The sequence below is a fragment of the Muricoprocola aceti genome (assembly GCF_025567005.1).
Lineage (GTDB): Bacteria > Bacillota > Clostridia > Lachnospirales > Lachnospiraceae > Marvinbryantia > Marvinbryantia aceti.
In genome coordinates this window covers 173015-288357 of sequence record NZ_JAOQKE010000001.1, presented here as the reverse complement: position 1 = coordinate 288357, position 115343 = coordinate 173015, and the positions used below count along the sequence as shown (strand labels likewise).

Sequence of the window (115343 nt, the reverse complement as noted above, 5' to 3'; positions counted from 1 at the left end):
TTTGACATTGAAATTTGGAATAGAATAGGATATGATTGAGATATTGAAAAAGTCCATGGTCGTTTAAGCGATGATGGATTTTTTTATCATAAAACAGCTTACAGACAGAGGTTTAAAAGAATGGATTGCAGAACAGTACAGCAGAAGATTATGCCTTATATAGAACGGAAGCTGTCGGATGCGGAACTGGAAGCTTTTCTGGATCATGTACAGCATTGTAAGTCCTGTAGCGAGGAATTAGAGGTATATTTTACAATTTACTATGCGCTGCAGAAGCTGGATTCCGATGATACAGAGTCTTTTGATATGCAGGAGATTTTGAAAAAAGATATGGAAAAGATGCAGATGCATCTACAGAAGAATGAATCTGTCCGTTTTTTGAAAAAGTTTTTTTATGTGATTGTAGGAATGGTGCTTGGAATTGCAGCATTTGTGGGAGTGGATGCATTGCTTCATGGAGGACTTCCCAACACACTGGTTTATCAGTGGATTACACCGGAGGAAGAACAGTCGCAGACAGAGTCTGGCAGAATGCCTCCGTTACAGCTACAATCGACAGAAGAACTGGAACCGGAGACGAATCATAAGCGGCAGATTATTGTGACGGTGCCGGAGACGGAGATGAATGTGGAGCCGGGACCGATACCGGATTAAGGATCCAAGTAAGAACAGGAGTATAACAGAAAATATGGAAAAAATTGTGTTAATCGATGGACATAGTATATTGAACAGGGCTTATTATGGTGTGCCGGATCTGACTAATTCAGAGGGATTGCATACCAATGCCGTATATGGGTTTTTGAATATTATGTTCAAGATTCTGGATGAGGAAAAGCCAGATTATTTTGCAGTAGCATTCGACCTGAAGGCACCGACATTCCGTCACAAACTGTATGAGCAGTATAAGGGAACCAGAAAACCGATGCAGGAGGAGCTGCGTCAGCAGGTGCCGGTGATCAAAGAGATGCTCACGGCCATGAAAGTGCCATTGATGATGCTGGAGGGATATGAAGCAGATGATCTGCTGGGAACAGTGGCTAAGAAAGCAGAAGCAGATGGCCTGGAGGCAGTTGTGGTATCAGGAGACCGAGATCTGCTGCAGCTGGCTGCCGATCATATTATGATCCGGATTCCGAAGACGAAAAAGGGTGGTACCGAGATCGAGAATTATCGCACGGAAGATGTGATGGAAAAGTACCAGGTGACACCGATCCAGATCATAGAATTAAAAGCACTGATGGGAGATTCTTCTGATAATATTCCGGGTATCCCTGGGGTGGGAGAAAAAACAGCAACAAAGCTGATCGTGGAATATGGATGCATTGAGAATGCTTACGCGCATGTGGAAGAGATTAAGCCGAATAAAGCCCGGGAATCTCTGAGAGACCATTATGATATGGCGCAGATGAGCAAGGAACTGGCAACGATCAATATTCACAGTCCCTTTGAACTGGATATGGAGCAGGCCCGTATGACAGATCTGTATACAAAAGAAGCGTTTGAACTTTGCAAAAGACTGGAATTCAAGAATATGCTTTCTAGATTTGAGATTGATCAAAGTGAGCAGAATCAGGTGGCGGAGAGCTTCCATGTAACATCAGATCTGCAACAGGCAGGAGAGTGGCTGGGACAGCTAAAAGAAGAAAAGCAAATCGGTTTCTTTTTGCTTTCTGACGAAGAAAAAGCATTTCGCGGAATGGCAGTCAGTGGAGCAAATGATACTTTTTTCTTCTGCAAGCAGGGCTTTTTGACAGAGGGCTATCTGACTTCGGCACTGGATGAATTGCTGCAGACGGCAGAACAGGCGGTGACCATTCAGTTAAAAGAACAGATGCATTTCTGGAAACCGGCAGAATCTGTTCGCAAAAAGATTCGGGATGCAGCAATTGCAGCCTATCTTCTGAATCCGTTAAAAGGAGAATATCCTTATGAGGATATGGCGAAGGATTATCTGGCAACTATGCTTCCTGGAAAAACAGAATTGCTGGGAAAGAGTAAGATAAAAGATCTGGATGAGGAGGATAAGATCCTGTCCGCTGTCGGCTGCTATCAGAGTTATACGGCTTTGCATGCAATGCCGGTTATGCTGGAAAAATTAAAAGCAGAAGAGATGGACTCTCTTTTTGAAGAAATGGAAATGCCTCTGGTATATGCGTTATCCGCTATGGAAAAAGCAGGTATCCGGGCTGATGCGGGTATTTTGAAAGAATACGCCGGAGAACTGTCAGAGAAAATCCATCAGCTGGAACAGGAAATTTACACTGATGCAGGGGAAGAGTTTAATATTAATTCTCCGAAGCAGCTTGGCTTGATTCTTTTTGAAAAACTGCAGATTCCTGGAAGCAAAAAAACAAAGAGCGGGTATTCTACGGCTGCGGATATTTTGGAGAACCTGGCACCGGAGTATCCAATTATTCAAAAAGTATTGGATTATCGGCAGGTGGCAAAACTGAAGTCAACCTATGCGGATGGATTGGCGTCTTTTATTGGTGAAGATGGAAGAATTCATGGAACATTCCATCAGACAGTGACGGCCACAGGGAGAATCAGCAGCACAGATCCGAATCTGCAGAACATTCCGATCCGCACCGAAATGGGGCGACTGTTTCGAAAGGTATTTTTGCCAAAAGAGAATTGGATCTTTATTGATGCAGATTATTCCCAGATCGAACTGCGCGTTCTGGCAGCATTATCAGGAGACGAAGCGTTGATCCATGCATTCCAGAATGGAATTGATATTCATACGCTGACAGCTTCGCAGGTATTCCATACTCCACTGGATCAGGTGACGCCACTTCAGAGAAGAAATGCCAAGGCAGTAAATTTTGGCATTGTTTATGGAATCAGCGCCTTTGGTCTGAGTCAGGACCTGAAAATTTCCAGGAAAGAGGCATCGGAGTACATTGACAGTTATTTTGCAAGCTATCCGAAGATTAAGGAATTCCTGGACAGGGCAGTGGCAGATGCAAAAGAAAAGGGTTATATTGCCACGTATTATCACCGAAGAAGACCGGTACCGGAACTGGCATCCAGTAATTTCATGCAGCGTTCTTTTGGAGAACGAATTGCCATGAATTCACCGATTCAGGGAACTGCAGCAGACATCATTAAGCTGGCTATGATTCGGGTAGATCAGCGACTTCGGGAAGAACAGCTGCAGGCACGTCTGGTGTTGCAGGTACATGATGAACTTCTCATTGAAGCGCCAAAGGAAGAAGAAGCAAGAGTGCGTGAAATTCTGCATCAGGAGATGCTGGGAGTAACCGATTTTGCCGTATCTATGGAGATTGATATACAGAGTGGAAGTGACTGGTATGAAGCACATTAAGATATTAGGAATTACAGGCGGGGTTGGTGCCGGAAAGAGTACCATCCTGTCTTATCTCGCACAGCAATATGGAGCCAGAGTGATCGAACTGGATAAAGCAGCACATCTTTGTATGCAGCCTGGGACATCCTGCTATGAACAGATCGTTGACCGATTTGGAAAAAAGATTCTGAAAGAGGATGGAAGTATTGACAGGCCGGTTTTGTCCAGGATTGTTTTTGCAGACCGTCAGGAAGTAGAAGCACTGAATCATATGGTGCATCCGGCGGTAAAAGCCTATATTCGAAAAGAGATTCGGAAAGAACGGGAAAGTGGAAAAGTGCCTTTTGTGGTGCTGGAGGCTGCACTGCTTCTGGAAGATCATTATGATGAGATCTGTGACGAGATCTGGTATGTGTATGTGGAGGAGGAAACAAGGATCAGGCGCCTTCAGAGTTCCAGAGGCTATACACCGGAGAAGACAAGAGCAGTTCTGAAGAATCAGAAAAGTGATGAAGAATTTCGCAGATTCTGTCAATTTATGATTGACAACAGCAGTGATAATGTAGAAAATACATATAAGCAAATAGATAGAGGGTTAATGACACATGGATTTTTGTAGTATAGCAAGCGGCAGCAGCGGAAACTGTACCTATACCGGTACAGATCATACCGCACTTCTGGTAGATGCAGGGGTCAGCGCCAGACAGATTGAAAAGGGGCTGAAGAGCATTGACCGGGCCGCAACAGATATAGATGGGATTCTGGTTACCCATGAGCATTCTGACCACATAAAGGGTCTGGGTGTTCTTTCCAGAAGATATGGGATTCCTATATATGGCACGAAGGGAACCTTGAATGCCATAGCTAATTGCAGCAGCTTAGGCACGATTGATGCAGGACTGTATCGGGAGATTCACGTAGATGAGGATTTTCAGGTAGGAGATGTGACAGTGCATCCCTTTGAGATTCCCCATGATGCAGCCCAGCCATCTGCTTACCGCATCAGTCACGAAGAGACTTCTGTTGCAGTGGTGACGGATCTGGGAGTATTCAGTGATTACATTATTGAGAATATGAAAGATCTGGATGCAGTGCTTCTGGAAGCCAATCATGACATTCGTATGTTACAGGCAGGCCCGTATCCTTATTATTTAAAGCAACGGATTCTCGGCACACACGGACACCTTTCCAATGAGAATGCAGGAAGACTTTTGTGCCGGGTATTGCATGACAATCTGAAACATATATTTCTCGGGCATTTGAGCAAGGAAAACAATTATGATGCGCTTGCTTATGAGACAGTTTGTATGGAGGTCACAATGGGTGAGAACCCTTATAAGGCATCGGATTTTCAGATCCGTGTCGCAGAACGCAGCGAAGTTTCACAGCTGGTGACAGTATAGAGAAAAGAGGAGGACATTATGAAGAAGACAATCATCACAGTAGTAGGAAAAGATACCGTAGGTATTATCGCCAGGGTATGTACTTATCTGGCAGAGAACAACGTGAATATTCTGGATATTTCACAGACCATTGTAGATGGTTTTTTTAACATGATGATGGTAACAGATGCAACCGCTTCAGAAAAAGATATTGCAGCTCTTGCAGGCGATCTGAAAGCTCTGGGAGAAGAGATTGGTGTGGTTATTATGTGCCAGCATGAAGAGATCTTCAATAAAATGCACAGAATTTAAGCGGGGTAGATGATTATGATTAATATATTTGAGGTCAATGAGACCAATAAAATGATATCTGAAGAGAACCTGGATGTCCGTACCATTACCCTTGGTATCAGTCTTCTGGACTGCATTGACACAGATCTGGAAAAATTAAATGACAATATTTACAGGAAGATTACCACACTGGCAGAGAATCTGGTAGCAACTGGCCAGGATATTGAGAATGAATATGGTATTCCGATTGTAAATAAGAGAATTTCTGTGACGCCGATCGCTTTGGTGGGAGCCAGTGCATGTAAAACGCCGGAAGATTATGTGACTATTGCCAGAACGCTGGATCGTGCTGCAAAAAAAGTGGGTGTGAACTTTATTGGCGGGTATTCTGCATTAGTCAGCAAAGGTATGACCAGAAGCGATGAAAATCTGATCCGTTCGATTCCACAGGCGCTGGCAGAAACTGAACGGGTATGCAGTTCTGTAAATGTGGGTTCTACTAAGACTGGTATTGACATGGATGCAGTTCGAATTCTTGGGGATATGATTCTGGAAACAGCGGAACTGACAAAAGAGAATGACTCTCTTGGATGCGCGAAGCTTGTGGTATTTTGCAATGCTCCGGACGACAACCCATTCATGGCTGGAGCATTCCATGGTGTTACCGAAGGTGATGCGGTGATCAATGTAGGTGTCAGCGGTCCTGGTGTAGTAAAACGTGCTCTGGAAAAAGTAAGAGGCGAGAACTTTGAGGTACTGTGCGAGACGATTAAAAAGACTGCGTTTAAAGTAACCCGTGTAGGACAGCTGGTAGCGCAGGAAGCATCCAGAAGGATGAATATTCCGTTTGGTATCATTGACCTGTCTCTTGCACCGACGCCTGCTATTGGAGACAGTGTGGCAGATATCCTTTGCGAAATTGGTCTGGAGTATGCAGGAGCACCAGGTACGACAGCTGCACTGGCACTGTTAAATGATCAGGTAAAGAAGGGTGGTGTAATGGCTTCTTCTTATGTAGGAGGCTTGAGTGGTGCCTTTATTCCGGTCAGTGAAGATCAGGGAATGATCGATGCAGTACAGGCAGGAGCTTTGAGCATTGAGAAGCTGGAAGCTATGACCTGCGTCTGCTCTGTAGGTCTGGATATGATCGCCATTCCTGGAGATACACCGGCCACTACGATTTCCGGTATCATTGCTGATGAGATGGCGATTGGTATGGTGAATCAAAAAACCACAGCAGTCAGAGTAATTCCGGTAATTGGAAAAGGGGTAGGCGAAATTGTACAGTTTGGCGGTTTGCTTGGCTATGCACCGATCATGTCGGTAAATCAGTTCTCCTGTGCAGATTTTGTAAACAGAGGCGGAAGAATTCCGGCACCAATTCACAGTTTTAAGAACTAAGAAAATGAAAAAAACCCGTCAGACCAGATCAGAGGATCACAATCTGACGGGTATTTTCATGCCGAAATGGCTGGTGGTATTTTTGAGAAAGTACGGATTCATAAATGTGAGAGGAAAGTGTCGTTTGCTGTAATTGGCAAATGGCAGTTTTTTTCCTCTCTTCATCATGAAAAGGAAAATCCAGGATATTTTTGGGGGCGTCTGCCATCTTGGTCAGAACCGGGATGTCAGAATGTGACTTGACCATCCTTAAAATCTGTGAAGATTTTCGGCGCATACCAAGAATCCTGGTGTACTGAGGGAGAAAAAGTGCAGGAGCAGCAGGATCCTGAATATCCAGAAGCAGGTGGAACAGTGCTCTCTGGATATGACCTCTGGTCTGATTCCTGGAGGTCAGCAGTTCGGTAAAATCAGCAAAATTTTGAAACAAAAAGCGATTCTGAAAGATTCTGTTTGCCAGAAAAGCATCAATATCAAAATAATCCTGAAGTTCTTCCGGTGTGCGAGCCAGCATCAGTCGATACTGTATCATAGAAGCAAAATCTTCAGCCTCTATGGGACCGTAGTTTTTGGCATAAGCCTGAAGAAGAATCCAGGCGGAAGCAGGCATATATTCCTGCAATGTAGCATCTTCTGCCAGGTAACGGGATGAATCTTCAGAAATACGTGCGCATTTGTGCAGAAGTGTGTTCCGGATTGCGGTAGCAGATGAAAAATGCCCGGTCAGATCAGGACTGTGATAACCAGACCCCACTCTTTGGATTGCATGTGGTGCAATGGGGCTTTGAAACCTTTTTAAAACACACAGATATTCCAGCGCCAGAATATTATTCGGAAGACGCAGAAAAGAAACATCTGTATGTAGATAATCAGAAAGCGCAGCAGAACGGGCAGCAGGATATCCCATTCCCTTTTTCAGATAAGAAAGAAGCAACTGCTGAAAGTCGACAGGCTCCCGGGACAGAAGTGAAGCAACCTGTTCAAAGTCTGAAAGACATTCCTGCTCAGTGCCAAAACAAAGAGTGTCGATACAGCCAAGACTGTTCAAAATGGAGACGCCGCCTCTGGCAAAATATTCGGCTCCGGCGCAGGCAAATGCCACAGGAAGTTCCAGCACCAGATCAGCGCCATTTTCCAAAGCCATGTGTGCGCGCACATATTTATCCAGTACAGCCGGTTCCCCCCGCTGCACAAAATCACCGCTCATGACAATCACCACATAATCAGAACCAGTTTCCTGGCGTACTTTTTCGATCTGATAGGCGTGGCCGTTGTGAAATGGATTATATTCAGTAATAATGCCGGCTATTTTCATAAACCCTCCGTTTTTTTAAAAATATAAGAAAAAGTGTAGCATTATTTGCAGGCAGATGCAAGGCAGAATGTCCTGTTTTGCGTGCAATAGAAAAAAAGGAAAAGAAATTGCAAAAAAAGAAAGAATCTTATTGATAATTTTGAAAAAAATCTTATAATAGACGGTGAGGACTGTTTCAAAACAAATACAATGGGATACAGTCAAATACAAAAAAAGGAGACAAAGATTATGCCATTAGTTACTACGACCGAGATGTTCAAAAAAGCATACAATGGTGGATATGCAATCGGAGCATTCAATGTTAACAACATGGAAATTGTACAGGGTATCACAGAAGCAGCAGGAGAACTGAAGAGTCCGGTTATTCTTCAGGTTTCCAAAGGAGCTCGTGCTTATGCAAACCATACATACCTTGTAAAATTAGTAGAAGCAGCAGTTATTGAGAACCCAGAGATCCCAATCGCTCTTCACCTGGATCACGGTGACAGCTTTGAACTTTGCAAGAGCTGTATTGATGGAGGATTTACATCAGTTATGATCGATGCTTCTTCCAAATCTTTTAAAGAAAATATCGAACTGACTAAAAAGGTAGTAGAATATGCACACGCTCATGGTGTTGTTGTAGAAGCAGAGCTTGGTACTCTGGCAGGTATTGAAGACGAAGTCGTTGTAGAAGCTGGTCATGAAAGCTATACACGTCCAGAAGAAGTAGAAGAATTCGTTGACAAGACAGGATGTGACTCTCTTGCAATCGCAATCGGAACAAGCCACGGTGCTTACAAGTTCACAGCTGATCAGTGTACACGTAACGAGGAAGGTATCCTTGTTCCACCTCCACTTCGTTTTGACGTTCTGGAAGAATGTGCTAAGAGACTGCCGGGATTCCCTATCGTACTTCACGGATCATCTTCTGTACCACAGGAATTTGTTAAGATGGTAAATCAGTACGGCGGAAATATGCCGGATGCAGTAGGTATTCCAGAAGAACAGTTAAGAAAAGCTGCTACAATGGCTGTATGCAAGATCAACATCGACTCCGATATCCGTCTTGCTATGACAGGTAACATCCGTAAATACTTTGCAGAACATCCAGATCACTTTGACCCACGTCAGTATCTGAAACCAGCTCGTCAGGCTGTAAAAGATATGGTTGCTCATAAGATCGTTAACGTTCTTGGAAGTAACGACAAGATCTGATCCTAAGAAACAAAAGGCGGGAAATCTTCTGATTTCCTGCCTTTTTTCGTGTGGAGTTATAAGACAGAAAGACTTTATATGAAAAGAAAAATAAAGTGTTTGGAAAAAAATTCATGAAAACACAGATTCCTGGTTGAAAAATCAATTTGTGAATAATATAATGAGATTTATGAGAGACTGTATACAGTCTGCTGTCAGAATATGGCAGTGTTATGGCATCAAAGTGCCGCCTGAGAGATCAGGAACATATCATACGAAAGGAGTCAAAGAATCATGGGATTTATTGACGTTATCAAAGAAAGAGCAAGAAACAATAAGAAGACAATTGTACTTCCGGAGACAGAAGACCGCAGAACTTACGAAGCTACGGCACAGATCTTAAAAGAAGGCGTTGCAAACGTTATTCTGGTCGGCAGCGAAGAAGCAGTTAAGAAGGGCAGCGAAGGACTGGATATTTCCGGAGCTGTAGTTGTAGATCCTGCTACATCTGAGAAGACACAGGGATATATTGATAAACTGGTTGAATTAAGAAGCAAAAAAGGTATGACACCAGAACAGGCTAAAGAGATTCTTCTGAATCAGTATCTGTACTATGGTGTTATGATGGTTAAGATGGGCGATGCAGATGGTATGGTATCTGGAGCATGCCACTCAACAGCAGATACTTTAAGACCATGTCTGCAGATTTTGAAAACAAAACCAGGTACAAAACTGGTATCTGCATTCTTCTTGATGGTAGTGCCAGACTGCGAATATGGTGCTAATGGTGCATTCGTATTTGGTGACAGCGGACTGGTTCAGGATCCAAATCCGGAAGAACTGGCAGCTATCGCAGCTTCTTCCGCAGAATCCTTCCAGTTACTGGTACAGGAAGAGCCAATCGTTGCTATGCTTTCTCATTCTACAAAGGGAAGTGCGAAACATGCACTGGTTGACAAAGTAGTAGAAGCTACCAAGATCGCAAAAGAAGAAAATCCGAACCTCAAACTGGACGGAGAATTACAGCTGGATGCTGCTATCGTACCAAGCGTTGGAGCATCTAAAGCACCAGGCAGCGATGTTGCAGGTAAAGCAAATGTTCTGATTTTCCCTAACCTGGATGCAGGTAATATCGGATACAAGCTGGCTCAGAGACTTGCAAAGGCAGAAGCATACGGACCTATCACACAGGGTATTGCAAAACCTGTAAATGACCTGTCCCGTGGATGCTCAGCAGAAGATATCGTAGGTGTTGTTGCGATTACAGCAGTTCAGTGCCAGGCTGAATAATATAATAATTTGGAGGATAGATTTCAATGAACGTATTAGTAATTAACTGCGGAAGTTCATCTCTGAAATATCAGCTGATCAACTCCGATACAGAAGCAGTACTTGCAAAAGGACTTTGTGAAAGAATCGGTATCGACGGAAGACTTACCTATCAGAAAGCAGGCGGAGAAAAAGAAGTAACAGAAGCTGCTATGCCTACCCATAAAGAAGCAATCCAGCTGGTACTGAATGCACTGACAAACGAAAAGACAGGTGCAGTAAAGAGCCTTGCTGAAGTAAATGCAGTAGGTCACAGAGTCGTACATGGCGGAGAAAAATTCGCAAGCTCCGTAGTCATCAATGACGAAGTATTAAAAGCAATCGAAGAATGCAACGATCTTGCACCTCTTCATAACCCGGCAAACCTGATCGGTATCAATGCATGCCGTGAACTGATGCCAGGAGTACCGATGGTAGCTGTATTTGATACTGCTTTCCATCAGACCATGCCAGAAAAAGCATATCTGTATGGTCTTCCATACGAATATTATGAAAAATATGCAGTACGTCGTTATGGTTTCCACGGAACATCTCACAGCTTCGTATCTAAGCATGCAGCAGAGTTCCTGGGACTGGATCTGGACAACTCAAAGATCATCGTTGCTCATCTTGGTAACGGTGCATCCATCAGTGCAGTACTGAATGGAAAATGCGTAGATACTTCTATGGGTCTGACTCCACTGGAAGGTCTGGTAATGGGAACACGTTCTGGTGATATTGATCCAGCTATTATGGAATTTATCGCAAAGAAAGAAAACCTGGATATCGCAGGTGTTATGAACGTACTGAACAAGAAGTCTGGTGTACAGGGTATCTCCAAAGTATCCAGTGACTTCCGTGATCTGGAAAGCGGAATGGAAGCAGGCAACAAGCTTTGTGCAGCAGCACTGGAAGTATTCTGCTACAGAGTAGCAAAATACATCGGATCTTATGTAGCAGCTATGAACGGTGTAGATGCAATCGCATTTACAGCTGGTATCGGTGAGAATGCTCCTTTGGTACGCGAAAAGGTTCTGGCTTACTTAGGATATCTTGGAATTTCTCTTGATGCAGAAGCAAACGGAAAACGTGGAGATGACTGTGTGATCTCTACTGCTGATTCTAAGGTAAAAGTTGCAGTAATTCCTACAAACGAAGAACTTGCAATCTGCCGCGAGACAGTAGCTTTAGTATAAAATCAGTTGGAACATTTAGAGCGTGGCAGATTGTTGCCACGCTCATTTTGCAAATTATGTAAATTTGTGATTGACAAATGAAAGACTGATAGTTATAATATACAGGTATGGATAGGATAGGAGGGCATTATGCAGGTTGATTTACATGATATTTTGAAAATCGACGGGAAAAAGATGCAGGTAAATGCTGAACTGGAGATGGATCAGTTCCATGGAACGTTTGGTGATTATCCTATCGTTCGTAAGAGTCCGGTATCTCTGGAGATTGTGAACAAAGGAGATCGGAACTTACAGATAAAGGGAAGTTCAGAAGTTGTTCTGGCTATTCCCTGTGACCGGTGTCTGGAAGAAGTTGATACGCGGATTCCGCTTGATTTCGAGAAAGAAGTTGATATGAAGCTGGATGAAGAAGAACGGGTTCAGGCATTGGATGAACAGTATTTTATAGAAGGATACAATCTGGATGTGGATAAGCTTGTCTGTTCAGAGATGCTGGTAAGTTGGCCATCAAAGGTATTATGTAAGGAGAACTGCAAAGGACTCTGCAATACCTGCGGGACCAATTTGAATCTGAAGACTTGCGATTGTGAGCCTACAGATTTGGATCCCAGGATGGCACAGATCCAGGAAATCTTTAACAAATTTAAGGAGGTGTAAACCATGTCAATCTGTCCAAAGAATAAATCTTCTAAAGGTAGAAGAGACAAGAGAAGAGCTAACTGGAAGATGGTAGCTCCAAACCTTGTAAAATGCAGCAAGTGCGGCGAACTGATGATGTCTCACAGAGTATGCAAGAACTGCGGTACTTACAACAAAAAAGAGATCATTGCTCAGGACTAATTTGAAAAGAGATAGAATCAAGGGTTAAGTCAGTATGACTTAGCCCTTTTCTATTTTTTCCTTGTTTTGATTGAGTTCACAGACAACATAGGCTATAATGATTCTAGCCTATTTATATGGGAAGAATAGTTTAAAAGATAAGACAGGAGAAAAAATGCTGACAGATGAACGGTTATATGAGCGTTATTTTCTTGGTGAAAAAGAAGCTGCGGAGCAATTGGTGAAACGATATGGAGATTCACTGATTCGTTATATCAGTGGGTATATTTCTGATTATCATGAGTCGGAGGATCTGATGATTGAGGCGTTTGCCCAGATGTTTGCGAAAAAACGACCGGTTACAGAGGGCCATTGCTTTAAAGCCTACCTTTATAAAACATCGCGAAATCTGGCGCTGCGTCATAATAAGAGAAAGAGATTTCCATTACTGGAACTGCATCAGACAGGATTTGAGATGTCCGGAGTCATGAGTGCGGATGCAGATCTGCTAAGGAAGGAACAGAACCGCCAGCTGTTCCAGGCATTAGAACAGGTGAAAAAGGAGTATCGGGAAGTTCTGTACCTGCTGTATTTTGAAGAGATGAAATATGAAGAGGCAGGAAGGGTTATGGGCAAAAGTGTACCACAGATTACCAATCTTGCTCACAGAGCGAAAAAAAGTATAAAGAAAATTCTGGAAAGGGAGGGATTTACCTATGCGCACCAATGAAGAACGAATGAATCTGATCTTTAGCAGGGCAGAAGAGATTCAGAAAGAACAGCAAAAAAGAAAACAGCGTTGGATAGAAGTTGGATGTGTAGCTGTCTGTATGGTGCTGATCATCGCACTTGGTATTGGTATGCCAGGAATCATGGGACATGCAGTATCCGGATCTGTAACGCATAATTCAGGTGCCGCCAGCCTGATTGCCAGTCAGTCTCAGCTGGGGTACATTGTAGTTGGAATCTTTTCCTTTGCTTTGGGCTGTATTACGACGATTTTATTATATCGTATCAAAGAACGCAGAAAAGATCAGGCGGAGCGAAAGTTATGAGTTTTGAAGTGATAGATAATGGTATTCAGGTTGGCCTGTTTCTGTTGTTTGCTCTGTTTTCTCTGATTCATGGAATACGTAAGCAGGATCGCAGATTCTGGATTCTGTCCGGATGTTATGCCTGTTTTTCTATGGGGACCTTATATTATCTGATTTATCTGGTAATTATGGGAAAAGTGCCGCAGGTCTTCTACGTGTCAGAGATTGCCTGGATGGCATCATATCTGTTCTTGTTGGCACTGTGTCTGATGGTAACGGGAAAATGTCAGAAGCGGCATTCTATAGTAGCCTGTGTATTAACTGCAACAGAGGTGGCAGTTGTCATAGGAAAGCGGATTTTTGGTCCATCGTATCCTTTTTCCATTATTTTTGCTATGGTAATCGGTGTAATCTTTTATCACGCGGTACTTGATGTGCAAGAGAACAGGAGGGGAATCAGTTTTTCTATGATTGGATTGATTGTATGGCAGCTGCTCCTTTATATTGTGTCAGAACATATAAGAGATTATACACCGTTCAACCTTTATTTTGTAGTAGACTTCCTTCTGATGGCAACCGTGTGTAGTTTGTTTTTCTGGCTGAAAAAGGAGGAACGTGAATGAGTTATCTGGAGAATATTCTGGTCTGTATTGGTGTGCCATTTCTGCTTGCGCTTCTTTTTGTGAAGGGAAAACAGAAAGAATATTTGGGATTTATTCTTTGTGGGATGTGCTGCTGTCTCCTGGCCGCTTATGTAACCAGTTTTTTTATGGCAAGCTATGTGCTGACGCACTAGTTACATCGGTGGAGATTACGCCAGTTTGTGAAGAAATTCTGAAGTTCCTGCCATTTTTGCTGTGGCTTTTGATCTTTGAACCGCAGCAGGAAGAAATCTTATCTGCGGCAATGTTCATAGCGATAGGATTTGCTACTTTTGAAAATATCTGCTATCTTGCAGAAAATGGTGCTCAGAATTTTTACTTTCTCTTTCTTCGCGGAATTGCTGCCAGAGCCATGCATCTGTGTGGTGGAATTGCTGCCGGATATGGTATAGGTTTTGTATTTCAAAGGTTATGGCTTCGGGTAATTGGAACCATCGGCATTCTTGGATTTTGCATTGTCTTTCATGGCATCTATAATCTGCTGGTGACAGCCGGAGGGACATGGCAGAAATGCGGATACCTGTTTCCTGTCATCTGTATTATGCTTGTATATATCATACGTCTGTTACGAAATCACTTACAGAGAAATCCGTAAGTGATTTTTTGTTTTTATTAAATAAAATCATCTATCAGGTGAAAGGTTTTTCTTTTTTGGGACTTTCTATAAGTATAGAACAACTATGTCTGCGCATGAGAGAGTGAACGGGAGGAAAGGAAATGAAGAGAAAACGAAGACAACGCTGGATCGCTATGCTGATGGCAGTGGTCATGCTGGCCAGCACAATGGGGAGCACCGGGCTGGCACAGTCTCTGCAAAATGAGACAGCTGACAGTGAAACGATCCAAAAGCAGGAAGAACCCAGAGAATTTTTGCTTCCAGATCAGGTAAAAACATGGAAGGATGTGCCAGAATATTTTTGCAGACTTCTGGGTTATCTTCCAGAAGATGGTGCAAATCTGGAATTAGATGAGGAGAGTGATCGGTATCAGGAAATACTGATCAGCGAAGGGATCTTTGCGGCGAAAGATTTTTCGGAAAAAACAACAGACCCAATAACGGAAGAAGAGTGGGAGACCCTTTGCCGGAAAGCTTTCTCGGAGACGGTAAAAACAGAGGAAGAAGCACAGAACCTTTCAGGAACAGCGGAGTCAGACAGATGCCTGATCACGGCAGATACCTCTGAGCTTACAGGACTCACAGCCGGTCATGTGTCATCTGTAAATGGCAGCTGCCTTTCCTTATATGATTCAGAGATAGAAAAATTAAGTATTTGTGATACCAGGGAACTGAAATTAAAGAATGTAAAAACAAAAAGACTCTATATCAGCATGGCAGACGGAGAAAGCTGTCGTATTCAATCAGATGAAGAGACTGAGATCCCGGAACTGGTAATAACCGGAGAGGGCAGTGTGTCTATAGAGGGCAGCGGCTCCTTTGGTGTAGTACGGGTGATGGATACCATTCAGGAGCTTGAAGTAAGAGCAACCTGTTCAGTCATCAATGAATCCGATGCAGATATTTCCCTAGAAGACACAGAAGGAAATGTGGAGCAGCTTCAGCCAACAGAGCAGAGAGAACTGACTCTTTCTGGATATCTGATTCAGTTTGTTGCAGAAGATACTACGATTGATACCGAAGTAGTAACACCTGGTTCTGCGATCGTATTTCCGGAAACAGTACCGGAAAAAGAAGGCTGCATTTTTACATCCTGGTATAAGGATGAAGCCTTTACAGAACCGGCATCTCAGTTTGAAACAGCAGAAGGTCAGATGGTCTACTATGCGAGATATGTGACAGAAGATGATGCTGTGACAGTAACCTTTGATACGATGGGTGGAGCATCTTTGTCACCGGTAACGCTGGCAAAAGGAGAAAGCCTTCTTACCAGACCGGTTTCAGAGATCTATACCAGCCAGGAAGGTTATACCTTTGGAGGATGGTGTCTGGATAAAGCTTGCACAGAAGGATTTTCTTATTCGCAGCCAGTGGAAGGAGACCTGACACTTTATGCATTCTGAAGTACAGTCAGAAGAAAAAGAAGGCAATACAGCAGAATGGAAAGACTTTGAGTGGAATGGAAAAATCGGCCTGAGTGCACCGGAAGATATGTCTCTAACGGAAGTACAGGCAGCGGTAGCCGTACAGGCAGGATCTGGTGAAAATGATCCTGAGATTGCAGTTGCAGAACAGGATGGGAAATATGTGCTCTCAGGAACCGGATATGAAAAAGATGGGGAAAAGGGATTTGAACCGGGTTCTACCTTTAGTTTAACCGTGACGGGTGACGTACACTTTGCTGATTATGCAGAAGAAATCACAACACTGGTTGTGTCAGTATATAAAGAACAGATAGAAACGGTTGCATTTGCAGATGACATGCATTATGTGCTTTGGGATGATGTGATCAGCTACATCCCTGCAAAAGAGCAGACGGAAGACGATCTGACTGCAGATGCAGAAAAACTGCTGGAATCGGAAGAAACAGAATTGGCAGATACGGAATCGGAAACAGAAAGTTTACAGGAGGAAACCGCAGATACAGAGCTGACCTCGGAAACAGAGACAGAAACAGAAACCGAAAGTGAGACATCTGTCACGGGAGAAGAAAACGGTTCTGAGTGGGAAATGCCGGCCTATATTCCAGGTGAGATCGTGGTAAAAGGAGACACGGATTATCAGGAAGGAGAACTGGTTGCATTTTACGACGGTGACATTGGCTGTGATGAAAAAACAATGGATTCTTATGTAGAAGGATCCTATGATGGCTATGTGCTTTATGCAAAGGTGCAGGCTACAGAAAAGACCGATCAGGGAACACAGATTACATTCCAGTATGCAAGCCCGGAAGAGTATCTGGCTGACTTTGATGTACATATGACCGAAGAAGCAAATCTGGAACAGGAATTGTCTCAGGAAGATCTGGCCCTTTTAAGTTCCAGACTAAGTAGGCAGGTAGAGGAAAATGATGAATTGAAAGCTCAGATGCTGGTAGCAGTGATGAGTTCAAAGGAAACCCAGGAGCTGTTGAATGAGAAATACGGAGAAGGTGCTTATTCTCTTGCGGCTATGAGTGCAAACTTGAGATTGAATAAACCATCGGTCTCCCTGACAGCTTCCGGAAGTCAGGTGACAGCAGATATTTCCGTATCCGCAACGGCAACGATTTCCAAGGACCGAAGAGTCATTCTCACCATAGAACCAAAGCTTTCCTTTACTCAGGTTCTGGAAGTGAAGATGAATGTCAATGGTGGAAAATTCTGGATTGATATGTCGGTATCCTTCCTGTCCACAACGAAAATAGCTCTTACCATATCAGCCACATCCGGTGGAGATGTGTCTGTTTTTGAAGATGCAAAAGATACTTTTGCCGAACTGGTAAAACCGGAAGGCATCCAGGGAACCTATGAAGAATATGACAAATCTGTGCAGGATCTGATGGAGACGATGAATTCCATTGTACAGACCTCTCTGAATTACAGTCAGTTGTTTGACAGCCTTCTGCTCCGGTTACAGTATTCTTTCTATGGAATCATTACGATTGGATTTGAAGTGCATCTGGTAGGCCAGGTGGGAATTCTTGCTACTTTCGGAATAGAGATTATTGCAAAAAGCGGTGAACGCATTGGTTTTAATTATAATTTCCTGAAATTTAAAGGAAGCTCTTATACAGAAAAACTGGACAGTAGCGTTACCAATAATATCTATCTGATCGGTAAAGTGGGGGTCCGGGTCGGCATTCGGATGGTACTATCCATCACGATCTGTGGTATTGTAAAGACCAGTATTATAGGTGATCTGTTTGCTTATGCGGAGTTGTCTGGTATGTATTTCTTCACGGCAAATCTGCTATCTGGCGCCAACAGTAATTTTGGAGCAGTAAAATTTGAAGTGGGAATTGATGTGATTGTCACGCTATCGCTTCAGGTGCGACTGATTATCAAGACCATCCGCAAAAACTGGAAGGTATATGAAGGCAGATGGCCATTGTGGTCCAAATCTTTATCCAGTAAGCTGAGTTACATGAATGAAGAGGAGATAGAGAAAGCATGGGAAGCACAGACACAGTATGCCGATAACAAAACGGTATTTGGACTGACAACCATACCAATGAAGACCTGGGATCTGTTGGGAGGAAAGTGCCTGAATACACAGACGCTACCTGGAAAAGATTCCCATATTACACTGGAAATTGAAAATCTGGTGGTAAATGATGAGGCAGTTCCGGATGGAGACCCGAAAAACGATCTGTTTGCAGTAGGCGATACAGCCAAAGGACAGAGCCCATTCTGTATTTATATGGATGAGAATGTGGCAGCAGAGCAGATCTGTGAAAAGGCAGAACTGGATCTGGTGATTACCTATGAAAACAATGCATCTTCCGCATTGGTGAAAAAACAGGTAAAACGGCTGCATCTGAATAAAAAGTGTGCACTTGCAACTACAAGCCAGCATGTAAAAGTGGCGCTGTTTGACTGGTGCACTGAGAAATGGGGAATTCCGGCAGCTGACTGGGACAATGCGGTTGTTTATGAAACTACATTTACATCCTCACACATGCTGGGAGGATTTTACGAACCGACCGATACCGGAATATTGAGCCTGGGAGAAATCGTATCAGAAGCACAGACCAGGTATCCAGAGCTGGCGACTCTGAATTATAGCTGGTCAGAACCAATGCGGGATGATTCGGCATCGGTGGTACAGTACAGTGTTCCACGCATCAGTGATTTTTGTTATATGACACCGAATACCGGAACGGTTTGTTACGATGTGAAACCACAGACGGAGGAATCAGAAGTAACCTATTATCTGTATGTGCGGAGATTCGAAGGATACGAAGACAAAGTGCGTTACCATGTGCGTCTTACCGGTGCGGATCCTAAGGATACTTACGAATTCAGTGCCAGAGCAGCAAAAGAGGGAGAAGTATTTACTTTTACAGAAGAAAAAGAGCATACATATTTGCTGCCAATGAGAAGAAGTCAGTTTGATGGATCGGATCAGCCACTGATGATGTCTGTCAATGGACAGGAAGCGTTTAAAACTGGATTTGTCATCAACGGGCAGGAGACACAGGAGGATGTTTACTTTGATCTGTCAGCTGGAACTGCCATGCTGGGTATCCAGCTGGGAGAAGGGGTAGAAGGATATGAATTCACAGATCCTTCTATTGTAACTGAAGATGGAATCAAACCAGGAACCAAAGTCGAACTGAAGGTGCAGTTGAAGGATGGCTATGGCGGACTGGAAGCGTTATGTGATAAGGAAAGCATTGACATTACCGTAGAAGATACGACTGTTCGTTTTACCATGCCGGTCAATGGAATTTCATTGACGCTTCAGGCCTATAAGCTGCACAGTATTACGTATATGTATCATTACAAAGGAAATGGTGTATACAAAAAAGAGTATTTTGCGGAAAATGAAAGAACAGAAAAAGTGAAGAATCCAAGTCTGGATGGTCTGACCTTCCGTGGATGGTACACTTCACCAGAATATAAAGGAAGCGAGTACCAGTTTGGCGAGAAACTGACCACAGATGTGATTCTGTATGCGGACTGGACCTGTGATGTGACGGTACATTTTTCACCGGCAAAAGGAAAAGCAGCTTACCGTCTGGCAGATGGCACACAGCAGGCATTTTTCAAACAGACCGAAAAGACGTACTATACCTACACCTATTCCACCCAGAGACCTGGAGAGAAACTGCCAGATCTGGTGATACCGGAGTATGACGGCTATCAGTTTATGGACTGATATCTGAATGCAGAATTTGCAGGAAATCCAGTGAATACTGAAAATTATAAACTGACAGGTGGAATCGATCTGTATGCGCGCTGGGCAAGAGAACTGGTTATTATATTTGACAGAAATGACGGTTCTTCTGATCAGGAACATGCGAAAGTGACCGGATACAACGGATATCCATTGCCGGTTGTACCGGATGATCCGGAACGATTATATTATACATTCACCGGATGGTATCATGACAGGGCAGCAACAGATCCATTTGACTTGAAGAATGAAATCCTGAACTGGAATACGATCATTTATGCAGGCTGGAAAGCCAATGTCTATCAGATCACCTATGATCTGGGAGGAGGCACAAATGCAGCAGGCAATCCGGATACCTACACCACAGAGGACACCGTGACTCTTCAGGCTCCATCCAGAACAGGATATACCTTCAAAGGATGGACGGGCACAGGATTAAAAGCAGCTTCTGCCACTGTACAGATTCCGGCAGGAAACGGCGGAGACCGAAGCTATACAGCTATCTGGGAACCAATTACCTACCAGATCAGTTATAAACGTACTTTTGGTACTGCAACGGATAATCCAAATGAATACACCATTGAAAGTCCGGAAATTGTACTGATACAGCCGACCAGAGAAAAATATCAGTTTGAAGGATGGATCGGAACGGATCTGGAAGAACCAACACTGGAAGTACATATTCCAAACGGTTCTATAGGAGAACGTGCTTATACCGCCACCTGGTCCATCACAGATCCGGTACTTTCCATTCTGGATCGCATTCAGGAGCTCGCAGCAGAGAATCCATATGAAGGAAATCTGTCTGATTATCTGCAGACAGAGGACTTTATGAAAGATACCAGAGATTATGATAGAATCGAGAAACAGCTTTTGGAAATTGTGAAGGCACATCTGGAGGAACTGGTCAAAGCAGATAAGAAAATCGGTGCCTACAGTGATCAGATTCAGATTGACCTGGTATTAAATACAGATGTAACAAACAGGGAACTTCCTGACCGACAACAGTATCGTTTTTCTGTGACAGCGGCTTATACAGATGACGATGGCAATACTACATCAGAAGAACCGTTTGAACAGGAAGCAGTACTTCAGAAAATCATACCAACCCCTGTTGTTCAGGAAACATCCCGTCTGAATTATGGAAAACCGGTGGGAGAAAGTGTATTTTCGGATGACGGAAAAGGTGTGGCTCAGTATGTCAATAAAGATCTGGGACTGGAAATTCCGGTATCTGGTGCCTTTTCCTGGAAAGAAACGGAAAAAGGCAAGGTTCCATTTGGACGGAATAATGGCATGGAAAAATCACAGTACACCGCAATCTTTACACCGGATGAGACAATGGCAGATGTATTTGCTCCGGCAGAGTGTCTGCTGGATGTGAAGACACAGGTAGGACTGTATCTGACAGGAACGGCAGACGACCGGGTATACCATTATGATGAAGGAAAAGGCTCCGCCGATATCAGCTGCACAGGCACGGTAACACTGGTATATGCGAAGGAAGATGGCAGTGCAGATACAGAAAAATTTACAGAAGTGTCCGAACTGTTAAGTGCAGGAACCTGGACACTGGATAATGGAAATATCGGAAAACGGAAGGCAACCTATCAGGGATTTGCACTGGATACGGATAAAAACAGCGATGGTATGTATTATCTGATCAATCAGAAAATAACCTATCAGATAACCGTTACACCACAAAATAAAGTTATCCAGACCAGTCCGTTGACGACAGAGCAGACTTCCTATGAGTATGGAACAAAGCTGAATAATATCGGACTGAATCAGACGGATGTCAAGCTCCAGTATGCGGATGGAAACTGGGTAAGCGGAACCAGCAGCTGGGCTGGTAGCGTGGATACCAATACTGTCCCGAATGCGGGAACCAGTAATTATCCGATTACATTTACACCGGATACAAAATATCAGGGAGGCTATGGAACTTATACCCATGCATCCTATACGGCAGCGGTTGTTATTGATAAAAAGAAAGTGGAAATTCCAACCGTATCAGATAAGACCTACAATGGTGCCACACAGACATCTGGTTTATCTGAGACAGAAACTTATACCATCCTTCAGGATGTCGGAGGTAAAAATGCGACGGATCAGCCATATGTTACCCTGCAGTTAAGGGATAAAGAAAACTATGTATGGGCAAGCAAAAATGCAGATGGAACCTACACAGAACAGGGATCGGAAAATTACAAAATCACCTACCAGATTCAAAAGGCAGATCTGCAGCTGAAAAAGTCAGAGAATGCCAGCATATTGCCGCTTCTGTATGGCCAGTATCTAACGGATGAGAAGAATCCGGGACAGGAGAACGTACAGGGGAATTGGGTTCAGAAGAACCTGTCAGCCGAACAGATGTTGAAAGGGTATAGAGTTGCCTATAAAGGAATATCTGGTTTGCAAGGTGCAAATAGAATCTGGAAATGGGAAAAAATTGGCGATCTTGTTTCCAGTCAAAACGGGGATTTACAACAGCCCCTTAGTGTGGGAAAGTATCAGATTAAGATATCATTCAGACCGGAAGACAGTGATAATCTAAATGAATATGTGACGTATTTGCCGGTTAATGTTGAAAAGTCCTTACCTTTGGTAAAGGGAAAAGAAAATCTTAAAGCTAATTCCATGTATCAGGCAAAGGATGTGGAGAAGAATTCTTTAAAAAGTGGGGGCGCTGTGCTTATTACCAATGAAGTAACGGTTTACAACCGTTATACAGGAGGTCGCATTTATGGAACCTGGAACTGGTCAGAACCAGATGCCATACCACAGTGGAAAAATGTAGACAGTAATAATGAAGTAACGCAATCTGTAACATTTTATCCATCAAGTTATGCAAACAATTATTCAAATGTAAGTGGCATTACCTGTAAGGTACCGTTGAGAACCACGCTTAATGTCAGAAAAACTTTGGTGTATAAGGGAAAAGAGTCAACATTGCTATACCCGGCTTCTTCTATGACTAACGGTCTGACAAATGTGCTGGAAACAGTTAATCATGAGAACTGAATGATTATGAAGGTAGAGGTTATATGGCAAACTCCAGATGGAGAAAAAAGGGCCACAGCAAAATGCAAAAATCCGGATAATGTTGTAAGTGTTTATGATCCAGAGAACTTTATGAGTGTAGAAAGAAAAAAGGAAAATGGTTTATGGGGAGTTTATATAACCTTTACAGGTGTATACACAAGGCCGAGAAATGATGTCAGAGTGATATTTACAATGGGAGACAGCAGTGATTTTACATCTTCACAAAAGTCAAAGAAAATCACAATGGAGGCACAAACTGAGACAGAAATGGAAAATACAGAAACAGAGCTGCAGATTTCAGTCCCGGAGACTACAATGTCTGACTCAGAAAGCATAACATCTAAACCTTCTGTACCAGAGACAACCATGCCAGAGAGTCAGACCACAGAAACAACAGCACCGGAGAGTCAGATCCCAGAAACGGAGCCGCCTCAGACACAGGCTATTGAAAGTGTGGAATCGGTACAAAATAGTGGTGATTCATGAGAAGAATATACTTTTATGTAGGGATTCTGTTTGGCATCTTTCTAACGATGCCCCTCACAGTGGGGCATCGGCAGAAATGGAAGCATTAGAAGAAGCATCCAATGCGGTAACCGTCTGTATTCTGGATTCTGGCTGCAATCTGCCAGATGTGCATGGAAAGAATTACCTGGAGGGTACAGAGGATCTGACGGATCAGGAAGGACATGGAACTTGTGTATATGAAATTCTAAAAGAAACGGCACCAGATGTAGATATTTATATGTTGAAATGCTTTGACAGTAGTATGGCGTTGACTCAAAATACGCAGGAAGCTAGTGGTGAGCACTCGAATGTCACAGATATAGGTTCGGCTATTATTCAGGCTATTTATGATGCGGTGGACATATATGATGCTGATATCATCAATATGAGCTGGACTTTAAATCAGGATAATGAAGAACTGCATGAAGCCATTGCATATGCGGCTGGACGGAATGTACTGCTGGTAGAGGCAGCGGGAAATTTGTCACTGTCTACACCGCTTGGCAGCGAGGTCTACCCGGCTGCATGGAAAGAGGTGATAGGGGTGTTCGGTGCAGATCTGAATGAACAGGGAGAGCCAGTTAGCTCTCTCTGGTATCTGCAAAGTGATGCTGTATTTGTATCCGCAGATGGTAATTATCAGGGAGAGAAGGGCTCTTCTTATGCTGCACCCAGAATTAGTGGCATATTAGCAAAGTATCTGTCTGAAGTGCCAAATGAGAATCATACAAAAGGAAAAGCAGAAGAATATCTGAAAGAAATAGCAACAGATGCAGGGGATCCGGGATATGACACTACATTTGGATGGGGATATGTGGAAACAAGCTGAATTTGCGGTCAGAACATGCAAAAGAGCCCTCTCCATCTTCATACAGCAGCACAAAAAATGCCAGAATATTCTGGCATTTTTTGATGTTGACAGAAGCTGCTGGCATTCTTATTACTGCAGAATAAAAACTGTTGATTTTTATATGGATGTCTTGTATGATGATAGTTGTGAAACAGGAGGTAGATGATGCAGGAAAAAATTAAGGTGGCAGTTGATGCAATGGGCGGAGACAATGCCCCTGTAGAGCCTATTAAAGCAGCAGTAGAAGCTGTGAATGAGAATCCGGATATCAGAGTTGTTCTGGTTGGAAAAGAGGAAGTTATTCAGAGCGAGTTGAAAAAATATACTTATGACCAACAGCGTATTGAGATTACAAATGCATCAGAAGTAATCGAGACGGGTGAGCCTCCGGTGAATGCGATCCGTAAGAAGAAGGATTCATCCATTGTAGTTGGAATGAATATGGTAAAGCATGGGGAGGTCGATGCGATTATATCCTCGGGAAGTACCGGTGCTGTTCTGGTTGGAGGACAGCTGATCGTTGGAAGAATCAGAGGAATTGAGAGACCGCCACTGGCACCGCTGATTCCGACAGAAAAGGGAGTAGCTCTTCTGATTGACTGTGGAGCTAATGTAGATGCCAGATCTTCTCATCTGGTACAGTTTGCAAAGATGGGATCCATTTACATGGAGAATGTAGTTGGCATTAAGAACCCGAGAGTCGGATTGGTGAATATCGGAGCAGAAGAAGAGAAGGGAAATGCGCTGGTAAAAGAGACATACACATTATTGAAGGAATGTAAGGATATTAATTATATTGGGAATGTGGAAGCAAGAGACATTCCGGCCGGTGTCTGTGATGTGATTGTCTGTGAAGCATTTGTGGGAAATGTCATTCTTAAATTATATGAAGGCACGTCATCCGCATTAGTACGCCAGATAAAAAAGGGCATGATGAGTACCCTTCGTTCCAAGATCGGAGCACTTCTGGTGAAGCCGGCGTTAAAGAATACATTGAAGACGTTTGATGCGTCCCAGTATGGTGGGGCACCGATGCTTGGATTAAAGGGACTGGTCATAAAGACTCATGGAAGTGCAACAAGCAAAGAAATCAAACATGCAATTTTCCAGTGTACGCAATTCAGCAAAGAGCGTATTAACGAGAAAATAAAAGAACATATTCTTGAAGAGACAAATTAGGAGGTACAATTATGGAACTTGAAAAACTTCAGAAAATCATTGCAGAGGTTATGAATGTGGACGAGGAAGAGATCACAATGGATACCACGTTTGTGGATGATCTGGGAGCTGACTCTCTGGATGTATATCAGATCATCATGGGCATTGAAGAAGAGTTTGATATTGAGATCCCGAATGAAGAAGCTGAAAAGATCGTTTCTGTAGGAGATGCGGTAGAAGCTATCAAGAACGCAATTGATGCGTAAGTTTGATCTTTGAGGGTGCCGTTTTTGTGCACCCTCTTTTTTGAATTATGAGGTGAAACATGAACAGAGATTTAAAAGAACTGGAAGGAAAGATTGGCTATACTTTTCAGAATAAGGAACTGATGGAAAATGCGATGCGACACAGTTCCTATGCCAATGAAACCAGAAAAAAATTAAAAGACAATGAACGTCTGGAGTTCCTGGGAGATGCAGTGTTGGAACTGTCCAGCAGCGAATTTATTTTTGAAAATTATCCGGCTATGCCAGAAGGGGACATGACCAAGCTACGCGCCAGTATTGTGTGCGAACCGACCTTGGCTCAGTGTGCGGCAGTGATTGAACTGGGATCTTTCCTGCGTCTCGGAAAGGGAGAAGAACTGACCGGCGGACGATTCCGTGATTCCATTGTTTCTGATGCCATGGAGGCATTGATCGGTGCCATTTATTTGGATGGTGGTTTTGCTAGTGCAAAAGAATTTGTATATGAATTTATTTTAAATGATATAGAGAATAAAAAACTCTTTTATGATAGCAAAACTATCCTGCAGGAGATTGTACAGAGTTCCTTTAAAGGACAGCCGATGTCATATCATCTGGTGAGAGAGGAAGGCCCGGATCACGATAAAACATTTGTCATGCAGTTATTTATCGGAGACAGGGGCTTTGAAGAAGGAAGTGGCAGGACGAAAAAAAGCGCAGAGCAGCAGGCAGCTTATCGAACGATCATCACCCTGAAAGGACAAGAAAAATAGATGTATTTAAAAAGCATAGAAGTGCATGGATTCAAATCCTTTGCGAATAAGCTGAAGTTCCAGTTTCATAATGGAATTACCGGTATTGTAGGACCAAATGGAAGTGGAAAGAGCAATGTGGGTGATGCTGTCAGATGGGTGCTTGGCGAACAGAGCGTGAAGCAGCTGCGTGGTTCCAACATGCAGGATGTTATTTTTTCCGGTACAGAGAATCGAAAGCCGCTGGGATCCGCCATGGTATCCATTACGCTGGATAATTCAGATCATCAGCTTCCGGTAGATTACAACGAGGTTACAGTAACCAGAAGGCTGTATCGTTCCGGTGAAAGCGAATATCTGATCAATGGTACAGCATGCCGTCTTCGTGACGTGAAAGAACTTTTTTATGATACTGGTATCGGTAAGGAAGGATATTCCATTATCGGTCAGGGACAGATCGATAAGATCTTAAACGGTAAACCGGAAGAGAGACGAGAGCTGTTTGATGAGGCAGCCGGAATCGTGAAGTTCAAACGGCGCAAGCTGTCTGCACAGAAAAAACTGGAAGATGAGAATAACAATCTTACCCGTATCAATGATATTTTGTCGGAACTTACCCGTCAGGTGGGACCTCTGGAGCGTCAGGCGGAAAAGGCAAAAATCTACCTGAAAAAAAGAGATGAATTAAAACAGCTGGACATTAATATGTTTTTACTGGAAAAGGAACGAATGTCTGGCCAGCTGAAGGATGTAGAGAATAAAATCCTGATTTCCGATCATGATATGGAGACGGTGAAGAACAAGCTGGAACAGATCCGTGCCGAGTACGAGAAGATTGAACAGGAACTGGAAACTCTGGATCAGACAATTGAAGAAAAGAAAAATGAGCTGAATCAGGGGCGTATGGTGAAACAGCAGCTGGAGAATCAGATTGAGCTGTTGAAGGAACAGATCCGGTCTGCGTCCATGAATGATGAGCATTTTCAGAGCCGTATGGCTGGAATTGAAGAATCTTTGAAAAGTTGTCAGCAGGAACTGACAACGGAAGAAAAGAACAATGAAGGCCTGAAAAAAGAACTGGAAGAAGCGGCGGAAAAAGAACAGAGATGCACAAAGCAGCTTCAGGAAATCACAGAACAGGCAGAGCAGTTGGAGAAACAGATTGCTGCGGGTCGAAACGAGCTGATTACGTTACTGAATGAACGGTCTAATACAAAGGCCAGAATGCAGCGTTTTGAGACCATGAAAGAACAGATCCAGATCCGGAATTCCCAGCTGACTCAGCGGATGCTGTCGGCAAAGACAGAGCAGAATCAGCGTGAGACAGTACGAGCCGGCTATCAGAAAGAATATGAAGCTATCACAGCGAAGATCCATGAACTGACGGAAGAGAATACCCGTATTGAAGAGGGCATCAATGAGATACAAAAAGAACTGATTGCCAGTTCCAGAGAACTGGAAGCGACCAAAGAAGACTATAGCAGAAATGTATCCCGTCTGGAAGCACTGCGGAACATGACGGAACGCTATGACGGTTATGGCAACAGTATCCGCCGTGTTATGGAGAAAAAGGACAGTGTATCCGGTATCTATGGAGTGGTTGCAGATCTGGTCAAGACAGAAAAGAAGTATGAGGCGGCTATAGAGACTGCTCTTGGCGGCAGTATCCAGAATATTGTTACAGATAATGAGAATACAGCCAAGGCTATGATCGAATATCTGAAGAAAAATAAGTTTGGGCGTGCTACATTCCTTCCGTTAAGTGCAATTCGAAAAAAAGGTGGTCTTGGCAATGATCAGGCATTATATGAACCGGGAGCCATTGGTGTGGCCAGTACGCTGGTGGATACCGATGACCGGTATGAAACCCTGGTGGAATATCTGCTGGGTAAGACTCTGATCGTGGATCACATTGATCATGCGATTGCGATTGCCAGAAAGTATCGTCAGTCTCTGCGCATTGTTACGCTGGAGGGGGATCTGTTAAGCCCGGGTGGTTCCATGTCTGGTGGTGCTTTTAAGAATTCCAGTAATTTGCTGGGCCGAAGAAGAGAAATGGAAGACCTGGAGGAGAAAGTCCGGTCATCAAAAGAGCGTGTTTTGCAGCTTCAGAAACAGATTGAAGAGATCCGGCAGAAGCGTACCAGGGAACGGGAAGAACTGGTGAAGCGGACGGAGCAGATGCAGGCAGAGTATCTGAATCAGAATACATTGAAACTGAAGCTGCAGGAGATCCAGACACAGAATGCCAAAATGCTCTCGGATCATAAGTCTCTGCAGAATGAGGTGAATGAGATTCAACAGCAGATGGCAGAGATTGAAGAAGAACATGTGCAGATTGAAAAGGAAATGGATCTTTCCAGAGAACAGGAAGCACATCTGGAGACACAGATCAAGGTATGGCAGTCCAAACTGGAGGAGAAAAAGGCAGATCAGGAAGAACAGAATCGGGTTTGCAATGAAGTACATACACAGACCATGGCTCTTCACCAAAAGGAAGAGTTCATTTGTCAGAATCTGCAGCGTATTCACAGCGAAGAAGAGCATTTGCTGGAAGAAAAGAAAAGTCTTCAGGAGAATCTGTCCGGTTCCAGAGAAGATATAGAAAAAAAAGAAGCGCAGATTCAGGAAATTCAGGAATCCATTCTTCATGCACAGCATGCAGAAACAGATACGGAAAAAGTGCTGAGTCAGTTTACGGAAGAACGAAATGAAAAGAATCGTTCCCATAAAGAATTTTTCCAGGTGAGAGAAGATCTTAGTAATCAGCTCAGCGATCTGGATAAAGAACATTTCCGACTGGATAACCAGAAAGAACGACTCAGTGATTATCTGGAGCGTCAGATTAACTACATGTGGGAAGAATATGAACTGACAGCCAGTGAGGCAGAAAAATTCCGGGATGAAGAACTGGAGCATTCCCCGCAGCTGAAGAAGATGATTTCACAGTTAAAGGGAGAAATCAAGGCACTTGGTCCCGTCAATGTCAATGCCATTGAAGAATATAAAGAACTTCATGAACGGCATGAATTCCTGTCGGCACAGCATGCAGATCTGGTGAAGGCCGGTGAAGACCTGAAGAAGATCATTACCGAGTTGGATGAGGGAATGCGCCGCCAGTTTAAAGAAAAATTTGCTATTATGCAGCAGGAATTTGAAAAGGCGTTTAAAGAATTGTTTGGCGGCGGAAAAGGAAGCCTGGAATTGGTAGAAGACGAGGATATTCTGGAAGCAGGTATCAGGATTATCGCTCAGCCGCCTGGAAAGAAGCTGGTCAACATGATGCAGATGTCCGGTGGAGAAAAGGCACTGACAGCCATTGCACTGCTCTTTGCCATTCAGAATATGAAGCCGTCACCGTTCTGTCTTCTGGATGAGATTGAGGCGGCGCTGGATGAGAATAATGTATCCAGATATGCAAATTATCTTCACAAGTTGACAAAAAATACGCAGTTTATTATTATAACACATAGGCGTGGAACAATGGCTGTAGCAGACCGCCTGTATGGTATCACCATGCAGGAAAAGGGCGTGTCTACTCAGGTTTCCGTCAATATGGTGGAAGACGAATTAGATCAGTAGGGAGGAATCTTTCATGGAAGAAAAAAAAGGCTTTTTTAAGCGGCTGGCAGAGGGCCTGACAAAAACGAGAGACAATATTGTGGCCGGAATTGATAATATATTCAGTGGTTTTTCCAGTATTGATGATGATTTTTACGATGAGATCGAAGAGACTCTGGTGATGGGAGATCTTGGTATCAATGCCACCACAGCAATTATTGAAAAATTAAAAGAGGCAGTCAAAGAGAATAATATCAAAGAGCCGGAGGAGTGCAAGCGGTATCTGATCGAAAGTATCAAGGAACAGATGGACGTGGGCGAGACAGCTTATGAATTTGAAAACCGGAAGTCTGTTGTGCTGGTGATCGGTGTCAACGGCGTGGGAAAGACCACCAGCGTTGGCAAGCTGGCCGGCAAGTTGAAGGATCAGGGGAAAAAGGTCGTTCTTGCAGCAGCAGATACGTTCCGTGCGGCAGCGGGAGAACAGTTGACAGAATGGGCGAATCGTGCAGGTGTGGAGATTATCAGTGGACAGGAAGGATCAGATCCGGCGGCTGTTGTCTATGATGCGGTTGCGGCGGCCAAGGCCAGAAATGCGGATGTACTGCTTTGCGATACTGCTGGAAGGCTGCATAACAAAAAGAATCTGATGAGCGAGCTGGCCAAGATCAACCGAATTCTGGAAAAAGAATATCCGGAAGCCTATCGTGAGACTCTGGTGGTACTGGACGGCACAACCGGACAGAATGCGCTGGTACAGGCGAGGGAATTCTCAGAAGCAGCCAATATCACCGGTATTATTCTGACAAAGCTGGATGGTACTGCCAAAGGTGGTATTGCCATTGCCATTCATTCAGAACTGGGTATCCCGGTTAAATATATTGGTGTAGGAGAAAGCATCGATGATCTGCAGAAGTTTGATGCAGATGAATTTGTAAACGCATTATTTTTAAATGAAAAGGACGCAGAATAGAGATGGAATTTACAGAATTAACATTAGAGAATTTTGAAGAAGCGGCGGAAGTTGTCAAAAGAGTCACACAGGAGACCAAGCTGGTATACAGCAAGTATTTCAGTGAACAGACCGGGAATAAAGTCTATCTGAAGCCAGAGAATATGCAGGTCACAGGAGCGTACAAGATCCGTGGCGCTTATTATCGCATATCTAAGCTGGCAAAAGAGGATCAGGAAAAAGGTCTGATTACAGCCTCTGCCGGAAACCATGCACAGGGCGTGGCTTATGCGGCAAAGGAACTGGGAGTAAAGGCTGTTGTCGTTATGCCAACTACGACTCCATTGATGAAAGTGAATCGTACCAAGAGCTATGGCGCAGAAGTAGTTCTTCATGGCAATGTCTATGACGAAGCGTGTGAACACGCTTATAAGCTGGCAGAAGAAAATGGATATACCTTTATTCATCCATTTGACGATCTGGGCGTGGCAACCGGACAGGGAACCATTGCCATGGAGATTGTGAAGGAACTTCCTCTGGTAGATTATATTCTGGTACCAGTAGGAGGAGGAGGACTGGCTACCGGTGTTTCTACTCTGGCGAAGATGCTGAACCCAAATATTAAAGTAATCGGTGTAGAACCGGCAGGTGCCAACTGTCTTCAGAAATCACTGAAGAATGGGGAAGTGACAACACTGCCATCTATTAATACGATAGCAGATGGTACTGCTGTTAAGACTCCTGGAAGTAAAATATTCCCATATCTTCAGAAAAACCTGGATGATGTGATTACCGTCACAGATGATGAACTGATCGTTGCATTCCTGGATATGGTAGAAAATCACAAAATGATCGTAGAAAATTCAGGATTACTTACAGTAGCAGCACTGAAACATCTGGATGTGAAAAATAAGAAGATTGTATCGGTACTTAGCGGTGGTAACATGGATGTCATTACCATGTCTTCTGTGGTACAGTTTGGTCTGATTCAGCGAGACCGTATTTTTACAGTATCCGTACTGCTGCCAGATTCTCCTGGTGAACTGACAAAAGTATCTGCGGTCATTGCAAAGATGCAGGGAAATGTCATCAAGCTGGAACATAATCAGTTTATCAGTACCAACCGTTCCAAAGCAGTGGAACTGAAGATTACCATGGAAGCATTTGGAACAGAACATAAGAATCAGATCGTGAAAGCTCTGGAAGAAGCAGGGTACAAGCCACGCCTGATCAGAGCCAATCCATAAGAAAATAAAATTGTCAAGAAAAAATACTTGACATTGCGAAGCAATTAGTTTATGATGTCAAAGGTGATAGAAATGGAACGATTTGTGGAGCAGACTTTATTATATGATTTTTATGGTGAGTTGCTGACAGAGCATCAGCGCCAGGTATATGAAGATGTGGTATTGAATGATTATTCCTGCACAGAAGTTGCAAGGGAGTACGACATCAGCAGACAAGGCGTACATGATTTAATCAAGCGCTGCAACAAGATATTAGCTCATTATGAAGAACAGTTGCATCTGGTTGAGAAGTTTCTTTCTATTAAAGAAAAAGTAGCACAGATTCATGAACTGGCTAAGGGTCAGCAGGACATTGAGCAAATATGCAGTGAGATACTGGAGGAATTATAATAATGGCATTTGAAAGCCTTTCCGACAAACTACAAAATGTGTTTAAGAACCTGCGAAGCAAAGGTAAGCTGACAGAGAGCGATGTCAAGACTGCATTGAAGGAAGTCAAGATGGCACTTCTGGAAGCAGACGTCAGCTTCAAAGTAGTAAAGCAGTTTATGAAATCCGTTCAGGAGCGTGCTGTTGGCGCAGAGGTTATGAATGGGCTGAATCCTGGACAGATGGTGATCAAGATTGTCAACGAAGAACTGGTTTCCCTGATGGGATCCGAGACAAAGGAGATTGCCTTAAAGCCTGGTAATGAGATTACCGTCATCATGATGGCTGGTCTTCAGGGTGCAGGTAAGACAACGACCACGGCTAAGCTTGCAGCGAAGCTGAAGTCAAAGGGACGTGTGCCACTTCTGGCAGCCTGCGATGTATATCGTCCGGCAGCGATCCAGCAGTTACAGATCAATGGTGAGAAGGTCGGCGTGGAAGTATTCTCCATGGGAGATAAGCAGAACCCGGTGAACATTGCGAAAGCAGCCATTGAGCATGCAAAGTCCCATAATATGAATGTGGTATTTTTGGATACTGCAGGACGTCTTCATGTGGATGAAGATATGATGAACGAACTGGTACAGATCAAAGAAGCCGTTCATGTAGATCAGACTCTTCTGGTTGTAGATGCTATGACCGGACAGGATGCAGTGAATGTATCCCAGATGTTCAATGACAAGATTGGCATTGACGGAGTGATTTTGACAAAGCTGGATGGTGACACCAGAGGCGGTGCGGCACTTTCTATTAAGGCCACCTGTGGAAAGCCGATTCTGTATGCAGGTATGGGTGAAAAATTATCTGATCTGGAACAGTTTTATCCAGATCGTATGGCATCACGAATCCTTGGTATGGGTGATGTGATGACTCTGATTGAGAAAGCACAGGCGAATCTCGATGAAAGCAAAGCCAGAGAGATGGAACAGAAGCTGAAAAAAGCAAGCTTTGGTTTTGATGATTATCTGGAAAGTATGAACCAGATGAAGAATATGGGAGGAATTTCCAGTGTCCTGAGTATGATGCCTGGATTTGGTGGCAGTAAGATGAAGGATATCGAGGGAATGATTGATGAGTCAGCGCTTGCTAAGACGGAAGCTATCATTCTTTCCATGACACCGAAGGAACGATCCAATCCAGATCTTCTGAATCCATCCCGGAAGAAGCGAATTGCAGCCGGTGCAGGTGTGGATATCAGCGAAGTAAACCGTCTGGTGAAGCAGTTCGAACAGTCCAGAAAGATGATGAAACAGCTCCCTGGAATGATGGGAGGTAAAATGGGTAAAAGAGGCAAGTTTAAACTTCCCTTTTAACATATAAATAATCCGGCAGTTGTATATACAATGCTGGTCATAATTTCCTGAAAAACAGGTTCAAAAAAATACGGAGGTAAAATAAAATGGCAGTAAAAATCAGATTAAGAAGAATGGGACAGAAGAAAGCACCTTTCTACAGAATCGTAGTTGCTGATTCCAGATCCCCTAGAGATGGAAGATGTATCGAAGAAATCGGTACTTACAATCCAAATACTGATCCAAGCGAGTTCCATGTAAATGAAGAACTGGCTAAAAAATGGCTTGCTAATGGCGCTCAGCCTACAGAAGTTGTTGGAAAACTGTTCAAGTTAGCTGGCATCGAAAAATAAGAATTGAGGTGCGGTGATGAAAGAGTTAGTGGAAGTAATTGCCAAGTCTCTTGTGGAACATCCGGAAGAGGTTGTCGTGACCGAGAAAGAAAGCGGGAAATCCACAGTCATTGAGTTGAAAGTTGCTCAATCAGATATGGGCAAAGTGATTGGTAAGCAGGGAAGAATTGCAAAAGCAATCCGTTCCGTAGTAAAAGCTGCTGCATCCAAGAGCGACAAAAAAGTCATTGTAGATATTGTACAATAATAATAAGCTGTCTCATTTTGAGGCGGCTTATCTTTTATTCTATTATAAATCGGAGGGAACATGGAACAGTTTTTACAGGTAGGGGTGATTACTTCTCCTCATGGTGTGAGGGGTGAAGTGAAAGTATTCCCGACAACAGATGATGTTACAAGATTCAAGAAATTAAAAGAAGTAATTCTGGAAGAGAAACGGGGACAGCGTACTCTGGCAATCGAACAGGTAAAGTTTTTTAAGAACATGGTGATCCTGAAATTAAAGGGTGTGGACTCTATGAACGATGCAGAACTTTTGAGAAATGTACCGCTTTTGGTGTCCAGGGAAAATGCGGTGAAATTAAAACCAGGTGAATATTTCATCTGTGATCTGATCGGGCTTCAGGTATCGGATGAAGAAGGAAAATTCTTAGGTACACTGACAGAAGTGATTCAGACTGGTGCCAATGATGTGTATGTAGTAAAGATGGAAAATGAAAAAGAAGTCTTGATACCAAATATAAAAGAATGTATTATAAAGGTATCATTGGAAGAAAATTCCATGACAGTTCACTTACTGGAGGGCCTGCTTTGAGATTTCATGTTTTGACATTATTCCCTGAGATGATTGAACAGGGGTTTCATACCAGCATTACAGGACGGGCAATGGAAAAAGGGTTGCTGTCTCTGAATGCGGTGAATATCAGAGATTTTGCCGGAAACAAGCATATGAAAGTGGATGATTATCCATACGGTGGAGGCGCCGGGATGGTGATGCAGGCAGAACCGGTATATGCAGCGCATCAGTCACTGGAGAACCAGGCAGGACGAAAATTGCGCACCATATATCTTACCCCACAGGGACATACCTTTAACCAGAAAATGGCAGAGGAATTCGCACAGGAAGAGGAGCTGATTTTCCTCTGTGGTCACTATGAGGGGATTGATGAGCGTGTCCTGGAAGAAGTAGTAACGGACTACGTGTCCATCGGAGATTATGTGCTGACAGGCGGAGAACTTCCGGCTCTGGTCATGATGGATACCATATCCAGACTGGTTCCGGGAGTGCTGAATAATGATGTATCAGCGGAGACAGAGTCCTTTCAGGATTCTCTTCTGGAATATCCGCAGTACAGCCGGCCGGAAGAATGGCGTGGGAAAAAAGTGCCGTCGGTACTGTTATCCGGTCATCATGCCAATGTGGAAAAATGGCGCAGAGAACAGTCCATTATCCGGACTGCGAAGTGGCGTCCGGATTTACTGGAAAAAGCGCAGCTTACAAAAAAAGAACAGGAATTTCTGAAAGGAGAAATGAAAGATGTTTGAAGATTTTGGTAAAAAGTTATCCGTTTTTGGTCAGCAGATGGTAAAAAAGACAGGGGAAGTGGCAGAGATCGCATCTTTAAAGACCAAGACCCTGGCAAAGAAGAAAAAGATTCAGGATGAGCTGCTGGCCCTTGGAAAAGCATATTACGAAGAACACAAGGATGAGATCACGGAATATGAGGATAAGATCACAGCGATCAATACCATGTATACAGAGCTGGAATGTCTGGAAGAAGAGATGAAAGCGTTAAAAGAAAAGCTTCCGGAAGGTATGGACACTGAAGAAGATATCTTTGAAGATGAAGAAGGTACTGTTGCGGAAGAGACAGTTCCAGAAGAGAGCAGTGAAGAAGCAGCACCTGCAGAAGAAGCGGTTTCAGGAGAGCGCAGTGAAGAAACAGCACCTGCAGAAGAGGCAGCTACAGAAGAAAGCAACGAAGAATAAAAAATTTTCCTTGCATTTTCTTTCCTTGCATGATATCATGATATACGTTGTGAGAAAGAGATGGTCCTCTGTTACAGATTTGTATTATGAACATCCAAAAATATAAGGAGGAACAACAAATGCAGGAAATTATCAAAAATATCGAAGCAGCTCAGTTAAAAGAGAATGTGCCACAGTTCAACGTAGGTGATACGGTAAGAGTTTACGGAAAGATCAAAGAAGGAAACCGCGAACGTATCCAGGTTTTCGAAGGAACGGTTCTTAAGAAACAGGGTGGAAGCACTCGTGCTACATTCACTGTAAGAAAGAATTCCAACGGAATCGGTGTTGAAAAGACATGGCCATTACACTCCCCGAACGTTGAAAAAGTAGAAGTAATCAGAAGAGGTAAAGTAAGACGTGCGAAACTGAATTACTTAAGAGAACGCAGCGGAAAGAGCGCAAAGGTAAAAGAACTTGTAAAATAAGAATTGTAAAAGGGCTGTCTTCGGACAGCCTTTTTGTCACTTAAGGGAAAAGCTCCTAAGTGACAAAAACGCTCCGCGGGGACGCACATTGTCCAGTGGACAATGGTTTTGCGCTGACCGAAACGAAGAGAAGACGCACTCGCGCAAAGAGAAAGATGTCGCAAGCGACTGCGCTTGGCGCGAGAATGTGCCGAGGCACAGTCTATAAGCAGGAGGGTATGATGAGAAGAGAGAAGCGTGCCACAAGAAAACGACAAAAAGAAAAAAAATCTATGCTGGAACAGGTGAAAGGAATTCTGATCTGGATCTTTGAGATTGCAGTGGTAGTGTTGATTGCTTTTGTGCTGGTGTTATTTTTCGGACAAATGAGGTCGAATACCGGTCAGTCCATGGAGACCACTCTTTCAGATGGAGATCATGTGCTGATAGATACTTTTTCTTATCGTATAGGGACACCGAAGAGAAATGATATCATTGCCTTTAAACCGAATGGAAGCAGTACTTCTCATTCGTATATTAAGAGAGTGATTGGCTTACCCGGAGAGACTGTACAGATCAAAGATGGTATGATTTATATTAACGGAAAGGTATATCTGGAAAAAACAGATTATCCGGCGATTACCAATCCGGGACTGGCAGCCGAGGAGATTACCCTTGGTGTAACAGAATATTTTGTTCTGGGAGATAACAGAAATAACAGTGAAGACAGCCGATATGCAGATATCGGACTGGTAGATGCGGATTATATAGAAGGCCGTGTATGGCTGCGCATTTTGCCGTCAGATAGCTTCGACCTTATCAAATAGGGGGAATATATGAATTATCAGTGGTATCCTGGTCATATGACAAAAGCAAGACGTATGATGCAGGAAGATATAAAGTTAATTGATCTGGTAATAGAGCTGGTAGATGCCCGTGTGCCATTATCCAGTCGTAATCCAGATATTGATGAACTGGGAAAAAATAAATCCAGACTGATTCTGCTGAACAAAGCAGATCTGGCAGATAAGTCTGCCAACAAAAAATGGACAGAATTTTTTCAACAAAAGGGATATTATGTACAGGAAGTGGATTCCAGAAGCGGAGCAGGTATGAAAGCAATCTCTGCGATCATTCAGGAAGCATGTAAGGAAAAAATCGAGAGAGACCGGAAGCGGGGAATAAAGAATCGCCCGGTGCGTGCTATGGTAGTAGGAATCCCGAATGTTGGAAAATCAACTTTTATCAATACTTATGCTGGAAAAGCCTGTGCTAAGACAGGAAATAAGCCAGGCGTGACGAAAGGAAAACAGTGGATTCGCCTGAACAAGAATGTGGAACTGCTGGATACACCGGGAATCTTGTGGCCTAAATTCGAAGATCAGGCGGTTGGTATGCGACTGGCTATGATTGGATCTATCAATGATGAGATCCTGAATATCGATGAACTGGCATTGGAATTGATTCAATATTTGCGAAATGCATATCCTGGAACTCTGGAAAAACGATATCAGTGCGAAGAGGCAGCTGAAAAAGAGGCGCTGCAGATTCTGGAAGAGGTAGCGAAGCTGAGAGGATGCCTGATAAAAGGCGGAGAACTGGATTATGGAAAAGCTTCCAGACTGCTGATGGATGATTTCAGAAGTGGAAAACTGGGCAGAATCACACTGGAGATGCCAGAGGAGGCATAAGATGGGAAAATCGATTTCTGAGATCAAAAAAGAACTGGAACAGATACCGTTAGAGGAACTCTCTGCCTGCATGGTACAGTATGAAAGTGATGAGAGAAAGGGAGTACAGGCGATACTGGCTTCCTGTCAGAAAAAGCTGGAGAAAGAAGAAAAAGAACAGCTCCGGCTGGATACAATGCTAAAGTATGAAAGATCCTATGCTGCCTATCAGCATATCTGTGGAATAGATGAAGCCGGACGGGGACCTCTGGCGGGACCCGTTGTAGCAGGTGCTGTGATTCTTCCTGTGGACTGTAAAATCCGTTATCTGAATGACTCTAAAAAGCTTTCAGCTGCCAGAAGGGAAGAGTTGTTTGATGAGATCATGGATAAGGCAGTAGCAGCTGCTGTGGGCATTGTATCTCCGGCACGCATTGATGAGATTAATATTTTACAGGCGACTTATGAAGCTATGAGACAGGCTATTGGCAAGCTGTCTGTGACACCGGATCTTTTGCTGAATGATGCTGTGACAATTCCACAGGTGGATATTTCACAGGTGCCGATTATAAAGGGAGATGCCAAAAGTATGTCTATTGCAGCGGCCAGCATTCTGGCGAAGGTAACCAGGGATCGACTGATGGTAGAATATGATAAGGTTATGCCGGAGTATGGTTTTGCCGGACACAAAGGATATGGATCGGCAGCGCATATTGAAGCTCTGAAAAAATACGGTCCGTCACCGATTCACAGAAAGACATTTATCGGTCATTTTGTAGAGGTATAAAAGATAATAATATTCAGAAGAGGCAGAAGTTGAATCGAAGAGAAACGGGAACCCAATATGAAGAAAGAGCAGCAGAGTATCTGATTGCTCAGAATTATCAGATACTGGAACGCAATTATCGGATTCGGTCTGGTGAGATTGATATCATTGCCAGAGATGGAACTGTTCTGGTATTTATGGAGGTTAAGTATCGGAAAAATGATGAAAGCGGGAATCCTCTGGAAGCGGTAGATATTCGAAAGCAAAGGAAAATAATAAAAGTGGCACGTTATTATCTGTATCAGAAGAAATACGGAGATGTGCCCTGTCGATTTGATGTGATCGGTATCTGCGGCAGTCATATTGAGCATATAAAAGATGCATTTTGGGCCTGAGAGATTGCTGCGGCTGCCAATATCGGAAGCAGGAGAAAAAATGGAATATATACAGGATCAGAATCAGAAAATCAGCATAAAGAGAGTTGGAGAAGATCCGGTTCTTGGCGTACATCAGAAGGGAGGAGTGTACTGGCTTTCTTTTCCCCAGTTGGATGCCAGACAAGAGTTTTTGCATGGCTTTTCTACCCGTCTTGGCGGTGTGAGTAAGGAACATCTTTACAGTATGAACCTCAGCTTCAGCCGTGGCGATTCAGAAGAAAATGTAAGAGAAAACTTCAGACGTATGGGAGCAGCCATAGGATTTGAACCGGAAAAGATGGTATTTTCGCATCAGACACATACCACAAATATTCGGAAAGTAACCCGGGAAGACTGCGGAAAAGGATTTTCCAGAGAACGGGACTATCAGGATATTGACGGATTGATTACCAATGAACCGGGAGTGGTCCTGACTACTTTTTATGCGGACTGTGTGCCGATTTTTCTGGTTGATCCGGTGAAAAAAGCGATTGGCTTGTCTCATTCCGGATGGAGAGGCACCGTAGGGAAGATCAGCCGGGAAACGATTCACTGTATGCAGGAATCATATGGCAGCCGGCCGGAAGACTTGCTGGCTGCAGTAGGTCCATCTATTTGCCAGGACTGCTATGAGGTCAGCAAAGATGTGATAGACCGTTTTAAAGATGGTTTTGCACGTAAGTACTGGCCAGAATTATTTTATGAGAAATCAAATGGAAAATATCAACTGAACTTATGGAAGGCGAATGAAATCCTGTTTTGTGAGGCTGGAATACCAAAAGATCAGATATCGGTAACCGATCTCTGTACCTGCTGCAATCCACGGCTGTTATATTCTCACAGAGCTTCACAGGGACGGCGTGGAAATCTGGCAGCATTTCTGATGATTCGATGAAAATTGATATAGATGATAGAAAAGACTGGCTGTGATAAGCCAGTCTTTTTGATGTTTATATTATTTTTGAATCTTTTTCAGAAGCTTCTGAATCTTTCCGGTTGGGCTGATAATCGGTTCAATAGAGATATCATGATTCAGACTATCCATGATACTTGCTGTGAATTTTGTCATATCAGCTTCTACATAATATGGCTTTGTGAGAAGCTCTGGATCACGATAATTCAGATTCGTGGTAATTACCTTATAGATGTATTCTTTCTCATAGAATTCATCGAATTTCTCAAATCCATCGGTGAAGAGACCGAATGTCGTGCAGACAAATACTCGTCTGGCCTTGCGATCCTTCAGCTGTTTGGCAACATCCAGCATACTTTCTCCGGAAGAAATCATATCGTCAACAATTACTACGTCTTTGCCTTCTACAGAGGAGCCAAGGAATTCATGAGCTACAATCGGATTCTTTCCATTGACGATGACAGAATAGTCACGTCGTTTGTAGAACATTCCCATATCGACACCCAGAATTGTTGAGAAGTAAACAGCACGTCCCATTGCACCTTCATCCGGGCTGATAATCATCAGATGATCGCTGTCAATACGAAAGTCTGGTGTGGTGTCAATGATGGCTTTCAGGAACTGATAAGTCGGCATAAAAGTATCAAATCCAATCAGTGGAATGGCATTCTGAACACGAGGGTCATGGGCATCAAAGGTAATGATGTTGCTGACACCCAGATCAGCCAGTTCCTGAAGAGCAAGAGCACAGTCCAGAGACTCACGGCCGGAACGTTTATGCTGACGGCCTTCATAAAGAAATGGCATAATAACATTCAGTCGTTTGGCTTTTCCGTCTGTGGCAGAAATAATACGCTTCAGATCCTGAAAATGATTGTCTGGAGACATATGGTTTTCCTGTCCAAATAATTTATAGGTCAGACTATAGTTGGTCACGTCTGCGAAGATATATAAGTCACTTCCACGAACAGAAGCATTAATCATACCCTTTCCTTCTCCGGTTCCGAATCTCGGGCAGATACTGTCTACCATATAGGAATCTTCGGAATAGCCTCTGTAGTGTATATTCTGAAGGTCCTGAGTTGGATTGGTGTGACGGTACTCAACAAGATGTTCGTTCACCTTAGTGGCAAAGTCCTTACAGCCTTCCAAAGTTGCAATTTTTATTGGCGCAATCGGTAATGCATTTCGTAATGTATCAAACTGATCAGTCATACATGCCTCCACAATCTTATAGTAATCTAATTCACTTGACAGTATAGTGGTTCTTTAGAATTCCGTCAAGAAAATTGTCGCAATTTGGTTTAAAAAATATAAGATTGCAATTTAGAACCAATTTTAGTATGATATGAATGGACATTTTTGATCAGCATTAAAATGTCAAAATAAATCAATGTAATTAAGATAACAGGAGCAGTTTCCATAATGAAAAAACAAAAAAAACATATTGTCGTCCGTGTGCTCAGCGGCAGCATTGCAGAAGAGATGGAGATTGAGCCGGGAGATGAGCTGATATCCATCAATGATCAGCCGGTTGGAGATATACTGGACTACCACTATCTTTGCAATGAAGAATATCTTACTGTTGTGATTCGGAAGCCAGATGGAGAAGAGTGGGAGCTGGAGATAGAAAAGGAATTTGAGGAAGACCTGGGAATGGAATTTGAGAATGGTATGATGGATGAATATCATTCCTGCCATAACAAGTGTATTTTCTGTTTTATTGATCAGATGCCTCCAGGAATGAGAAATACACTGTATTTTAAGGATGATGATTCCCGTCTTTCCTTTTTACAGGGTAACTATATTACGCTGACCAATCTGAAGGAAGAGGATATTCAGCAGATTATCCGCTACCATCTTTCTCCCATTAATATCTCATTTCAGACGATGAATCCACAGCTGCGGTGCCAGATGCTGAATAATCGTTTTGCGGGTGAATCACTGAAAAAGGTAGATCGTTTCGTTGAAGCAGGAATTGAGCTGAATGGTCAGATCGTCCTTTGCAAAGGCGTAAATGACGGGGCAGAACTGGAATATACCATTGAACAGCTGACCCGTTATCTGCCAAATCTGGTCAGCGTCTCCGTGGTACCGGTGGGACTGACCAGGTACCGGGACGGGCTATATCCACTGGAACCATTTGAAAAGGAAGATGCGATAGAAGTTCTGGACATCATTCATAAATGGCAGGAACGAATCATGGAAAAGTATCATACGCATATGATTCATGCATCGGATGAGTGGTATCTTCTGGCTGGACGTGAGCTTCCGGAGGAAGACAATTATGACGGCTATCCGCAGCTGGAAAATGGTGTTGGTATGATTCGTCTTTTCATGAATGAGGTGAAAGAAGAACTGGCACATCGAAAAGGAGATGACCGCTGCCATATGGTATCGATAGCAACCGGTCTTCTGGCCTGCGATTATATCCGGTGGGCGGCAGAAGAAGTGCGGACTTTGTATCCTAATGTGACGGTACGTGTTTATCCAATCAAGAACGATTTCTTTGGAGAAAAGATTACAGTAGCCGGCCTGCTTACCGGACAGGATCTGGAGGCACAGTTAAAAGGCAAAGAGCTCGGTGAGCGGCTGTTTCTAAGCAGTAATGTTCTGAGAGATGGGGAGAATGTCTTCCTGGATGATATGACAGTGGAAGATCTGGAACTGTCTCTGCAGACGAAAACAGGTATTGTAAAATCAGACGGAAAGGATTTTGTGCATGCAATTCTCCTGGAAGATATTTCTTCCGGACGGGAGAAGCAGCCATATGAGGTGAAAGATTATGAGTAAACCGATTGTAGCAATTGTTGGGCGGCCAAATGTAGGGAAATCCACCCTTTTTAATGCGCTTGCCGGAGAGAACATTTCGATTGTAAAAGATACACCGGGTGTGACCAGAGACCGTATCTACGCAGACGTAGAATGGCTGAATCATACCTTTACACTGATTGATACCGGTGGTATCGAACCGGACAGTAATGACATCATTCTGTCCCAGATGAGAGAACAGGCTCAGATCGCCATTGATACCGCAGATGTGATTCTGTTCATGGTAGATGTGAAGCAGGGCCTGGTGGATTCTGATTCCAAGGTAGCAGATATGCTGCGCCGTTCCCATAAGCCGGTGGTGCTGACAGTAAATAAAGTTGACCACCATGAGAAGTTCCTGGCGGATGTATATGAATTTTATAATCTGGGAATCGGTGATCCATTCCCGATCTCTTCTGTGAATAAGCAGGGACTTGGAGATCTTCTGGATCAGGTGATTTCTCTGTTCCCGGAATCGGTGACAGAAGAGGAAGAGGATGACAGACCGAAGATCGCTGTAGTCGGAAAGCCAAATGTCGGAAAGTCTTCCATTATCAATAAGCTTCTTGGTGAAAACCGTGTGATTGTATCCAATATTGCAGGAACGACCAGAGACGCCATTGATACAGAAGTGCAGTGGGACGGAAAAGAATATGTATTTATCGATACAGCCGGACTGCGCAGAAAGAACAAAATCAAGGAAGAACTGGAACGTTACAGTATTATCCGTACAGTAACAGCGGTGGAACGTGCTGATGTGGTAGTTGTTGTCATTGATGCAACAGAAGGCGTTACGGAACAGGATGCCAAGATTGCCGGTATTGCCCATGATCGTGGAAAAGGTATTCTGGTAGTAGTAAATAAGTGGGATGCCATTGAGAAAGATGACAAGACGATCTATAAGTATACCAACAAAGTAAAAGAAGTGCTGTCTTTCATGCCATATGCAGAGATTATGTTTGTATCTGCAGAGACCGGGCAGCGTCTGCCGAAGCTGTTTGAAAAGATTGATATGATTATTGAAAATCAGACTATGCGTATTGCAACCGGTGTCCTGAATGAGATCATGTCAGAGGCTATCGCACTTCAGCAGCCGCCATCGGATAAGGGAAAACGGCTGAAGCTGTATTATATTACCCAGGTAGCGGTAAAGCCACCTACATTTGTTATTTTTGTAAACGATAAAAAGCTGATGCATTTCTCCTATACCAGATATCTGGAAAATAAGATCCGTGATACCTTTGGTTTTAAGGGAACATCATTGAAATTTATTATTCGGGAAAGAAAGGATAATGAATAACATGAGTATTCGGATTATCTGTTTGGCAATTGGCTATGTCTTCGGCCTGTTCCAGACAAGCTACATTATAGGAAAACGACATGGCATTGATATCCGCGATTATGGAAGCGGCAATGCAGGAACGACCAATATGATGCGTACTATGGGAACCAGGGCTGGCCTGATTACGTTTGCCGGTGACTGCCTGAAGTGCATTCTTGCAGTAGCACTGGTACGGGTTCTGTTCCGTGCACAGTACTCCTCTATGATGCATCTGCTGGTGCTTTATGCGGCAGCCGGCGTTATTCTGGGACACAATTTTCCATTTTATCTGAACTTCCGCGGTGGAAAGGGGATTGCAGCTACGGCAGGACTGGTTCTTTCGTTTCACCCGGTTATGGCTGTGCTTGGTATCATTACCTTTTTCAGTATTTTCTTTACCACGCATTATGTATCGTTGGGATCCCTGGCCGTCTATGCAGGGCTGATGATTGAGATGGTGATATTTGGACAGATGGGATGGTTTGACCTTTCCCAGAATCAGCTGATCGAACTGTATATACTTATGGCGTTTCTGACAGCACTGGCTTACTGGAAGCACAGAGGAAACATCAGGCGTCTGCTTGAGGGAACAGAACGTAAAACGTATCTGACAAAAAAGAGCCAGCAGTAGGCTCTGATAGGAGGTGTAAGAATGGCAAGAATAGGTATCCTGGGTGCAGGAAGCTGGGGAACAGCCCTTGCGATTCTGCTGCATGATAACGGACATGACGTGACTGTCTGGTCCATTCATGAAGAAGAAGTAGAGACATTAAATACAACCAGAAGGCTTGAACGTAAGCTTCCGGGAGTAGAGATTCCGGAAGGAATTGTGTTTACCACAGATATGAAGGAGACGATGTCGGACAAAGATGTCTGCGTTCTGGCGGTGCCTTCTCCGTTTATCCGAAGCACCTGCCAGAAGATGAAGCAGTATGTCCGTGCCGGACAGATCATCGTAAATGTGGCAAAGGGAATCGAAGAAAACACACTGTATACACTGACTGATATCATAGAAGAAGAGCTGCCATATGCAGATGCCTGTGTGTTGTCCGGCCCAAGCCATGCAGAGGAGGTGAGCCGGAGACTGCCTACTACCTGTGTAGTCAGTTCAAGAACCAGAAAGACGGCTGAATATCTGCGCAGCGTATTTGTCAGTCCGGTATTTCGAGTGTACATCAGCCCGGATATGCTGGGAATTGAACTGGGGGGTGCGCTGAAAAATGTCATTGCCCTGGCAGCCGGAACAGCTGACGGACTGGGCTATGGCGATAATACCAAGGCAGCGTTGATTACCCGCGGTATCGCAGAAATTGCCAGACTGGGGATCAAAATGGGTGGAAAGCCTGAGACTTTTTATGGACTGACTGGTATTGGAGACCTGATTGTGACCTGTGCCAGTATGCACAGCCGGAATCGTAAGGCCGGCTATCTGATGGGGCAGGGTTATACCATGGAAGAAGCCATGAAGGAAGTGCAGATGGTAGTAGAGGGTGTCTATTCGGCAAAGGCCGCACTGGAGCTGTCCAGAAAATATCAGGTAGAGATGCCAATCGTTGAGCAGGTAAACAAAGTCCTTTTTGAAAATAAGAACGCAGAAGAGGCTGTTAAAGAACTGATGCTTCGGGATAAAAAGATTGAATCAGATGATACACAGTGGTAGAAGAAAATGCGGTTTGCTCTTGACGATTTTTTAAAATGGGTGTATATTCTTACTAACACGCATTAATCCGTTAAAGTGGAAAAGAAAATGGGAAAAGAGAGGAACGTAACAATGAAAAAAATAACAAAGAAAATGGTGACTGCCGGTGTGGCAGCAACAATGGTAGCTTCCCTTGGAATCGCAGCAAATGCAGAAGAGGCTACTTATAAAGTAGGCGTTTGCCAGCTGATTCAGCATGAAGCTCTGGATGCAGCTACACAGGGATTTCAGGATGCATTAACAGAAAAATTGGGGGACCGTGTTACATTCGATGTACAGAATGCTTCCGGAGAATCTGTAAACTGTTCTACTATCATCAATGGGTTTGTTTCCGATCAGGTAGATCTGATTCTTGCTAATGCTACAGGAGCACTTCAGGCAGCAGTAGCCGGAACATCAGATATTCCGATTCTGGGTACAGCGGTAACAGACTATGCGACAGCACTGGATATTGATGACTGGACAGGTACCGTAGGAGGAAATGTTTCCGGTACTTCAGACTGTGCACCACTGGAAGATCAGGCGGCTATGATTCTGGAACTTGTTCCGGATGCGAAGACAGTAGGTATGCTGTATTGTTCCGCAGAGCCTAACTCTGAATATCAGATAAATGCTGTAACAGAAGCATTGAAAAAGCTGAATCCAGATCTGGAGATCACAAATTACACATTCGCAGATTCCAATGATATTTCATCTGTGGCAACATCAGCATCCGAAAGTGATGTGATCTATATTCCTACAGATAATACGGCAGCAAATAATACAGAGGCTATCAATAACGTCCTGGAACCGGCCGGAGTACCGGTTATTACAGGTGAGGCTGGTATCTGTGAGGGATGTGGTATTGCTACCTTATCAATCAGCTATTATGATCTTGGCTACACAACTGGTGAAATGGCATATGAGATTCTGGAAGAAGGTGCAGATATCTCTACAATGGCAGTACAGTACGCACCAAATGTAACAAAACAGTATATGGCTGACAGATGTGAAAAGCTTGGAATTACTGTACCTGACGATTATGAAGCAATTGAAGCAGAATAGGGTTTTTGTAAATTTCTGAATCCGACAATGGATATAGAATAAATCGTAACTGTGAAGGCACTGAACAGTTACAAGAAATCTAAAATAATAAGAGGATGAACTGTCACGGATGGGTCAATGATTATCTGTGACAGTTTCCTTTGTATATGAGGAGGGTAAGAAAGTGAACATTTCTTCACTTATAAATTCACTGCCGGGAGCCTGCGCACAGGGTCTGATCTGGGGGATTATGGCGATCGGTGTTTATATTACTTATAAAATACTTGATCTCGCAGATCTGACTGTTGATGGAACCATGTGTACAGGAGGGGCCGTCTGTGTCATGATGATTATGGCCGGGTTTCCTGTTCCGGTAGCTCTGGCAGGTGCATTTGGCGCCGGAATGCTGGCAGGACTTGCGACTGGTATTTTCCACACAGTAATGGGTATTCCGGCAATTCTGGCGGGAATTCTAAGCCAGCTTGGACTGTATTCGGTAAACCTGCGTATTATGGGCAGCAAGGCGAATCAGGCAGTCAGTGTAGATAAATATGATCTTTTGGTTTCGCTCCGCTATATTAAGAATGTTGCTTTTTATAAAAATACCATTTTTGTGGCAGCAGTCTTTATTGTAGTAATTATCGCATTATTATACTGGTTCTTTGGAACTGAGCTGGGATGTTCGATCCGTGCAACCGGATCGAATCCGAATATGTCCAGAGCACAGGGAATCAATACGAATGTAAGTAAAATTATTGGCCTGATGCTTTCCAACGGAATTGTGGCTCTGTCCAGTGGTATGTATGCTCAGTATCAGGGATTTGCAGATGTAAATATGGGACGTGGAGCGATCGTAATCGGTCTGGCAGCTGTTATTATCGGAGATGTTCTGTTTGGAAAATTTGCCAGAAATTTTGCTGCGAAGCTTCTGGCTGTAGCTGTCGGAGCAATTGTGTATTATCTTGTACTTCAGATAGTACTCTGGCTGGGGCTGAATACCAATGATCTGAAGCTGTTATCAGCACTTGTGGTTGCAGTATTCCTTGCATTGCCGACTATGAAGAAACAGTATTTCCAGAAAAAAACATCAAAAGGAGGTGCCGGCCGTGCTTAAACTGGTAGATATCAGAAAAACATTTAATCCTGGTACCGTGAACGAAAAAAAAGCGTTGAATGGTCTGAATCTGGACCTGAAAGAGGGCGATTTTGTAACAGTCATTGGTGGAAACGGAGCCGGAAAGTCCACGATGCTGAATGCCATTGCGGGTGTATGGCCTGTTGATGAAGGCGAAATACTGATTGATGGCGTAAATGTAACAAAGCTTTCTGAGCATAAGAGAGCCAAATATCTGGGACGTGTATTCCAGGATCCTATGACAGGGACAGCAGCAACCATGGAAATCGAAGAAAACATGGCTCTGGCAGCAAGGCGTGGTCTGCGACGTACTTTAAAAAGTGGTATTAATGAAGCAGAACGGGAACGTTACAAAGAAAAACTGAAAATTCTTGATCTGGGACTGGAAGACCGGCTGACGGCAAAAGTAGGACTCCTTTCTGGTGGACAGCGTCAGGCACTGACTCTTCTGATGGCAACTCTGACAAAACCGAAGGTATTGCTGCTGGATGAACATACCGCAGCTCTTGACCCGAAGACAGCGGCCAAAGTTCTGGCAGCTACGGATAAGATCATTGAGCGAGATCATCTGACAGCGATTATGATTACTCATAACATGAAAGATGCCATTGCACATGGTAATCGACTGATTATGATGCATGAGGGAAGAATTATCTACGATGTACAGGGAGAAGAAAAGAAAAATCTTCATGTTTCCGACCTTCTGAATAAGTTTGAACAGGTCAGTGGCGGAGAATTTGCCAACGATAGAATGATGCTTACCTAAACCGGTATACCGTCAAAATAGACAATTTCTAAAAGAAAAATGAGGCAGTATTGGAAAAATAAAATGACAGTTTTCCGATACTGCCTTTACTTTGTGCTAAAAAAAGTACAAAAGAAAGGATCGTTAATTAATTGTTTATTATGGATTCCAGGACAATAAAGTGCTATACTGAAAACGTATCAATTGTGGACGAAAAATATATGTTTCTTTTATCATTTCTATATGGTGCAGAGGATAGAAAATAGAAAAAACAGATATGCGGAAATCTGCAAATCAAACTATAAGGAAGGTGAGCAATTGGAAAACTATACTAAGTATAAGTTAAAAAGTACGGATGAACTGGCTTCCCTGCTGGCTGATAAGGACAACCTGTTCGTCATTGCTTGTAACAAGTGCTTCAAAGAATTTGCGACCGTTGACGAGCCGGATTGTGATGAATTTATCAAGTTCGCAGAAGAACAGGGTAAGCATATCACAGGTAGTGCAAAGGTTGATTTTTTATGTAACAAAACTCACACAGAAAAAGATTTACCAGATATGATTCCGGAAGGAGCAGAAAATATTGTGGTAATTTCCTGTGGCCTTGGTATTCAGACAGTTGCCGGTTTAACAGGCAAATCTGTCATTGCAGCCAGCAATTCTTTAAATTACAGGGGACATCATGGTATGGCTCTTACCAAAAAGAGCTGTGATGCATGTGCTCAGTGCTATCTGAACATTACAGGTGGTGTCTGTCCGATCGTGGACTGCTCCAAGAGCCTGGTAAATGGACAGTGTGGCGGTGCCAAGAATGGAAAATGCGAAGTAGACCCGAATAAAGACTGCGCATGGGAGAAGATCTATCATAGACTGGAAAAACAGGGACGTCTGAAAGAATTTTTACATCAGCCGGTACAGCTTCGTGATTACTCCAAAGTAAACTTTAAGTTTGTGAATGATTACGTAAAATCTATCCGTGAGAACAGACTGGAAGGCTACTACGGCGGCGTTCATCCATGTGAACACAAGGAATTCACAGAACATCTTCCACTGGTAAAATTCCCGGATCCTGATACAGTAGTGATTCCATTATCTATGCATGCAGGCGCACCGGCCAATCCGGTTGTACAGGTTGGAGATACCGTAAAAGTTGGACAGGTGATTGGTGAAGCAGCAGGATTTATCAGCGCTCCAGTTCATTCCAGCGTCAGCGGAACAGTAACAGCGATTGAGAACCATAAGCATGCAACCAGAGGAGAATGCTTATCTGTAGTCATTAAATCCGATGGAAAAAATACTCTGCACGAATCTGTAAAACCGAACAAAGATCTTGACAGCCTTACTCCGGATGAGATTGTGGAAATCGTAAAGAATGCCGGTATCGTAGGTATGGGTGGAGCAGGATTCCCGACATCTGTAAAGCTGAAACCACCTAAGCCGATTGACACCATTCTGTTAAATGGATGCGAATGCGAGCCATTGCTGACAGCGGACCACAGAGTACTTCTTGAGTATGCAGATGATGTGATTTTTGGCCTGAAAGCAATGATTAAGACTGTGAATGCGGAAAAAGGTCTGATTGTAATTGAGGACAACAAGCCAGATGCCATTGAACTGATGCAGTCTAAAGTGGCTGACATTGATAATATCGATGTAGTAGTAGCGAAAACAAAATACCCACAGGGCGCAGAAAAAATGCTGATCAAACGTGTCATGAAGAGACAGGTTCCAAGCGGCGGACTTCCTGCTGATGTGGGATGTGTAGTTGGCAACATCAGTACGACAAAGGCTATTTCTGATGCGATTCAGAAAGGTATGCCATTAATCGAACGTGTGGTAACGGTTACCGGAGAAAAACTGAAAAAACCGGGTAACTATATTGTAAAGATTGGTACCAATACCAAAGACCTGATTGACTACTGCGGCGGCGTAACTGACTCAGATGTGATGTTCAAAGCCGGTGGTCCTATGATGGGATTTGTTCTTCCAGATACGAATGTACCAATTATGAAGGGCTCCAATGGTATTATTGCGATTGAACCGGATCAGACAGAGGCGGTATCCTGTATCAAGTGCGGACGCTGTGTAGATGTCTGCCCAATGGAACTTTCTCCGCTGTATTTTGCAAAATACGCGGATGAAGAAAACTGGCAGGGCATGAAAGACAAACATGTCATGGACTGTGTAGAATGCCGTTGCTGTGAATATATCTGTTCCTCCAAGATTCCGATTGTATCTAAGATCAAAGCCGGTAAAGCGGTAGTAAGGGGGATGAAGTAAGATGTTAATTACAGAATTAAAATCGAAAGAAACACTCGCATCTCTGACAGCAGGAAAGAAAGTATTTGTAATCAACTGCCATGGATGCAAGGAAGTACATTTCCCTGAAAAAGAAGCAACTGAATTCCAGAAAGAGCTGACAGAAGCTGGAAATGTAACAGGTATTATGACAAAAGACTATATCTGCAATCCAGAAAATCTGAAGCTGCGCCTGGAAAAACATATGGATGAAATCAAGGCAGCAGATGTTGTTCTGGTATGCTCCTGTGGTATCGGCGTGCAGACAGTTTCAGAATATCTGGATGGCAAGATTGTGTATGCAGGATGTGACACCTATCCACTTCCTGGATTTCAGGGTGTGACTCCACAGGAATATGACTGCAAGCAGTGCGGAGAATGCTATCTGAACCTGACTGGCGGAATTTGCCCGATTACTGCCTGCTCCAAGAGCCTGGTAAACGGACAGTGTGGCGGATCCAAGAACGGCAAGTGCGAAGTGGACAGCAATATGGAATGTGGATGGGAACGCATCTACAGACGTCTGGCGCAGATTGGCCGTCTGGATGTACTGAAGTGTCCGGTACAGGTTCGCAATTATGCAACAGATGATGAAGTATCAAAATAGGAAAAACCTAAATTTATAAATGATTGGAGCAATGTAAAATGAAAATTACTGAGTTATTTAAACAAGGTGAATTTGTAGTATCTGCAGAAGTAGGACCGCCAAAGGGGATTCACATTGAAGGTTTACTGGAAGAAGCAAAAACATATTTAAGTGGTATTACAGCAGTCAATGTAACAGATAACCAGTCTTCTGTTATGCGTCTTGGTTCCCTTGCAACCTGTAAGGCATTAAAGGACGAAGGGCTGACACCTATTTACCAGCTGACATGTCGTGACAGAAACCGTATTGCTCTGCAGTCTGATCTCTTAAGCGCAGCAATGCTTGGTATTGATAACATTTTGTGCTTGACTGGTGACCATACAAAGATGGGCGACCATCCACAGGCGAAGCCAGTCTTTGACCTGGATTCTGTATCTTTGCTTCATACAGTAAAGCAGCTGGAATCAGGCGTAGATCTTGGCGGAAACGAACTGGTAGGCGAACCGCCTAAGTTCGCTAAAGGCGCTGTTGTTTCACCATGCAGCGATTCTGTAGATGCACAGCTGGCAAAGATGGAACGTAAAGTTATGGCAGGTGCTGATTATTTCCAGACGCAGGCAGTTTATGAACCAGAGAAATTCATTAAGTTCATGGAAAAAGCAAGCCAGTTTGGCAAACCGGTACAGCTTGGTATCGTAATTCCGAAGTCAGCAGGTATGGCAAAATTCATGAACAAGAATGTGGCTGGTATCCACGTTCCGGATGAAATGATTGAAGAACTTGCAAAAGACAAAGAAAAGACAAAAGCAGGTATTACAGGTGTAGAGATTGCAGCACGTATTATTAAAAAATGTAAACCATATTGTCAGGGCGTACATATTATGGCTCTTGGATGGGAATCAAAAGTTCCTGATTTATTAAAACTGGCTGAAATCTAAAAAATATTATTTTTTGAACTGTGCAAAAGGACAGGAACTTTCTATAATAAAGAAAGAACTTGTCCTTTTTGTAATATAGTTCTAAAAAAATGTGAAAAATGCACGGATCAATTGTAGCAAAAATGAAATATTTTTCGTCAAATATGTGGAAAGCCTGTTTTGTTCTTGAAAAAATACAATCAATAAATCCTTTATTTTGGCGCTTTTTTGAAAATTAAGGATTTCATTTATTGAGATTTATTTAACAGTGTGGTATACTATGAAAAGGATAGGTGCTTAGATATATGCCTGTCAAATTCTTAACAAAAGTAGGAGGGAGGCGTAACATCCATGCATATTGTAAAAGATGAAAATGGCAACATTTGTGAACATGCACATGCACATGAACATATGCACACTCATACCTATGAGCACAGCCATGCACACAGTCATGAACATGGGCATGAAGATGATCATCATCATGAACATACGCAGACAGAAGAGGGTACCCACTGCCATGGCAGTGAAGGCCATTGTCATGGACAGGAAAGCCACTGTCACGGGCAGGAAGGTCATTGCCACAGCCACAGTCATGAAGACCAGACAACACCGGCGAATCAGAATGAAGCACTTCTGCAGTACATGTTGGACCATAATACTCATCATGCCGCAGAGCTGGATCAGATGGCACAGAAGCTGGCTGCTGACGGACATGGGAATGCGGCAGAACAGATCCGCAAAGCTGTGGATGAGTTCCAGAAGGGCAATCTTTATCTGAGCCTGGCTTTGTCACTGGTAAAAGAATAAAATCAGGAGGCGATGATATGTGTCTGGCAACAGTAGTAAATATCAATCAGCCTGACAGTATAGTATTAGAATATGTCAGCAAAATTGAGGTAAATGGTAACCAGATCACTTTGACAGATGTCATGGGCGAGCAGAAAGTGGTAGAAGGAACGATCGCTATGGCAGATCTGACAGGTGGAAGAGTAGAGATCAGATGTAATTAATGCCTGATCTTTACAAAACAGCAAGAATATAGTATCGGTTCAGAATGCGCTGTTACAGAAGACGGAACGGATACGAAATACAGAACATCTAAGGAGAAACAAATATGTCAGTTACAATAGCAGTTGCAGGAAAAGGCGGGGTTGGAAAGACAACATTATGTGGTCTGCTGATCCAGTATTTATGCGAGACAGGACGACGACCTGTGCTGGCAGTGGATGCTGATGCAAATTCTAATTTAAATGAGGTGCTTGGTGTAGATGTAGATATGACACTGGGCGAGATCAGAGAAGAAGTTGCAAGAGCAGAAACAAGCAAGGACAATCCGATTCCTGCAAGCATGTCAAAGTCCGATTATATGGAGATCATGTTTAACCGCTGCCTGGTGGAAGATGATGATTTTGATATGCTGGTTATGGGAAGAACCCAGGGCAAGGGCTGCTACTGTTTCGTAAACGGATTATTGCAGACACAGCTTCAGAAGCTCACACCAAATTATCCATATGTGGTAGTAGATAATGAAGCTGGTATGGAACACATCAGCCGCGGTATTCTTCCAAAAGTCAATATTCTGCTTCTGATCAGTGACTGTTCCAGAAGAGGAGTACAGGCAGTAGGCAGAATCGCTGCACTGGCCAAAGAATGTGGATTAAATCCGGATACAGTAGGCCTGATTATTAACCGTGCTCCGGATGGTAAGGTCAATGAAGGTACTATGGAAGAAGTAAGAAATCAGGGACTGGAACTGATCGGAGTAGTGCCTCACAGCACCGAAGTATACGAATATGATTGTGAAGGAAAGCCAACAGTAGAGCTTCCGGCTGATTCACCTGTGAAGCTGGCTCTTCACGATATCATAGATAAATTAAAGCTCTAAAAATCTACCAAAAAAATATAAGGAGGTAAATATGGGAGATTTTAAGTTAACCACAATTGAAGAAAACGAAGCGATTACCAATCGACTTCTCGAGACTGGCGCAAAGGTTGGCGCAGACTCATGGCAGCTCAGAGTAAAGAACCAGACTCCACACTGTAAGTTTGGTGAACAGGGCGTATGTTGCCGTATCTGTTCTATGGGACCATGTCGTATTACACCAAAGGCTCCACGCGGAATCTGCGGCTGCGATGCTCATGGTATTGTAGGACGTAACTTCCTGAGATTTACAGCAGGTGGTTGTGCTGCTCACTCTGACCATGGACGTGAGATCGCACATACCCTGTATCAGGCAAGACCAGAAGGACCATACAAAGTAAAAGATCCTGAGAAACTGATCCGCATCGCAAAAGAATGGAATATTGAGACAGAAGGAAAAGATATCTATGATCTGGCTCATGAAGTAGCATATGTTGCTTTGGGAGAATATGGTAAAATTGAAGGATATCAGAACTTTACAAGCAGAGCTCCGGAACATACACGTGAACTTTGGAAAAAAGCTGAAATTATGCCACGCGCAGTTGACCGTGAAATCGCTACAGCAATGCATATGACACATATGGGTAACACATCTAAACCAGAAGCACTGGTACGTCAGTCATTCCGTACAGGCCTTTCTGATGGATGGGGCGGATCTATGACAGGTACTGAATTCTCTGACGTATTGTTTGGTACACCTACTCCAATTGAAACAGAAGCAAACCTGGGTGTAATGGTAGCTGAAAACGTAAACATCGTTGTACATGGACATGACCCAAGCCTTTCCGAACTGATCTGTGAATATGCAGATGATCCGGAAATGATTGCATACGCAAAATCCAAAGGTGCAAAAGGCATCACCGTATCTGGTGTATGTTGTACATCTAATGAAGTTGCAATGCGTCGTGGTATTCCAATGGCTGGTAACTTCCTGCAGCAGGAAAACGTTGTTCTGACAGGTGCCTGTGAAGCGATCGTTGTAGACGTTCAGTGTATCTTCCCTGCATTAGGCCCTCTGAGCAAATGCTTCCATACCAAGTTTGTGACCACATCTCCGATCTGCCAGATGCCGGATTCTGATTTTGTCAGGTTTGATGCTGCTACAGCTGGTGAAAATGCAAAAGCAATCGTTAAGATGGCAATTGATAACTTTGAAAACAGAAATCCAGACCTGGTTTACATCCCAGATACCAAACAGAAAGCAACTGTTGGCTACTCTGTAGAAGCAATCGTTAAGACTCTGGATGGTGTTACCAACTCACAGGTTGATGAAACTGGTACAACAAAACCATTACTTCAGTGTATTACATCTGGTGTCATTCGTGGTGCAGTTGCTATGGTTGGATGTAACAATCCTAAGATCAGACCTGACTACCTGCATGTAGAACTGATGAAGAAAATGATTGCAAATGATATCGTAATCATTGCTTCCGGATGTTCTGCACAGGCTGCTGCAAAAGCCGGTCTGATGGACAAGGCTGCAAAAGATCTTTGCGGTGCGGGTCTGAAGAGAGTCTGTGAACTGGCAGATATCCCTCCAGTACTTCATATGGGATCCTGTGTAGATATCAGCCGTATGCTGATGCTTGCAGCAGAACTGGCAAAAGATTCAGGATTGAATATTTCTCAGCTTCCTGTAGTTGGATGTGCTCCTGAATGGATGTCTGAAAAAGCAGTATCTATCGGAAACTACGTAGTATCTACAGGTCTTGATACATTCCTTGGAGTAGATCCATATGTATCTGGTTCTGATCAGATGTGCGAACTGCTTACTAACGGCGTAAGAGACTGGGTAGAAGCTGCTTACACAGTTGAAAAAGACCTGGATAAACTGGGAGATCTTATGATCGAGAGAATCGAAGAGAAACGTGCTGCTCTTGGAATCTAATTTCTATATCATAAACAGAGTCTCCGCTGCGACAAAAGCGGAGCTCTGCCATAAAGATCGAAACAATGACTGAAAATAAAGGTGGATGAATTACAATGAAAATAGCTGTAACTGGTAAAGGTGGAGTCGGAAAAACAACATTTGCAGCAACGCTTGCGCGACTGTATGCAGATGAAGGCAAACAGGTTCTGACAGCAGATGTCGATCCTGATGCGAACCTTGGACTGGCTCTTGGCTTTTCACAGGAGGAAATCGATCAGATCGTACCCATTACTAAAATGCGTAAACTGGTACAGGAACGTACCGGAGCATCTGATGACAACAAATTTTATAAACTGAACCCGATGGTGAGTGACATACCGGATAAATATGCAAAAACATGTAATGGCGTTAAGCTTCTGGTTCTGGGAACTGTAGATACCGCCAACAGCGGATGTGTCTGCCCGGAACATGTGATCCTGAAAAGAATCATCAATCATCTCGTATTGCGAAGCGATGATGTAGTCATTCTGGATATGGAAGCAGGCCTGGAGCATCTGGGACGTGGTACTACCGAAGGAATGGATCAGTTTGTTGTTGTTATTGAGCCTGGTGCAAGAAGTATTCAGACATACCGTAATGTAAAACGTCTGGCTAATGAGCTGGGTGTAAAACAGGTCAATGTAGTCGCAAACAAAGTCAGGGACGAAGAAGATGAAGAATTCATCAGAAGTCAGATACCAGAAGAAGACTTGCTTGGATTTATTCACTATAACAAAGAAGTGATTGATGCGGATCGAAAGGGTAGTTCCCCGTATGATTTCAGCAAAACGGCTGTAGATGAAATACGGGCGATCAAAGAAAAAATGGATGCACGATCCACAAAATGATTTAGGAGGATAAAATAATGACATTATTTGATGTTGTATTTGCTGGAAATGACGCTGTCTTTGGAATGACAGAGAAAGCAATCGATGATGCGATTGCTGCAAACGGTGCTGATAAGGCCGTTGCACTTCCTGATACTGCTTACAGCCTTCCATGCTACTATGCTGTAACAGGTACAAAGGTAGGAAATCTTGGAGAAATGAAAGCTGCTCTTGGTGTCGTAAAGACATTAATGACAAGAGAAAAAAGACTGAATGATGTATTCATGTCTGGTGTAGCTACTGCTCTTTGTGCAGAATTTATTGAAACACTGAAATATATGGATGGAGCAACACCATACGAAGCTCCTTGCTACGGACATCTTGGTGATGCTGTAATCCGTGAACTTGGTGTACCACTTGTAACCGGAGATATCCCAGGTGTTGCAGTTATTCTTGGTGCAGCTCCAACTGCTCAGGAAGGTGTTGACCTTGTAAAATCTTATCAGGCACAGGGTATTCTGGTAACTCTGGTTGGTGGAATCATTGATCAGTGTGAAGAACTTGGATATAAAACAGGCGCTAATGTACGTGTAATCCCTCTTGGAAAAGATGTTACTTCTGTTATCCATGTAGTATCTGTAGCAGTCAGAGCAGCTCTGATCTTCGGTAACATTCAGCCAGGAGATGCTGCAGGACTGATGAAGTACACAATGGAACGTGTACCTGCATTCGTAAATGCATTCGCTCCACTGAATGAAGTAATCGTAGCTTGTGGTGCAGGCGCAATCGCTCTTGGTTTCCCTGTAATCACAAACGACCAGCCTACAGTAGATGCTGTAAACGGCCGTGTACCAAAGAGCCTGATCGTTCAGGAAGATATCAGCAAATTCAATGCAACTTCTCTGGAAGCAAGAGATATCAAGATCAAGATCACAAACATCGACATTCCTGTAGCATTCGCATCTGCATTTGAAGGTGAAATCATCCGTCGTGGTGATATGCAGGTTGAATTCGATGGTTCCCGTGTTGACTGTTTCGAACTTGTTCAGACCAAAGAAGCATCTGAGATCGAAGACCATAAGATCGAAGTCATCGGACCTGATATCGATACATTTGAAGTAGGAAGCAAGCACTCTATCGGTTATGTAGTAGAAGTAGCAGGAAAGAGCATGCAGACAGACTTCGAATCTGTATTCGAACGTAAATTCCACTCTTATCTGAACTGTGTAGAAGGTCTTATGCATACAGGACAGCGTGATATGATCCGTATCCGTATCAGCAAAGATACTTTCAATGCAGGCTTCAGAGCAAAACATATCGGTGAAGTTCTTTACGCAAAGGTTAAGAATGAATTTGCTGCAGTAGTTGATAAATGTCAGGTTAAGATATACACAGATGCTGAAAAATGTACAGAACTGCGTCACAACCTTGCAATCCCTGCATTCGATAAACGTGATGAAAGATTGACATCTATGACAGATGAATCCGTTGATGTATACTACAGCTGTATCATGTGCCAGGCATTCTCTCCAAGCCACGTATGTGTAGTTACACCAGAACGTCTTGGACTTTGCGGTGCTGTTTCATGGCTGGATGCAAAAGCAACAAACGAGCTGGATCCTCAGGGACCATGCCAGATCATCACAAAAGAAAAAGTTATCGACGAAAGAATCGGTGAATACGAAGATGTTAATGAAGCAGTTCGTAAATTCTCCCAGGGCGCTCTGGAAGATGTATCACTGTACTCTATCATTGAAAAACCTATGACATCCTGTGGATGCTTCGAATGTATTTGTGGTATTGAACCACTTTCCAATGGTGTATGTATTGCCAACCGTGAATACGCTGGTATGACACCAATCGGTATGACATTCTCCGAACTGGCTTCTATGACAGGTGGTGGTGTTCAGACACCTGGTTTCATGGGACATGGTAAACATTTCATCGCTTCTAAGAAGTTCATGAAGGCAGAAGGCGGTGTGGCAAGAATCGTATGGATGCCAAAAGAACTGAAAGAAACAGTAGCTGAAAGATTAAATGAAACAGCTAAGGAACTTTATGGAATTGAAAACTTCACTGATATGATCGGTGATGAAACAGTTGCAGAAGATCCTGAAACATTACTGGCATTCCTGGAAGAAAAGGGACATCCGGCTCTTACCATGGAACCAATGATGTAATTTCTATATTTTCCACAAAGGAAAACAGGCATATATTGCGGAAAAGGATGCTACTTGCATTTGATTCTTATACAAAAATCATAAATCGAAATGCAAGTAGCACAAATGCTTGATTTTCTGGGAAAATATGTATATAATAAGGAAGAATTATTGTTAAAATAGACACAAACTGACTGCATAAGAACAATATGCGGTCAGTTTGTGGCGGTTGAAAACTGAAGGAGGAAATTGAAAAATGCCGTTCACAGCAAAATCAGGAAAATTTAATGCCAGCATTAAAACTGTTACAATTGGAACAGGTGACAAAGCGATCACACTTGGTGGCGAAAATGCACTTCCATTACAGAGCTTCGATGCTCCATTTGCAAATGCACCAAAAGTAGGTATTGAGATTACAGACTTTGGTATGGAACATGAACCGGAATGCATTCAGAAGTATTACGAAGGATGTTCATCCATCGCAGATATCGCTAAGAAAGCAGCTTCTTTTGAAGGTGTTGATTTCTTAAGCTTCCGTCTGGAAGGTGGCGACCCTAACGGCGCTAACAAATCCACAGACGAACTGATCGCTATGGTAAAAGAAGTTGCGGAAGCAGTAGACCTTCCACTGGTTATCTCCGGAAGCAAAAATGCTGAAAGAGATGCTGAGCTTCTTGGTAAAGCAGCTGAAGCTGTTCAGGGAAAGAATGCTCTGATTCTGGCAGCAAAAGAAGAAAACTACAAAACAGTTGGTGCAGCAGCAGGCCTTGCTTACAATCAGGTAGTTGGTGCTGAATCTTCTGTTGATATTAACCTCGCAAAACAGTTAAACGTATTATTAAGTCAGTTAGGTGTAAAACCGGAATCTGTTGTTATGAATGTAGGTACAGCAGCAGCCGGATACGGATATGAATATGTTGCATCCACCATGCAGCGTGTTAAATCTGCAGCTCTGTCTCAGAACGATGCACAGCTTCAGATGCCTATCATTACTCCAGTTGCATCTGAGACATGGTCTACAAAAGAAGCAACACAGGCAGAAGCAGATACACCAGAATGGGGAGATCAGGAAAGACGTGGTATCGATATGGAAGTTGAAACTGCAGCAGCAGATTTAGCTTGTGGTTCTGATGCCGTAATCTTAAAACATCCTGTATCCGTAGCAACTGTTTCCAAACTGATCAAAGAATTAGTTTAATCACTGTTTAAGGAGGATAAAAGACAATGGCATTAAAAGGTCTTGATATTTTTAAATTATCACCAAAGAAAAATTGTAAAGAATGTGGAAGCCCGACATGTATGGCTTTCTGTATGAAGGTTGCTCAGGGTGCTGCTGATATCAGCGCATGCCCTTACTTCTCAGAAGATGCAAAGGCTCAGTTATCTGAAGCTACAGCACCTCCAATGAAGAGCATCAAAATCGGTACTGGCGCAGAAGAAATGGTTCTCGGTGGAGAAACCGTTATGGAACGTCATGAAAAAACATTCGTTAACAAAACAAGATATGCAGATTCTCTTTGCAACTGCATGGATGAAGCTACCATTGAAGCAAAACTTGCAGAAGTTCCGAAGGTTGATTATGACCGTATCGGTGAGAGAATGTATGCAGAACTGATTTATGTAAATTACTCTGCAGAAGGTTCTTATGATTATGTAGAACTTGTAAAGAAAGCTGCTGCACTTGGCAGAACTCTGGTACTGGGATGTACAGACGTAGAAGTAGCAAAAGCTGCTCTGGCTGTATGTAAAGACAGCAAACCAGTTCTGAATGGTGCTACACCAGCCAACTACGCTGAGATGAACGCAGTTGCTACAGAAGCAGGAGTTGTTCTTGGTGTCAGCGGAGCTGATATGAATGAAATCTATGACACAGTAAAAGCACTGGAAGGACTTGGAAACAAGAACCTGGTGATTGATACCACAGGCGCTACTGTAAAAGAAACATTTGCAAATACTGTACAGCTTCGTAAAGCTGCAATCAAAGATGGTGACAGAACATGCGGTTATCCATCTATCGTAAATCTTGTAAAAGTAGCAAAAGATGATCTGCATCTGCAGGCTGCTCTGGCTGCTATCTTTACAATCAAATACGGTTCTATCGTTGTTATGCAGGAAATTACTTATGCTGAAGCACTTCCTCTGTACGGTCTGCGTCAGAATATCTTCACAGACCCTCAGAAGCCAATGCGTGTAGAACCAGGTATCTACGCTCTGAACGGTGCAGATGAGAACTCTATCTGTCTGACAACCGTTGACTTCGCTCTTACATACTTCCTGGTATCCGGAGAACTGGAACGTTCAGGAGTACCTGTAAACCTGATCATCAGTGATGCAGGCGGACTTTCTGTACTGACTGCATGGGCAGCTGGAAAACTTTCTTCTTCTTCTATCGAGAAATTCTGGAAAGAAGCTGATATCGAAGGTAAGATTAAGAATCGTAAGCTGATCATCCCAGGTAAGGTTGCAGTTCTGAAGGGCGAAATCGAAGCAAAACTGCCAGGATGGGAAGTTATCATTGCTCCAAGAGAAGCAGTAGAACTGGTTAAATTCCTGAAAGATATGCAGGCAAACGGAGAAGCTTAAGAGTATTTGACATTTGTGCAGTAATCAATGAAATAGTTATAAAAATAAAACTATAAGGAGGCTACAAAAATGGCAAAATTTATTACAATCGGAGAAAGACTTTCTACTACAGCACCAGCAGTAAACAAAGCTTTCACAGAAAGAGATGAAGAACCAATCCTGAAGAGAGCAAAACAGCAGCTGGACGCTGGAGCAGTTTATCTTGATGTAAACATCGGACCTGCTGAAAGCGATGGAGAAGATCTGATGAAATGGGCAGTTCAGTTACTTCAGAGCAATTTCGACAATGTTCCTCTGGCACTGGATACAGCAAATAAGAAAGCAATCGAAGCAGGTATTTCTGTATACAACCGTTCCAAAGGAAAACCTATCGTTAACTCTGCTGATGCAGGAAGCCGTATCGAATACGTTGACCTGGCAGCTGCAAACGATGCTATCGTTATCGCTCTCTGCAACGCTGAAGGTATTGCAAAAGACAACGATGAACGTATGGGATACTGCCAGACTCTTCTGGAAAGAGGTATGGAACACGGTATGGAAGCAGAAGATCTGTGGTTTGACCCATTATTCCTGGTTGTAAAGGGAATGCAGGACAAGCAGATGCAGATTCTTGAATTCATCAAGATGCTGTCTGATATGGGTCTGAACTCAACAGGTGGTCTGTCTAACAACAGTAATGGTATGCCAAAGACCATCCGCCCAATTATGGACTCCGCTCTGGTAGCTATGGCTATGATGCAGGGTCTTACATCTGCAATCGTTAACCCTAACGATCTGAGACTGATGGAAACCATCAAATCCTGTGATGTATTCAGAGGAAACACTCTGTATGCAGATTCTTATCTGGAGATCTAATAAATGTATAAGGTTACATTTAAGTTTGAGAACAGCGAAGACGTGATCGTCTTCGCTGCTCTTGGTGAGAACCTTCTTGAGGTAGCGAGAAAAACAAACGTAGCTATCGATGCCCCATGTAATGGAAATGCGGCCTGCGGAAAATGTAAAGTGCGTCTTCTTGGCGGCGAACTGGATTCGAAGAAAACTCATCATATTACAGATGAAGAGTATGCAGGCGGTTGGAGGTTGGCCTGCTGTAGTAAGATATGCGCAGATGTAGAGATAATGGTTCCGGATATCGCATCTGCTTATAAGAGCCGAATGAAAGTGGCTGATTTAAGCTCACCGGACGAGATAAAGATATTTGACGATTTAAAGAAACAGGTTGCAGAAGCCGGTATTACATTGAAGAATGATATGAAAATTGTATCATTAAAAATGAGTGAACCGACTCTGGATGATACGATGCCGGATAACGAGCGTTTCACCCGTGCACTTCGTGCAGAAACAGGAGTAAATGTTATTCGAATATCCTATACAGCTTTGAATAAACTTGCCTTTGTATTGCGGGAAAGTCATTTTGATATTCAGGTTGTATTGCGTGAGACTGAAAAGGACCTGTTTGTGTATGACGTTTTTGAAAAAGAAAAAAATGTAATTGTAGGTGGTATGGCTGTAGATATAGGTACTACGACTGTCTCTGCAATTATTATCGATATGCTGACAGGAGAGATCCTTGCCAAAGGATCAGCTGGAAATGGTCAGATCCGTTATGGTGCGGATGTTATTAACCGTATTATTGAATCTGGTAAGCCTGGTGGACGGGAGAAATTGCAGAAGGCGATAATAGATGAGACTATTAATCCGTTGGTAGACACTATGTGTCGACAGGCGCATCTGGATCATGAGCAGATTTATCGTCTGTGTATCGCATCTAATACTACGATGAATCATCTGTTGCTAGGTGTTTTTGCAGATCCGGTACGTATGGAGCCATTTGTACCTTCTTTCTTTAAGACAAATTCTGTCTTTGCCTATAATATAGGAATCAAGGTAAATCAGGACGCACATATTATTTTTGCACCGAATATCGGCAGTTATGTAGGCGGTGATATCACAGCAGGTGCTTTCGTAAGCATGGTATGGAATAAACCAGAGTTTTCCCTGTTTATTGACCTTGGTACAAATGGAGAGATTGTTTTCGGCAATTCAGACTTTATGTTCAGTTGTGCATGTTCAGCAGGACCTGCCTTTGAAGGGGGAGATATCAGCTGTGGTATGCGTGCAACAGATGGAGCAATTGAAGCCTGTACGATTGATGAAGAGACAATGGAGCCTGCCTATTCTGTAGTTGGCGATCCAGGCACAAAGCCGGTTGGTATCTGTGGTTCTGGTATCATTGACATCATTGCAGAACTGTTCCGCTGTAAAATTATCAGTCCGAAGGGTAAATTTATCCGAGAAGGTAAGAGAGTTCGTCATGATGAACATGGTATGGGCTCTTATGTGATTGCATTCCAGGAAGAAGCTGGTTCTGTCAAAGATGTTGAGATCACGGAAGTAGACATTGACAGCTTCATTCGTGCTAAGGGTGCTATCTTCTCAGCTATTCGTACCATGTTGTCCTATTGTGATTTTGACGTATCCATGATCGAGCATGTGTACGTAGCAGGTGGTATAGGAAGTGGCATTAATATGCAAAATGCGATTCGTATCGGAATGTTCCCGGATGTACCACTGGAATTATACGAATATATTGGTAATTCTTCTCTGGTGGGAGCTTATGCAATGCTGTATTCTACAGAATCTGAACAGAAAGTATACGAGATTGCGCAGAATATGACTTATATTGAACTGAGTAATATTAATGCTTATATGGATGAATTTGTGGGTGCATGTTTCCTGCCACACACCGATTCTGCGCTGTTTCCAAGCATTGTATGATTTGTATGAATAGTTTGTAATTTTTTTCACAGGATGTCAGATAAATGTCTGACATCCTGTTGCTTTATCTATCGGTTTTGTGATAGAATAGACAAGAAGAGTGAAGAAATATGAATGAGGATAAAAGATGAATTTAGATTACGCAAAGAACAGTATAGAAGAGGTACCTTTCGGTCAGTATCTGGAGCAGTTTCAGGCGCTGGATCCGAAGGCAGCAGCTGTTCGCACTGGTATTCCTTATGATGCAGAACGTAAGTGCTTTACCATGAGAATGCTGCAGAGAACATATGAGATCAGCTGGCCAGAGTGCAAGGTAACCTGTCTGGATAAGACAGAAGGTGTGTTTGCAATTATGGAAGATGCGGTAGATGCGAAGATATTTGCTATCCGTTATCTGTTGAACGGGGTACAGTCTGACTCAACAGGTAAGTTCCTGACATACCGTGAACTTCCGAGCGGTGACTTGTATTTTCAACAGTTCCAGGGCAGATGTCTGATGCGTCTTGCATACGGCTTTGGATTTAAGCTGGATAAGTTCGCAGAGATTATGGATCGTCTGGGCGCAAAGAAGCTGTCATATGGAGATGTATCTTATGAGGTTGAGTTTATCAATGGCCATTTTGTAAGATTTATTCTCTGGGCAGGTGATGACGAATTTCCACCGTCATCTCAGATTTTATTTTCTGATAATTTCCCGCTGTCATTTGAAACCTACGATCTGGCAGTAGTTGGAGATATAAGTATTACCACATTAAAAAAAATGCAGTAAATGGAGGATGAATTATGGGATTTTCTACAGTACCATGTAATGAATTTGTGGAAGTATTAGCATCAAAGGCACCAGTTCCAGGTGGCGGCGGCGCTTCTGCCCTGGTTGGAGCTATCGGAACAGCCCTTGGAAATATGGTTGGAAGCTTAACCGTTGGTAAGAAAAAATATGCTGAAGTAGAAGAAGAAATGTGGGAACTGAAAGGCAAATGTGATCAGCTTCAGAAAGACTTTCTTCGTCTGATCGAAAGAGATGCGGAAGTATTCGAGCCGCTTTCTAAAGCATATGGTATGCCAAGGGAGACAGAAGAGGAAAAGGCAGAGAAGGCACGCGTAATGGCTATTGTATTAAAAGATGCCTGCTCCGTTCCAATGGAGATCATGGAGAAATGCTGTGAGGCCATTGATATCATTGCTGAGTTTGCAGCAAAAGGATCTACTCTTGCAATCAGTGATGCAGGAGTTGGTGTGGCTTTTGCAAAAGCAGCATTAAAAGGTGCCAGCCTGAACGTATATATTAATACCAAGTCCATGGCAGATAAAGAACTGGCAGCTCAGCTGAATGCAAAATGTGACAAGATGCTGGAAGACTATACTGCAAAAGCAGATCAGATTTTTGACAGTGTATTAGGTCGTTTAAAATAATAAGAGTTGTGAAAGGAGCTATTATGGCAAAACAGTTATTAGGTAAAGAGGTTACCGCAGCATTAAACGAAAGAATTAAAGCAAATGTGGCAGCATGCCAGGAAAAGGGAGTAAATCCTACTCTTTGTATCATTCGTGTGGGAGAAAATCCAAGCGATATCTCCTATGAAAAAGGTGCAACCAAACGTTGTGAAACACTGGGAGTTGCATGTGAAAAGATTCTTCTTCCAGAAGATGTGACACAGGAAGAACTGCTTGCAACGATCGATAAAGTAAATAAAGATGCTCATATTCATGGCGTACTGTTATTCCGTCCATTACCAAAGCATCTGGATCAGGCAGTGATCGAAAATGCACTTGCACCAGAGAAAGATGTAGACTGCATGACAGATCTGTCTATGTCTGGAGTATTTACTGGAAAGAAGATTGGTTTCCCTCCTTGTACACCACAGGCTTGTATGGAGATTCTGGATCACTATCAGATCGACTGCACCGGTAAGAAAGCAGTTGTGATTGGACGAAGCCTTGTAGTTGGAAAACCGGCAGCTATGATGCTGGTAAAGAAGAATGCCACTGTCACGATCTGTCATACAAAGACAGTAGATATGCCATCCGTAGCACGTGAAGCAGATATCATTATTGTAGCAGCCGGACGTGCCGGTGTAGTTGGCGCTGAATATGTCAGAGAAGGACAGACTGTCATCGACGTAGGAATCAATGTCAATGCAGAAGGTAAATTATGTGGCGATGTTGATTATGCTGCAGTAGAGCCAATCGTAGATGCCATTACACCTGTTCCTGGAGGAGTAGGAAGTGTTACCACTTCTGTACTGGTAGGACATGTAGTGGAAGCTGCTATGAGAACTTTAGCATAAGCCTTTATGAATAAGTGACGGAAAAAAAGACAGCCAGGATTCCCCTGACTGTCTTTTATCCTTTTTGGAAGATCAATTGGAAAGAGAAAAATAAGGGAGAAGCGATGAAACAAAGCAAAAAGAGATTAACATGGTGTTGTCTGTGCTTTTTCTGTATTTTGATGATAAGTTCTTCTTCTGTGTTGGCTGCAGGCAGACAGACAACCATAAAAGAACTGCTGCAGACCGGGCTTCAGCCGGTAGGAAGTACCATGTATGTATGGGGCGGTGGATGGAGCAGAAATGGTGCCAGCAAAGAAGCCAGACGTCTTGGAGTAAGTGCATCCTGGAAAAAGTTCTACAAAAAGCAGAAAAAAGGTTATAATTATCGTAAATATCTGTTTCAGTCATCCAAAGGCCTGGATTGTTCCGGGTATATTGGATGGTGTATTTATAATGTGCTGGAAGAAACTGACGGAAAGAAAGGTTATGTGCTGTATGCACAGAATATGGCACGCAATTATGCCAGCCGTGGGTGGGGAACTTTTACAAAACGATCAAAAGTAAAAAATTATAAAGCAGGAGATATTATGAGCACTCCAGCCGGTCATGTTTACATAGTAGTTGGATCCTGTAAAGATGGGAGCGTGGTATTCCTTCATTCCAGTCCACCTGGTGTGACCTTATGCGGCACCACAACTCCGTCTGGAAAGACCAACAGCCAGGCAGTAAAACTGGCAAGGAAATATATGAAAAAATACTATCCTGTCTGGTATAAAAAGTTTGGTGACTGCAGCAGGGGTATTTCTTATCTGACAGACTATCATCAGATGCGGTGGGATATATCCGGCAAATCTGTGATGACAGATCCAGATCATTATCGAAAGAAGAGTGCTGAACAGATCTTAAAAGATCTGTTCCGAAAAAGATAAAAACGACGGTTTCAATAAAAATTGTTAAAAAAGTTGTATAACTCAATTGACAAACTGGCAGTATTGCACTATACTATCAGTGTGTAATTGAATATTACTTTATTAAGTGCATGAGTAATCATGAAAAGGGAATTTGGGTGAGAATCCCAAGCGAACTGGTCACTGTAATCAGGGAGTAGGTCCAACAGCCATTGCATAACCCTAAGATGTGAGAAGGCGGAATCATACGATGATCTGTAAGTCAGGAAACCTGCTTAATAAATGAGATGTGCTCCAGATACAGCGCAAGCATCCAACCAAGCGACGAAGTCGTTTGTGAGACGTGACTGCATGGGTGAGCAGGCACATTTTTTTCTAATGGTAAATTAGAATGTTTGATTTGATGGATGAATCTCAAGTAGGAGATTACACAAATACCTCCTTCATACCGGAGATTCTTGTTAATCCGCATGACAAGAGAACGGCATGAATCCCCGGCAGATCCGCAGCTGCCGGGGATTTTTTTACTCTTGATTATTTTTTATCAATTTGTCTATTTCTTTTGATTTTATTCCCAGATATATGTAAAAAGTGCACATTGACAATCTTTTGACGATAAGGTAGAATCTATTATAGTTAAATAATTAACAATGAATATTTTAAAGGAGGAAACTGATGGCTGACAAAACAATCAAAAAGAACACCATTGAAACTCTCGAGGATCTGGAACTTGCGATGAAGGAACTTCGCGAAGCACAGAAGATTTTTTCTACCTACACACAGGAACAGGTGGACGCCATTTTTAAGGCAGCTGCCACAGCAGCCAATAAGGCACGTATTCCATTATCCAGAATGGCTGTAGAAGAGACGGGTATGGGTGTACTGGAAGACAAGGTAATCAAGAACCACTATGCGGCAGAATATATTTACAATGCCTATAAGAACACAAAGACCTGTGGTGTAATTGAAGAAGATCCTGTCTATGGTATTACCAAAATTGCGGAACCTCTTGGAGTGATTGCGGCAGTGATACCTACCACGAATCCTACGTCTACCGCTATTTTTAAGACGCTGATCTGTCTGAAGACACGAAATGGTATCATTATCAGTCCACATCCGCGGGCTAAGAACTGTACCGCAGCAGCTGCAAAGATTGTTTTGGATGCAGCAGTAGCAGCCGGTGCACCGGAAGGTATTATCAAATGCATTGATGTTCCATCGTTGGAGCTGACCAATAAAGTGATGCAGGAAGCAGACTGTATACTGGCTACCGGCGGCCCGGGTATGGTAAAGGCAGCTTATTCATCCGGAAAGCCTGCACTGGGCGTAGGTCCTGGTAATACGCCTGTGATTATTGATGACACAGCAGATGTGAAGATGGCAGTAAACTCTATTATTCATTCCAAGACATTTGATAATGGTATGATCTGTGCATCGGAACAGTCTGTTACAGTTCTGGAAAGTGTATACAAGGCAGTAAAAGAAGAATTCAAGTACCGTGGCTGCTATTTCCTGAAAAAAGAGGAACTGGATAAGGTAAGATCCACGATCTTGATTAATGGTGCTTTAAATGCCAAGATCGTTGGTCAGAAAGCAGCTACCATTGCAAAGATGGCAGGAGTAGAAGTACCGGAAGAGACAAAGATCCTGATCGGTGAAGTGGATTCCGTAGATATCAGTGAACCATTTGCTCATGAGAAGCTGTCACCGGTTCTGGCTATGTACAAGGCTAAGACATTTGATGAGGCACTGGAAAAAGCTGCTCAGCTGGTAGCAGACGGCGGCTATGGCCATACATCATCTCTTTACATTAATGTTAATGAAAAAGAAAAAATGGCAAAGCATGCAACTATGATGAAGACCTGTCGTATTCTGATCAATACTCCTTCCTCACAGGGTGGTATCGGAGATCTGTATAACTTCAGACTGGCTCCGTCTCTGACACTGGGATGTGGAAGCTGGGGTGGCAACTCTGTTTCTGAGAACGTTGGTGTCAAACATCTGATCAATATTAAGACCGTTGCAGAAAGGAGAGAAAACATGCTTTGGATGCGCACTCCGGAAAAGGTATATTTTAAGAAGGGCTGTACGCCTGTTGCACTGGATGAACTGAAAAATGTCATGGGTAAGAAGAGATGTTTTATTGTTACTGACTCTTTCCTGTATAAGAATGGCTTTACAAAGAAGATAGAAGACAAACTGGATCAGATGGGTATTGTACATACCTGTTTCTCTGATGTAGAACCAGATCCATCTCTGGCAAGTGCAAGAGCAGGGGCGGCAGCAATGAGAGCCTTTGAACCAGACTGTATTATTGCAATGGGCGGCGGATCTGCTATGGATGCCGGAAAAATCATGTGGGTATTATATGAAAATCCAGATGCAGATTTCTCAGAAATGTCCATGGATTTCATGGATATCCGTAAGAGAGTTTACACTTATCCTAAGATGGGAAAGAAAGCCTATTTTATCGCAATCCCTACTTCATCCGGTACCGGATCTGAAGTGACACCATTTGCGATCATTACCGACCGTGAGACTGGAATCAAATGGCCGCTGGCTGATTATGAATTAATGCCGAATATGTCCATTGTAGATACTGACAACATGATGAGTGCACCAAAGGGTCTGACCTGTGCATCCGGTATTGATGTTATGACTCATGCTATTGAAGCCTATGTTTCCATTATGGCATCTGATTATACGGACAGTCTTGCGCTTCGTGCCATCAAGCTGGTATTTGATTATCTGCCGAGAGCTTATAAAGACGGTAATGATGTAGAAGCGAGAGACCATATGGCAAATGCTTCCTGTATGGCAGGTATGGCTTTCGCCAATGCATTCCTGGGTCTGAATCATTCTCTGGCACATAAGCTGGGAGCGTTCCATCATCTTCCTCACGGAATTGCAAATGCACTGGTATTGTTAAACGTAATGCGTTATAACAGTGCTGAGGTGCCGACAAAGATGGGTACTTTCCCACAGTATCAGTATCCACATGCCCTTCAGCGTTATGCAGAAATCGGAAGATATGTAGGACTGACCGGTAAAAATGATCAGGAAGTATTTGAAAAACTTCTGGCAAAACTGGATGAACTGATGCGTACCATCGAGATCAAACCAACGATCAAAGAGTATAACATAGATGAAAAGAAGTTCCTGGATACTCTGGATGAGATGTCCGAGCAGGCCTTTAATGACCAGTGTACCGGCGCCAACCCAAGATATCCACTGATTTCTGAAATCAAAGAACTGTATCTGAAATCCTATTATGGAAAATAATCAGAACCAATCTGATCAAATTGAATCAGGGCTGTGAAAGCAGCTCTGATTTTTATTTTTGGAAATCGTTTGTTTTGTTCTTGACAATTTTTGTATAATTGTATACAATTATACAAAAATTAGGAAAAACAAAATGAGGAGTAATCAATCATGGAAAACAGAAAAGTCAAAATGAATGAAAAGACCAATTTACTGGAATTGGAAGAACATATGTATCCACTGGTTGACGTACAGTCACCGAACGTATTCCGTAACCTTTTTCCTTACGATGAAGTACCAAAGATCGCATTTAATGACCGAGTTGTACCTCATCACATGCCAGATGATATCTGGATTACGGATACCACATTCCGTGATGGACAGCAGTCCAGAGAGCCTTATACGACAGAACAGATCGTAAGGATCTATGATTATTTTCATAAGCTGGGTGGTCCAAATGGTAAGATCCGTGCCTGCGAATTTTTCCTGTACAGCAAAAAAGACAGGGATGCTGTTGAAAAATGTCTGGAGAAACGATATCAGTTTCCGGAAGTTACCAGCTGGATTCGTGCCAATAAAAAGGATTTTCAGCTTGTAAAGGATATGGGCTTGAAAGAAACCGGTATTCTGGTCAGCTGTTCCGATTATCATATTTTTTATAAGATGAAGATGACTCGTTTTCAGGCTATGTTCCATTATCTGAGCATTGTAAGAGACTGTCTGGATATGGGAATCAGTCCAAGATGCCATCTGGAGGATATTACAAGAGCAGATATTTACGGTTATGTTATTCCATTTTGTCTGGAACTGATGAAGCTGTCGGAAGAATATAAGATTCCGGTAAAAGTTCGCTGCTGTGATACCATGGGATATGGAGTAAATTATCCGGGTGCTGTGATTCCACGTTCCGTACAAGGTATCATCTATGGTATTATGACGCATGCAGGTGTACCCAGTGAAATGATTGAATGGCATGGACACAATGATTTTTATAAAGCTGTCAGCAATTCTACGACGGCGTGGCTGTATGGTGCATCTGGTGTCAACTGTTCTCTGTTCGGTATAGGGGAACGTACCGGCAATACTCCTCTGGAAGCAATGGTATTTGAATATGCACAGCTGAGAGGAACTCTGGATGGTATGGATACGACTGTTATTACAGAATTAAAGGAATATTATGAAAAAGAGATCGGTTATACTGTTCCGTCCAGAACACCATTTGTTGGAAAGAACTTTAATGTAACCCGTGCAGGTATTCACGCAGATGGTCTTTTGAAAAATGAAGAAATCTACAATATTTTTGATACAGAAAAATTCCTGAACAGACCGGTTCTGGTTTCTGTATCTAACACTTCTGGTCTTGCGGGTATTGCCCACTGGATTAATACCTATTATAAACTGCCTGAAGAAAAGAAGCTGGATAAGGAATGTGAACTGGTTAAGATGGTAAAAACATGGGTAGATCACGAATATGACGAAGGACGTGTGACAGTCATTACCGATGATGAACTGACGGATGTGATCGCTGACTGCTGTTCCAAATTAAATTATGACCTTATTTAGCGGGAGAGGAACATGGAAGAGCATTATTCTTTAGGCGGAAAAGTGTTTCAGCAACTGAAAAACAGTATTCTTGCCGGTGAATTTGAAAATGGAGCAGAACTGCGGGAGATTGCCCTGGCTAAAAAACTGGGGGTCAGCCGGACCCCTGTCAGAGAGGCTCTCAGACAGCTGGAACAGGAAGGGCTGGTGGAGATTTATCCGAATCGAGGAGCCTACGTAAAGGGCATCACTTATAAAGATGTGGAAGATATTTTTCGTATCCGTGCACGTCTGGAAGGTCTCTGCGCGGAAATGGCAGTTTCTTCCATTACCCATGAGCAACTGGATAAATTAGATGAGATTATTTTACTTTCCAAATTTTATGAAGAAAAAAAGGATATGGAACATTTACTGAAGATGGACAGTCAGTTTCATGAAGTGTTGTTTGAATCCTGTGGAAGTAAAATGCTGGAGCATCAGTTGAAAGATTACCATCAGTATGTGCAGAAAGCCCGGCTTCGATCTCTGAAGCGTCAGGAACGGGCCAAAAAATCAACACAGGAACATGAAGAGATCCTGCTGGCCATTAAGGATAGGGATGCCAAAAGAGCAGATGAGCTGGCGACCAGACATATCCTGAACGCCATTGCGAACATAAGGCTGGAACATGAATCCTGACAGAAAGTGGAGGAATAGAACATGGATAAAATAGCAATGAAAACGCCTCTGGTAGAAATGGATGGAGATGAGATGACCAGAATTCTCTGGTCCATGATCAAAGAGGAGCTTCTGCTTCCGTTTATTGATCTGAAGACAGAGTATTATGATCTGGGACTTGAAAACAGAGACGCGACCAATGATCAGGTGACTACAGACAGCGCGGAGGCTACCAGAAAATATGGAGTAGCTGTGAAGTGTGCCACCATCACACCGAATGCTGCCCGCATGAAGGAATATCATTTGAAAGAAATGTGGAAGAGCCCAAATGGAACGATTCGTGCAATTCTGGATGGTACGGTTTTCCGTACACCGATCATCGTAAAAGGGATTGAGCCAAATGTCCGTACCTGGAAAAAGCCAATCACGATTGCACGACATGCTTATGGGGATGTCTATAAAGCAGTAGAGATGAAGGTCCCTGGACCGGGAAAAGCAGAGCTGATGTTTACCGGAGAAGATGGAACCGTTATGAAAGAGACGATTCATGAATTCAAGGGAGCGGGTGTTATCCAGGGTATGCATAATCTGAATAAATCCATTGAAAGCTATGCAAGAAGCTGTTTTGCTTATGCTCTGGATACCAGACAGGATCTGTGGTTTGCAACGAAAGATACGATTTCAAAAAAATATGATCATACTTTTAAAGACATTATGCAGGAGATCTACGAAAAAGAGTATGAAGAGAAGTTCAGGGCAGCCGGCATTACTTACTTCTATACACTGATAGATGATGCGGTAGCACGGGTCATGAAATCTGAAGGCGGTTATATCTGGGCATGCAAGAACTATGACGGAGATGTGATGAGTGATATGATTTCCTCTGCATTTGGCTCTCTGGCTATGATGACATCTGTATTAGTTTCACCGGAAGGAAACTATGAATATGAGGCGGCGCATGGAACGGTACAGAGACATTATTATAAGTATCTGAAGGGAGAGGAGACCTCGACCAATTCAGTTGCAACGATTTTTGCATGGAGCGGTGCTTTAAGAAAACGAGGAGAACTGGATCAGATTCCGGAACTAATGGCATTTGCAGATAGACTGGAAAAAGCGACCCTGGATACGATTGAAAGTGGAAAGATGACCAAAGATCTTGCTTTGATTACCACCCTGGAACATCCAACTGTGCTGAACAGCAAAGATTTTATTCTGGCTATTCGTGAGACACTGACCCAAAATAACTAATGGAAAAATAGATTAAAAACGCAGTGACGGGAAAAGAATGCTCTTTCTCATCGCTGCGTTTCTTTTTGGCGTTATTGATTTTTACATAAGGGATTCCCAGACTTCATATAATGTTTCCAGTTTGTTGGCATTTTCTGTTTTCTCTTTATTCAGCTCCATACATTTGGCCACATCTGTATAAACAGATTCCAGACACATCTGGTCATCAATTTCCTGATTTCTGGCTTCCAGCTTCTGAATCTGATCTTCTGTTTTTTTCAGATCATTCTGGCGTTTGCGTTCACGTGCCTGTTCTTCTTTTCGTTTCTGCCATTCATCTTTTCCGCTGGAGGCAATAGCGGCAGCAGTACTTTGCTCAACAGAGGAGACAGAAGTCTCCGGGGCATAGATCCTGGTCAGTTCCTCTCGTTTCTCCAGATAGTAGTCATAGTTACCAATATAGTTTACCAATGTATTCCCAGTCAGATCCAGAATTCTGCTGGCGGTCTGATTGATAAAATAACGGTCATGGGAGACATATAGTACAGTTCCTGTGTATTGATTCAGTGCATGTTCCAGAATCTCTTTGGAGACAATATCCAGGTGGTTGGTCGGCTCATCCAGAATCAGGAAGTTGGCCTCTGACAGCATCAGTTTTGCCAGGGAAACACGCCCCCGTTCACCACCGCTTAAGTCTTTGATCTGTTTAAAGACATCATCTCCGGTAAAGAGAAATGCGGCCAGTGTGTTTCGGATCTCGGTATTGGTCAAAGTTGGATAATCGTCAGCAATTTCTTCAAACAGGGTCTTCTCCATATGAAGTACATGATGTTCCTGATCGTAATAGCCAATGTGCACCTTACTTCCCAGGGTAAAAGATCCGGCATCTGCCTTAATGACGGAATTGATAATCTTCAGGATCGTAGTTTTTCCGGTTCCGTTATTCCCGATAATCGCAACTTTTTCGCCACGTTTAACAGAAAAATTCAAGTCAGAGAACAGCTGCTGGCTGTCAAAGGCTTTTGAAAGATGTTCTACTTTCAGAACGTCTTCCCCGCTTTCCACCCTTGGATGGAGCTGAAGATGAATCTCAGAATTTAATTCTGTCGGTTTTTCCAGACGATCGATTTTGTCCAGCATTTTTTCCCGGCTTTCTGCCCGTTTGATACTTTTTTCCCGGTTAAAGGATTTTAGCCTGGCGATCACCTGTTCCTGGTGTTTGATTTCCTGCTGCTGATTCATCCATGCTTTCAGTTGTGCATTCCGCAGCATCGCTTTTTTCGTTGCATAATCTGAATAGTTTCCGAGAAAAACGGTAGCATGTCCGTTATCCAGTTCCACTACCTTAGTGACTACTTTATTCAGGAAATACCGGTCATGCGCTACAATAATCACGGCGCCCTGATAGTTGAGAAGGTATGTCTCCAGCCAGGCAATGGAATTCATATCCAGATGGTTGGTTGGCTCATCCAGCAGAATAATATCCGGTTTGGAGAGCAGCAGCTTACCAAGTGCTACACGGGTCTTTTGCCCGCCGGAAAGGGTTGCTACAGATTTGTCAAATTCACTTTCTTCAAATCCAAGACCCTTTAATACACCGATCAGTTCGCTTTTGTAGGCATATCCGTTGCGGTTTTCAAATTCGGTACTCAGACGGTGGTAAAGATCCAGGGTAGCAGTCAGTTCTTCGCCCTGCTGATGCTTCATATCCAGTTCCAGGGAACGAATCTTTTCTTCCATTTCGATAATCTCTTTTTTTACTTCCAGAAGCTCTTCGTAGATGGTATGTTCCCCGGATACCGCCTCATGCTGTGCAAGGTATCCGATCGAAGCACCTCTGGAAAGAGTAACCTCACCACTGTCGGCAGGAAGCTGGTTCATAATGATCTTCAGCAGAGTGGATTTGCCGGCTCCGTTGATGCCGACGATTGCGGTTTTTTCCCGTTCCTCCACATGGAAAGAAACGTCTTTTAAAATCTGTTTTGTGCCAAAGGCTTTGTCTATATGGTTACATGAAAGTATCATAATTCACATCCTATCATTATTCTGTCATTTATTTACCTGCTACAGTTTATCATATTCCTTGAATTTACTCTAGCTTTTTTGCAGAAAATGCAGTAATATATTACATTGAAACAGATACACAGGAGGAGTTCGTATGAAGAAAGTAGTGAAATTTGGCGGAAGTTCACTTGCAAGCGCCGAACAGTTTAACAAAGTAAAGAGTATTATTACAGCGGATCCACACAGAAGATATGTGATTCCTTCCGCTCCTGGAAAACGCTTCAGTGATGATACCAAAGTCACTGATATGTTATACGATTGTTATGATACAGCAGTAAACGGAAAGAATTTTGAAGAAAAGCTGGATAAGATTCATGCAAGATATCAGGAAATTATCGATGGTCTGCATCTGAATCTTTCACTGGATGAAGAATTTGAGAAGATTTTTGAATATTTTCAGAACGGAGCCGGCGTGAATTATGCTGCATCAAGAGGAGAATATCTCAATGGTATCATTATGGCGCATTATCTCGGCTTTGATTTTATCGATGCGGCAGAAGTGATTTTCTTTGATGAGAATGGCGAATTTGATTCTGAGAAGACCAACAATATTTTAAGCATGCGTCTGGAGAAGACAGAACATGCGGTAATCCCTGGATTCTACGGTGCGATGCCGAATGGTACGATTAAGACATTTTCCAGAGGCGGATCAGATATTACCGGTTCGATTGTAGCCCGTGCTGTGAAGGCAGATCTGTATGAGAACTGGACAGATGTGTCCGGATTTCTGGTAACAGATCCACGTATTGTAGAGAATCCGGAACCGATCGAGATTATTACTTATCGAGAGCTGCGTGAGCTTGCATATATGGGTGCATCCGTGCTGCATGACGAGGCTATTTTCCCGGTAAGAAGAGAAGGTATCCCGATCAACATTAAGAATACCAATGATCCATCTGCACCTGGAACACTGATTGTGGAGAGTACCTGTAAAAAGCCAAAGTATACGATTACCGGTATTGCAGGTAAGAAGGGCTTTGCATCCGTCAATCTGGAAAAAGACCGTATGAATACGGAGATTGGATTTGGCAGAAGAGTATTAAGCGTATTTGAAGAAAATGGTTTATCTTTTGAACATATTCCATCCGGCATTGATACCATGAGTGTATTTGTACAGCAGTTTGATTTTGAGGAAAAAGAACAGAAGATTCTCGCAGGTCTTCACCGTAATGTGGATCCTGATTTCCTTGAGATTCACTCAAATATTGCGTTGATTGCAGTGGTGGGACGTGGTATGAAGTCTACAGAAGGAACTGCCGGTAAATTATTCACTGCACTGGCAAAAGAAGATATCAATATTCGTATGATCGATCAGGGCTCCAGCGAATTGAATATTATTATTGGCGTGAATGAAAAAGACTTTGAAAAAGCTATAAAAGCGATCTATCATGCATTTATTACTGTTACCCATTGATTGACAAGTATTTAACAGTATTGTATACTAAAAAAGACAAAATCAATTTTGGGGGTGACGAAGCAGTGCAGGAACGGGAAATTTCAAAAGCCGTAATAAAACGTCTTCCACGCTACTACAGATACCTGGGCGAATTACTGGAACATAAAGTGGAACGTATTTCATCAAATGAATTAAGTGACAGAATGCAGGTTACTGCATCACAGATCCGGCAGGATTTGAATAATTTTGGCGGATTCGGGCAGCAGGGATATGGATATAATGTAAAGTATCTGTATAATGAGATTGGAAAGATTCTTGGACTGGATAAGACGTATAACATGATCATTATCGGTGCAGGGCATCTGGGTGAGGCCTTAGCGAATTACGTTAAGTTTGAAAAACGTGGATTTCGAATTATTGGAATCTTTGATACTAACCCGGAGCTGGAGGGAAAGACGATCCGTGGGATTCAGATTATGATGGATGATCGGTTACCAGAGTTTCTTTCTTCCCATGATATTGATATCGCAACACTGACACTTCCGAAGGCAGGTGCGGAAGCAATTGCACCGGTATTGGTAAAGGGAGGAGTAAAAGCCATCTGGAATTTTGCTCATACAGATCTGGATCTTCCACCGGATGTGGTAGTGGAGAATGTCCATCTGTCAGAAAGTCTGATGCAGTTATCCTATAATATCAACAGAAAAAACAGAAAATAAGAAAAGCAACGCTGCCAGAAGATTCCGGGCAACATGTTTCGGAAATATTTTTGGCAGCATTTCTTTTGGAGAGACTATGCAGATAACATCATATCAGCGAGAAAAATTAAAAGAAGAGCTGCCTCATCGCCAGGAAGACTCCAACAAGGGAGACTATGGGAAACTTTTGCTGATCGCAGGCAGCTGTAATATGTGTGGTGCAGCCTATCTGGCAGCGAAAGCAGCTTATCGTGCAGGTACCGGTCTGGTTTATATCTATACGGAAGAGTGCAACCGTATTATTTTACAGGAACGAATACCGGAATCGGTACTGTATACCTATTCACCGGAGCACTGGGAGGCAGACCAGCTGAAGGAAATCATGAAGGGAAAAACAGCCATTGCAGTCGGACCGGGGCTGGGACAGTCCCACTGTGCAGAAGAGATCACGCGGGCTGTTTTGAGAAGTCAGCTTTCCAAGGTGGTCGATGCGGATGCATTAAATCTTCTGGCAAAACACCCTGCCTGGTATGAAGAGAGAAATGGTTCCATGATTGTGACACCTCACCCGGCGGAAATGAGCCGGTTAAGTCAGATGTCTGTAAATGACATTCAGGCAGACAGGCATGCTTGTGCAAAAGCCTACGCCAAAATGCATCATGTGATTATGGTACTCAAAGGAAGTCACACCATTGTTACAGATGGAACGGATGAATATATAAATGATACGGGTAACCATGGTATGGCGACAGCGGGAAGCGGTGACGTACTGACAGGTATCATTGGTGGATTCCTCGCTCAGCATATGGTGCCTTTTGAAGCAGCCCGGCTGGGGGTCTATGTGCATGGACTGGCGGGAGATGATGCAAAAAAAGAACGGGGAACCTATTCCATGATGGCAAGTGATATTGTGGAACATATTTTATATGGCATAGAATGAAAGGTAATATCATGAACAGTTATAGCAGAACTTATGCAGCCGTAGATCTGGATGCGGTTGTGTTTAATTTTGAATCCATGAGGAAAAATATCCGGGAAGATACCAGTATGATTGCAGTGATCAAAGCAGATGCATATGGACATGGAGCAGTTCCTGTTGCCAGACTGCTGGAATCTTATTCTTATATCTGGGGATATGCGGTGGCTACAGCGGAAGAAGCTCTGGAACTCCGGGAAGCCGGTATTCACAAGCCGATCCTGATTCTGGGCTATGTCTTTGAAGACTATTACGCAGATCTGATTGAAAATCAGGTGCGCTTTCCGGTTTTTGATTATGCGACAGCAAAATGTCTTTCGGATACAGCTGCAAAAAAGAATCTGACAGCACTGATACATCTGGCATTGGATACCGGAATGACCAGAATCGGTCTGAAAGACAATGAAGAAAGTGTAGAAGAAGTGCTTCAGATCAGCAAACTTCCGAATCTTCAAATCGAGGGGATGTTCACACATTTTGCCCGGGCGGATGAAAAAGATAAAACCTGTGCCAACCGGCAGTTCCACAGGTATCTTACTTTTCGAGACCGTCTTGAGGAAGCAGGTATTCAGATTCCGATCTGTCACTGCTCCAACAGTGCGGGAATTATTGATATGCCATATGCAAATCTGGATGTGGTAAGGGCAGGTATCACGATTTATGGAATCTATCCATCGGATGAAGTAGATAAGCCGACAGTACCGCTTCATCCTGTCATGGAATGGAAGGCCCGTGTTTCTTTTGTAAAAGAAGTGGAAGCAGGAGTAGAGATCAGCTATGGCGGAATCTATACCACTCCGAAAAAAATGTTGGTAGCAACAATCCCGGTCGGATATGCAGATGGATATCCACGTATGCTTTCGAACCGGGGCTGTGTCCTGATTCACGGACGCAGGGCTCCGATACTGGGACGTGTATGTATGGATCAGTTTATGGTAGATGTCACGGATATCCCGGATGTTCAGAGGGGAACAGAAGTGACCCTGATGGGAAAAGACCGGGAAGAGGAACTGCGTGTGGAGGAATTATCGGAGCTGTGTCAGAGATTTCCGTATGAATTTGTCTGTGATATCAGCAGACGGGTTCCCCGTGTTTATTATCGCCACGGGATGCCGGTGTAACCAAAAGAGATCTTCCACATATAGTAAAAGGAATACGAAACGATAAAAACATTGCATAATTCCGGTCAGACAGGGAAATACTCCAGCCATCGGAGAAACTTAGGAACTGTCATATTTCTGAAAGACATAAAAATGACAGACGACTCCGACAACGATCAAAATGGAGTGTGAGTGTTTTGATAATTCGCAGAGGAGATATTTTTTATGCAGATCTGAGACCTGTCATCGGCTCAGAGCAGGGCGGCATCCGGCCGGTTCTGGTGATTCAGAATGACATAGGAAATAAACACAGTCCTACCGTGATTGTAGCAGCCATTACATCCAGAATGAATAAGGCAAAGCTGCCTACTCATATCGAAATTGACGCGGCAAGCTATCATATTGTAAAAGATTCTGTTATTTTACTGGAACAGCTTCGTACGATTGACAAATCACGCCTGAGAGATAAAGTCTGTCATCTGGATGAAGGAATTCTGAAAAAGATTGACCGGGCACTGATGATCAGTCTGGATTTAGGTACATACCTGTCTTGACGAAATGAAAGATCAATGTTATATTTAAACGATGAATCTAAGATAAAACAGAAAGGATGTACGAAATTGTCAAAATCTTTTATGGAGCGTCTCGCCCAGCAGTTTGGGATTTCTACTCCCAGCACAGAAGAATTTCAGGCAGAGATTGTCTCTATGGTAGAAGAAGGATGCCAGCAGGGAATCATACGGGAAGACGAGACAGATATGATTAAGAACATATTTGATCTTGCCAGACAGCAGGCACAGGATGTTATGACTCACAGACGGCATATAGTTGGAATTGACTGTGAAATGACACTGAAGGATGCATTGGATTTTATGCTGAATGACAGCCATTCCAGATTTCCCGTTTATGAGGAAAATATGGATAATGTGATCGGTATTCTGTTTTTGAAAGACGCAATGAGATGCATGACTCAGCATGGATTTGCTGACTGGAAAATCCGCGATATCAGGGGACTTCTCAGAGAAGCTGTATTCATTCCGGAAACGAAGGAACTGACCAGTCTGTTTCAGATGATGCAGTCACAGAAGCTGCAGATGGTGATTATTGCCGATGAATATGGACAGACGGCAGGTCTTGTGGCGATGGAGGACATTCTGGAGGTAATCGTTGGAAACATTCAGGATGAATATGATAATGATGAGCCTGTCATTCAGAAAATTGATGACGATACTTATCTGATTTCCGGTCTCGCACCGCTGACAGAAGTGGCAGAGGAGCTGGGAATCGAATTTGAAGAGACAGAGTTTGAGACGTTGAACGGTTATCTGATTTCCAGACTGGATAAGATCCCGGATGAGGATGAACACTCCAGAATAGAAGCCTGCGGATATCTGTTCCAGATTGAGAAGGTCGCAAATAAGATGATTGAGACAGTGAGAGTAAGTCGGCTTCCGGAGGAAGCTGTGGCTGACAAAATACAGGAATAAAGGAGAAAAGATTATGTCAGGACATTCAAAGTTCGCTAACATCAAGCACAAAAAGGAAAGAAATGATGCAGCAAAGGGAAAGATTTTTACGATCATTGGACGTGAAATTGCAGTTGCTGTAAAAGAAGGCGGCGCAGACCCGGCTAATAACAGCAGACTTCGTGATGTAATTGCGAAAGCAAAGGCAAACAACATGCCAAATGATACCATTGACCGTGGTATTAAAAAGGCAGCAGGAGATGCCAATTCTGTAAATTATGAATACGTTTCTTATGAAGGATACGGACCAGGCGGAATCGCAATTATCGTGGATGCTCTGACCGACAACAAGAACCGTACTGCTGCCAATGTCAGAAGCGCATTCACAAAAGGAAGCGGAAGCATTGGTACTCCTGGATGTGTTTCTTACAGCTTTGATAAAAAAGGCCAGATTATCATAGATAAAGAAGAATGTGAGATCGACGCAGATGATCTGATGATGATGGCTCTGGATGCCGGTGCAGAAGATTTCTCAGATGAAGAGGACAGCTTTGAGATCATCACAGATCCGGATGAGTTCAGCAGTGTAAGAGAAGCACTGGAAAAAGAAGGCGTTCCGATGGCCTCTGCAGAAGTAACCATGATCCCACAGAACTATGTTGCTCTGACAGATGAGACTATGCTCAAAAATCTTCAGAGAACACTGGATCTTCTGGATGAAGACGATGATGTACAGAACGTATATACCAATCTGGAGGAATAATGATGGAAAATACATATCTTACAGCGCTGCACGGAATGGAAGGCGTCTTTGAACATATGGATCCTCTTCTGGAGAGATTTCATAAAAAATTCTATATGGATGCTTTTTCTGAATTTTATGAATCCAGCTTTGTTGCTTTCCAGGCGCTGGAAGATGGATATCATAATGCAATCGATAAGGAACAGTTTATTGCCAATATGGCAAATGCAGTTGCCGGTAAGGCAGATGATATACTTCAGGGAGTTACCAAAAAATCGAAAAAAAACGCGGTGGCCATGAATCTGAATCTGTTTATGGTTGTCTATGTACTGCCGGCACTTGGAAAATATGACGGAGAAAGCGTGAAGCCTCTGACGGACAGACTGTTGATTTCCTGGAAAGAAAAGTTCCCGGAGAGTAACATTTCAGCTGCCAGGGTGGAAGATATTCAGGCTGGTTTCAAGCACAAATGGTGTTATATTACCACAGCTGTCTGTGAGACATTCGGTAAACCAGATGACTGCTATGAACTGACACTCTTACGTAATTACCGAGATACCTACCTGATGGAGCAGGAAGATGGAGAAGCCATTATTCATGAATATTATGATGTGGCTCCGACGATTGTAAAACATATTAATCATTCTGATCGAAAAGAGGAAGTTTACCGGCATATCTGGGAGACATATTTGAATCCATGTATTCACATGATAGAGTCTGAACGTATGCAGGAATGCAGAGATCTTTATATTCAGATGGTGCATGATCTGGAAGAAGAGTATTTCTATACTTATCCATTATCATAACCGGCAACACGAGATCCTTTGTCAGCAGGAAAGCTGACAGAGGATTTTCTTTTCCTGCAGAAGTTTTGTCCCGACAGGATGACATCCGGTATGAACTTTTACAGAACCGGACATACTATATTTATATACAAGAATGTGAGGTATGTCATGGAAAGCGAAAAGAAAGAAGAGAAAATCAAAGAAGAAACAACAGAAGCAGGGAACAGTCAGGATAAGAAAATCAGGGACTTTGGACAGGTATCTCTGGATCATCATATTCATCTCATTTCGATTATTGGAGAAATCGAGGGACATGAGTGTCTGCCTTCTGCAAGTAAAACTACAAAATACGAACATTTGCTGCCCCAGCTTGCTGCGATCGAAGACAGTCGTGACATTCAGGGGGTACTGGTGCTTCTGAATACGGTCGGAGGTGATGTGGAGGCCGGGCTTGCTATTGCAGAGATGATTGCCTCTTTGAGTAAGCCAACTGTTTCACTGGTGCTGGGCGGCAGTCATTCGATTGGGGTGCCAATTGCCGTTTCCACAGATTATTCCTTTATTGTAGAGACTGGTACTATGGTGATTCATCCGGTTCGTATGAGCGGAACTGTGATTGGCGCCCCACAGACCTATGATTATTTCCGGCAGATGCAGAATCGGATCCTTGGGTTCATTTCTTCTCATTGTGGTGCCAAAAGAGAACGCCTGGAAAAACTAATGCTGGATACAGGTATGTTAACAAAGGATCTTGGGACTATACTGGTAGGCCAGCAGGCAGTGGAAGAGCATATTATTGACGAAGTGGGAGGAATCTCTCAGGCATTGAGAAAGATCTATGCAATGATAGGAGGAGATTGAACCTTCAGATAACATTTGTACTGATTTTAAAATTATGCTATAATTTGAAATCATGTATAGGTATGCACGGATAAGGAGAATGATATGACATTCATACAGTCAGTTTTTTTGGGCATCATTCAGGGGATCACTGAGTTTTTGCCAGTCAGCAGTTCCGGTCATCTGTCCATTCTTCGAAATCTTTTCGGAATTCGGACAGATGGCGGACTGCTTTTTGATGTAATGGTACATCTGGGAACTGTGATTGCAATCTGCGTGGTATTTCGCAGGGATGTACTGCGGATGATTGGAGAAACCATCCGCATGGTGTCTGATATCTGGGCCAATGGGTCTGTTTTGATACATAATAAGAAAGAGAAAGATGCCAGACGGTATAAAAAAATATTACACAATAATTATCGGCGTTTTGTCGTTATGGTGCTTTGTGCCACGATACCTACTGCAGTGATCGGATATGCAGCCAGAGATCTGGTTACATTAGCTTCTGATTCTCTTCTTGCGCCTGGAATCGGCCTGATTTTGACAGCAGTTTTTCTGATTATTGCAGATGTATCGGAGAACGGAAAAAAGATTCCGAAGGATATCAGCTTTACGAATTCGTTTCTGGTAGGAATTGCCCAGGGAATCAGTACATTACCTGGGCTGTCACGATCAGGAACTACCATTGCAGCCTGTCTGATCAGTGGGTATGACAAAAGGTTTGCGGTGAAGTATTCTTTTATTATGGCGATTCCGGCTATTTTGGGAGCAGCATGCCTGGAGATTGGACAGGCATTTTCCAGCAGAATCAGTCTGTCACAGTTTTTTATTTACCTGGCGGGTGCTGTGACAGCAGGAGTTGTGGGATACTTCAGCTGCAGGAAGATGCTGACAATTGTCAGAAAGAAAAAATTCAGAGGATTTGCAATCTACTGCCTGATTCTTGGAAGTATTTCCATTATTGGGTATGTGGTTATGAGATAATCGTTTAAGGGAGAGAACATGGCAACAAAGAAAAAAACAGCAACGGATCAGACAAAAGAGAAAAAATCTTCTTCTGGAAGAACACCGACTTCGAAAAAGACAGGAACAAAAACTTCATCAGGCAAAAAAACAGGCAGCCAGAAGAATAACACCGGCAAAAGCAGCAAAAAACGCCAGTCTGTAGAGGTACCGGATATTTCGAGAACCAGAAAAACCGGAACTCCTGTATGGGCAGAAGTACTGCTCTGGCTGATGCTTGCTTTCTGCATCATTCTGTTTTTAGGAACGGTGTTTGGCGCAGGCGGTATCATTGGACGTTCCATCAGTGGATTCTTTTTTGGCATCTTTGGCCTGCTGGCTTATACACAGCCATTTATTTTATTTTTTATCACAGCTTTTCTGATTGCAAATCGGGGAAGTATGCAGGCCTGGATGAAAGTGCTTGCTATTTCACTGCTGGTGGTATCATTATGCTGTTTCTTTACGCTGGTATCCCATCCGCTTTCTGTTTCTATGACTCTGGGAGACTATTATAGTTCCTGCAGAGAAGAAAAAAACGGTGGAGGTATGGCAGGTGGAATGATTTATCTGCTGTTTTCTCCAAGAGTGGGAGAAATCGGTACCTGGATCTGCAATATTATTTTATTTATCATCAGTATGGTATTGCTCACCGGATATTCTGTCTTTGACAATATTCGCAGTGAAGGCGGTGATGCGCTGGGACGGGCCAGAACCCGCAAGCAGATGCAGCGTGAACTGAATCAGCAGAAAAAGAGACGAAGCCGGCTCCAGGAACAGGCTAAAATGCAGCAGGAGATTGAAGAGATACGTCAGGCGAATCACAGTCTTGCGAAAGAAATACGAGAGCCCAGGCGTGAACGCATCGTGACTGGTGTCAGTAAAAATACAACGTTTGATATGAATCTTCCTGCACCGGAGGAGGTACATGAAGTAGTTCCAAAGATTACCAGTGAGAAACGCACTGGAACTGCTGTGCTGGATCCTTCCAGAGCTAAAAAAGCAGAGGAGGCCGTTCCTGAGCCAGAGAAGATAAAGTCTGTCACTGCAAAAAAGGTTACGAAGGCTGCAACGATTCCGGAAAACATTCCTGAAAAAGAGTCTGAGACAGTTCCGGAGCTGAATTTTACGATTCAGAGAAACGGAAGTTCCCAGGTGATTTCTTCTGCAACACCGGTAGCCACAACCGTATCCAGAGAACCGTCACTGGGAATGCCGGAATTCCTGCAGGAAGCTGCATCCAGAAAGAACGCCAGAGAGCAGGCAGTTGATACAGGAAAAGAAGTCTCTGCCGATAAGCCGGTATCGGAGACCGTACAGCCAACAGCCATAGATAAGACATCGGCAGAAGTGGATACCGTATCCGAAACAGGGGAGATTACGGCAAAAACGAAACTGAAAAATCCTCATTCTTCCAGGGAAGAACAGGAGCAGGCACTGGACAGTGTGGCAGAAGAGATTAAACAAAATGAAGAAGCACCGAAAGTGGAATATGTATTTCCACCACTGGATCTTTTGAAAAAACCTTCTGGATCTTCCGGTGGTAATACCAACGATGAAGTGACAGAAACGGCAAGAAAGCTGCAGGAAACACTTCACAGTTTCGGGGTGAATGTCACAGTAACGAATGTCAGCTGCGGCCCTGCAGTTACCCGTTATGAGCTTCAGCCGGAGCAGGGTGTAAAGGTTAGCCGTATTGTCAGCCTTGCCGATGATATCAAGCTGAATCTGGCGGCGGAAGATATTCGTATTGAGGCACCGATTCCCGGAAAGGCAGCTGTGGGTATTGAAGTACCAAATAAAGAGAACAGTGCGGTATACCTGAGAGAACTTCTGGAATCTGATGAATTCCAGAATGCCAAATCAGATCTTTCCTTTGCAGTCGGAAAGGATATTGCCGGTAAGGTGGTAGTTACCGATATTGCAAAGATGCCGCACCTGTTGATTGCCGGTGCTACAGGCTCGGGTAAATCGGTCTGCATTAACACATTGATCATGAGTATCATCTATAAAGCGGATCCGGAAGACGTGAAGTTGATCATGATTGACCCGAAAGTAGTAGAGCTTAGTGTTTATAATGGCATTCCCCATCTTTTTATTCCGGTTGTCACGGATCCAAAAAAGGCTTCCGGCGCACTGAACTGGGGTGTTGCAGAGATGACAGACCGTTATCAGAAGTTTGCGGATGCCGGTGTCCGTGACCTGAAGGGTTACAATGCCAGGGTAGAACAACTGGGTGATATCGATGATCCGAATAAGCCAAAGAAGCTGCCTCAGATTGTGATTATCGTTGACGAGCTGGCAGACCTGATGATGGTAGCGCCTGGTGAAGTGGAAGATGCGATCTGTCGTCTGGCCCAGCTGGCAAGAGCAGCGGGCATTCACCTGATTATTGCAACGCAGCGCCCATCTGTAAATGTCATCACTGGTCTGATTAAAGCAAATATGCCTTCCAGAATTGCATTTTCAGTAACCAGTGGCGTGGATTCCAGAACTATTCTGGATATGACAGGTGCGGAAAAGCTGCTTGGAAAGGGCGATATGCTGTTTTATCCGCAAGGCTATTCCAAACCGGTTCGTGTCCAGGGATCTTTTGTTTCAGATGCGGAAGTCAGCAAGGTGACGGAGTTTCTTACACAGAAAAATGATATGAGCGTTTACCATAAGCAGATGGAGGCACGGATGAATACCGTGGCCCAGAGTTCTCCGGCTGCTCCTGGCGGAGCTGGAGGCGGCAATGAGCTGGACAGCCATTTTGCAGAAGCTGGTAAATTTATCATTGAAAAAGATAAGGCATCCATCGGTATGCTGCAGCGTGTATTCAAGATTGGATTTAATCGTGCAGCGCGTATTATGGATCAGCTTTCTGAAGCCGGTGTTGTTGGACCGGAAGAAGGCACAAAGCCAAGAAAAGTACTCATGTCTATGGAAGAATTTGAGCAATATATAGACGAGAATGTCTAAAAACTGAACAAAATATTGACGAAAATGACGAAATGAAGTATTATGAAATAAGTTTGGAATTTAGCCTGATAAAGGCAGAATATAAAGGAGGAAATGTATATGTACAAGATTTTAGAAGCAGGTAAGCTTGCCGGCAACATCTACAAGATGGTTGTGGAAGCTCCTCGTGTTGCAAAACACTGCCTGCCGGGACAGTTTGTCATTGTAAAAATGGATGAAATAGGCGAAAGAATTCCACTTACCATTTGTGATTATGATCGTGAGGCAGGGACTATTACTATAGTATTCCAGCCAATCGGAGCATCTACAGAAAAATTCTCCATGCTTCAGGCTGGTGATTCTTTCAGAGACTTTGTAGGACCACTTGGCCAGCCTTCTGATTTATGTACAGAACCACTGGAAGAAGTAAAGAAAAAGAAGATCCTGTTCGTTGCAGGTGGTGTAGGAACTGCACCTGTTTATCCTCAGGTAAAATGGCTGCATGAGCATGGGGTAGATGTAGATGTTATCGTTGGTGCCAAGACAAAAGATCTTGTGATTCTGGAGAAAGAGCTTCAGGAAGTGTCAGGTAATCTTTACATTACAACAGATGACGGATCCTATGGAAGAAGCGGTATGGTTACCAAAGTAATCGAAGATCTGGTAACAAAAGAAGGTAAGACTTACGATCACTGTGTTTCCATCGGGCCTATGATTATGATGAAATTCTGCTGCCTGACTACAAAGAAACTAAACATTCCTACTGTTGTCAGTATGAACCCGATTATGGTAGACGGTACAGGTATGTGTGGTGCCTGTCGAGTGATGGTAGGTGATGAGGTAAAATTTGCATGCGTAGACGGACCTGAATTTGATGGTCATAAGATCGATTTCGACGTAGCCATGAAGAGACAGGCTCTTTACAAGACAGAAGAAGGCCGTGCTTTATTAAAACTGCGTGAAGGTGAAACACATCATGGCGGATGTGGAAATTGTGGAGGTGACAAATAATGGCAGATGTATTAAAGAAAGTTCCTGTAAGAGAACAGGATCCACAGATCAGAGCAACCAATTTTGACGAAGTATGTCTGGGATACAATAAAGAAGAGGCAATGGAAGAAGCTTCCAGATGTCTCAACTGTAAGAATGCAAAATGTGTACAGGGATGTCCTGTAAGCATTAATATTCCTGGATTTATTCATGAAGTAAAAGAAGGAAACTTTGAAGAAGCATATAAAGTAATTTCCGAATCTTCCGCACTTCCTGCTATCTGTGGCCGTGTTTGCCCACAGGAAAGCCAGTGTGAAGGAAAATGTATCCGTGGTATCAAGGGTGAAGCAGTTTCCATCGGTAAGCTGGAACGTTTTGTGGCTGACTGGGCAAGAGAGAATGGCATGCAACCAGCTCCTGCTGCACAGAAAAATGGAAAGAAAGTAGCAGTGATCGGTTCCGGTCCTTCCGGACTTACCTGTGCCGGTGACCTTGCAAAGCTGGGTTACGATGTTACTATTTTTGAAGCGCTTCATGAAGCCGGCGGTGTTCTGGTATATGGTATCCCTGAATTCCGTCTTCCGAAGCTGGATGTAGTAGCAAAAGAAGTAGAAAATGTAAAAGCGCTGGGTGTTAAGATTGAGACGAATGTAATCATCGGCCGCTCCATCACGATTGATGAGCTGATGGAGGAAGAAGGATTTGAAGCTGTATTTATCGGATCTGGCGCCGGTCTTCCAATGTTCATGGGTATTCCTGGAGAAACTGCAAAGGGTGTATTTTCAGCGAATGAATACCTGACCAGAAATAATCTGATGAAAGCTTTCCGTGAAGATTATGATACACCAATCGTAAGAGGTAAAAAAGTAGCCGTTGTCGGTGGTGGTAACGTAGCGATGGATGCTGCCAGAACAGCACTTCGTCTCGGTGCAGAAGTACATATCGTATACAGAAGAAGTGAGGCAGAACTTCCTGCAAGAGCAGAAGAAGTACATCATGCAAAAGAAGAAGGTGTTATCTTCGATCTTCTGACCAACCCGACTGAGATCCTGGTCAATGAAGAGGATGCGGTAGCAGGTATGAAGTGTGTACGCATGGAACTTGGTGAGCCGGATGCATCTGGAAGAAGACGACCGGTTGCTATTCCTGGATCTGAATTTGTACTGGATGTGGACACCGTTATCATGTCCCTTGGTACTTCACCAAACCCACTGATTTCTTCTACTACGATCGGTCTGGATACCAATAAGCGTAAATGTATCATTGCAGATGAAGAAACTGGTAAGACATCTAAGGATGGCGTGTATGCCGGTGGTGATGCTGTTACGGGTGCAGCTACTGTTATTCTCGCTATGGGAGCAGGTAAAGCAGCAGCAAAGGGTATTCACGAATTCTTAAGCAATAAATAAAAAAATATAGAATCAGGAAGAGGACTGCAGTAGAAAACTGCAGCCCTTTTTCCGTATCTGTTTCTATGATCAGATAAAGGAGCCATTATGAAAATTACCATTCTTTGCGTTGGAAAAATCAAGGAAAAATATTTTAGTGATGCCATTGCCGAGTATGCCAAACGGCTTTCCAGATATTGTAAGCTGGAAATTGTGGAAGTAGCAGATGAAAAGACTCCGGATCATGCCAGTCAGACGGAAATTGACCAGATTAAGGCAAAAGAAGGCGACCGTCTGTTAAAATATGTAAAAGATGATGCGTTTAAAATCGTTTTGGCTATTCAGGGCTCACGTATGACATCTGAAAAGTTCTCCGCTTATATAGAACAGCTTGGGGTACGGGGAGTGAGCCATATTATGTTCTTTATTGGAGGATCTTTGGGACTGGATGAGCGTATTCTGAAAATGGCCGACTATAGTCTGAGCTTTTCCGATATGACTTTCCCCCATCAGTTGATGAGGGTGATATTGCTGGAGCAGATCTATCGTGGATATCGGATTTCTTTTGGTGAACCATACCATAAATGAACAATGAATGAAAACGAGGTTCAAGCTTATGAGAACAATAGCAGATAAAATAGAAACCATAATCAGTCAATATCCCCTGATCCAGTATGCGTTCTGTGCTACATCGGAATTGGTATTTTCCGAAAAAGTGCGTCATATCTGTGAGACCGAGTGTGAACGTTACGGAAAATCATGGTCCTGTCCTCCAGGGGTAGGAGAAGTAGAAGAATGCCGCAAACGCTGTCAGGATTATGACCGGGTACTGCTTTATACGACGCAGGCAGAAGTGACGGACTCTTCCATTTTTTCCGAAGCACTGGCTTCTCGTACCTCTCACGAAGAAATCACCAGAGAAATGCTAAAAGAATTTCGTGAAGCAGGGATTTCCTGTTTTGCATTGTCAGGAGATTCCTGTCAGATTTGCAGCAAATGTGCATATCCGGACAGCTGCCGTCATCCGGATATGGCGATTCCCTGTATAGAGAGTTATGGCATATTAGTTGTAGATCTGACGGAAAAATATCAGATAGATTTTTACACGGATATGCATACGGTTACCTGGTTTGGACTGATTTTTTACCGGGAAAAAGATCGGGAGTGACATATCTGTATCAGAAAATACATATCTTTTAGAAAACAGCATAGATTGGTGAAAAAATGTTCTTTCTGAAATCAGCTCCCAGGGTTATGGAAACCATGGAAATCCCAGAGGACACGTTTCCGGGGTGCGCTTATCTGCAATTATTTGGAAATCGTCAGATGAAGCTGGAAAACTACAGCCGCATCATTGATTATGATGAAAAAAAGCTGCTCCTGCAATGTAAAACCTGTCAGATAGAACTCTTCGGTCATGATCTGCTGATCCGGGAATATTCAGGTACCCGGCTGACTGTGGCGGGCTGTATTGAGCAAATCACTTTTTTGTAAAGGCAGGTTTTTTATGCAGAATGAATATTCTCTTCTGACAGGATATATCAGAGTATCAGTTGCTGGCTGTTCCTGTGAACGTTTTTTCAATCTCTGTGTCAATCATGGGATTCCTCTGTATCAAATTGCAGGGGGAGACGAGAACTTTACAATGACTATGAAAGCGGAAGATTTCCTGAAAATTAAACGTCTTGTAAAAAAATGCCGTGTACATGTATCTGTGACCAGAAAATACGGTTTTCCTTTTTTTCTGAAACAGCACCGAAAACGCAAGTTTCTTTTGCTTGGATGGATCTGGTGCTGTTTTTTTCTATATTTGCTGTCCCAGCATATCTGGAAAATCGAGATCCATGGAAATCAGGAAATTACCAGGGAGCAGCTGATGCAGTATCTGAATGATTCCAGTATCGGATACGGAAGTGCAAAGAAAAACATCGACTGTAAACAGACCGCAGCTGATATTCGAAATGCTTTCCCGAAAGTTACCTGGGTGGCTGTCCGAAAACAGGGAACACTTTTGAAAATTGATCTGAAGGAAAATACAGACCAAAGCTATTCTGTGCTTCCAGAAGAAACTTCGTTCGATTCATCAGGAAGCAGTCTGGTCGCAGCCTGCGACGGAACGGTCACAGATATGGTCATCCGTTCAGGTGTGGCCTGCGTGGCAATCGGGCAGGAGGTGCAAAAAGGAGATCTGCTTGTATCTGGTATTATTCCGGTCACGAATGATGAAAATGAAGTTGTTGCGCAGGAATACGTAAATGCAGATGCAGATATTGTGTTGGAGATTTCCGATACTTACACCAGCATCATTTCACGGGAGCAGATGCAGATTCTTTTTTCTGAGGAAGTGAAGCATAGATATTATTTGAAGTTCTTTCAACAGTTCTTTTCTACGCTGACAGATCTTCCAGATACAACACAGCACGAAATAGTAACAGAAGAACATCAGCTGACCCTTTTTTCGGATTTCTATCTTCCTGTGATATGGGGAAAAATCAGAATCCGGACATTCACTCAGTATCCGGTTCTTCTGTCAGACCGGAAGCTGAAGGAACTTTCTATCCAGAGACTGGATAAATTTATTGCGGAAAAAAAAGAAAAAGGGGTTCAAATATTGAAAAAAAATGTTAGAATAGAAACAGGTATGACTTTCTGTAAGTGTGTCTGTACTTATCAGGCATATACTTCAGATACCAGACGCATACCATCCATGCAGACAGAAGTCATGGAAGACAACGAGGAAGGAACCTTTTCATGAGTATTATAGAGACATCGGTTACGATACCGGCGAATCTGGAAGCAAATATCTTCGGTCAGTTTGACCAGCATGTCAAGCGGATCGAGAAGACGCTGCATGTTACGATTATTTCCAGAGAAGGCAATATTAAGATCCTGGGCAGTGAATATGGATCCAGGAAAGCAGCTCAGATTATTGAGAGTCTGACCACACTGGCGAAAGCCGGCAATACCATTACCGAACAGAATGTAGATTACGTACTGGCACTTGCCATGGAAGATCAGGAGTCGGCTATCATAGAGATTGATAAGGACTGTATCTGCCATACGATCAATGGCAGGCAGATAAAGCCAAAGACATTAGGACAGAAGGCTTATATTGATGCGATCCGCAAGAATATGATCGTATTTGGGATCGGACCTGCCGGTACCGGAAAGACCTATCTGGCCATGGCGATGGCCATTCAGGCATTTAAAAACGAAGAAGTTGCAAGAATTATTCTTACAAGACCTGCAATTGAAGCAGGCGAAAAACTTGGATTTTTGCCAGGGGATCTGCAAAGCAAAGTAGACCCTTACCTGCGTCCTTTGTATGATGCATTATATCAGATCATGGGACCGGAGAGTTTCCAGAAAAATATGGAAAAAGGACTGATTGAGGTGGCACCTCTGGCATATATGAGAGGCCGTACTCTGGATAATGCCTATATCATTCTGGATGAAGCCCAGAATACCACACCGGCACAGATGAAGATGTTCCTGACAAGAATCGGATTTGGATCCAAGGTGATTGTCACCGGGGATATGACACAGAAAGATCTTCCGGCCGGCACACAGTCCGGATTGGATGTAGCTGCCAGAGTGCTTGGAAAGGTGGAAGGAATTGCATTCTGCACACTTACCAATAAAGACGTGGTTCGTCATCCTCTGGTACAGAAGATTGTAAAGGCATATGATGATTATGAGGCGAAGCAGAGCAGATGCACTGCTTCCAGAAAACAGAAAAGTTCGTCAGAACATCAGAGAGGATAACGACTATGACACTGAATCTATCTGAAGAATGTACCAATGAATTTGAGTTTGACTGCAAAGAAGTGGCCTTTCAGGTAATGAATGCCGTCCTGGATTCAGAAAACTGTCCTTATGAGGCAACGGTTGATCTTACGCTAACAACAGACAGCGAAATCCATGAGATTAATCTGCAGCAGAGAGGAATTGACCGGGCTACCGATGTACTGTCATTTCCAATGACGCAGTTTCCGGTGCCGGGAGAATTTGATTTTCTTGAAGAAGAGGGCATGGACAGTTTTGATCCGGACAGTGGGGAACTGATGCTGGGCGATATCGTGATCTCAGTGGATCATGTAAATGCGCAGGCTGCTGAATACGGGCATTCACAGCTGCGTGAGTTCGCTTTTCTGGTGGCTCACAGTATGTATCACCTCATTGGCTATGATCATATGACAGAGCCGGAAGCAAAGATTATGGAACAAAAGCAAAAAGACATACTGAATCTTTTGCATATAAACCGAGATTGATTTTTTAAACAAAGGAGGCTATAACTATGAGAAAGAAACTGGTAGCGTGTTTACTTGGGGTATCTGCAATGTCTGCTCTGGTGACCGGACAGCTGGTATACGCTGAGGAATATTATGATGACGGAACCTATTATGATATTGATTCCTACAATGAAGAATACTATGATGATGGCTCTTACAGCGAAGAATACTCTGATGATTCGTCCGAAAGTGCCGGAAGTTCTGATTCCTGGTATCAGACACCTCGTACTGATATTCAGCGAGGCGGCGGGGAAAGAGAAACACCGGATGAGAATGGACAGATTCACAGTTATCTGACCGGACAGCTTACGGATGCAGAGGTTGCGCTTCAGCGGCCGGTTGCTGTGATGATTAACAATATTATCAATGCTCTGCCACAGTCTGGAATAGAGAATGCATCTGTGATTTACGAAGCTCCGGTTGAAGGAGAAATTACTCGTATGATGGCTATCTTTGATTCTGTAGATGGCATTGACAAGATTGGTCCGGTCAGAAGCTGTCGTGACTATTATATTGACTGGGCGCTGGAATTCGATGCAATCTATGTACACTATGGACAGGCAGTATATGCTTATGATTTGCTGAATTCTGATATGGTAAATAATATCAGTGGTCTGCAGTATCAGGATTCCGTTGGCGAACTGAATGGTTATGCCGGTGAAGATGTTTTCTTCCGTTCTTCTGACCGTGTAGCACCACATAACTGCTATACCAGTGGAGAGGGTATCTTAAAAGGTATCGAACGCAAGGGCTACAGCATGGAACTGGATAATGACTATACCGGTCACTTCAAGTTCGCTGCTGACGGAGAGACAGTAACTTATCCGGAAGGAACTGCAACCCATATTGTACCGCATAAGTATACAAACTATCCGTTCTTCGATTATGATACTACAACCGAAAAATACTTAAGAAGTGAATATCCTGACCGCTCTGCAGGTGCTGCACAGATTGATGATACCACAGGTGATCAGCTGGCCGTTGATAACGTGATCATTCAGTATTGCGAGATTCAGAATTATGATGATCATGGATATCTGAATATCAACACCAATTCAGGCGGAGATGCAATCCTTTTCACAAAAGGTACCTATGAACATGCGACCTGGGTAAAAGATTCAGACTGGGGTCCTGTAAAATATTATGATGCAGATGGCAATGAAATTGCAATTAATCAGGGTAAGACCTGGGTATGCATCGTACAGGATACCAGAAAAGACGATACAAGCTTTGAATAATGCAAGTGACATACAAAAGATCAGACAGAACAAAGAGTAACAAAAAGTAACATGGAGGATAAGGCTAAGTGGAAAAGAAAGAAAACAAATCGAATTATTTAGTGCAGGGTACCATTCTTGCTGTGGCATCGATTATTGCCAGAGTCATTGGAATGATTTATCGAATTCCCCTGACCAATATACTGGGAGATGAGGGAAACGGTTATTACACCACTGCCAATCAGATCTATACGATCCTGTTAATGATTTCCACTTTCAGCCTGCCTCTTGCCGTTTCCAAACTGGTTTCCGAACGGATTCACCAGGGGCAGTATAAAAATGCACAGAAAGTATTCCGTTGTGCCATGCGATTCTCTGTCATAGCAGGCGGCGTCATCTCATTGCTGACCTTCTTTCTGGCTGGCGTTATCTGTGGCAGCATTATGAAAGTAGACCATGCATCCTACGCACTGCGTGTTCTGTCACCGGCTATCTTCATTTTTGCCATCGCCGGTGTCTTTCGTGGATATTTTCAGGGGCATGAGTCCATGGTTCCTACAGCTGTTTCTCAGATTATTGAACAGATTGTAAACGCTTTTGTGTCTGTGATAGCAGCTGCGCTGTTATTCCGTTATGGAGTCTCTGTTGCCGGAGATGATCCGTCTATGGGACCGGCGATGGGAGCAGCAGGCGGTACATCCGGTACCGTGGTCAGTGTAGCCGTCGCACTTGTTTTTCTGGTTATTGTATATAGTGTTTTCCAGAAATCCAATCGCAGGTATCTGCGCCATGACCAGACGAAAAGAACCGAGTCTGACCGGGCAATTTATACAGCTATTCTTGCGACCATTTTACCGGTAGTGCTGAGTACACTGATTTACAATATCACCCCGACGTTGGATCAGTCTATTTTTAATACGATTCTGGCAGGGCAGGGGTATACCAAGGAACAATACACGATCATCTATGGTATTTACAGCGGAAAGTTTTATGTTCTGATGAACGTACCTCTGGTACTGGCTTCTTCGCTGGCTCCATCGGTAGTTCCGTCTTTATCGGCGGCTATGATTAACGGGGATTACCGTGATGCAAAGATCAAGGTGCGCACTACCATGCGCTATACGATGATCATTACGATTCCATGTGCGGTGGGGCTGGCAGCGCTTGCTTCGCCGATTATGCAGCTGTTATTCCGTGACAGCCACAGACTTCCTGCAAGCATTATGCAGGCAGGCGGGCTGATGATTGTTCTCTTTGCAATCTCTACGCTTTCCACAGCTGTTTTGCAGGGAATGAGCCGGATGCGAGAACCGGTAAAGCACAGTGCGATAGCGCTTGTGATCCATGTCTTAGCCCTGATTCTCTTTTTAAAGAGATTTAATCTGAATATTTATGGTGTCGTATATGCCAATACACTGTTTGCTTTTATTGTATGTGTGTTGAATTCCATGGCCATTAAGAGACATCTGCATTATCGGCAGGAGATTCCGAAGACCTTCATCATTCCACTGATTTCCGCCGCATTTATGGGAATCGCAGCCATGGCAGTATATTGGGGCGTCGATCATCTGATTCTGCTGGCAGGTGGAAGTGACCCTTCTTATATGCTTACTTACATTGCCAATGCGATTGCGGTTCTTCTGGCAGTTCTCATTGCCATTCTGGCATATGGGTTCTTTCTGATCCGTCTGAAAGGCATCCGTGAATCAGAGATTGAGACATTACCAAAAGGTGCAACACTGATCGCAATTTTAAGAAAAATCAAATTTTTATAGGGATACAGCAGGAGGTAAAAAGGTTGGATATCCGTGAGACATTAAAAGACAAAAGCAGAATTATCATTAAGATCGGATCTTCTTCCCTGACGCATCCACAGACCGGTGCGTTGGATCTGACTAAGCTGGAGATTCTGATCCGTGAGATCTGTAATATTAAAAATATGGGAAAAGATGTGATTCTGGTATCTTCCGGTGCCATTGCTGTAGGCAGCCGGAGTGCTGGTTTTCAGAGAAAACCCAAAAAACTGGAAGAGAAGCAGGCTTGTGCGGCCATCGGTCAGGCACAGCTGATGATGATTTATCAGAAGCTGTTTGCCGAATATGGTCATATGGCTGCACAGGTGCTGATGACCAAGAATACGATTACGAATGATGAAAGCAGGCGTAATGCTTATAACACTTTTCAGGAATTGCTGAAACTGGATGCGATTCCGATTGTAAATGAAAATGATACCGTATCTACTTATGAGATTCAGTTTGGTGACAACGATACGTTGTCTGCCCTGGTGTCTTCTCTGGTAGGGGCTGATTTACTGATTCTGCTGTCGGATATTGATGGACTCTTTACTGATGATCCTCATCGAAATCCTGACGCAGAATTTATCCATGTAGTAGAGAGTTTAAATGAAGATCTGATGAAAATGGGGAAAGGCACCACCAGTTCAGTAGGAACCGGTGGCATGAGCACCAAGCTGTCAGCAGCCAGAATAGCAACCTCATCCGGGGCAGACATGATCATCGCCAACGGAAAAGATTTTCATATTATTCATAAACTTCTCCTGGGAGAAAACTTAGGTACCCTGTTTCTAGGAAAGAAAGATCATACGTTTTCGCTGGAAGAATATCTGCATAGCATCAATAAATAACAAACAGGAGGAACTATGGGAGTTTCAGAAAAACAAATAGCACGTATTAATGAACTTGCACATAAAGCCAAAGCGGAAGGACTGACTGCAGAAGAAAAAATGGAGCAGCAGGTACTTCGTGCAGAATATATCGCAGCATTCAGAGCCAGCTTAAAATCACAGCTGGATAATATTGATATCAAAGAAAAAGATGGAACTATTGTAAATCTGGGTGAAAAATACGGAGCAAAACATGGAAAAAAAGGAAATTAGAAAAAAAGTATTCCAGGTCAGAAAAAGTTCTGATCCACAGGAATTAGAGAAAAAAAGCCAACTGATTAATCAGAAAATTATTGAGTTGCCGGCATTTCAAAATGCCGACACTATTTTTGTCTATATGGACTGTAAGGGAGAAGTGTCTGTTCGGCCAATGCTGGAAGCAGCATGGGCTATGGGTAAGAAGACTGCTGCTCCAAAGGTTACAGGGCCTGGTACCATGAAGTATTATTACATTACTTCTTATGATGATCTGGCTCCTGGATATTATGATATTCCAGAACCAGTTACTGAGATAGAAGCAACAGAAGAAGATGCTTTTTTGATTGTGCCGGGCGTAGGATTTGATAAGAACCGCCATCGTTGTGGTTACGGACAGGGATTTTATGACCGTTTTCTGGCGGCTCATCCGGGTATGACCAGTGTAGCCATTGCCTTTGATTTTCAGGTATTTGATCAGATTCCTTCTGATCAGTATGATGTGGCACCAGAACTGCTAGTAACGGAATCTACGATGTATGGAGAAATCATCCCGAAAAAAGAACCGGAACGACAGTACTATTTCATGGAAAAATGCAGAGAAAAGATTGCTGAGCTCTCAAAGGAGCTTGGACGTCCGCTAACGGCATCTCCAATCACATTTGGCTGTCAGATGAATGCCAGAGACAGTGAGAAGCTGGCCGGTATTCTGGAAAAGATCGGCTATCAGCTGGTGGAAGGGGAAGATGCAGACTTTGTCATTTATAATACCTGTACCGTAAGGGAAAATGCCAACCTGCGTGTTTATGGCCGCCTTGGAGTTCTTGGCGGTATTAAGAAAAAACATCCTCATATGCTGATCGCTTTATGTGGCTGCATGATGCAGGAAAAAGAAGTTGTGGAAAAGCTACAGAAGAGTTATCGTTTTGTTGACCTGATCTTTGGAACCCACAATATCTATAAGTTTGCAGAGCTGATTTACCAGCGGCTGACTTCCGGTAAGATGGTGATTGATGTCTGGAAGGATACGACCAGGATTGTGGAAGATCTTCCGGTAGAGCGAAAATACCCATTTAAGTCTGGGGTGAACATCATGTTTGGCTGCAACAATTTCTGCAGTTACTGTATTGTTCCGTATGTTCGCGGCAGGGAACGAAGCAGAGAACCGAAGGATATCATCCGGGAAATAGAACGTCTGGTAGCGGATGGAGTGGTAGAAGTCATGCTTCTGGGACAGAATGTGAACTCTTATGGCAAAAATCTGGAACAGCCGGTTACGTTCGCACAGCTTCTTCAGGAAATCGAAAAAATTGAAGGGCTGGAACGTATCCGTTTTATGACCTCCCATCCCAAGGATTTATCTGATGAATTGATTGAGGTGATGGCGCATTCGAAGAAAATCTGCAAGCACATGCATCTGCCTCTGCAGTCAGGAAGCAGCCGACTTTTAAAGATTATGAACCGTCATTACGACAAAGAACAGTATCTGACACTGGTGAAAAAATTAAAAGATGCGATACCGGATATTTCCCTGACTACCGATATCATTGTAGGTTTCCCGGGGGAGACAGAAGAAGACTTTGAAGAAACACTGGATGTGGTAAGAAAAGTTCGCTATGACAGTGCTTTTACTTTCATCTATTCCAAACGTACCGGTACACCTGCTGCCAAAATGGACAATCAGGTGCCGGAAGAAGTTGTAAAGCCTCGTTTTGACCGTCTGTTAAAAGAAGTACAGGAAATCTCAAGAGAAGAATCTGCCCGGCTGACCGGTCAGACCCTGCCGGTACTGGTAGAAGAGATCAATGATCATGATGCCTCTCTGGTGACCGGACGATTGAGCAACAATCTCCTGGTACATTTTCCGGGAACAGCTGATCTGATCGGAAAGATCGTAGATGTTTATCTGGCAGAATGTAAGGGCTTTTATTATATGGGAGAAATGAAGAAATAATGAGTGACAAAAATACAATGACACCCATGATGCAGCAATACTTGAAGACCAAAGAAGAGTACAGGGACTGCATCCTGTTTTACCGACTGGGTGACTTTTACGAAATGTTCTTTGACGATGCCATTACTGCATCCAGAGAACTGGAGATCACATTAACCGGTAAGAACTGCGGACTGGAAGAACGTGCGCCAATGTGCGGTATTCCGTTCCATGCCGTAGACGGTTATCTGAATAAACTGGTATCCAAGGGTTATAAAGTGGCGATCTGTGAGCAGGTAGAGGATCCAAAGACCGCAAAAGGAATTGTAAAGCGGGAAGTGATTCGTATCGTGACACCTGGTACTACCTTGGATGCTCTGGCGCTGGATGAAACAAAAAACAATTACCTGATGTCTATTGTATATACAGCAGACAGATATGGAATCTCTGTGGCAGATATCACCACCGGAGTTTATTTTGTAACCGAAGTAGATTCTGCCAAAAAACTAAATGACGAGATCTCCAGGTATGCACCGTCAGAGATTATCTGCAATCATTCTTTTTATGTCAGTGGAATTGATGTGGAAGATTTCCGTACCAGATTGGGTATTTCGGTGTATTCTCTGGACAGCTGGTATTTTGACGACGAGCTTTGTAAAAAGGCACTGATGGATCATTTTCATATGAGTACGCTTTCTGGTCTGGGACTGGATGATTTTGACTGTGGCGTGATTGCAGCAGGTGCTTTATTGCAGTATCTGATTGAGACACAGAAAACATCGATTTCTAACCTGACGAAGCTGACACCGTATATTACTGGAAAGTTCATGTTAATTGACAGCTCCAGCCGCCGCAATCTGGAGCTTTGCGAGACCTTACGTGAAAAACAGAAACGTGGCTCCCTGTTATGGGTGCTGGATAAGACAAAGACGGCCATGGGAGCCCGCATGCTGCGTAGTTTTATTGAACAGCCTTTGATCGATCTGGAAGAGATCGAGAAGCGGCAGCAGGCGATATCAGAACTGAACCAGAATGCCATAGCCAGAGAAGAGATCCGGGAATACTTAAATCCTGTTTATGACCTGGAACGACTGATCAGTAAGATCAGTTACCAGTCAGCAAATCCACGGGATCTGATTGCCTTTAAGAGTTCTCTGGAGATGCTTCCGGCCATCCGCTGTCTGCTGGATGATTTTCAGGGAGATCTGCTAAAGGAGATTCAGACGGATCTGGATCCGCTTCAGGATCTGTATGAACTGGTTGATCAGGCAATTATGGATGAACCTCCGATTTCTGTCAGAGACGGGGATATGATCAAAACAGGATTTCATGAAGAAGTAGATAAACTTCGTAATGCCAAGACAGAAGGCAAGACCTGGATTGCACAGCTGGAAGCAAAAGAACGGGAAGCAACAGGTATTAAAAATCTACGTATCAAGTACAATAAGGTATTTGGCTATTATCTGGAAGTGACAAATTCTTATAAGGACCTGGTTCCGGAACACTATATGCGAAAACAGACACTGGCCAATGCGGAACGCTACATCACGCCGGAACTAAAAGAACTGGAAGACATGATTCTGGGAGCAGAAGACAAACTGGTGGCTTTGGAATATAATCTGTTCTGTGAAGTGAGAGATAAACTGGGAGCAGAGATCATCCGTATTCAGAAGACAGCAAAAGCGATTGCTGCACTGGATGTATTTGCATCTCTTTCTCTGGTGGCAGAACGCAATAATTATGTCTGCCCGAAGATGAACACCAAAGGATTGATTCAGATCAAGGACGGACGTCATCCGGTAGTTGAAAAAATGATCGATCATGATATGTTCATTGCCAATGATACCCTGCTGGATAATGGCAAAAATCGTATTTCTATCATTACCGGACCGAATATGGCCGGTAAATCTACGTATATGCGTCAGACTGCCCTGATTGTGCTAATGGCTCAGATTGGATCCTTTGTGCCGGCATCCAGTGCGAAAATTGGCATTGTAGACCGGATCTTTACCCGTGTAGGAGCATCCGATGATCTGGCTTCCGGTCAGAGTACCTTTATGGTAGAGATGACGGAAGTTGCCAATATTCTGCGTAATGCCACCTCCAACAGTCTGTTGATTCTGGATGAAATCGGTCGTGGAACCAGTACTTTTGACGGCCTTAGTATTGCATGGGCGGTAGTAGAGCACATCAGCAATCCAAAGCTTCTTGGAGCCAAGACTTTATTTGCCACTCATTATCATGAGCTGACCGAACTGGAAGGCAAGCTTTCCAATGTAAATAATTATTGTATCGCCGTAAAAGAAAAAGGCGATGATATTGTATTTTTACGAAAGATTGTCAAGGGCGGTGCTGATAAGAGTTACGGTATTCAGGTAGCCAAGCTGGCCGGTGTACCGGACAGTGTCATTGAACGTGCCAAGGAACTGGTACAGGAACTCAGCGATGCAGACATTACAGAGACTGTCAGTGAGATTGCACAGGAGAAAAAGTCCAAAAGCAAAGTCCAGAAGTACGACCAGGTAGATCTGGAACAGATGACGCTGATGGATACCGTCAGTGACGAGGATGTCCTGAATGAGTTAAAAGAAATCGAGATTTCCACTCTGACACCGATAGAAGCGCTGAATGTACTGAATCGTTTACAGAACCGATTAAAGAACAGATGGTAAAGAAGGGCTGATACATGAATAAAATTGTCGTATTAGATGAACAGACCATTGATAAAATTGCAGCCGGGGAGGTCATTGAACGACCGTCCTCTATTGTAAAAGAGCTGGTGGAAAATGCCATTGATGCAGGAGCCACGGCTGTTACTGTTGAGATCAAAGAGGGAGGAATCTCTTTTATCCGTATCACAGATAACGGTTCCGGTATTGAAGCAGAGCAGATTCCAACTGCTTTTTTACGTCATGCAACCAGTAAAATCCGAACGGCAGAAGATTTGCTGGATGTCACCTCCCTGGGATTTCGTGGTGAGGCACTTTCCAGTATTGCAGCGGTCTGCCAGGTAGAACTGATCAGTAAGACACCGGAAAGTCTGACCGGTACCCGCTATCTGATCGAAGGAGGAAAGGAAAAGAGTCTGGAAGAGATCGGTGCGCCTTCCGGCACTACATTTCTGGTACGGAACATTTTCTACAATACGCCGGCCAGAAAGAAGTTTTTAAAAACCCCTCAGACTGAAACGGGATATATCAGCGAACTGATGGAACGCATGGCGCTGTCCCATCCGGAAGTATCCTTTAAATTTATTGCCGGTTCCCAGGTGAAGCTCCATACCTCCGGAAATCACCGGCTGAAAGATATTATCTATAATATTTACGGAAGAGATATTACAAATAATCTTCTGGAAGTGGAAAAAACCTTTGAAAATGGAATGAAGATCACAGGATTCATTGGGAAACCGGTGATCTCCAGGGGAAACAGAAACTTTGAAAACTATTTCGTAAACGGACGGTATATTAAGAGTAAAATTATATCCAAGGCGATCGAGGATGCATACCAGTCCTTTATGATGAAGCATAAATATCCATTTACCGTACTGCATTTCCAAATCGATACGGAGATGCTGGACATCAATGTCCATCCAACAAAGATGGAGCTTCGGTTTGCGGAAAATGAAAAACTGTATGAGGATGTCTATCATACGATTTTAAATACGCTTTCCCATAAAGAGATGATCGTTCAGGTCAGTGTGGGAAAAGAAGAAAAAGAAGAGTGTATACAGGAGAAAAAAGAAAGTCTGCCGGAACCATTCGAAAAGAATCGTATTTCTTCCATGCAGATGGTATCTGGACAAGACAGTGTTATACAGGAACGTGAGGCACAGCCATCGCGGGAGAAATTAAGTCTCCTGGCGCATCAGACATCTGTTCCTGTAAAAAAGCAGTTGAGCGAAGAAGATACCAGGGCTATCCGGGAGATTACATCGTCCTATACGGCACCATCCTGGCAGCCAGAAAGATCTGAGCGGGCGATGCAGTCTGCTGTATCATCAGAAGCCACAGACTCACAGACTTCACCGGCTGCCAGATATTCTATGGAAATGGAACAGATGGCGAACAGCAGCGTGAAAGAATCGGATTTCTTTTCAGAAAAACTGCTGGACCGTCAGAATGTAAAAGAACACCGGATTATCGGACAGCTGTTTGATACTTACTGGCTGATTGAATTCCGGGATAATCTTTTTATCATTGACCAGCATGCGGCACACGAAAAGGTACTATACGAAAAAACCATGAAAGCGATGGACAAGCGGGAATATACCTCCCAGATCCTGAATCCGCCGGTGATACTGACCTTAAGCATTCAGGAAGCAGAGACGCTGCAGAAACATATGCCTTATTTCCAGGAGATTGGATTTGAGATTGAGGAATTTGGAGGCAAAGAATATGCCCTGAGAGCAGTACCGGATAATCTGTTCGGTATTGCCAAAGACGATCTATTTATTGAGATGCTGGATGCGCTGGAGAGTCAGCCGGCAAGTGCCAGCGTGGATCTTATCAAAGACCGGGTAGCTGCCATGTCCTGCAAGGCAGCTGTGAAAGGTAATCATAAGCTGTCTGTTTCGGAAGTACATGCCCTGATCGATGAACTGATGACACTGGAGAATCCATACCACTGTCCTCACGGACGACCAACGATTATCTCCATGTCCAGGCATGAGATTGAAAAGAAATTCAAACGAATTGTATAAAAGAAATGAAAAGGAAATCAATGGAAACGATGAAACAACCATTAGTGATTTTAACCGGTCCAACTGCAGTGGGGAAAACGGCGCTGTCCATCCATCTTGCACAGGCAATTGGAGGCGAAATTATTTCAGCAGATTCCATGCAGATATACAAGGGTATGGACATTGGTTCGGCCAAAATTCGTCCGGAAGAAATGCAGGGTGTTCCCCATTATCTGATTGATGAATTAGAACCGGACGAAGAATTCCATGTTGTGCGTTTTCAGCAGATGGCAAAAAAGTATTTGCAGCAGATCTATGATCATGGACATATTCCCATCGTGGTAGGCGGCACCGGATTTTATATTCAGGCCTTATTGTATGATATAGATTTTACAGAAAACAAAGGAGATCCTGCTATCCGGCAGCAGCTGGAGGCTCTGGCAGCAGAAAAAGGGGCAGAATATTTACATCAGAAACTGGCAGAAGTAGATCCGAAATCAGCAGAAGATATCCATGCCAACAATGTAAAACGGGTGGTTCGGGCTTTGGAGTTTTACCAGGAAACCGGGACGAGAATCTCCGAACACAACGAGCAGGAGCGGCAAAAAAAATCCCCTTATAATTTTGCCTATTTTGTCTTAAACGATGAACGAAAAAAGTTGTATGAACGCATTGATCAACGTATTGATCAGATGCTTGACGATGGGCTGGCAGAGGAAGTTACATTCCTGAAGAAAAAAGGCTATACCAGAGATATGGTATCCATGCAGGGACTGGGCTACAAAGAGATTCTGGACTATCTGGATGGAACAATCTCTCTGGAAGAAGCCATTTATCGGATCAAACGGGATACCCGTCACTTCGCTAAACGGCAGATTACCTGGTTTAAGCGGGAACGGGATGTTACCTGGATATCCAAAGATGATTTTGAGAGAAAAGAAACCAGCATCCTGGAATTTATGATAACTACATTACAGCAAAAAGGAATATTACCGGAACAGACGGTATAGAATCCAACAGCAGACGAGGAGAAAATTATGAATACAGAAACAATCACAGGCATGTATCAGGAACTGGGCGTAGACAAAGACGTTCTGGATTTTGGAAATGCCGTTGAGAAAACATTGAAGAAGCGATTTGCTCAGATCGATGAGGTTACAGAATATAATCAGCTGAAGGTGATCGGTGCCATGCAGAAATGCCGGGTCAGCGCAGAATGTTTCCAGGGCAGTACCGGGTATGGATATAATGATCTGGGACGTGAAACGCTTGAAAGTGTCTATGCTGCTGTTTTCCACACAGAAGCAGCACTGGTACGTCCACAGATTACCTGTGGAACCCATGCACTGGCACTGGCACTGGCTGGCAATTTGCGTCCAGGTGATGAGATGATCTCTATTTCCGGGAAACCATACGATACTCTGGAAGAAGTCATCGGTATCCGTCCATCCAACGGATCTCTGGCAGAATATGGCATTGCTTATGCACAGGTTGATCTGACACCGGAAGGAGAATTTGACTTTGAAGGAATCCGAAAAGCCATTTCTTCCAAAACAAAACTGGTAGAAATTCAGCGTTCCAAGGGCTACCAGACTCGTCCTTCTCTGTCTGTTTCCAGGATCGCAGAAGCCATTCAGTTTGTGAAATCCATTCGATCTGACATCATCGTTATGGTAGATAACTGTTACGGAGAATTCGTAGAAACGATGGAACCAAGTGATTTTGGAGCGGATATGGTAGTTGGCTCTCTGATTAAAAATCCAGGCGGTGGCCTGGCACCAATCGGCGGCTATATTGCAGGAACCAGTGCCTGCATTGAAAATTGTGCCTATCGATTGACTTCTCCTGGACTTGGAAAAGAAGTAGGTGCTTCCCTTGGTGTAAATAAAGACTTTTTTCAGGGATTATTCCTGGCTCCAACCGTGGTAAATGGGGCTTTAAAAGGCGCTATCTTTGCAGCAAATATCTATGAAAAACTGGGCTTTCATGTAATACCAGATGGATCAGAAAGCCGTCATGATATTATTCAGGCTGTAGAATTTGGCTATCCGGAGGGTGTGATTGCTTTCTGTGAGGGGATTCAGGCAGCGGCTCCGGTGGACAGCTATGTAACACCGGAACCATGGGCTATGCCTGGTTATGACAGTGATGTCATCATGGCAGCAGGGGCTTTTATCCAGGGATCCTCTATTGAACTGAGTGCAGATGGTCCAATCAAACCGCCTTATGCAGTCTATTTTCAGGGCGGACTGACCTGGCAGCATGCCAAGCTGGGAATTCTGAAGTCTCTGCAGCGCATGAAAGAACGTAACCTTGTAGATCTTTCTAACGTAACAATATAGGTAAGGATAAAACATGAAATCAATCATTGTAATCGGTGGCGGAGCTTCCGGTCTCATGGCAGCCATTGCAGCAGCCCGGGAGGGGGCTCGCGTTACCGTTCTGGAAGCTATGGACAAGCCGGCAAAAAAGCTTTTAATGACCGGTAATGGCAGATGTAATCTTACCAGTCTGGATTTTTCCAGAGAGGACTGTTACCGTGGTGGGAACAGGATGTTCTGTCAGCAGGTGCTGTCACAGTTCGACCATCACAGTACCATGCAGTTCTTTGAAGAAATGGGACTTTTGCTCCAGAACCGGGGCAGTGGGGTTTATCCGCTGACGGATCAGGCATCTTCCGTGGCTGACCGTCTGCTTCTTGAGATTCAGAAGCTTTCTGTAAAGCTAAAATGCCGGGGAAAAGTAACTGCGATAGAAAAAAAAGAGGGTAAATGGACGGTTTATACAGAAAGCTGGCACTATGAAGCAGATGCGGTGATCCTGGCCTGTGGCTCTCAGGCAGTTCCGGCTACCGGATCGGATGGAAGTGGCTATGCGCTGGCCAGGATGTGTGGACATACTATACAAAAACCATTTCCAGCGCTGGTACCACTAAAATGCCAGGAATCTTTTGTAAAAAAAATGGCTGGTCTCCGTACCAGGGCAGTAATAGACATGGAGATCTGGCCTTCTGACGGATCTACGGTTCAACAATTTTCTGAATCGGGAGAACTACAGTGGACGGAATATGGAATCTCTGGGATTGTAGTATTTCAGCTCAGCCGATATGCATCCGCGACGCTGCAGCAAAAGGGCCGTGTGCAGGTAAGCGTAGACTGTCTGCCTTCGGTGACAGAGGAAAGGTTATTTGACCTTTTGTACAAAAAGAAGGAGAAAGAATCCATTGGGGACCGTCTTACCGGTATCCTTCCGAAGAAAATGATTCCTGTGATACTGGAACTCTGTCAGATCAGGAAAGCTTCTGACAGACCGGACGAAACGCAGATAAAGCGTATCTGTAAGATGATCAAACATCTGCCACTTACCGTAACCGGAACCAGATCCTTTGAGCAGGCACAGGTATGTGGAGGTGGGGTGACTCTTTCTGAGATTGATCCGTGCACGATGGAATCACGCATCATCAGCGGTCTGTATCTGACAGGAGAACTGATGGATGTAGACGGTATCTGCGGAGGATACAACCTGCAGTGGGCATGGTCCACCGGATATCTTGCAGGGAAGAGCAGCGCTGTAAAAGTTACCAGTCACAAAAAAGGAGAAGACCATGATTAGAATACAGCAGTTAAAGGTACCGCTGAATTATGATGAAGCATTTTTACGTAAAGAGATTGCCAGAAAACTAAAAATCCAGGCTTCGGATATCAAAGAATTACGGGTTCGCAAACAGTCTCTGGATGCCAGGAAAAAGCCAGATTTATATTATGTACTGACGGTAGACTTCTGTCTGGCAAAAGAGCAGCAGGTTTTGAAAAAAAAGCAGCATATAACCATTAGTCAGGTTACGGATTCTCCATATCAGATGCCAGATGGGGGAAGTGAAACGCTTCCTCATCGCCCGGTAATTGCCGGGTTTGGCCCTGCAGGTCTTTTCTGTGCGCTGCTGCTGGCAAGAGCAGGTTACTGTCCGCTGGTGCTGGAGCGGGGAGCTGATGTGGATCAAAGAACTACAGCGGTAGAACAATTCTGGAAAAATGGAATTCTGGACACGGAATCGAACATACAGTTCGGGGAAGGCGGCGCTGGTACGTTTTCCGATGGAAAACTGAATACACTGGTAAAAGATGCCTGTGGGAGAAATCATTATGTATTAAAAACCTTCGTAGAAGCCGGTGCTGACCCGGATATTTTATATGTGAACAAACCACATATCGGAACGGATGTACTTAGAAATGTAGTAAAACATATTCGACAGGAGATTCTTTCTCTTGGAGGAGAAGTACGTTTTGGATGTAAGGTTACCGATCTGAAAATCAAAGATCAGCAGCTTGTCGGTGTCTGTGTAAATCATACTGAAGAGATCCCATGTGAAGCACTGGTTCTGGCCATTGGCCATAGTGCAAGGGATACCTTTGCCATGCTTCATGAACATCAGGTTCTGATGCAGCCCAAGTCTTTTGCGGTGGGACTTCGGATTGAACATCCACAGTCTATGATTAATCTGTCCCAGTATGGGCAGGAGCACCATCCGCTGCTTGGAGCAGCCAATTATAAAGTGACCAGAAAACTGGCAAATGGACGAGGCGTCTATTCCTTCTGTATGTGTCCGGGCGGTTACGTGGTAAATGCTTCTTCAGAAGAAGGACGCCTGGCGGTAAATGGTATGAGCTACCGGGCCAGAGACAGCCGCAATTCCAACAGCGCTATGATCGTAACGGTAACACCGGATGACTTTGGCCATGCAGGAGTACTGGGCGGAATTGAATTTCAGAGAGATCTGGAGAAAGCAGCCTGGCAGGCCGGTAACGGAAAGGTGCCTGTGCAGTTATTGGGAGATTTCTGTGAAAACAGAACATCCACGGGACTTGGCGATGTGACACCTTGTATCAAAGGGAACTGGCAGTTTGGCAATTTAAGGGAAGTACTTCCGGAAATCATCAGTCAGTCTCTGATCGAAGGGGTACATGGATTTGAACGGCAGATTCATGGATTTTCCAGACCAGATGCGCTGTTTTCCGGTGTAGAATCCAGGACTTCCTCTCCAGTACGTATTGTACGTGATGAGCGGTTCCTGTCCAGTCTGACAGGGCTATATCCTTGCGGAGAGGGCGCCGGATATGCCGGAGGAATCACCTCTGCAGCCATGGATGGCATGAAAGTTGCTGAGGCAGTCATCAAAAAATATAGGAAAAATTAAGGATTCGAACCTATACATTTGATAGGGTTTATGATAATATATTTTTGATTATCATGCCGGGAATGCAAAAAATGATATGAAATATACCATCAAAGAACTGCCTGCAGACCAGCGTCCTTATGAGAAATGCAGCCGCTATGGCTGCGATTCTTTAAGCGATGCAGAGCTGCTGGCTGTCATTTTACGCACAGGAACAGGTGGCAGCACATCGGTGGACCTGGCATGTGAAATATTACAAAAGTCCGGAGGAGAAGATTTGTCCGGACTGTACAAAATCAGTATTCCTGAACTTTGTCAGATAAAGGGAATCGGAAAAGTAAAGGCACTGCAGATCAAGTGCATCGCAGAACTCTCCAGGAGAATGGCCAAAGCCGGAGCAAGAAAAAAGCATCCTTTTGGCAGTGCACTGGAGATTGCCGAATACTATATGGAAGATTTTCGTCATTCTGATCAGGAACATGTATTTGTGATGTCTTTTGATACCAAAGGACATCTCCTGGGAGATAAAATTATTACAAAAGGTACCGTGAATCAATCACTGATTACGCCGAGAGAAGTCTATCTGGAAGCCATGCATAATCATGCAGCATACATTATTCTGCTGCATAATCATCCAAGCGGTGATGCGACTCCCAGTCAGGAGGATGTTGCGATTACCACGCGTATGGCTCAGGCTGGAAGCATTCTTGGAATTCCGCTGATGGATCACATTATTCTTGGTAATCAGTGCTATTATAGTTTCTGTGAACATCATGCATTCACAGACGAGGAGACACCAGACGGTACGTAAAAAACAAGGGGTAAAACATGGCATTTCATCATGCACTTGGTATAGATTTTGGTACAGACACCATCAAAATCTGTGATAAAAAAAATCGATTTACAGTCTGTGAAAAAAATATGATAGCGATCCGTGATGAAAAAAGGGTGATTGCTATTGGAGATGCGGCTTATGAGATGTTTGAAAAGACACCCATGAATGTCAGAGCCGCCTGTCCCATGGCCCGCGGGGTGATTGCAGAAGCCAGAAATGCGGAGATCGTCTTATCACATCTGTTAAAAAAACACAAGTCTATTCTGTCCGGCCGTCCTGCCATATTTATAGCGGTACCACGGGATATTTCTGCTGTAGAGAAAAGGGCTTATTACACCGTATTGATCAATATTGTTCCGGAGAACAAGATCTATCTGGTAGACAAGGGCATTGCGGATAATCTGGGTGTAGGAGTCTCTATGGATTCTCAAAGAGCCAGTATGCTGGTGAATATGGGAGCAGGAACGACAGAAGTATCTGTGGTTGCCGGAGGAAAGATCCTGATTAGTAAGACGCTTCAGATTGGAGGCGACCAGCTGGATGAGGACATCATTACCATGTGTCGCCGTATGTTCCATATTCATATTGGAAAGAAGACGGCAGTCCGGTTGAAGACGGCTTTGGCTTATGTAGGAGATGGACCGGCCAATTCTATGGTAGTGTATGGTATCAGTACGGTCTCAGGACATCCAATGACTGCAGAGGTTACTTCTATGGCAGTCAGTATCTGTATGGAACATACCATTCAGATGATTGCAGAAGAATTGCGTGGCATGATCGACCGGCTTCCGCCGCAGTTCCATCAGGATATTCTGGAGGCAGGTTTTTGCCTTATAGGAGGCTCTGCCATGATATTTAATCTGTCTGATTATTTCCGCAGACAGGTTCATGTACCGGTGTCTCTGGTCCCAGAGCCTGGACTGACGACCTTACGGGGGATTCAGGCAATTATGAATCAAAAAGATCTGGTGAAAAACTATACTTATTCTTTACGGGATCTGACAGGAAGTTTTATATAAGAGGTTATTATGAAGAAAAATACAATGGAAGAACACACCAAAAGTAAATTAATTCTATTCTTTTTATCTTTATTTTGCGGCATTATGATTATCGTAAGTTTTGCGCTGGAATTCACAGACAGTCCGGTGAAAGATGTAGTTGGCGTGGTACTGACGCCGATACAGAGCGGTATCAATCATGTGGGGGGATGGTTTTCCGGAAAGATGGATTATTTTGAGGACAACCTGAAGCTGGCAGCCCAGAACGAAGAGCTGCAAAGCCAGGTAGATCAGCTTACTGTTGAGAATACCCAACTTCTGCAGGATAAAGATGAGTTAAACAGCCTGCGGGATCTGTATGAACTGGATCATAAGTATGAGACTTATGAAAAAGTGGGAGCAAGAGTGATTTCTAAAGACGACAGCTCCAACTGGTTCAGTACCTTTACGATTGACAAAGGATCCAATGACGGACTGGCCGTGGATATGAATGTGATGGCCGGTTCCGGTCTGGTCGGAATCATCACGGACGTGGGACCGAACTGGGCAACGGTTCGTTCTATTATAGATGATTACAGTAACGTCAGTGCACAGATCAGTGAAACAGAAGATACCTGTATCATTGCCGGAGATCTTTCTCTGACCGATGAAGGAACAGTGCGTCTGGTAAAGCTGAATGATCCAGACTCTAAGGTTAAAGTGGGAGATACGGTAGTGACCTCCCAGATCAGTGACATTTTTCTTCCGGGAATTCTGATCGGATACGTATCGGAAATCGGAGTGGATTCCAACAATCTGACTCATTCCGGTCTGGTATCTACCGTCGTAGATTTTAAGGACATCAAAGAAGTTCTGGTGATTAAGAATCTGAAGCAGAAGGCAGAATCATAGGGTTGGAGGATAGAAGATGAGAACGAACGTAAGTATTTTTTTCCTGATGCTGATCTGTCTGCTTCTCCAGTGTACGTTAATGCCGGCTATATCCATTGCATCTATTACACCAAACCTGATGATTTCTTTTACGGTATCATTTGGTCTGATGCGTGGGAAAAAGTCGGGTATGCTCATTGGATTTTTTTCCGGGCTGTTGATGGATATGCTGTGCATGGTGCTTGGCTATTATGTGATTGGCTTCCGTGCCTTTATCTATATGTATATTGGGTATCTGTGCGGGTACTGTTATCAGATATTTTATGATGATGATGTAAAGATGCCGGTTCTCCTGACAGCCGCAGGTGATCTGGCTTATGGATTGATTGTCTATGTGGCACAGTTCCTGTTGAGGGGGAGAGTTGATTTCTTTTTTTATTTAAAGCGGATTATCATTCCAGAGATGATCTATACCGTTTTAGTAACTTTAGTGCTTTATCGAGTTTTTCTGTTTCTGAATAAGAAAATAGAAAAAACGGCAAAAAGGAGTGTAGACAGCTTTGTTTAAAAAACTTAAGAAAATTCTTTCACGATTTTTTCAGTCACGATCAGTGATTTTATCCATTCTGCTGGTTGTGATGGCTTTTGTGCTGGTTCGCCGGTTATTTGATCTGCAGATCATCAACGGAGAATCTTATCAGGATAATTATAATCTTCAAATCACCCGGGAGACCACGATTCCAAGTACCAGAGGATGCATCTATGACAGTGACGGAAATCTGCTGGCCTATAATAAGCTGGCCTATGACGTGACTTTTCAGGATGTGGGAAGCTATGAAACCACCAGAGAAAAGAACCTGACCATCAACGGATATCTGTATCAGATCATGCAGATTCTGTATGCCAACGGTGATGATGTGTATACAGATTTTGCTATCAGGATCAATGATGCGGGAGAATATGAATATACAAAAAGTGGTACCAATCTGCTTCGTTTCCGTGCCGATGTATACGGACAGTCAGACCCGGCGGATATGACACCTGCCCAGAAAGCAGTGTCTGCGGAGGACATGGTAAAGGAACTGGGTGGAGATGGCGATTATGGATTCTGGGTAATCTCAGATTCTCTGGAGAAGCCTTATACGGCAGAAGAACTGGCTCAGTATGGTCTTCCGGAGACATTGTCACAGGAGGATGCCCTGAAGATCATCGCCATGCGAAGTGCCATCAATCA

At 43.5% G+C, this 115343-nt stretch carries 106 protein-coding genes, 1 pseudogene and 1 riboswitch (1 of these 108 cut by a window edge); of the genes and pseudogenes, 104 read left to right on the top strand and 3 right to left on the bottom strand.

All coding sequences use genetic code 11. The annotated features are described in order from the left end of the window. Positions 1–120: 120 nt before the first annotated feature. The 6 genes from OCV47_RS01425 to OCV47_RS01400 are packed head-to-tail and all read left to right on the top strand — an operon-like array spanning position 121 to position 6384. Positions 121–654, top strand: a complete 534-nt coding sequence (locus OCV47_RS01425; protein ID WP_262653248.1) for an anti-sigma factor family protein — start codon at positions 121–123, stop codon at positions 652–654. A gap of 34 nt (positions 655–688) precedes the next feature. Beyond that, a complete protein-coding gene (gene polA, locus OCV47_RS01420; RefSeq protein WP_262653246.1) occupies positions 689–3328 on the top strand; it encodes a DNA polymerase I in 2640 nt (879 codons plus the stop codon). After that, positions 3315–3929 (top strand): dephospho-CoA kinase, encoded by a 615-nt coding sequence (gene coaE, locus OCV47_RS01415; RefSeq protein ID WP_256296501.1) that lies wholly within the window; start codon positions 3315–3317, stop codon positions 3927–3929. Before polA ends, coaE begins: the two co-directional genes overlap by 14 nt. Beyond that, positions 3916–4713 (top strand): MBL fold metallo-hydrolase, encoded by a 798-nt coding sequence (locus OCV47_RS01410; RefSeq protein ID WP_256296499.1) that lies wholly within the window; start codon positions 3916–3918, stop codon positions 4711–4713. The genes coaE and OCV47_RS01410 overlap by 14 nt, the downstream gene beginning before the upstream one ends. An 18-nt stretch (positions 4714–4731) precedes the next feature. Then, positions 4732–5004, top strand: coding sequence for an ACT domain-containing protein (locus tag OCV47_RS01405; RefSeq protein ID WP_117449042.1), 273 nt, complete (start codon positions 4732–4734; stop codon positions 5002–5004). A gap of 15 nt (positions 5005–5019) precedes the next feature. Continuing rightward, positions 5020–6384 (top strand): PFL family protein, encoded by a 1365-nt coding sequence (locus tag OCV47_RS01400; RefSeq protein WP_262653242.1) that lies wholly within the window; start codon positions 5020–5022, stop codon positions 6382–6384. A 28-nt stretch (positions 6385–6412) separates the two neighbouring features. Here OCV47_RS01400 and OCV47_RS01395 read toward each other — a convergent pair whose 3' ends face one another. Next, positions 6413–7699: a nucleotidyltransferase gene (locus OCV47_RS01395; protein WP_262653239.1), complete on the bottom strand. Its 1287-nt coding sequence runs from the start codon at positions 7697–7699 to the stop codon at positions 6413–6415. Between the two features lie 228 nt (positions 7700–7927). Here OCV47_RS01395 and fba point away from each other — a divergent pair, with 228 nt between their 5' ends. From fba to pgeF, 34 genes are all read left to right on the top strand, one after another. Beyond that, positions 7928–8896, top strand: coding sequence for a class II fructose-1,6-bisphosphate aldolase (gene fba, locus OCV47_RS01390; RefSeq protein ID WP_117449077.1), 969 nt, complete (start codon positions 7928–7930; stop codon positions 8894–8896). Positions 8897–9169: 273 nt separating this feature from the next. Beyond that, the gene (gene pta, locus OCV47_RS01385) at positions 9170–10165 is read left to right on the top strand and encodes a phosphate acetyltransferase (protein WP_262653237.1); all 996 of its coding nucleotides are present in this window, start codon (positions 9170–9172) and stop codon (positions 10163–10165) included. A 26-nt stretch (positions 10166–10191) separates the two neighbouring features. After that, positions 10192–11379, top strand: coding sequence for an acetate kinase (locus OCV47_RS01380; protein WP_262653235.1), 1188 nt, complete (start codon positions 10192–10194; stop codon positions 11377–11379). Between the two features lie 129 nt (positions 11380–11508). Continuing rightward, on the top strand, positions 11509–12036 hold the full coding sequence (locus tag OCV47_RS01375; protein ID WP_262653233.1) for a YceD family protein: 528 nt from the start codon (positions 11509–11511) through the stop codon (positions 12034–12036). A 3-nt stretch (positions 12037–12039) separates the two neighbouring features. Next, entirely contained in the window at positions 12040–12219 is a 180-nt protein-coding gene (gene rpmF / locus OCV47_RS01370) for a 50S ribosomal protein L32 (RefSeq protein ID WP_117449037.1), read from the top strand. A gap of 154 nt (positions 12220–12373) precedes the next feature. After that, a complete protein-coding gene (locus OCV47_RS01365; protein ID WP_262653231.1) occupies positions 12374–12928 on the top strand; it encodes an RNA polymerase sigma factor in 555 nt (184 codons plus the stop codon). Continuing rightward, entirely contained in the window at positions 12915–13253 is a 339-nt protein-coding gene (locus OCV47_RS01360) for a hypothetical protein (protein ID WP_262653230.1), read from the top strand. Before OCV47_RS01365 ends, OCV47_RS01360 begins: the two co-directional genes overlap by 14 nt. Beyond that, positions 13250–13855 (top strand): hypothetical protein, encoded by a 606-nt coding sequence (locus OCV47_RS01355; protein WP_262653228.1) that lies wholly within the window; start codon positions 13250–13252, stop codon positions 13853–13855. Before OCV47_RS01360 ends, OCV47_RS01355 begins: the two co-directional genes overlap by 4 nt. Further along, on the top strand, positions 13852–14028 hold the full coding sequence (locus OCV47_RS01350; RefSeq protein ID WP_262653227.1) for a hypothetical protein: 177 nt from the start codon (positions 13852–13854) through the stop codon (positions 14026–14028). Before OCV47_RS01355 ends, OCV47_RS01350 begins: the two co-directional genes overlap by 4 nt. Positions 14029–14036: 8 nt before the next feature. After that, the gene (locus tag OCV47_RS01345; RefSeq protein WP_262653225.1) at positions 14037–14489 is read left to right on the top strand and encodes a PrsW family intramembrane metalloprotease; all 453 of its coding nucleotides are present in this window, start codon (positions 14037–14039) and stop codon (positions 14487–14489) included. A gap of 122 nt (positions 14490–14611) precedes the next feature. Then, a complete protein-coding gene (locus OCV47_RS01340) occupies positions 14612–15913 on the top strand; it encodes an InlB B-repeat-containing protein (protein ID WP_262653222.1) in 1302 nt (433 codons plus the stop codon). Further along, entirely contained in the window at positions 15903–19652 is a 3750-nt protein-coding gene (locus OCV47_RS01335) for an InlB B-repeat-containing protein (RefSeq protein ID WP_262653221.1), read from the top strand. Before OCV47_RS01340 ends, OCV47_RS01335 begins: the two co-directional genes overlap by 11 nt. A 30-nt stretch (positions 19653–19682) precedes the next feature. After that, positions 19683–22694, top strand: a complete 3012-nt coding sequence (locus OCV47_RS01330) for an InlB B-repeat-containing protein (RefSeq protein ID WP_262653220.1) — start codon at positions 19683–19685, stop codon at positions 22692–22694. A 111-nt stretch (positions 22695–22805) separates the two neighbouring features. Then, entirely contained in the window at positions 22806–23201 is a 396-nt protein-coding gene (locus tag OCV47_RS01325; RefSeq protein ID WP_262653217.1) for a hypothetical protein, read from the top strand. Between the two features lie 76 nt (positions 23202–23277). After that, positions 23278–24051 carry a S8 family peptidase gene (locus OCV47_RS01320; RefSeq protein WP_262653216.1) on the top strand — a complete coding sequence of 258 codons (774 nt, stop codon included), beginning with the start codon at positions 23278–23280 and terminating at the stop codon, positions 24049–24051. A 186-nt stretch (positions 24052–24237) separates the two neighbouring features. Then, positions 24238–25251, top strand: a complete 1014-nt coding sequence (gene plsX, locus OCV47_RS01315) for a phosphate acyltransferase PlsX (RefSeq protein WP_262653442.1) — start codon at positions 24238–24240, stop codon at positions 25249–25251. Between the two features lie 11 nt (positions 25252–25262). Then, entirely contained in the window at positions 25263–25496 is a 234-nt protein-coding gene (gene acpP / locus OCV47_RS01310) for an acyl carrier protein (protein WP_117449671.1), read from the top strand. A gap of 59 nt (positions 25497–25555) precedes the next feature. Further along, positions 25556–26248 (top strand): ribonuclease III, encoded by a 693-nt coding sequence (gene rnc / locus OCV47_RS01305; protein ID WP_262653213.1) that lies wholly within the window; start codon positions 25556–25558, stop codon positions 26246–26248. Next, complete coding sequence (gene smc / locus OCV47_RS01300) at positions 26249–29809, top strand: chromosome segregation protein SMC (RefSeq protein WP_262653211.1); 3561 nt, start codon at positions 26249–26251, stop codon at positions 29807–29809. Positions 29810–29822: 13 nt separating this feature from the next. Then, positions 29823–30761 carry a signal recognition particle-docking protein FtsY gene (ftsY, locus tag OCV47_RS01295; RefSeq protein ID WP_262653209.1) on the top strand — a complete coding sequence of 313 codons (939 nt, stop codon included), beginning with the start codon at positions 29823–29825 and terminating at the stop codon, positions 30759–30761. A gap of 2 nt (positions 30762–30763) precedes the next feature. Then, on the top strand, positions 30764–31987 hold the full coding sequence (gene ilvA / locus OCV47_RS01290) for a threonine ammonia-lyase (RefSeq protein WP_262653208.1): 1224 nt from the start codon (positions 30764–30766) through the stop codon (positions 31985–31987). A 72-nt stretch (positions 31988–32059) separates the two neighbouring features. Further along, a complete protein-coding gene (ylxM, locus tag OCV47_RS01285) occupies positions 32060–32377 on the top strand; it encodes a YlxM family DNA-binding protein (RefSeq protein WP_256296461.1) in 318 nt (105 codons plus the stop codon). Positions 32378–32379: 2 nt separating this feature from the next. Next, on the top strand, positions 32380–33729 hold the full coding sequence (ffh, locus tag OCV47_RS01280) for a signal recognition particle protein (protein ID WP_256296459.1): 1350 nt from the start codon (positions 32380–32382) through the stop codon (positions 33727–33729). A gap of 86 nt (positions 33730–33815) precedes the next feature. Next, on the top strand, positions 33816–34061 hold the full coding sequence (gene rpsP, locus OCV47_RS01275) for a 30S ribosomal protein S16 (RefSeq protein ID WP_117449677.1): 246 nt from the start codon (positions 33816–33818) through the stop codon (positions 34059–34061). A 16-nt stretch (positions 34062–34077) separates the two neighbouring features. Further along, positions 34078–34308 carry a KH domain-containing protein gene (locus OCV47_RS01270; protein WP_256296456.1) on the top strand — a complete coding sequence of 77 codons (231 nt, stop codon included), beginning with the start codon at positions 34078–34080 and terminating at the stop codon, positions 34306–34308. Positions 34309–34368: 60 nt separating this feature from the next. Next, complete coding sequence (gene rimM, locus OCV47_RS01265; protein ID WP_262653201.1) at positions 34369–34875, top strand: ribosome maturation factor RimM; 507 nt, start codon at positions 34369–34371, stop codon at positions 34873–34875. After that, positions 34872–35606 carry a tRNA (guanosine(37)-N1)-methyltransferase TrmD gene (gene trmD, locus OCV47_RS01260; RefSeq protein WP_262653198.1) on the top strand — a complete coding sequence of 245 codons (735 nt, stop codon included), beginning with the start codon at positions 34872–34874 and terminating at the stop codon, positions 35604–35606. The genes rimM and trmD overlap by 4 nt, the downstream gene beginning before the upstream one ends. Further along, a complete protein-coding gene (locus OCV47_RS01255; RefSeq protein WP_262653195.1) occupies positions 35599–36051 on the top strand; it encodes a hypothetical protein in 453 nt (150 codons plus the stop codon). Before trmD ends, OCV47_RS01255 begins: the two co-directional genes overlap by 8 nt. Before the next feature lie 119 nt (positions 36052–36170). Continuing rightward, positions 36171–36518, top strand: coding sequence for a 50S ribosomal protein L19 (rplS, locus tag OCV47_RS01250; RefSeq protein WP_117449681.1), 348 nt, complete (start codon positions 36171–36173; stop codon positions 36516–36518). 218 nt (positions 36519–36736) lie between these two features. Further along, the gene (gene lepB, locus OCV47_RS01245) at positions 36737–37324 is read left to right on the top strand and encodes a signal peptidase I (protein ID WP_262653193.1); all 588 of its coding nucleotides are present in this window, start codon (positions 36737–36739) and stop codon (positions 37322–37324) included. 9 nt (positions 37325–37333) lie between these two features. Then, a complete protein-coding gene (gene ylqF / locus OCV47_RS01240; RefSeq protein ID WP_117449683.1) occupies positions 37334–38188 on the top strand; it encodes a ribosome biogenesis GTPase YlqF in 855 nt (284 codons plus the stop codon). Between the two features lies 1 nt (position 38189). Then, the gene (locus OCV47_RS01235) at positions 38190–38954 is read left to right on the top strand and encodes a ribonuclease HII (protein WP_117449684.1); all 765 of its coding nucleotides are present in this window, start codon (positions 38190–38192) and stop codon (positions 38952–38954) included. A gap of 29 nt (positions 38955–38983) precedes the next feature. Continuing rightward, on the top strand, positions 38984–39328 hold the full coding sequence (locus tag OCV47_RS01230; protein ID WP_262653189.1) for a YraN family protein: 345 nt from the start codon (positions 38984–38986) through the stop codon (positions 39326–39328). A 40-nt stretch (positions 39329–39368) separates the two neighbouring features. Then, positions 39369–40244 (top strand): peptidoglycan editing factor PgeF, encoded by an 876-nt coding sequence (gene pgeF / locus OCV47_RS01225; RefSeq protein WP_262653187.1) that lies wholly within the window; start codon positions 39369–39371, stop codon positions 40242–40244. Positions 40245–40304: 60 nt separating this feature from the next. Here pgeF and OCV47_RS01220 read toward each other — a convergent pair whose 3' ends face one another. After that, a complete protein-coding gene (locus tag OCV47_RS01220; RefSeq protein ID WP_262653185.1) occupies positions 40305–41477 on the bottom strand; it encodes a ribose-phosphate pyrophosphokinase in 1173 nt (390 codons plus the stop codon). Between the two features lie 210 nt (positions 41478–41687). On the opposite strand from OCV47_RS01220, the gene OCV47_RS01215 reads away from it, so the two are divergent. The 28 genes from OCV47_RS01215 to OCV47_RS01080 all read left to right on the top strand — a co-directional run bounded on the left by OCV47_RS01215 (position 41688) and on the right by OCV47_RS01080 (position 74866). Next, the gene (locus tag OCV47_RS01215; protein ID WP_262653183.1) at positions 41688–43055 is read left to right on the top strand and encodes a DUF512 domain-containing protein; all 1368 of its coding nucleotides are present in this window, start codon (positions 41688–41690) and stop codon (positions 43053–43055) included. Further along, positions 43048–44373 (top strand): ribosome biogenesis GTPase Der, encoded by a 1326-nt coding sequence (gene der, locus OCV47_RS01210; protein WP_117449688.1) that lies wholly within the window; start codon positions 43048–43050, stop codon positions 44371–44373. Before OCV47_RS01215 ends, der begins: the two co-directional genes overlap by 8 nt. 1 nt (position 44374) lies before the next feature. Further along, positions 44375–45025, top strand: coding sequence for a glycerol-3-phosphate 1-O-acyltransferase PlsY (plsY, locus tag OCV47_RS01205; RefSeq protein ID WP_262653181.1), 651 nt, complete (start codon positions 44375–44377; stop codon positions 45023–45025). Between the two features lie 21 nt (positions 45026–45046). After that, on the top strand, positions 45047–46054 hold the full coding sequence (locus OCV47_RS01200) for an NAD(P)H-dependent glycerol-3-phosphate dehydrogenase (RefSeq protein WP_262653177.1): 1008 nt from the start codon (positions 45047–45049) through the stop codon (positions 46052–46054). A 111-nt stretch (positions 46055–46165) separates the two neighbouring features. After that, positions 46166–47137, top strand: coding sequence for an ABC transporter substrate-binding protein (locus tag OCV47_RS01195; protein ID WP_262653174.1), 972 nt, complete (start codon positions 46166–46168; stop codon positions 47135–47137). Positions 47138–47300: 163 nt separating this feature from the next. After that, positions 47301–48230, top strand: coding sequence for an ABC transporter permease (locus OCV47_RS01190; protein ID WP_262653173.1), 930 nt, complete (start codon positions 47301–47303; stop codon positions 48228–48230). Beyond that, positions 48223–49017 (top strand): ABC transporter ATP-binding protein, encoded by a 795-nt coding sequence (locus OCV47_RS01185; RefSeq protein ID WP_262653172.1) that lies wholly within the window; start codon positions 48223–48225, stop codon positions 49015–49017. Before OCV47_RS01190 ends, OCV47_RS01185 begins: the two co-directional genes overlap by 8 nt. A gap of 297 nt (positions 49018–49314) precedes the next feature. Beyond that, positions 49315–51276, top strand: coding sequence for an electron transport complex subunit RsxC (gene rsxC, locus OCV47_RS01180; protein ID WP_262653169.1), 1962 nt, complete (start codon positions 49315–49317; stop codon positions 51274–51276). A 1-nt stretch (position 51277) separates the two neighbouring features. Further along, the gene (locus OCV47_RS01175) at positions 51278–51901 is read left to right on the top strand and encodes a methylenetetrahydrofolate reductase C-terminal domain-containing protein (RefSeq protein ID WP_117449691.1); all 624 of its coding nucleotides are present in this window, start codon (positions 51278–51280) and stop codon (positions 51899–51901) included. A 38-nt stretch (positions 51902–51939) separates the two neighbouring features. Continuing rightward, positions 51940–52818: a methylenetetrahydrofolate reductase gene (locus tag OCV47_RS01170; RefSeq protein ID WP_262653166.1), complete on the top strand. Its 879-nt coding sequence runs from the start codon at positions 51940–51942 to the stop codon at positions 52816–52818. A gap of 330 nt (positions 52819–53148) precedes the next feature. Then, positions 53149–53604 carry a DUF8180 domain-containing protein gene (locus tag OCV47_RS01165; RefSeq protein WP_262653165.1) on the top strand — a complete coding sequence of 152 codons (456 nt, stop codon included), beginning with the start codon at positions 53149–53151 and terminating at the stop codon, positions 53602–53604. A gap of 17 nt (positions 53605–53621) precedes the next feature. Next, positions 53622–53807 carry a CooT family nickel-binding protein gene (locus tag OCV47_RS01160; protein ID WP_117448729.1) on the top strand — a complete coding sequence of 62 codons (186 nt, stop codon included), beginning with the start codon at positions 53622–53624 and terminating at the stop codon, positions 53805–53807. Between the two features lie 104 nt (positions 53808–53911). Next, the gene (locus OCV47_RS01155; RefSeq protein ID WP_256296430.1) at positions 53912–54682 is read left to right on the top strand and encodes an ATP-binding protein; all 771 of its coding nucleotides are present in this window, start codon (positions 53912–53914) and stop codon (positions 54680–54682) included. A 31-nt stretch (positions 54683–54713) separates the two neighbouring features. After that, positions 54714–56606 (top strand): anaerobic carbon-monoxide dehydrogenase catalytic subunit, encoded by a 1893-nt coding sequence (gene cooS / locus OCV47_RS01150; protein WP_262653163.1) that lies wholly within the window; start codon positions 54714–54716, stop codon positions 56604–56606. A gap of 95 nt (positions 56607–56701) precedes the next feature. Next, entirely contained in the window at positions 56702–57475 is a 774-nt protein-coding gene (locus OCV47_RS01145) for an ATP-binding protein (RefSeq protein ID WP_256296426.1), read from the top strand. A 17-nt stretch (positions 57476–57492) separates the two neighbouring features. Beyond that, entirely contained in the window at positions 57493–59634 is a 2142-nt protein-coding gene (acsB, locus tag OCV47_RS01140; protein WP_262653160.1) for an acetyl-CoA decarbonylase/synthase complex subunit alpha/beta, read from the top strand. Positions 59635–59869: 235 nt separating this feature from the next. Further along, the gene (gene acsD, locus OCV47_RS01135; protein WP_262653159.1) at positions 59870–60811 is read left to right on the top strand and encodes an acetyl-CoA decarbonylase/synthase complex subunit delta; all 942 of its coding nucleotides are present in this window, start codon (positions 59870–59872) and stop codon (positions 60809–60811) included. Between the two features lie 26 nt (positions 60812–60837). After that, positions 60838–62196, top strand: a complete 1359-nt coding sequence (gene acsC / locus OCV47_RS01130) for an acetyl-CoA decarbonylase/synthase complex subunit gamma (protein WP_262653158.1) — start codon at positions 60838–60840, stop codon at positions 62194–62196. Between the two features lie 69 nt (positions 62197–62265). After that, the gene (acsE, locus tag OCV47_RS01125) at positions 62266–63051 is read left to right on the top strand and encodes a carbon monoxide dehydrogenase/acetyl-CoA synthase methytransferase subunit (protein ID WP_262653156.1); all 786 of its coding nucleotides are present in this window, start codon (positions 62266–62268) and stop codon (positions 63049–63051) included. Positions 63052–63054: 3 nt separating this feature from the next. Next, positions 63055–64977 (top strand): corrinoid activation/regeneration protein AcsV, encoded by a 1923-nt coding sequence (gene acsV / locus OCV47_RS01120; RefSeq protein ID WP_262653154.1) that lies wholly within the window; start codon positions 63055–63057, stop codon positions 64975–64977. A 127-nt stretch (positions 64978–65104) separates the two neighbouring features. Continuing rightward, complete coding sequence (locus OCV47_RS01115) at positions 65105–65746, top strand: DUF3786 domain-containing protein (protein WP_262653153.1); 642 nt, start codon at positions 65105–65107, stop codon at positions 65744–65746. A 14-nt stretch (positions 65747–65760) separates the two neighbouring features. Then, positions 65761–66390 carry a cyclodeaminase/cyclohydrolase family protein gene (locus OCV47_RS01110; RefSeq protein ID WP_256296411.1) on the top strand — a complete coding sequence of 210 codons (630 nt, stop codon included), beginning with the start codon at positions 65761–65763 and terminating at the stop codon, positions 66388–66390. Between the two features lie 23 nt (positions 66391–66413). Continuing rightward, a complete protein-coding gene (locus OCV47_RS01105) occupies positions 66414–67265 on the top strand; it encodes a bifunctional 5,10-methylenetetrahydrofolate dehydrogenase/5,10-methenyltetrahydrofolate cyclohydrolase (RefSeq protein WP_117448740.1) in 852 nt (283 codons plus the stop codon). A gap of 104 nt (positions 67266–67369) precedes the next feature. Then, entirely contained in the window at positions 67370–68176 is an 807-nt protein-coding gene (locus OCV47_RS01100) for a hypothetical protein (RefSeq protein WP_262653151.1), read from the top strand. Positions 68177–68263: 87 nt separating this feature from the next. Beyond that, a riboswitch (cobalamin riboswitch) is annotated at positions 68264–68448 on the top strand. Between the two features lie 382 nt (positions 68449–68830). Then, a complete protein-coding gene (gene adhE, locus OCV47_RS01095; RefSeq protein ID WP_262653150.1) occupies positions 68831–71437 on the top strand; it encodes a bifunctional acetaldehyde-CoA/alcohol dehydrogenase in 2607 nt (868 codons plus the stop codon). Between the two features lie 150 nt (positions 71438–71587). Next, a complete protein-coding gene (locus OCV47_RS01090; RefSeq protein ID WP_262653149.1) occupies positions 71588–72979 on the top strand; it encodes a beta/alpha barrel domain-containing protein in 1392 nt (463 codons plus the stop codon). A 12-nt stretch (positions 72980–72991) separates the two neighbouring features. Further along, the gene (locus OCV47_RS01085; protein WP_117448743.1) at positions 72992–73636 is read left to right on the top strand and encodes a GntR family transcriptional regulator; all 645 of its coding nucleotides are present in this window, start codon (positions 72992–72994) and stop codon (positions 73634–73636) included. Between the two features lie 21 nt (positions 73637–73657). Next, positions 73658–74866 carry an NADP-dependent isocitrate dehydrogenase gene (locus tag OCV47_RS01080; protein WP_262653147.1) on the top strand — a complete coding sequence of 403 codons (1209 nt, stop codon included), beginning with the start codon at positions 73658–73660 and terminating at the stop codon, positions 74864–74866. Positions 74867–74947: 81 nt separating this feature from the next. Here the strand turns inward: OCV47_RS01080 and OCV47_RS01075 are convergent, their stop codons facing one another. After that, positions 74948–76870 (bottom strand): ABC-F family ATP-binding cassette domain-containing protein, encoded by a 1923-nt coding sequence (locus OCV47_RS01075; protein ID WP_262653145.1) that lies wholly within the window; start codon positions 76868–76870, stop codon positions 74948–74950. 133 nt (positions 76871–77003) lie between these two features. On the opposite strand from OCV47_RS01075, the gene OCV47_RS01070 reads away from it, so the two are divergent. From OCV47_RS01070 to OCV47_RS00895, 36 genes and pseudogenes are all read left to right on the top strand, one after another. Continuing rightward, positions 77004–78323, top strand: coding sequence for an aspartate kinase (locus OCV47_RS01070; protein WP_262653144.1), 1320 nt, complete (start codon positions 77004–77006; stop codon positions 78321–78323). Between the two features lie 65 nt (positions 78324–78388). Next, positions 78389–79024, top strand: a complete 636-nt coding sequence (locus tag OCV47_RS01065; protein ID WP_117448746.1) for a redox-sensing transcriptional repressor Rex — start codon at positions 78389–78391, stop codon at positions 79022–79024. 76 nt (positions 79025–79100) lie between these two features. Continuing rightward, a complete protein-coding gene (locus tag OCV47_RS01060) occupies positions 79101–79943 on the top strand; it encodes an NAD(P)H-hydrate dehydratase (RefSeq protein ID WP_262653141.1) in 843 nt (280 codons plus the stop codon). Between the two features lie 11 nt (positions 79944–79954). Beyond that, complete coding sequence (alr, locus tag OCV47_RS01055; protein WP_256296395.1) at positions 79955–81100, top strand: alanine racemase; 1146 nt, start codon at positions 79955–79957, stop codon at positions 81098–81100. Positions 81101–81276: 176 nt separating this feature from the next. Further along, the gene (locus OCV47_RS01050; protein WP_256296689.1) at positions 81277–81633 is read left to right on the top strand and encodes a type II toxin-antitoxin system PemK/MazF family toxin; all 357 of its coding nucleotides are present in this window, start codon (positions 81277–81279) and stop codon (positions 81631–81633) included. A 66-nt stretch (positions 81634–81699) separates the two neighbouring features. Continuing rightward, entirely contained in the window at positions 81700–82566 is an 867-nt protein-coding gene (locus tag OCV47_RS01045) for a hemolysin family protein (protein WP_256296393.1), read from the top strand. Between the two features lie 13 nt (positions 82567–82579). Further along, complete coding sequence (locus OCV47_RS01040) at positions 82580–83308, top strand: YebC/PmpR family DNA-binding transcriptional regulator (RefSeq protein WP_262653139.1); 729 nt, start codon at positions 82580–82582, stop codon at positions 83306–83308. Beyond that, positions 83308–84093, top strand: coding sequence for a CFI-box-CTERM domain-containing protein (locus OCV47_RS01035; RefSeq protein ID WP_147323906.1), 786 nt, complete (start codon positions 83308–83310; stop codon positions 84091–84093). The genes OCV47_RS01040 and OCV47_RS01035 overlap by 1 nt, the downstream gene beginning before the upstream one ends. Before the next feature lie 147 nt (positions 84094–84240). Further along, complete coding sequence (locus OCV47_RS01030; protein ID WP_117448751.1) at positions 84241–84933, top strand: ClpP family protease; 693 nt, start codon at positions 84241–84243, stop codon at positions 84931–84933. An 84-nt stretch (positions 84934–85017) separates the two neighbouring features. Beyond that, a complete protein-coding gene (locus OCV47_RS01025) occupies positions 85018–85896 on the top strand; it encodes an undecaprenyl-diphosphate phosphatase (RefSeq protein ID WP_117448752.1) in 879 nt (292 codons plus the stop codon). 18 nt (positions 85897–85914) lie between these two features. After that, the gene (locus OCV47_RS01020) at positions 85915–88878 is read left to right on the top strand and encodes an FtsK/SpoIIIE family DNA translocase (RefSeq protein WP_262653133.1); all 2964 of its coding nucleotides are present in this window, start codon (positions 85915–85917) and stop codon (positions 88876–88878) included. Between the two features lie 99 nt (positions 88879–88977). After that, positions 88978–89868, top strand: coding sequence for a sulfide/dihydroorotate dehydrogenase-like FAD/NAD-binding protein (locus OCV47_RS01015; protein WP_262653131.1), 891 nt, complete (start codon positions 88978–88980; stop codon positions 89866–89868). Beyond that, positions 89868–91256 (top strand): NADPH-dependent glutamate synthase, encoded by a 1389-nt coding sequence (gene gltA / locus OCV47_RS01010; RefSeq protein ID WP_262653129.1) that lies wholly within the window; start codon positions 89868–89870, stop codon positions 91254–91256. Before OCV47_RS01015 ends, gltA begins: the two co-directional genes overlap by 1 nt. 87 nt (positions 91257–91343) lie before the next feature. Then, positions 91344–91823, top strand: a complete 480-nt coding sequence (gene rlmH / locus OCV47_RS01005; protein ID WP_262653127.1) for a 23S rRNA (pseudouridine(1915)-N(3))-methyltransferase RlmH — start codon at positions 91344–91346, stop codon at positions 91821–91823. Positions 91824–91851: 28 nt separating this feature from the next. Further along, positions 91852–92403 (top strand): DUF2284 domain-containing protein, encoded by a 552-nt coding sequence (locus tag OCV47_RS01000; RefSeq protein ID WP_256296377.1) that lies wholly within the window; start codon positions 91852–91854, stop codon positions 92401–92403. Between the two features lie 95 nt (positions 92404–92498). Then, on the top strand, positions 92499–92729 hold the full coding sequence (locus tag OCV47_RS00995; RefSeq protein WP_262653125.1) for a YabP/YqfC family sporulation protein: 231 nt from the start codon (positions 92499–92501) through the stop codon (positions 92727–92729). Between the two features lie 13 nt (positions 92730–92742). Further along, the gene (locus OCV47_RS00990; RefSeq protein ID WP_262653123.1) at positions 92743–93990 is read left to right on the top strand and encodes a sporulation protein YqfD; all 1248 of its coding nucleotides are present in this window, start codon (positions 92743–92745) and stop codon (positions 93988–93990) included. Continuing rightward, positions 93987–95000, top strand: a complete 1014-nt coding sequence (locus tag OCV47_RS00985; protein WP_262653121.1) for a PhoH family protein — start codon at positions 93987–93989, stop codon at positions 94998–95000. The genes OCV47_RS00990 and OCV47_RS00985 overlap by 4 nt, the downstream gene beginning before the upstream one ends. Positions 95001–95005: 5 nt before the next feature. Continuing rightward, a complete protein-coding gene (gene ybeY / locus OCV47_RS00980) occupies positions 95006–95506 on the top strand; it encodes an rRNA maturation RNase YbeY (protein ID WP_262653120.1) in 501 nt (166 codons plus the stop codon). 26 nt (positions 95507–95532) lie between these two features. Next, positions 95533–96765: a DUF3048 domain-containing protein gene (locus tag OCV47_RS00975; protein WP_262653119.1), complete on the top strand. Its 1233-nt coding sequence runs from the start codon at positions 95533–95535 to the stop codon at positions 96763–96765. Between the two features lie 68 nt (positions 96766–96833). After that, positions 96834–98519: a putative polysaccharide biosynthesis protein gene (locus tag OCV47_RS00970; RefSeq protein ID WP_262653118.1), complete on the top strand. Its 1686-nt coding sequence runs from the start codon at positions 96834–96836 to the stop codon at positions 98517–98519. Between the two features lie 23 nt (positions 98520–98542). Beyond that, on the top strand, positions 98543–99388 hold the full coding sequence (gene proB, locus OCV47_RS00965) for a glutamate 5-kinase (protein WP_256296357.1): 846 nt from the start codon (positions 98543–98545) through the stop codon (positions 99386–99388). Positions 99389–99403: 15 nt separating this feature from the next. Next, positions 99404–99640: a DUF896 domain-containing protein gene (locus tag OCV47_RS00960; protein WP_117448764.1), complete on the top strand. Its 237-nt coding sequence runs from the start codon at positions 99404–99406 to the stop codon at positions 99638–99640. Continuing rightward, positions 99621–100091 (top strand): annotated as a pseudogene (locus tag OCV47_RS15960) (5-formyltetrahydrofolate cyclo-ligase); the annotation flags it as partial. The gene OCV47_RS00960 and the pseudogene OCV47_RS15960, both read left to right, overlap by 20 nt. 66 nt (positions 100092–100157) lie before the next feature. Then, positions 100158–101576, top strand: a complete 1419-nt coding sequence (gene miaB / locus OCV47_RS00950; RefSeq protein WP_256296687.1) for a tRNA (N6-isopentenyl adenosine(37)-C2)-methylthiotransferase MiaB — start codon at positions 100158–100160, stop codon at positions 101574–101576. After that, positions 101576–104227, top strand: coding sequence for a DNA mismatch repair protein MutS (gene mutS, locus OCV47_RS00945; protein ID WP_262653116.1), 2652 nt, complete (start codon positions 101576–101578; stop codon positions 104225–104227). Before miaB ends, mutS begins: the two co-directional genes overlap by 1 nt. Before the next feature lie 14 nt (positions 104228–104241). Beyond that, complete coding sequence (mutL, locus tag OCV47_RS00940; RefSeq protein ID WP_262653115.1) at positions 104242–106254, top strand: DNA mismatch repair endonuclease MutL; 2013 nt, start codon at positions 104242–104244, stop codon at positions 106252–106254. Between the two features lie 29 nt (positions 106255–106283). Further along, positions 106284–107243, top strand: coding sequence for a tRNA (adenosine(37)-N6)-dimethylallyltransferase MiaA (gene miaA, locus OCV47_RS00935; RefSeq protein ID WP_256296354.1), 960 nt, complete (start codon positions 106284–106286; stop codon positions 107241–107243). A gap of 27 nt (positions 107244–107270) precedes the next feature. After that, positions 107271–108575 carry a methionine gamma-lyase family protein gene (locus OCV47_RS00930; RefSeq protein WP_262653113.1) on the top strand — a complete coding sequence of 435 codons (1305 nt, stop codon included), beginning with the start codon at positions 107271–107273 and terminating at the stop codon, positions 108573–108575. A 13-nt stretch (positions 108576–108588) separates the two neighbouring features. Beyond that, positions 108589–109845 (top strand): BaiN/RdsA family NAD(P)/FAD-dependent oxidoreductase, encoded by a 1257-nt coding sequence (locus OCV47_RS00925; RefSeq protein ID WP_262653111.1) that lies wholly within the window; start codon positions 108589–108591, stop codon positions 109843–109845. Next, complete coding sequence (locus OCV47_RS00920) at positions 109838–111427, top strand: NAD(P)/FAD-dependent oxidoreductase (RefSeq protein WP_262653109.1); 1590 nt, start codon at positions 109838–109840, stop codon at positions 111425–111427. Before OCV47_RS00925 ends, OCV47_RS00920 begins: the two co-directional genes overlap by 8 nt. A gap of 76 nt (positions 111428–111503) precedes the next feature. After that, entirely contained in the window at positions 111504–112217 is a 714-nt protein-coding gene (radC, locus tag OCV47_RS00915) for a RadC family protein (protein ID WP_117448770.1), read from the top strand. A 17-nt stretch (positions 112218–112234) separates the two neighbouring features. After that, positions 112235–113260 (top strand): rod shape-determining protein, encoded by a 1026-nt coding sequence (locus OCV47_RS00910; protein WP_262653106.1) that lies wholly within the window; start codon positions 112235–112237, stop codon positions 113258–113260. Between the two features lie 9 nt (positions 113261–113269). Then, positions 113270–114130, top strand: coding sequence for a rod shape-determining protein MreC (gene mreC / locus OCV47_RS00905; protein ID WP_256296350.1), 861 nt, complete (start codon positions 113270–113272; stop codon positions 114128–114130). Positions 114131–114146: 16 nt separating this feature from the next. Beyond that, the gene (mreD, locus tag OCV47_RS00900; protein WP_262653104.1) at positions 114147–114677 is read left to right on the top strand and encodes a rod shape-determining protein MreD; all 531 of its coding nucleotides are present in this window, start codon (positions 114147–114149) and stop codon (positions 114675–114677) included. Next, positions 114670–115343, top strand: partial view of a penicillin-binding transpeptidase domain-containing protein gene (locus tag OCV47_RS00895; RefSeq protein ID WP_262653103.1) — the start only. It continues 2242 nt past the right edge of the window; 674 of the gene's 2916 nt are visible here — the first part of the coding sequence; its start codon is at positions 114670–114672; its stop codon lies beyond the right edge, outside the window. Before mreD ends, OCV47_RS00895 begins: the two co-directional genes overlap by 8 nt.

Coding starts and splice junctions, on each gene's coding strand:
- OCV47_RS01425 (WP_262653248.1), top strand. CDS start 121: ATGGATTGCAGAACAGTACAGCAGAAGATTATGCCTTATATAGAACGG.
- polA (WP_262653246.1), top strand. CDS start 689: ATGGAAAAAATTGTGTTAATCGATGGACATAGTATATTGAACAGGGCT.
- coaE (WP_256296501.1), top strand. CDS start 3,315: ATGAAGCACATTAAGATATTAGGAATTACAGGCGGGGTTGGTGCCGGA.
- OCV47_RS01410 (WP_256296499.1), top strand. CDS start 3,916: ATGGATTTTTGTAGTATAGCAAGCGGCAGCAGCGGAAACTGTACCTAT.
- OCV47_RS01405 (WP_117449042.1), top strand. CDS start 4,732: ATGAAGAAGACAATCATCACAGTAGTAGGAAAAGATACCGTAGGTATT.
- OCV47_RS01400 (WP_262653242.1), top strand. CDS start 5,020: ATGATTAATATATTTGAGGTCAATGAGACCAATAAAATGATATCTGAA.
- OCV47_RS01395 (WP_262653239.1), bottom strand. CDS start 7,699: ATGAAAATAGCCGGCATTATTACTGAATATAATCCATTTCACAACGGC.
- fba (WP_117449077.1), top strand. CDS start 7,928: ATGCCATTAGTTACTACGACCGAGATGTTCAAAAAAGCATACAATGGT.
- pta (WP_262653237.1), top strand. CDS start 9,170: ATGGGATTTATTGACGTTATCAAAGAAAGAGCAAGAAACAATAAGAAG.
- OCV47_RS01380 (WP_262653235.1), top strand. CDS start 10,192: ATGAACGTATTAGTAATTAACTGCGGAAGTTCATCTCTGAAATATCAG.
- OCV47_RS01375 (WP_262653233.1), top strand. CDS start 11,509: ATGCAGGTTGATTTACATGATATTTTGAAAATCGACGGGAAAAAGATG.
- rpmF (WP_117449037.1), top strand. CDS start 12,040: ATGTCAATCTGTCCAAAGAATAAATCTTCTAAAGGTAGAAGAGACAAG.
- OCV47_RS01365 (WP_262653231.1), top strand. CDS start 12,374: ATGCTGACAGATGAACGGTTATATGAGCGTTATTTTCTTGGTGAAAAA.
- OCV47_RS01360 (WP_262653230.1), top strand. CDS start 12,915: ATGCGCACCAATGAAGAACGAATGAATCTGATCTTTAGCAGGGCAGAA.
- OCV47_RS01355 (WP_262653228.1), top strand. CDS start 13,250: ATGAGTTTTGAAGTGATAGATAATGGTATTCAGGTTGGCCTGTTTCTG.
- OCV47_RS01350 (WP_262653227.1), top strand. CDS start 13,852: ATGAGTTATCTGGAGAATATTCTGGTCTGTATTGGTGTGCCATTTCTG.
- OCV47_RS01340 (WP_262653222.1), top strand. CDS start 14,612: ATGAAGAGAAAACGAAGACAACGCTGGATCGCTATGCTGATGGCAGTG.
- OCV47_RS01335 (WP_262653221.1), top strand. CDS start 15,903: ATGCATTCTGAAGTACAGTCAGAAGAAAAAGAAGGCAATACAGCAGAA.
- OCV47_RS01325 (WP_262653217.1), top strand. CDS start 22,806: ATGAGTGTAGAAAGAAAAAAGGAAAATGGTTTATGGGGAGTTTATATA.
- OCV47_RS01320 (WP_262653216.1), top strand. CDS start 23,278: ATGGAAGCATTAGAAGAAGCATCCAATGCGGTAACCGTCTGTATTCTG.
- plsX (WP_262653442.1), top strand. CDS start 24,238: ATGCAGGAAAAAATTAAGGTGGCAGTTGATGCAATGGGCGGAGACAAT.
- acpP (WP_117449671.1), top strand. CDS start 25,263: ATGGAACTTGAAAAACTTCAGAAAATCATTGCAGAGGTTATGAATGTG.
- rnc (WP_262653213.1), top strand. CDS start 25,556: ATGAACAGAGATTTAAAAGAACTGGAAGGAAAGATTGGCTATACTTTT.
- smc (WP_262653211.1), top strand. CDS start 26,249: ATGTATTTAAAAAGCATAGAAGTGCATGGATTCAAATCCTTTGCGAAT.
- ftsY (WP_262653209.1), top strand. CDS start 29,823: ATGGAAGAAAAAAAAGGCTTTTTTAAGCGGCTGGCAGAGGGCCTGACA.
- ilvA (WP_262653208.1), top strand. CDS start 30,764: ATGGAATTTACAGAATTAACATTAGAGAATTTTGAAGAAGCGGCGGAA.
- ylxM (WP_256296461.1), top strand. CDS start 32,060: ATGGAACGATTTGTGGAGCAGACTTTATTATATGATTTTTATGGTGAG.
- ffh (WP_256296459.1), top strand. CDS start 32,380: ATGGCATTTGAAAGCCTTTCCGACAAACTACAAAATGTGTTTAAGAAC.
- rpsP (WP_117449677.1), top strand. CDS start 33,816: ATGGCAGTAAAAATCAGATTAAGAAGAATGGGACAGAAGAAAGCACCT.
- OCV47_RS01270 (WP_256296456.1), top strand. CDS start 34,078: ATGAAAGAGTTAGTGGAAGTAATTGCCAAGTCTCTTGTGGAACATCCG.
- rimM (WP_262653201.1), top strand. CDS start 34,369: ATGGAACAGTTTTTACAGGTAGGGGTGATTACTTCTCCTCATGGTGTG.
- OCV47_RS01255 (WP_262653195.1), top strand. CDS start 35,599: ATGTTTGAAGATTTTGGTAAAAAGTTATCCGTTTTTGGTCAGCAGATG.
- rplS (WP_117449681.1), top strand. CDS start 36,171: ATGCAGGAAATTATCAAAAATATCGAAGCAGCTCAGTTAAAAGAGAAT.
- lepB (WP_262653193.1), top strand. CDS start 36,737: ATGATGAGAAGAGAGAAGCGTGCCACAAGAAAACGACAAAAAGAAAAA.
- ylqF (WP_117449683.1), top strand. CDS start 37,334: ATGAATTATCAGTGGTATCCTGGTCATATGACAAAAGCAAGACGTATG.
- OCV47_RS01235 (WP_117449684.1), top strand. CDS start 38,190: ATGGGAAAATCGATTTCTGAGATCAAAAAAGAACTGGAACAGATACCG.
- pgeF (WP_262653187.1), top strand. CDS start 39,369: ATGGAATATATACAGGATCAGAATCAGAAAATCAGCATAAAGAGAGTT.
- OCV47_RS01220 (WP_262653185.1), bottom strand. CDS start 41,477: ATGACTGATCAGTTTGATACATTACGAAATGCATTACCGATTGCGCCA.
- OCV47_RS01215 (WP_262653183.1), top strand. CDS start 41,688: ATGAAAAAACAAAAAAAACATATTGTCGTCCGTGTGCTCAGCGGCAGC.
- der (WP_117449688.1), top strand. CDS start 43,048: ATGAGTAAACCGATTGTAGCAATTGTTGGGCGGCCAAATGTAGGGAAA.
- plsY (WP_262653181.1), top strand. CDS start 44,375: ATGAGTATTCGGATTATCTGTTTGGCAATTGGCTATGTCTTCGGCCTG.
- OCV47_RS01200 (WP_262653177.1), top strand. CDS start 45,047: ATGGCAAGAATAGGTATCCTGGGTGCAGGAAGCTGGGGAACAGCCCTT.
- OCV47_RS01195 (WP_262653174.1), top strand. CDS start 46,166: ATGAAAAAAATAACAAAGAAAATGGTGACTGCCGGTGTGGCAGCAACA.
- OCV47_RS01175 (WP_117449691.1), top strand. CDS start 51,278: ATGTTAATTACAGAATTAAAATCGAAAGAAACACTCGCATCTCTGACA.
- OCV47_RS01170 (WP_262653166.1), top strand. CDS start 51,940: ATGAAAATTACTGAGTTATTTAAACAAGGTGAATTTGTAGTATCTGCA.
- OCV47_RS01165 (WP_262653165.1), top strand. CDS start 53,149: ATGCATATTGTAAAAGATGAAAATGGCAACATTTGTGAACATGCACAT.
- OCV47_RS01160 (WP_117448729.1), top strand. CDS start 53,622: ATGTGTCTGGCAACAGTAGTAAATATCAATCAGCCTGACAGTATAGTA.
- OCV47_RS01155 (WP_256296430.1), top strand. CDS start 53,912: ATGTCAGTTACAATAGCAGTTGCAGGAAAAGGCGGGGTTGGAAAGACA.
- cooS (WP_262653163.1), top strand. CDS start 54,714: ATGGGAGATTTTAAGTTAACCACAATTGAAGAAAACGAAGCGATTACC.
- OCV47_RS01145 (WP_256296426.1), top strand. CDS start 56,702: ATGAAAATAGCTGTAACTGGTAAAGGTGGAGTCGGAAAAACAACATTT.
- acsB (WP_262653160.1), top strand. CDS start 57,493: ATGACATTATTTGATGTTGTATTTGCTGGAAATGACGCTGTCTTTGGA.
- acsD (WP_262653159.1), top strand. CDS start 59,870: ATGCCGTTCACAGCAAAATCAGGAAAATTTAATGCCAGCATTAAAACT.
- acsC (WP_262653158.1), top strand. CDS start 60,838: ATGGCATTAAAAGGTCTTGATATTTTTAAATTATCACCAAAGAAAAAT.
- acsE (WP_262653156.1), top strand. CDS start 62,266: ATGGCAAAATTTATTACAATCGGAGAAAGACTTTCTACTACAGCACCA.
- acsV (WP_262653154.1), top strand. CDS start 63,055: ATGTATAAGGTTACATTTAAGTTTGAGAACAGCGAAGACGTGATCGTC.
- OCV47_RS01115 (WP_262653153.1), top strand. CDS start 65,105: ATGAATTTAGATTACGCAAAGAACAGTATAGAAGAGGTACCTTTCGGT.
- OCV47_RS01110 (WP_256296411.1), top strand. CDS start 65,761: ATGGGATTTTCTACAGTACCATGTAATGAATTTGTGGAAGTATTAGCA.
- OCV47_RS01105 (WP_117448740.1), top strand. CDS start 66,414: ATGGCAAAACAGTTATTAGGTAAAGAGGTTACCGCAGCATTAAACGAA.
- OCV47_RS01100 (WP_262653151.1), top strand. CDS start 67,370: ATGAAACAAAGCAAAAAGAGATTAACATGGTGTTGTCTGTGCTTTTTC.
- adhE (WP_262653150.1), top strand. CDS start 68,831: ATGGCTGACAAAACAATCAAAAAGAACACCATTGAAACTCTCGAGGAT.
- OCV47_RS01090 (WP_262653149.1), top strand. CDS start 71,588: ATGGAAAACAGAAAAGTCAAAATGAATGAAAAGACCAATTTACTGGAA.
- OCV47_RS01085 (WP_117448743.1), top strand. CDS start 72,992: ATGGAAGAGCATTATTCTTTAGGCGGAAAAGTGTTTCAGCAACTGAAA.
- OCV47_RS01080 (WP_262653147.1), top strand. CDS start 73,658: ATGGATAAAATAGCAATGAAAACGCCTCTGGTAGAAATGGATGGAGAT.
- OCV47_RS01075 (WP_262653145.1), bottom strand. CDS start 76,870: ATGATACTTTCATGTAACCATATAGACAAAGCCTTTGGCACAAAACAG.
- OCV47_RS01070 (WP_262653144.1), top strand. CDS start 77,004: ATGAAGAAAGTAGTGAAATTTGGCGGAAGTTCACTTGCAAGCGCCGAA.
- OCV47_RS01060 (WP_262653141.1), top strand. CDS start 79,101: ATGCAGATAACATCATATCAGCGAGAAAAATTAAAAGAAGAGCTGCCT.
- alr (WP_256296395.1), top strand. CDS start 79,955: ATGAACAGTTATAGCAGAACTTATGCAGCCGTAGATCTGGATGCGGTT.
- OCV47_RS01040 (WP_262653139.1), top strand. CDS start 82,580: ATGTCAGGACATTCAAAGTTCGCTAACATCAAGCACAAAAAGGAAAGA.
- OCV47_RS01035 (WP_147323906.1), top strand. CDS start 83,308: ATGATGGAAAATACATATCTTACAGCGCTGCACGGAATGGAAGGCGTC.
- OCV47_RS01030 (WP_117448751.1), top strand. CDS start 84,241: ATGGAAAGCGAAAAGAAAGAAGAGAAAATCAAAGAAGAAACAACAGAA.
- OCV47_RS01025 (WP_117448752.1), top strand. CDS start 85,018: ATGACATTCATACAGTCAGTTTTTTTGGGCATCATTCAGGGGATCACT.
- OCV47_RS01020 (WP_262653133.1), top strand. CDS start 85,915: ATGGCAACAAAGAAAAAAACAGCAACGGATCAGACAAAAGAGAAAAAA.
- OCV47_RS01015 (WP_262653131.1), top strand. CDS start 88,978: ATGTACAAGATTTTAGAAGCAGGTAAGCTTGCCGGCAACATCTACAAG.
- gltA (WP_262653129.1), top strand. CDS start 89,868: ATGGCAGATGTATTAAAGAAAGTTCCTGTAAGAGAACAGGATCCACAG.
- rlmH (WP_262653127.1), top strand. CDS start 91,344: ATGAAAATTACCATTCTTTGCGTTGGAAAAATCAAGGAAAAATATTTT.
- OCV47_RS01000 (WP_256296377.1), top strand. CDS start 91,852: ATGAGAACAATAGCAGATAAAATAGAAACCATAATCAGTCAATATCCC.
- OCV47_RS00995 (WP_262653125.1), top strand. CDS start 92,499: ATGGAAATCCCAGAGGACACGTTTCCGGGGTGCGCTTATCTGCAATTA.
- OCV47_RS00990 (WP_262653123.1), top strand. CDS start 92,743: ATGCAGAATGAATATTCTCTTCTGACAGGATATATCAGAGTATCAGTT.
- OCV47_RS00985 (WP_262653121.1), top strand. CDS start 93,987: ATGAGTATTATAGAGACATCGGTTACGATACCGGCGAATCTGGAAGCA.
- ybeY (WP_262653120.1), top strand. CDS start 95,006: ATGACACTGAATCTATCTGAAGAATGTACCAATGAATTTGAGTTTGAC.
- OCV47_RS00975 (WP_262653119.1), top strand. CDS start 95,533: ATGAGAAAGAAACTGGTAGCGTGTTTACTTGGGGTATCTGCAATGTCT.
- OCV47_RS00960 (WP_117448764.1), top strand. CDS start 99,404: ATGGGAGTTTCAGAAAAACAAATAGCACGTATTAATGAACTTGCACAT.
- miaB (WP_256296687.1), top strand. CDS start 100,158: ATGTATGGAGAAATCATCCCGAAAAAAGAACCGGAACGACAGTACTAT.
- mutS (WP_262653116.1), top strand. CDS start 101,576: ATGAGTGACAAAAATACAATGACACCCATGATGCAGCAATACTTGAAG.
- mutL (WP_262653115.1), top strand. CDS start 104,242: ATGAATAAAATTGTCGTATTAGATGAACAGACCATTGATAAAATTGCA.
- miaA (WP_256296354.1), top strand. CDS start 106,284: ATGAAACAACCATTAGTGATTTTAACCGGTCCAACTGCAGTGGGGAAA.
- OCV47_RS00930 (WP_262653113.1), top strand. CDS start 107,271: ATGAATACAGAAACAATCACAGGCATGTATCAGGAACTGGGCGTAGAC.
- OCV47_RS00925 (WP_262653111.1), top strand. CDS start 108,589: ATGAAATCAATCATTGTAATCGGTGGCGGAGCTTCCGGTCTCATGGCA.
- OCV47_RS00920 (WP_262653109.1), top strand. CDS start 109,838: ATGATTAGAATACAGCAGTTAAAGGTACCGCTGAATTATGATGAAGCA.
- radC (WP_117448770.1), top strand. CDS start 111,504: ATGAAATATACCATCAAAGAACTGCCTGCAGACCAGCGTCCTTATGAG.
- OCV47_RS00910 (WP_262653106.1), top strand. CDS start 112,235: ATGGCATTTCATCATGCACTTGGTATAGATTTTGGTACAGACACCATC.
- mreC (WP_256296350.1), top strand. CDS start 113,270: ATGAAGAAAAATACAATGGAAGAACACACCAAAAGTAAATTAATTCTA.
- mreD (WP_262653104.1), top strand. CDS start 114,147: ATGAGAACGAACGTAAGTATTTTTTTCCTGATGCTGATCTGTCTGCTT.